The organism is Polyangium mundeleinium, assembly GCF_028369105.1.
Taxonomy (GTDB): domain Bacteria; phylum Myxococcota_A; class Polyangia; order Polyangiales; family Polyangiaceae; genus Polyangium; species Polyangium mundeleinium.
This window is the reverse complement of the sequence record NZ_JAQNDO010000001.1, coordinates 9,286,365-9,401,707: the sequence shown is the minus strand read 5'-3', so window position 1 is coordinate 9,401,707 and position 115,343 is coordinate 9,286,365. Positions and strand designations below refer to the sequence as shown.

The 115,343-nt window shown below is 68.7% G+C and carries 90 protein-coding genes (1 of these 90 only partly in view); 40 read left to right on the top strand and 50 right to left on the bottom strand.

Annotation, left to right across the window (positions count from 1 at the left end):
• The first annotated feature begins 88 nt into the window (after positions 1-88).
• A complete protein-coding gene (locus tag POL67_RS37210) occupies positions 89-1,021 on the top strand; it encodes a DUF4388 domain-containing protein (RefSeq protein WP_271925394.1) in 933 nt (310 codons plus the stop codon).
• On the opposite strand, the gene POL67_RS37205 is transcribed toward POL67_RS37210, so the two are convergent.
• Genes POL67_RS37205 through rplC form a run of 3 tightly spaced genes read right to left on the bottom strand, consistent with a single transcriptional unit; the run spans position 1,003 to position 2,863 of the window.
• Positions 1,003-1,575, bottom strand: coding sequence for a gamma-glutamylcyclotransferase (locus POL67_RS37205; protein ID WP_271925393.1), 573 nt, complete (start codon positions 1,573-1,575; stop codon positions 1,003-1,005). The genes POL67_RS37210 and POL67_RS37205 overlap by 19 nt on opposite strands.
• Positions 1,572-2,183 (bottom strand): SAM-dependent methyltransferase, encoded by a 612-nt coding sequence (locus tag POL67_RS37200; protein WP_271925392.1) that lies wholly within the window; start codon positions 2,181-2,183, stop codon positions 1,572-1,574. Before POL67_RS37200 ends, POL67_RS37205 begins: the two co-directional genes overlap by 4 nt.
• Before the next feature lie 14 nt (positions 2,184-2,197).
• Entirely contained in the window at positions 2,198-2,863 is a 666-nt protein-coding gene (gene rplC, locus POL67_RS37195) for a 50S ribosomal protein L3 (RefSeq protein WP_271925391.1), read from the bottom strand.
• A 192-nt stretch (positions 2,864-3,055) separates the two neighbouring features.
• On the opposite strand from rplC, the gene POL67_RS37190 reads away from it, so the two are divergent.
• The 4 genes from POL67_RS37190 (at position 3,056) to POL67_RS37175 (ending at position 8,496) form a co-directional block, all read left to right on the top strand.
• Complete coding sequence (locus tag POL67_RS37190; RefSeq protein ID WP_276076100.1) at positions 3,056-5,449, top strand: heavy metal translocating P-type ATPase; 2,394 nt, start codon at positions 3,056-3,058, stop codon at positions 5,447-5,449.
• 282 nt (positions 5,450-5,731) lie between these two features.
• A complete protein-coding gene (locus POL67_RS37185) occupies positions 5,732-6,757 on the top strand; it encodes an IMP dehydrogenase (protein ID WP_271925390.1) in 1,026 nt (341 codons plus the stop codon).
• Between the two features lie 131 nt (positions 6,758-6,888).
• Positions 6,889-7,218: an SCP2 sterol-binding domain-containing protein gene (locus POL67_RS37180; protein WP_271925389.1), complete on the top strand. Its 330-nt coding sequence runs from the start codon at positions 6,889-6,891 to the stop codon at positions 7,216-7,218.
• 105 nt (positions 7,219-7,323) lie between these two features.
• Entirely contained in the window at positions 7,324-8,496 is a 1,173-nt protein-coding gene (locus POL67_RS37175; protein ID WP_271925388.1) for a CaiB/BaiF CoA transferase family protein, read from the top strand.
• A 6-nt stretch (positions 8,497-8,502) separates the two neighbouring features.
• Here POL67_RS37175 and POL67_RS37170 read toward each other — a convergent pair whose 3' ends face one another.
• Complete coding sequence (locus tag POL67_RS37170; protein WP_271925387.1) at positions 8,503-9,894, bottom strand: cyclic di-GMP-binding domain-containing protein, MshE-related; 1,392 nt, start codon at positions 9,892-9,894, stop codon at positions 8,503-8,505.
• Between the two features lie 109 nt (positions 9,895-10,003).
• Between POL67_RS37170 and POL67_RS37165 the strand changes: the two genes are divergently transcribed.
• Together POL67_RS37165 and POL67_RS37160 are read left to right on the top strand one after the other, a co-directional pair.
• Entirely contained in the window at positions 10,004-12,721 is a 2,718-nt protein-coding gene (locus tag POL67_RS37165; protein WP_271925386.1) for a protein kinase domain-containing protein, read from the top strand.
• A complete protein-coding gene (locus POL67_RS37160; RefSeq protein WP_271925385.1) occupies positions 12,718-13,791 on the top strand; it encodes a hypothetical protein in 1,074 nt (357 codons plus the stop codon). The genes POL67_RS37165 and POL67_RS37160 overlap by 4 nt, the downstream gene beginning before the upstream one ends.
• A gap of 28 nt (positions 13,792-13,819) precedes the next feature.
• On the opposite strand, the gene POL67_RS37155 is transcribed toward POL67_RS37160, so the two are convergent.
• Positions 13,820-14,632 (bottom strand): uracil phosphoribosyltransferase, encoded by an 813-nt coding sequence (locus tag POL67_RS37155; RefSeq protein ID WP_271925384.1) that lies wholly within the window; start codon positions 14,630-14,632, stop codon positions 13,820-13,822.
• A 151-nt stretch (positions 14,633-14,783) separates the two neighbouring features.
• Between POL67_RS37155 and POL67_RS37150 the strand changes: the two genes are divergently transcribed.
• From POL67_RS37150 to POL67_RS37140, 3 genes are all read left to right on the top strand, one after another.
• On the top strand, positions 14,784-15,371 hold the full coding sequence (locus POL67_RS37150) for an SMI1/KNR4 family protein (RefSeq protein WP_271925383.1): 588 nt from the start codon (positions 14,784-14,786) through the stop codon (positions 15,369-15,371).
• A gap of 181 nt (positions 15,372-15,552) precedes the next feature.
• On the top strand, positions 15,553-16,860 hold the full coding sequence (gene hisD / locus POL67_RS37145) for a histidinol dehydrogenase (protein WP_271925382.1): 1,308 nt from the start codon (positions 15,553-15,555) through the stop codon (positions 16,858-16,860).
• 184 nt (positions 16,861-17,044) lie between these two features.
• A complete protein-coding gene (locus tag POL67_RS37140; RefSeq protein ID WP_271925381.1) occupies positions 17,045-21,874 on the top strand; it encodes a zinc metalloprotease in 4,830 nt (1,609 codons plus the stop codon).
• Positions 21,875-22,024: 150 nt separating this feature from the next.
• Here POL67_RS37140 and POL67_RS37135 read toward each other — a convergent pair whose 3' ends face one another.
• The 3 genes from POL67_RS37135 to POL67_RS37125 all read right to left on the bottom strand — a co-directional run bounded on the left by POL67_RS37135 (position 22,025) and on the right by POL67_RS37125 (position 27,035).
• Positions 22,025-22,936, bottom strand: coding sequence for a DUF4388 domain-containing protein (locus POL67_RS37135; RefSeq protein ID WP_271925380.1), 912 nt, complete (start codon positions 22,934-22,936; stop codon positions 22,025-22,027).
• A 286-nt stretch (positions 22,937-23,222) separates the two neighbouring features.
• Positions 23,223-25,784, bottom strand: coding sequence for an isopeptide-forming domain-containing fimbrial protein (locus tag POL67_RS37130; RefSeq protein WP_271925379.1), 2,562 nt, complete (start codon positions 25,782-25,784; stop codon positions 23,223-23,225).
• A 66-nt stretch (positions 25,785-25,850) separates the two neighbouring features.
• Complete coding sequence (locus POL67_RS37125) at positions 25,851-27,035, bottom strand: acyl-CoA dehydrogenase family protein (protein WP_271925378.1); 1,185 nt, start codon at positions 27,033-27,035, stop codon at positions 25,851-25,853.
• Positions 27,036-27,132: 97 nt separating this feature from the next.
• Here POL67_RS37125 and POL67_RS37120 point away from each other — a divergent pair, with 97 nt between their 5' ends.
• Positions 27,133-27,759, top strand: a complete 627-nt coding sequence (locus POL67_RS37120; protein ID WP_271925377.1) for an alpha/beta hydrolase — start codon at positions 27,133-27,135, stop codon at positions 27,757-27,759.
• Here the strand turns inward: POL67_RS37120 and POL67_RS37115 are convergent.
• Genes POL67_RS37115 through POL67_RS37105 form a run of 3 tightly spaced genes read right to left on the bottom strand, consistent with a single transcriptional unit; the run spans position 27,751 to position 30,649 of the window.
• Positions 27,751-29,406 carry an AMP-binding protein gene (locus tag POL67_RS37115; protein ID WP_271925376.1) on the bottom strand — a complete coding sequence of 552 codons (1,656 nt, stop codon included), beginning with the start codon at positions 29,404-29,406 and terminating at the stop codon, positions 27,751-27,753. The genes POL67_RS37120 and POL67_RS37115 overlap by 9 nt on opposite strands.
• Complete coding sequence (locus POL67_RS37110) at positions 29,403-30,359, bottom strand: SAM-dependent methyltransferase (protein ID WP_271925375.1); 957 nt, start codon at positions 30,357-30,359, stop codon at positions 29,403-29,405. Before POL67_RS37110 ends, POL67_RS37115 begins: the two co-directional genes overlap by 4 nt.
• Positions 30,356-30,649: an acyl carrier protein gene (locus POL67_RS37105; RefSeq protein ID WP_271925374.1), complete on the bottom strand. Its 294-nt coding sequence runs from the start codon at positions 30,647-30,649 to the stop codon at positions 30,356-30,358. The genes POL67_RS37110 and POL67_RS37105 overlap by 4 nt, the downstream gene beginning before the upstream one ends.
• Before the next feature lie 259 nt (positions 30,650-30,908).
• Here POL67_RS37105 and POL67_RS37100 point away from each other — a divergent pair, with 259 nt between their 5' ends.
• The 3 genes from POL67_RS37100 to POL67_RS37090 all read left to right on the top strand — a co-directional run bounded on the left by POL67_RS37100 (position 30,909) and on the right by POL67_RS37090 (position 34,031).
• A complete protein-coding gene (locus POL67_RS37100; protein ID WP_271925373.1) occupies positions 30,909-31,769 on the top strand; it encodes an alpha/beta hydrolase in 861 nt (286 codons plus the stop codon).
• 489 nt (positions 31,770-32,258) lie between these two features.
• The gene (locus POL67_RS37095; protein ID WP_271925372.1) at positions 32,259-32,936 is read left to right on the top strand and encodes a hypothetical protein; all 678 of its coding nucleotides are present in this window, start codon (positions 32,259-32,261) and stop codon (positions 32,934-32,936) included.
• Positions 32,937-33,341: 405 nt separating this feature from the next.
• Positions 33,342-34,031, top strand: coding sequence for a hypothetical protein (locus POL67_RS37090; RefSeq protein WP_271925371.1), 690 nt, complete (start codon positions 33,342-33,344; stop codon positions 34,029-34,031).
• 172 nt (positions 34,032-34,203) lie between these two features.
• On the opposite strand, the gene POL67_RS37085 is transcribed toward POL67_RS37090, so the two are convergent.
• Entirely contained in the window at positions 34,204-35,883 is a 1,680-nt protein-coding gene (locus tag POL67_RS37085; protein WP_271925370.1) for a L,D-transpeptidase, read from the bottom strand.
• 85 nt (positions 35,884-35,968) lie between these two features.
• Between POL67_RS37085 and POL67_RS37080 the strand changes: the two genes are divergently transcribed.
• From POL67_RS37080 to POL67_RS37070, 3 genes are all read left to right on the top strand, one after another.
• The gene (locus POL67_RS37080) at positions 35,969-36,811 is read left to right on the top strand and encodes an expansin EXLX1 family cellulose-binding protein (RefSeq protein WP_271925369.1); all 843 of its coding nucleotides are present in this window, start codon (positions 35,969-35,971) and stop codon (positions 36,809-36,811) included.
• Positions 36,812-36,817: 6 nt separating this feature from the next.
• On the top strand, positions 36,818-38,536 hold the full coding sequence (locus POL67_RS37075) for an alpha-amylase family glycosyl hydrolase (protein WP_271925368.1): 1,719 nt from the start codon (positions 36,818-36,820) through the stop codon (positions 38,534-38,536).
• A 99-nt stretch (positions 38,537-38,635) separates the two neighbouring features.
• Complete coding sequence (locus POL67_RS37070; RefSeq protein WP_271925367.1) at positions 38,636-40,408, top strand: hypothetical protein; 1,773 nt, start codon at positions 38,636-38,638, stop codon at positions 40,406-40,408.
• Positions 40,409-40,442: 34 nt separating this feature from the next.
• Here POL67_RS37070 and POL67_RS37065 read toward each other — a convergent pair whose 3' ends face one another.
• The 7 genes from POL67_RS37065 to POL67_RS37035 form a co-directional block, all read right to left on the bottom strand.
• On the bottom strand, positions 40,443-41,207 hold the full coding sequence (locus tag POL67_RS37065) for a YkgJ family cysteine cluster protein (RefSeq protein ID WP_271925366.1): 765 nt from the start codon (positions 41,205-41,207) through the stop codon (positions 40,443-40,445).
• Positions 41,208-41,298: 91 nt separating this feature from the next.
• Complete coding sequence (locus POL67_RS37060; RefSeq protein ID WP_271925364.1) at positions 41,299-42,870, bottom strand: carboxypeptidase-like regulatory domain-containing protein; 1,572 nt, start codon at positions 42,868-42,870, stop codon at positions 41,299-41,301.
• 140 nt (positions 42,871-43,010) lie between these two features.
• Positions 43,011-43,448 (bottom strand): hypothetical protein, encoded by a 438-nt coding sequence (locus POL67_RS37055; RefSeq protein WP_271925363.1) that lies wholly within the window; start codon positions 43,446-43,448, stop codon positions 43,011-43,013.
• Between the two features lie 588 nt (positions 43,449-44,036).
• Positions 44,037-44,801: a Phenylacetic acid catabolic protein gene (locus tag POL67_RS37050; RefSeq protein WP_271925362.1), complete on the bottom strand. Its 765-nt coding sequence runs from the start codon at positions 44,799-44,801 to the stop codon at positions 44,037-44,039.
• A 17-nt stretch (positions 44,802-44,818) separates the two neighbouring features.
• Positions 44,819-45,610, bottom strand: coding sequence for a creatininase family protein (locus POL67_RS37045; RefSeq protein WP_271925361.1), 792 nt, complete (start codon positions 45,608-45,610; stop codon positions 44,819-44,821).
• 156 nt (positions 45,611-45,766) lie between these two features.
• Entirely contained in the window at positions 45,767-46,759 is a 993-nt protein-coding gene (locus tag POL67_RS37040) for an isopenicillin N synthase family dioxygenase (RefSeq protein WP_271925360.1), read from the bottom strand.
• Positions 46,759-47,802 carry an FHA domain-containing protein gene (locus tag POL67_RS37035; RefSeq protein WP_271925358.1) on the bottom strand — a complete coding sequence of 348 codons (1,044 nt, stop codon included), beginning with the start codon at positions 47,800-47,802 and terminating at the stop codon, positions 46,759-46,761. Before POL67_RS37035 ends, POL67_RS37040 begins: the two co-directional genes overlap by 1 nt.
• 159 nt (positions 47,803-47,961) lie before the next feature.
• On the opposite strand from POL67_RS37035, the gene POL67_RS37030 reads away from it, so the two are divergent.
• Positions 47,962-52,755, top strand: coding sequence for a DUF4215 domain-containing protein (locus POL67_RS37030; RefSeq protein WP_271925357.1), 4,794 nt, complete (start codon positions 47,962-47,964; stop codon positions 52,753-52,755).
• 84 nt (positions 52,756-52,839) lie between these two features.
• Here POL67_RS37030 and POL67_RS37025 read toward each other — a convergent pair whose 3' ends face one another.
• The 3 genes from POL67_RS37025 to POL67_RS37015 form a co-directional block, all read right to left on the bottom strand.
• A complete protein-coding gene (locus tag POL67_RS37025) occupies positions 52,840-55,086 on the bottom strand; it encodes an FG-GAP repeat domain-containing protein (RefSeq protein ID WP_271925355.1) in 2,247 nt (748 codons plus the stop codon).
• 83 nt (positions 55,087-55,169) lie between these two features.
• A complete protein-coding gene (locus POL67_RS37020) occupies positions 55,170-55,535 on the bottom strand; it encodes a hypothetical protein (protein WP_271925354.1) in 366 nt (121 codons plus the stop codon).
• Between the two features lie 269 nt (positions 55,536-55,804).
• Positions 55,805-56,170 carry a M78 family metallopeptidase domain-containing protein gene (locus tag POL67_RS37015; RefSeq protein ID WP_271925353.1) on the bottom strand — a complete coding sequence of 122 codons (366 nt, stop codon included), beginning with the start codon at positions 56,168-56,170 and terminating at the stop codon, positions 55,805-55,807.
• 116 nt (positions 56,171-56,286) lie between these two features.
• Here POL67_RS37015 and POL67_RS53885 point away from each other — a divergent pair, with 116 nt between their 5' ends.
• Positions 56,287-57,834, top strand: coding sequence for a putative metal-binding motif-containing protein (locus POL67_RS53885; protein ID WP_271925352.1), 1,548 nt, complete (start codon positions 56,287-56,289; stop codon positions 57,832-57,834).
• A 285-nt stretch (positions 57,835-58,119) separates the two neighbouring features.
• Entirely contained in the window at positions 58,120-59,955 is a 1,836-nt protein-coding gene (locus POL67_RS37005) for an HTH domain-containing protein (protein WP_271925351.1), read from the top strand.
• A gap of 273 nt (positions 59,956-60,228) precedes the next feature.
• Here POL67_RS37005 and POL67_RS37000 read toward each other — a convergent pair whose 3' ends face one another.
• From POL67_RS37000 to POL67_RS36985, 4 genes are all read right to left on the bottom strand, one after another.
• Positions 60,229-61,692 (bottom strand): di-heme oxidoreductase family protein, encoded by a 1,464-nt coding sequence (locus POL67_RS37000; RefSeq protein WP_271925350.1) that lies wholly within the window; start codon positions 61,690-61,692, stop codon positions 60,229-60,231.
• Positions 61,693-61,727: 35 nt separating this feature from the next.
• Complete coding sequence (locus tag POL67_RS36995; RefSeq protein WP_271925349.1) at positions 61,728-63,197, bottom strand: RCC1 domain-containing protein; 1,470 nt, start codon at positions 63,195-63,197, stop codon at positions 61,728-61,730.
• Positions 63,194-64,885: an RCC1 domain-containing protein gene (locus tag POL67_RS36990; RefSeq protein WP_271925348.1), complete on the bottom strand. Its 1,692-nt coding sequence runs from the start codon at positions 64,883-64,885 to the stop codon at positions 63,194-63,196. The genes POL67_RS36995 and POL67_RS36990 overlap by 4 nt, the downstream gene beginning before the upstream one ends.
• Positions 64,886-65,014: 129 nt before the next feature.
• On the bottom strand, positions 65,015-66,034 hold the full coding sequence (locus tag POL67_RS36985) for a shewanella-like protein phosphatase (protein ID WP_271925347.1): 1,020 nt from the start codon (positions 66,032-66,034) through the stop codon (positions 65,015-65,017).
• A 131-nt stretch (positions 66,035-66,165) separates the two neighbouring features.
• Between POL67_RS36985 and POL67_RS36980 the strand changes: the two genes are divergently transcribed.
• Positions 66,166-67,059 carry a LolA family protein gene (locus POL67_RS36980; protein WP_271925346.1) on the top strand — a complete coding sequence of 298 codons (894 nt, stop codon included), beginning with the start codon at positions 66,166-66,168 and terminating at the stop codon, positions 67,057-67,059.
• 9 nt (positions 67,060-67,068) lie between these two features.
• Here the strand turns inward: POL67_RS36980 and POL67_RS36975 are convergent, their stop codons facing one another.
• Positions 67,069-67,821 (bottom strand): glycerophosphodiester phosphodiesterase, encoded by a 753-nt coding sequence (locus tag POL67_RS36975; protein WP_271925345.1) that lies wholly within the window; start codon positions 67,819-67,821, stop codon positions 67,069-67,071.
• On the bottom strand, positions 67,818-68,795 hold the full coding sequence (locus POL67_RS36970; protein ID WP_271925344.1) for a hypothetical protein: 978 nt from the start codon (positions 68,793-68,795) through the stop codon (positions 67,818-67,820). The genes POL67_RS36975 and POL67_RS36970 overlap by 4 nt, the downstream gene beginning before the upstream one ends.
• A gap of 73 nt (positions 68,796-68,868) precedes the next feature.
• Between POL67_RS36970 and POL67_RS36965 the strand changes: the two genes are divergently transcribed.
• Positions 68,869-70,815, top strand: coding sequence for a serine/threonine-protein kinase (locus tag POL67_RS36965; protein ID WP_271925342.1), 1,947 nt, complete (start codon positions 68,869-68,871; stop codon positions 70,813-70,815).
• Here the strand turns inward: POL67_RS36965 and POL67_RS36960 are convergent, their stop codons facing one another.
• The gene (locus POL67_RS36960; protein WP_271925341.1) at positions 70,816-72,228 is read right to left on the bottom strand and encodes a serine/threonine-protein kinase; all 1,413 of its coding nucleotides are present in this window, start codon (positions 72,226-72,228) and stop codon (positions 70,816-70,818) included. It abuts the gene before it with no gap.
• Between the two features lie 101 nt (positions 72,229-72,329).
• Here POL67_RS36960 and POL67_RS36955 point away from each other — a divergent pair, with 101 nt between their 5' ends.
• Positions 72,330-73,283 carry a hypothetical protein gene (locus POL67_RS36955; protein ID WP_271925340.1) on the top strand — a complete coding sequence of 318 codons (954 nt, stop codon included), beginning with the start codon at positions 72,330-72,332 and terminating at the stop codon, positions 73,281-73,283.
• A 28-nt stretch (positions 73,284-73,311) separates the two neighbouring features.
• Here the strand turns inward: POL67_RS36955 and POL67_RS36950 are convergent, their stop codons facing one another.
• Positions 73,312-73,764: a PaaI family thioesterase gene (locus tag POL67_RS36950; RefSeq protein ID WP_271925339.1), complete on the bottom strand. Its 453-nt coding sequence runs from the start codon at positions 73,762-73,764 to the stop codon at positions 73,312-73,314.
• The gene (locus POL67_RS36945; protein ID WP_271925338.1) at positions 73,761-74,378 is read right to left on the bottom strand and encodes a TetR/AcrR family transcriptional regulator; all 618 of its coding nucleotides are present in this window, start codon (positions 74,376-74,378) and stop codon (positions 73,761-73,763) included. The genes POL67_RS36950 and POL67_RS36945 overlap by 4 nt, the downstream gene beginning before the upstream one ends.
• A 166-nt stretch (positions 74,379-74,544) precedes the next feature.
• On the opposite strand from POL67_RS36945, the gene POL67_RS36940 reads away from it, so the two are divergent.
• Positions 74,545-75,780 carry an acetyl-CoA C-acetyltransferase gene (locus POL67_RS36940; RefSeq protein WP_271925337.1) on the top strand — a complete coding sequence of 412 codons (1,236 nt, stop codon included), beginning with the start codon at positions 74,545-74,547 and terminating at the stop codon, positions 75,778-75,780.
• 9 nt (positions 75,781-75,789) lie between these two features.
• Here the strand turns inward: POL67_RS36940 and POL67_RS36935 are convergent, their stop codons facing one another.
• From POL67_RS36935 to POL67_RS36925, 3 genes are all read right to left on the bottom strand, one after another.
• Positions 75,790-77,142 (bottom strand): DUF2330 domain-containing protein, encoded by a 1,353-nt coding sequence (locus tag POL67_RS36935; protein ID WP_271925336.1) that lies wholly within the window; start codon positions 77,140-77,142, stop codon positions 75,790-75,792.
• 91 nt (positions 77,143-77,233) lie between these two features.
• Positions 77,234-78,052: a homocysteine S-methyltransferase family protein gene (locus tag POL67_RS36930; RefSeq protein WP_271925335.1), complete on the bottom strand. Its 819-nt coding sequence runs from the start codon at positions 78,050-78,052 to the stop codon at positions 77,234-77,236.
• Positions 78,046-78,789, bottom strand: a complete 744-nt coding sequence (locus POL67_RS36925) for a hypothetical protein (protein ID WP_271925334.1) — start codon at positions 78,787-78,789, stop codon at positions 78,046-78,048. The genes POL67_RS36930 and POL67_RS36925 overlap by 7 nt, the downstream gene beginning before the upstream one ends.
• Before the next feature lie 86 nt (positions 78,790-78,875).
• Between POL67_RS36925 and POL67_RS36920 the strand changes: the two genes are divergently transcribed.
• Positions 78,876-80,051 carry a hypothetical protein gene (locus POL67_RS36920; RefSeq protein ID WP_271925333.1) on the top strand — a complete coding sequence of 392 codons (1,176 nt, stop codon included), beginning with the start codon at positions 78,876-78,878 and terminating at the stop codon, positions 80,049-80,051.
• Entirely contained in the window at positions 80,048-81,217 is a 1,170-nt protein-coding gene (locus POL67_RS36915) for an outer membrane beta-barrel protein (protein ID WP_271925332.1), read from the top strand. Before POL67_RS36920 ends, POL67_RS36915 begins: the two co-directional genes overlap by 4 nt.
• Here the strand turns inward: POL67_RS36915 and POL67_RS36910 are convergent, their stop codons facing one another.
• Positions 81,218-82,393: an ABC transporter substrate-binding protein gene (locus POL67_RS36910; protein WP_271925331.1), complete on the bottom strand. Its 1,176-nt coding sequence runs from the start codon at positions 82,391-82,393 to the stop codon at positions 81,218-81,220.
• Between the two features lie 135 nt (positions 82,394-82,528).
• Here POL67_RS36910 and POL67_RS36905 point away from each other — a divergent pair, with 135 nt between their 5' ends.
• Complete coding sequence (locus POL67_RS36905) at positions 82,529-83,029, top strand: acyl-CoA thioesterase (RefSeq protein ID WP_271925330.1); 501 nt, start codon at positions 82,529-82,531, stop codon at positions 83,027-83,029.
• 49 nt (positions 83,030-83,078) lie between these two features.
• Here the strand turns inward: POL67_RS36905 and POL67_RS36900 are convergent, their stop codons facing one another.
• Entirely contained in the window at positions 83,079-84,494 is a 1,416-nt protein-coding gene (locus POL67_RS36900) for a hypothetical protein (protein WP_271925329.1), read from the bottom strand.
• A 48-nt stretch (positions 84,495-84,542) separates the two neighbouring features.
• Here POL67_RS36900 and POL67_RS36895 point away from each other — a divergent pair, with 48 nt between their 5' ends.
• Positions 84,543-86,303 (top strand): hypothetical protein, encoded by a 1,761-nt coding sequence (locus POL67_RS36895; RefSeq protein ID WP_271925328.1) that lies wholly within the window; start codon positions 84,543-84,545, stop codon positions 86,301-86,303.
• On the opposite strand, the gene POL67_RS36890 is transcribed toward POL67_RS36895, so the two are convergent.
• From POL67_RS36890 to POL67_RS36875, 4 genes are all read right to left on the bottom strand, one after another.
• Positions 86,269-86,922, bottom strand: coding sequence for a hypothetical protein (locus POL67_RS36890; protein WP_271925327.1), 654 nt, complete (start codon positions 86,920-86,922; stop codon positions 86,269-86,271). The genes POL67_RS36895 and POL67_RS36890 overlap by 35 nt on opposite strands.
• 628 nt (positions 86,923-87,550) lie before the next feature.
• Entirely contained in the window at positions 87,551-87,949 is a 399-nt protein-coding gene (locus POL67_RS36885) for a hypothetical protein (protein WP_271925326.1), read from the bottom strand.
• Positions 87,946-88,998, bottom strand: coding sequence for a hypothetical protein (locus POL67_RS36880; RefSeq protein WP_271925325.1), 1,053 nt, complete (start codon positions 88,996-88,998; stop codon positions 87,946-87,948). Before POL67_RS36880 ends, POL67_RS36885 begins: the two co-directional genes overlap by 4 nt.
• Positions 88,999-89,089: 91 nt before the next feature.
• Entirely contained in the window at positions 89,090-89,815 is a 726-nt protein-coding gene (locus POL67_RS36875) for a hypothetical protein (protein WP_271925324.1), read from the bottom strand.
• Positions 89,816-90,330: 515 nt separating this feature from the next.
• On the opposite strand from POL67_RS36875, the gene POL67_RS36870 reads away from it, so the two are divergent.
• The 5 genes from POL67_RS36870 to POL67_RS53880 all read left to right on the top strand — a co-directional run bounded on the left by POL67_RS36870 (position 90,331) and on the right by POL67_RS53880 (position 95,814).
• A complete protein-coding gene (locus tag POL67_RS36870) occupies positions 90,331-91,803 on the top strand; it encodes a vWA domain-containing protein (RefSeq protein WP_271925323.1) in 1,473 nt (490 codons plus the stop codon).
• Positions 91,804-91,897: 94 nt separating this feature from the next.
• Positions 91,898-92,995 carry a hypothetical protein gene (locus POL67_RS36865; RefSeq protein WP_271925322.1) on the top strand — a complete coding sequence of 366 codons (1,098 nt, stop codon included), beginning with the start codon at positions 91,898-91,900 and terminating at the stop codon, positions 92,993-92,995.
• Positions 92,996-93,036: 41 nt separating this feature from the next.
• Positions 93,037-93,978 (top strand): hypothetical protein, encoded by a 942-nt coding sequence (locus tag POL67_RS36860; RefSeq protein ID WP_271925321.1) that lies wholly within the window; start codon positions 93,037-93,039, stop codon positions 93,976-93,978.
• Positions 93,966-94,757 (top strand): molybdate ABC transporter substrate-binding protein, encoded by a 792-nt coding sequence (modA, locus tag POL67_RS36855; protein ID WP_271925320.1) that lies wholly within the window; start codon positions 93,966-93,968, stop codon positions 94,755-94,757. Before POL67_RS36860 ends, modA begins: the two co-directional genes overlap by 13 nt.
• A 157-nt stretch (positions 94,758-94,914) precedes the next feature.
• On the top strand, positions 94,915-95,814 hold the full coding sequence (locus POL67_RS53880; protein ID WP_271925319.1) for a type II CAAX endopeptidase family protein: 900 nt from the start codon (positions 94,915-94,917) through the stop codon (positions 95,812-95,814).
• A 7-nt stretch (positions 95,815-95,821) separates the two neighbouring features.
• On the opposite strand, the gene POL67_RS36845 is transcribed toward POL67_RS53880, so the two are convergent.
• Together POL67_RS36845 and POL67_RS36840 are read right to left on the bottom strand one after the other, a co-directional pair.
• Complete coding sequence (locus tag POL67_RS36845) at positions 95,822-96,343, bottom strand: cyclic nucleotide-binding domain-containing protein (protein WP_271925318.1); 522 nt, start codon at positions 96,341-96,343, stop codon at positions 95,822-95,824.
• 13 nt (positions 96,344-96,356) lie between these two features.
• Positions 96,357-97,589 carry a M50 family metallopeptidase gene (locus POL67_RS36840; RefSeq protein ID WP_271925317.1) on the bottom strand — a complete coding sequence of 411 codons (1,233 nt, stop codon included), beginning with the start codon at positions 97,587-97,589 and terminating at the stop codon, positions 96,357-96,359.
• Positions 97,590-97,757: 168 nt separating this feature from the next.
• On the opposite strand from POL67_RS36840, the gene POL67_RS36835 reads away from it, so the two are divergent.
• Complete coding sequence (locus POL67_RS36835) at positions 97,758-97,979, top strand: Franean1_4349 family RiPP (protein ID WP_170229576.1); 222 nt, start codon at positions 97,758-97,760, stop codon at positions 97,977-97,979.
• An 87-nt stretch (positions 97,980-98,066) separates the two neighbouring features.
• A complete protein-coding gene (locus POL67_RS36830; protein ID WP_271925316.1) occupies positions 98,067-99,956 on the top strand; it encodes a hypothetical protein in 1,890 nt (629 codons plus the stop codon).
• Here the strand turns inward: POL67_RS36830 and POL67_RS36825 are convergent.
• Positions 99,916-100,944, bottom strand: a complete 1,029-nt coding sequence (locus POL67_RS36825) for a class 1 isoprenoid biosynthesis enzyme (protein WP_271925315.1) — start codon at positions 100,942-100,944, stop codon at positions 99,916-99,918. The genes POL67_RS36830 and POL67_RS36825 overlap by 41 nt on opposite strands.
• Entirely contained in the window at positions 100,941-102,332 is a 1,392-nt protein-coding gene (locus POL67_RS53875; protein WP_136933276.1) for an adenylate/guanylate cyclase domain-containing protein, read from the bottom strand. The genes POL67_RS36825 and POL67_RS53875 overlap by 4 nt, the downstream gene beginning before the upstream one ends.
• A gap of 448 nt (positions 102,333-102,780) precedes the next feature.
• Between POL67_RS53875 and POL67_RS36815 the strand changes: the two genes are divergently transcribed.
• From POL67_RS36815 to POL67_RS36805, 3 genes are read left to right on the top strand one after another with little or no spacing between them, the layout of a single operon-like run.
• The gene (locus tag POL67_RS36815) at positions 102,781-103,992 is read left to right on the top strand and encodes a GNAT family N-acetyltransferase (protein ID WP_271925314.1); all 1,212 of its coding nucleotides are present in this window, start codon (positions 102,781-102,783) and stop codon (positions 103,990-103,992) included.
• Between the two features lie 19 nt (positions 103,993-104,011).
• Complete coding sequence (locus tag POL67_RS36810) at positions 104,012-105,256, top strand: carboxylate--amine ligase (protein ID WP_271925313.1); 1,245 nt, start codon at positions 104,012-104,014, stop codon at positions 105,254-105,256.
• Positions 105,253-106,035: a metallophosphoesterase family protein gene (locus POL67_RS36805; protein WP_271925312.1), complete on the top strand. Its 783-nt coding sequence runs from the start codon at positions 105,253-105,255 to the stop codon at positions 106,033-106,035. The genes POL67_RS36810 and POL67_RS36805 overlap by 4 nt, the downstream gene beginning before the upstream one ends.
• Here POL67_RS36805 and POL67_RS36800 read toward each other — a convergent pair.
• The 5 genes from POL67_RS36800 to POL67_RS36780 all read right to left on the bottom strand — a co-directional run bounded on the left by POL67_RS36800 (position 105,988) and on the right by POL67_RS36780 (position 111,247).
• Positions 105,988-107,415, bottom strand: coding sequence for a VanW family protein (locus tag POL67_RS36800; protein WP_271925311.1), 1,428 nt, complete (start codon positions 107,413-107,415; stop codon positions 105,988-105,990). The genes POL67_RS36805 and POL67_RS36800 overlap by 48 nt on opposite strands.
• A gap of 69 nt (positions 107,416-107,484) precedes the next feature.
• Positions 107,485-108,393, bottom strand: coding sequence for an SH3 domain-containing protein (locus tag POL67_RS36795; RefSeq protein WP_271925310.1), 909 nt, complete (start codon positions 108,391-108,393; stop codon positions 107,485-107,487).
• 70 nt (positions 108,394-108,463) lie between these two features.
• Positions 108,464-109,192, bottom strand: a complete 729-nt coding sequence (gene phoU / locus POL67_RS36790; protein WP_271925309.1) for a phosphate signaling complex protein PhoU — start codon at positions 109,190-109,192, stop codon at positions 108,464-108,466.
• A gap of 24 nt (positions 109,193-109,216) precedes the next feature.
• Positions 109,217-110,002, bottom strand: coding sequence for a phosphate ABC transporter ATP-binding protein (locus POL67_RS36785; RefSeq protein ID WP_308789568.1), 786 nt, complete (start codon positions 110,000-110,002; stop codon positions 109,217-109,219).
• 27 nt (positions 110,003-110,029) lie between these two features.
• Positions 110,030-111,247, bottom strand: coding sequence for an ABC transporter permease subunit (locus POL67_RS36780; protein WP_271925308.1), 1,218 nt, complete (start codon positions 111,245-111,247; stop codon positions 110,030-110,032).
• Positions 111,248-111,481: 234 nt separating this feature from the next.
• On the opposite strand from POL67_RS36780, the gene POL67_RS36775 reads away from it, so the two are divergent.
• Complete coding sequence (locus POL67_RS36775) at positions 111,482-112,309, top strand: siderophore-interacting protein (protein WP_271925307.1); 828 nt, start codon at positions 111,482-111,484, stop codon at positions 112,307-112,309.
• A 134-nt stretch (positions 112,310-112,443) separates the two neighbouring features.
• Positions 112,444-113,445 carry a DUF6607 family protein gene (locus POL67_RS36770; protein ID WP_271925306.1) on the top strand — a complete coding sequence of 334 codons (1,002 nt, stop codon included), beginning with the start codon at positions 112,444-112,446 and terminating at the stop codon, positions 113,443-113,445.
• A gap of 40 nt (positions 113,446-113,485) precedes the next feature.
• Here POL67_RS36770 and POL67_RS36765 read toward each other — a convergent pair whose 3' ends face one another.
• A protein-coding gene (locus POL67_RS36765) for an alkaline phosphatase D family protein (protein ID WP_271925305.1) crosses the window boundary here: on the bottom strand, positions 113,486-115,343 show its 3' portion. It continues 323 nt past the right edge of the window; only the last 1,858 of its 2,181 coding nucleotides appear in the window; the start codon falls outside the window, past its right edge — the gene reads right to left on this strand; it ends in the stop codon at positions 113,486-113,488.

The following is a 115,343-nucleotide window of genomic DNA, read 5'->3' as shown; positions in this document are numbered from 1 at the left end:
AACGCTTGACCCTCACAGGTCGGAAACCCTAAAGTTTCAAGGACGAAGCGGGCGTATCCTGCGCCCTCCGCGAATCTTTCGGCCGAGCATGGAAAGCCAACTGCCCAAGGTGTCGCCGCCGCGGAGACTCGCGCTGCGCTTCATCTCCGGCAAATACCAGGGCGGAGAGTTCCTCCTGGAGGACAAGAAGGAGATCATCGTCGGGCGCTCGAGCGAGCTCGACATGGTCCTCGTGGAGGACATGGTCTCCCGCAAGCACGCGCGCATCGCGTGCGGCGATCCCATCACGATCGAGGACCTCGGTTCGACGAACGGCACCTTCGTCAACGGCGAGCGCATCAAGCGCGCGACGCTCAAGGAAGGGGATCGTGTCCTCATCGGCACGAACATTCTGAAGGTCGTCGTCGCCGAGGGCTCGTCGCCCGGAATCCGCCTTCCCAAGCGCAGCGAGCAGCCGCCCTCGGGCCGCTCGCCGACGCGCAGCATGTCCGGCGCGATCGACGAGATCCCGCTGCCCGATCTGCTGCAGCTCCTCGGTTCGTCGAAGAAGACCGGGCTGCTCGTGATCCGCACCGACGACGAGGTCGGCAAGATCCACCTGCAGAAGGGCACGATCATCCACGCGTCGCTCGACGACAGCACCGATCTGCCGCCGCTCAAGGCCGCGTACCGCATCCTCGCGTGGGGCAGCGGCACGTTCGATTTCGAGCCGCCCGACGAGGTCCTGCCGAAGGATCCGATCGACGTGTCCGTGCAGGAGATCCTGATGGAGGGGCTCCGTCAGCTCGACGAGCTCAACGCGATCAAGCACAAGCTGCCCGGGAAAAACGCGCAGCTCTCGGTCGCGCTCCCGCTGAAGCCGCTGATCCGCGATCTCTCGCCGATGGAGCTCGATGTGCTGCAGGCCGTGTGGAACCACGCCGAGATGCACGTGGTCATGGACAAGAGCACCACGAGCGACCTCGACACGGGCCGCACGCTCCTCAAGCTGATCTCGTCGGGTTACGTGCGCGTCGAGTGACCGGGGCGGCTCCCGAGCGCGGCGCGCACCGCCTCGGCCAGCGAGGAGACGTGATCGTCCTCGAAGCCGAGCGTCGCGAGCGTCTCCGAAAGGCGCAGCACGTACTCCACGTTCGTCCCGCTCGGCCCGTGCGCTTCGAGCACGTCGGCCACCATCGTCTCGAACGGCGCAGGCCCGAGGTGCCACGGATTTCCGGGGCGCGCGATCCAGGTGATCGCCTCGATCGCCGTTTCACCGTCGTTCGCTGTGGCCTCGCCGTGAAGCTCCGCGTGGACCGTGACGCGGTCGTATCCGCCCTGCTCGCGTTCATCGAGCGCGGTGAGGATCGCGTCCGTCTCCGCGGGCGCGAGCGCGTACACGAGGCCGCCCACGTGCGCGTCGGGCGCGGGGACGAGCGTCGCCACGCGCCCGAGCCTCTCCGGCGTGCCGCGATGATCGGGCGAGCCTTGTTCGAGGCGCCGCGACAAACCCGCGACGCGCGCGGCCTTCGCCTCGACGTAGGGGAAGCCGGGCCGCCAGAGCAGCGAGCCGTAGCCGAAGATCCACACGCTCACAGCGATGGTTTTTTCCGAGCGATCCCGACGAGGAAGACCTCGGAGCTCACGCTGCGCGTGCCTTCGGGCCGGATCACGCGCACCTCGTCGTAGAGCGAGCGCAGCCTCTCGCGTGCCTTCTGGAACTCTTCGCTCATGAACAGCTTGCCGACGAACGCGCTCCCCGGCGCGCCGAGCGCCTCGGCCACGGAGACCGCGCGATCGAAGAGCTCGTAGCTCCGCCACTGATCCGCGGTCTTGCTGCCCGTCGTCGCGGGCGCCATGTCGCTCAGCACCACGTCGTAGGGTGCGAAGAGCGCGAGGGCATCGTTTTCGAGCGAGAGCGCGTCGCCTCGCACGACCGTCACGTTGGGGCCGAAGGCTTGCCGGATCTCCGAGAGATCCACGGCGAGCAGGTGCCCTTTGGATCCGATCTTCTGCGCGGCGTACATGGACCACGACCCGGGAGCGGCGCCCAAATCGAGCACCCGCTGCCCGGGTCGTAGGAGACGTACCCGGCGATCGATCTCCTCGAGCTTGAAGACACTCCGCGCCGGAAACCCTTGCGCCTTCGCCGCTTTGGTGAAGGTGTCGGGCTTCCGGTACGGGTTCTTGCCCTTCGCGCTCACGAGGAGAGAGCCGCTCAGGCCTTCTTGCCGCCGTTCTTCTTCTTCACGGCGCCACGAATGAGGACGATGCCCTCCTTCGAGCCCGGGACCGCGCCCTCGATGAGGACGAGGTCCTCCTCGGGGATGAGCTTCGCGATGCGCAGGTTGAGCGCGCTCACGGTCTCGGCGCCGTAGTGACCGGGCATCTTGAGGCCGGGCAGGGTGCGGCCGGGGGTCATGTTCGTACCGATCGAGCCGCCGTGACGGCGATACTCGTGCGTACCGTGCGTCTGGACGGCGCCGGCGAAGTTCCAGCGGCGAACGACGCCCGTGAAGCCGCGGCCGCGGGACTGGCCCTGCGCGTCGACCTTCTGGCCGACCTCGAACACCTGATCGACGCCGATCTTCTGGCCGACCTCGAACTTCGCCGCGTCCTCGGCCGACACGCGCAGCTCGCGCACGACGCGCTTCGGCGTCTGCTGCGTCTTGCGGTACGAGCCGAGCAAGGGCTTCTTCGTGTGCTTCTCTTTGCGCTCGCCAAGGCCGACGATGAGGGCGCTGTAGCCGTCCTTCTCGATCGTCCGCTTGCCGATCACGATGCCGCCCGCCTGCACCACGGTGCAGCGGAGGACCTCGCCCTTTTCGTCGAAGATCTGGGTCATCCCGACCTTCTTGCCGAGGATGCCAAGGTTCTTGTTCATGTCGTTTGCCTCTGATCGCGCTTCTACTGGGGTTCGTTTGGCTGTGTTCGCGGCTGCCCGCGAGCCCCTCGTCGCATCTTTCGCCTGCTTGGCGAAGGCCGGTTCGAAGCGCAGAAACCGGGGTGAACGAGCACCAGGCGAGTCGGGGGGCGGGGAGTCTACCCAGGAAGGTCCAAAGGGAAAGGTTTTTTGTTGGCAAACCCCGCCGGGGAGAACATGGAGCACCGGGTGAACGAGCAAGCGCCGGCCAAGGTGAAGGATCCGGTGTGCGGGATGATGGTGACGCCCGGGGCGGCCAAGGGCGGCCAGCACGAGCACGCAGGCACGACGTACTGGTTTTGCAACCCGCGGTGCCGCGAGAGGTTCGCGGCGGACCCGGACAAATACCTCGCGCCGAAGGTCGAGGCGAAAGCGCCGCCCGCGCCGAAGGCCGCGGAAACGGCCCCGGCGCCGGTCGCCGTGCCCCCCGTGGACACGATCTACACCTGCCCGATGGATCCCGAGGTCCGGCAGGACAAACCAGGATCCTGCCCGATTTGCGGCATGGCGCTCGAGCCGATGGCGATCCTGACCGCCGAGGAGCCGCCGAACCCCGAGCTCGAGAGCATGACGCGGCGTCTCTGGATCTCGGCCGCGCTCTCGCTGCCGCTGCTCGTGCTCGCGATGGCGCCGATGCTGATGCCGGGGTGGCGGTGGTCCCACGTGCTGCCGCAACAGCGGTGGATCGAGCTCGCGCTCGCGACGCCCGTGGTCCTCTGGGGAGGATGGCCGTTCTTCGAGCGCGGCTTCACCTCGCTCGTGACCCGGCGCTTCAACATGTTCACGCTGATCGCGATCGGCACGGGGACGGCCTACGTCTACAGCGTCGCGGCCACGATCGCGCCTTCGATGTTCCCCGCATCGTTCCGCGTGCACGGCGGCGTGGTGCCTGTCTACTTCGAGGCCGCGGCGGTGATCGTGACGCTCGTCCTCGTCGGTCAGGTGCTCGAGCTACGCGCGCGTAGCCGCACCTCGGGCGCGATCCGCGCGCTGCTCGGACTCGCGCCGAAGAAGGCGCGGCGGCTGCGAGACGGCGTCGAGGAGGACGTGCCGATCGAGAGCGTCGCCGTGGGTGATCGGCTCCGCGTGCGGCCGGGCGAGCGCATTCCCGTCGACGGCGTCGTGCTCGAAGGTCGGAGCTCCGTCGATGAATCGATGGTCACGGGCGAGCCGATTCCGGTGGAGAAAGATGTCGGCGATCGCGTGACGGGCGGGACCGTGAACGGCGCGGGCGGCTTCGTGATGCGCGCCGAGCGCGTGGGGCAGGGGACGCTGCTCGCGCAGATCGTGCGGATGGTCGGCGAGGCGCAACGCACACGCGCGCCGATCCAGCGCCTCGCCGACGTCGTGAGCGCGTGGTTCGTCCCGGCCGTCGTGCTCACGGCCGTGCTCACGTTCGTGGTGTGGGCGCTCCTCGGCCCGGAGCCGCGCCTCGCGTACGCGCTGCTCAACGCGGTCGCGGTGCTCATTATCGCTTGCCCCTGCGCGCTCGGCCTCGCGACGCCGATGTCGATCATGGTAGGCACGGGGCGCGGCGCTTCGGCGGGCGTGCTCGTCAAGAACGCGGAGGCGCTCGAAGCGCTGGAGCGCGTGGACACGCTCGTCGTGGACAAGACGGGCACGCTCACCGAGGGCAAACCCGCCGTGGCCTCGATCGTGCCGCTCGACGGCGCGGACGAAAGGGCCGTGCTCCGCATCGCGGCGAGCCTCGAGCGCGGCAGCGAGCACCCGCTCGCCTCGGCGATCCTCGCGGCCGCGAAGGAACGAGGCATCGACCTCGCTGCCGTCACGAGCTTCCGATCCCTCACGGGCCGCGGCGTGACGGGCGTCGTCGAGGGCGAGCCGGCCGCGCTTGGAAATGCCCGCCTGCTCGAAGAGCTCTCGATCGAGAGCGCCGAGGCCCTCGCGCACGCAGAGGCGCTCCGCGTGCGTGGACAAACCGTGGTGTTCGTCGCGCGCGGCGGGCGTGTCCTCGGCCTCGTGGGCGTGGCTGATCCGATCAAAAGCTCGGCCAAAGAGGCGCTCTCCGCGCTGCGCGAAGAGGGCCTCTCGATCGTCATGCTCACAGGCGACAGCCGCACGACAGCCGAGGCCGTCGCGCGCGAGCTCGGCATCACCGAGATCGAAGCCGAGGTCCTTCCCGATCAAAAGAGCGCCGTTGTCGAGCGCCTCACGAAGAGCGGCAAGGTCGTTGCCATGGCCGGCGACGGCGTCAACGATGCGCCGGCCCTCGCGCGCGCCGCCGTGGGCATCGCGATGGGCACGGGCACCGACGTCGCGATGGAGAGCGCGGGCATCACGCTCGTGCGCGGCGATTTGCGCGGCATCGTGCGGGCACGGCGCCTCTCGCGGGCGACGATGCGGAACATCCGCCAGAACCTCTTCTTCGCCTTCGTCTACAACGGCCTCGGCGTCCCGCTCGCAGCCGGCGTGCTCTATCCGTTCTTTGGGCTCCTCCTGAGCCCCATGATCGCGAGCGCCGCCATGAGCCTGAGCAGCGTCTCGGTCATCACGAACGCGCTCCGTTTGCGCGCCGTGCGACTCTGACGCAAAGCGTCGGTCGCCCGGTTTCCAGGGCGGAAGGCCCGGGGCGGGCCGAGCCGGGAAAGCCTCCTCCGTCCTGGAAAGAGCGCGAGCTTGCATCGCGGGTTGCGCTGCGCGAACCCCCCTCCCGTACTGCGACGAGGGTGCTACGCTCTGCGAGGGGCGACGCGCCTGCCGCCGGGAGGTTCGATGGCAAGCGAGCGCAATCGCAACGGAGCCGCGAGCCCGAGGGATACGACGAGGACGCGCGTGTCTCCGCGGGAGGGTGCGACACGCACGCGCGGCATGCTGGCGGCACACCTCGCGGACGGATGGGCGGGCGGACCTGGAAAAGGCGCGCGTCTGTTCTCGGCGGTCACCCCGGGCGCAGGCGCGACGAAGGCCGCCTCCCGGGACACCGCGTTGCCGCTCGTGCTCGTCGCGCTCGTCGTGCTCGCGGTCGTGCAGAACGCCGTGGTCCGCGTGGCCGTGCCGCTCGTGCTGGTGATGGCGGCGATCGTGCTTTTCGTGCGCGGTTCGCGCAGGCGTTCGAGCGACAAGGCCGCGCCCCGCGGCATCTGCGTCGACGGGCACGGGCTCTTCTTCCAGCCGGAGAGCGGGCCGCCGCAGAACATCGTGCCTCTCGGCGAGCCCTTCGGCATGACGCTCGTGACCAGCGCCAAGCGGGATCGAATGGTCGCCGTGTGGAGCTCGCCGGAAGGCCTTTTTTACGTGGGATCGACGTTCGAAGGCACGGCGCGCCGCGCGCTCGGAGGGCTCTTCGATCGCGCGTTCACCGCAGTCGGCGATGACGCCGCGCTCGAGGCCCTCGGCCCCGACGGCGCGCCGCTCGAGCTACAGCCCTCCGATTTCGCGGCGCTCGTGTTCGCCGTCGAAGAGCTCGATCCCTCGTGCATCGAGCGCCTCGTCCTCTCGGACGCGCGAGGCGCGCCACTCACGCTCGACGGGCGTGAGCTCGTGGTGGGCGAGCGTCGCTTCGACCTCACCGCGCCCCTCGAGTGGCGCCCCTTCGTCTTTCAGGAGGCATTTGGCCAGGCCGTCGCCGTGTACCAGGGCACGTCGATCCGGCAGGGCGGGAGCGAGGCCGTGCTCGTCGCGCTTTTGCCCTCGATCCTGCCTTACGAGTTCGGCGAGGAGAGCGATCTCGATCGCAGCCTCCTCAGGGATCTGCGCTTGATGCAGGCCCCGCCCGAGGAGCCGCCGCCCCGCGACGCGCGTGTCGCGATCGATCGGCTCTTCGTCTTGCCCGTGCGCTCCGCGCTCGACAGGGCGCCGCGCGCTTCGCAGCAGCCGTCTCGGGCGCGCGCGTAGTCGAAGCGCAATTTTGCCGCCGAACCATTGTCCTCGCCGCCGCTTGACGCGGCCCGTCGCTCGCGGCTACACCCGGCCGACGCTAGGAACGCGCCGACGATGACGTCGGCGCATCGCTGCCCGGAGGCACCATGGCCGTCGACATCCAGAAGCTCTTCAACGAAGAAGTCCCCGAGAAGATCGCCAAGAACCCCGCGGGGGCAAAGGCGATCGGCGGCAAGTACCAGTTCGTCATCAGCGGCGACGGCGGCGGCGAGTGGTTCTTCGACCTGACGGCCCCGAAGGCCGAGGCGGGGAACCCCGGCGGCGCCGACGTCACGATCAAGATCGCGGCGGCCGACTTCCCCAAGCTCATGGAGAACCCGCAGGCGAACGGCATGCAGCTCTACTTTGCCGGCAAGCTGAAGTTCGAGGGCAACCAGATGCTCGCGATGAAGCTGAACAAGCTCTTCGAGCTCTGATCGATCCCGATCCCGCAAAGAGGCCGGCGCGTGCTCGGATCCGTCCGAGGGCCGCCGGCCTTCGTTCATCCGCCGTCATTTCTTTTTGAACACAAAGGAAACGAGATGCGCCCCCTCGTCGGCAAACGGATCCTGGACCTCTCGCGGCTCTTGCCCGGCCCCTTCGCGACGCTCGTGCTCGCCGATCTCGGCGCCACCGTCGACAAGATCGAGGACCTCGCCGGCGGCGACTACCTCCGGCACATGCCGCCCGCGGTCGCCGGCGAGTCGGCGGCGTTCCAGCTCTTGAACCGCGGCAAGCGCAGCGCGCTGCTCGACCTCAAGCGGCCCGAGGGACGCGCGGCATTCGAGCGGCTCGTCAGCTCGTACGACGTGCTCTTCGAGCAGTTCCGCCCCGGCGTCCTCGATCGTCTCGGCCTCGGCCACGACGTGCTGCGCGGAAAATTCCCCAAGCTCGTCATCTGCGCGCTCACGGGCTACGGCCAGGAGGGGCCGCTCAAGCACCGCGCGGGGCACGACATCGACTACCTCGCGCGCGGCGGCCTGCTCGGCTCGCAAGGCCCCGAGGACGGCCCTCCGCAGCCGCCTGGCTTTCAGCTCGCCGACGTGAGCGGAGGCATGTGGTCGGTCATCGCGATCCTCGCCGCGCTCGCCGAGCGGGATCGCACGGGTGAGGGGCGCGTGCTCGACATCTCGATGACGGACGGCATCCTCGGCTTCGCCACGGCCACGATCGGCGCCGCGCTCGCGGGCGAGACCCGCCCCCGCGGCGCAGACACGCTCGTCGGCGGGATCGCGCCCTACGGCACGTACCTCTCGAAGGACGGACACGCCTTCGCGCTCGGCGCGCTGGAGCCGAAGTTCTGGATCTCGTTCTGCGCCGCGGCCGGGATCGAGCCGCGCATGGAGGCGCTCCTGCCGGGGCCGCACCAGGCCGAGATCAAGGCGACGGTGCGCGACGCCTTTGCCAAGAAGACGCGCGACGAGTGGATCGCGATCGGGGCGAGCCACGACTGCTGCCTCGAACCCGTGGTGGGTCCGAACGAGCTTCGCGAGGATCCGCTCATGAAGGCGCGCGAGCTCTTCTTCGACATCCCGAGCCCGCGCGGAGACATCCCGCAGGTTCGGCTGCCCGTCACGCCGCGCGACGTCGCCTTCGCCCCGCCCCCACGCTCGGGCGAGCACACGCGCGCGATCTTCCGCGAGGCCGGCTTTTCCGAAGCGGAGATCGACGACCTCGCCCGCGCCGGCGTCATCCGGCAGGGCGAAAGCAGCTAGCTCCGATCAGATCTTCTTGAGCTCGTCGACGAACTCCCAGTCGGCGACGAGCCCCTTGCGCAGGAGCACCGACAGGAGCGCGGCCGCGATGGCCTCCCAGCGCAGGTTCGGTCCCAGGATCTCCTTCGCGTCCGCGCCGTGACAGACCGCGCGCAGCGCCGCCACGAGATCCCGCGCCGTGAGCCCGGCGCGATCGTCCTCGGCCCCCAGCGTCGACGGCGGCAGCTCTTCCTCCGACGGCCCGCCGGTCGGCTGCGCGAGTGTCGGTACGCGTTGCTTCTGCTTGCGCGGCGCGGGCAGCGAGATCGTCGTGCCGTCGAGCAGCGTGAGCGCGATCATGCGCGGCGCGCGGCCCCGCGGCTCCGGGATCGTGTCCACGGGCTGCGAACTCGGGGGCAGGGCGCCCTCGTCCAGCGTCGGCGGCTGCGGATCGTCCGTGATTTCGAGCACCCGGCGCAGCCGCTCCGACGGCGGCGGCAACGGCCGCGCCTCCACGATCGACACACGCGTTTTCGCGGCGACCTCTTCGAGCTGCGGCGACTGCGCGCCCGGATCCGGCAGCGTCGGCGGCGGAGGCATGTCGGGCGCCGAGGGCATCTTGCCCCGTGCCGGCGCGGGCGCGAGCGCCTCGGCGAGCGCGACGGCGTCCTGCGTGGTCGGCGGCGGCGGCGTCTTCGGCGCGCTGCGCGCCGCGCTCGGCTGCGGCTTCGGCGGGGAGTGCTCGGGATCCGAACCTGGGAGCTCCAACGAACTCACCGTGATCTCCGCGACCTCGACCGCCGGCCCTTCCACCGGCGCCACGAACGGCGCGGCGGGCGTCTCCGCGATGGCGAGGCTCACCTCCGGCGCGACCTCGGGCCTCGTCCCGTCGGGCGTCGTGTCACGCTCGGCGAGCGGCGGAGGCTCGTTGGACGGCAGGTGCGCGGGCGGCTGGGCGGACGCGCCGACCTGCACGTCGTAGTACACGCGGATCGCATTCCGGATGTCGCTCGGCGGCGCGATCATCGCCTTCACCGGCAGTCCCGAGTGCTCGCCGCACGCGCGCAGGCCGTCCTCGTTCGAGGGATCGTCCATCGCGACGTAGAGCGTCTGGCCCTGCCCGCGCACGTGGCGGACGTAGATCGGCACCACGCAGAAGCGCTCGGCCACGTGGTGCGGCACGAGGTTCAAAAGCTGCCGCGAGAACTCGATGTGCAAGAGCGAGACCCAGGGAACGCTCAGTTGATGCGAGAGGATCTGTGTGAGCTGGGTCTCGTTGATGTAACCTCGCTCCACCAGCAATGTGCCGAGGCGTCGCCCGTCGGTTTTCTGGAGCGCGAGGACCTCGTCGAGGTCTTGCTGCGAGAGCAGCCCTGCATCGACGAGGAGCTGACCGAGACGGAGGCGCGGCGTTGGCATCGGCCCGCAGGTTATCCTATCGCAGCGCGGACCTACCAGTTGTTGGGGGGCCGCGTTCGCTTGACAGAACCGGCCCAATCTCGGCCCCGACCGTGGTACCTTGCGGCGCGTGTCGGATGTCCTTTGCCCTCAGTGCGCCACCGCGTGCGATCCGGCACACCGCTTTTGTCATGTGTGCGGCTTTCCGATCTCGGAGCTGCAAACCCGCGCCGACGATCCGCTGCTCGGCACGACGCTGCCCGGCGGCTACGTCATCCTCGAGCTCATCGGCGTGGGCGGCATGGGCCGGGTCTATCGCGCCGAGCAGAAGGCGCTCGGCCGCACGGTCGCCGTCAAGATCATCCACCCGCACCTGCTCGGCGACGAGAGCGCGTCCGTCCGTTTCATCACCGAGGCGCGTGCGGCGAGCCGGCTGAACCACCCGAACATCGTCAGCGTCTTCGATTTCGGAAAGAGCGGAAACCAGCTCTACCTCGTGATGGAGTTCCTGCGCGGCCGTGATCTCGCGCGGGTCGACTACGAAGAGGGGCCGCTCCCGTTCCGTCGCATCGTCGACATCATGTGCCAGGTGCTCGCGGGGCTCGCGGAAGCGCACCACCTCGGGATCATCCACCGCGACCTGAAGCCCGAGAACGTGGTGCTCGAGCCGATGCGCACGGGCGGCGATTTCGTGAAGGTCGTCGACTTCGGCCTCGCCAAGATGCGCGAGGTGCCGAGCACGCACATCACGAGCCCCGGCATCGTCTGCGGCACCCCCGACTACATGTCCCCCGAGCAGGGGCGCGGGGATCCGATCGACGGCCGCAGCGACCTCTACACGTGCGGCGTGCTGCTCTTCCAGCTCCTCACGGGCCGCCTGCCGTTCGAGTCCGAGTCGCCGACGCAGGTCGTGCTCATGCACCTCACGGTGCCCCCGCCGAACCCGCTCGACGTCGCGCCGGCGCGCAACATCCCGCTGGCGCTCGTCGACGTGACGCTGCGCGCGATGGAGAAGGAAGTCAGCCGCCGCTACCAGACGGCCGACGAGTTTACGATCGCGCTCCGCTCCGCCGCGGTGATGCTCGATCGCGGAGCGCCGCCGCCCTCGGTCGACGAGCCCGGCGTGGCCTGCGGATCGTGTGGCACGATCGCTCCGCGCAACCAGAAGTTCTGCGGCGAGTGCGGCGCGCGGATCTCGCGGGAGGCGCCCCTGAGCCAGCCCCGGCGCATCGCCCCCGTCTCCGCGGGGCCGCCGCCGCGCGTGCGCCTGTCGAGTTTGCCCGAGCTGCCGCTGCCGTTCGTCGGCCGCGAGCGGGATCTCGAGTGGCTCGACAGCTTCCGCTTCGACGTCGATCGCACGCTCGCGACGGCGCGCATCGTCGGCGAAGGCGGCACGGGCAAGACGCGCCTGCTCCAGGAGTTCATCCACCTCGCCTCCGTGGCCGGCGACTTCGTCGTGCTCACGCGCCCCGATCCGTGGGGCGCCGACGTCGGTTATTACGTGCTGCGCGAGTCGATCGTGGCGCTCGCGTCGCTGCCGCCCGGCGGCGGAGAGCCCCACGAGTGGCGCGGCGCGACCCCCGAGGCGCGCGCCGGCCTCATGGCCATCTTCGGCAAGCAGGATCGCAGCGCGCCGCAGCCGAGCGTGAACATGTGGTCGAAGCCCCCCGCAGGCATCGTGCTGCCGGACGATCGGCGCTTCACCGCAGCCGAGGCCCTCCGCTGGGCCATCATGCGCGCGCACGAGAGCAACGAGGGTCGCCTCGTCCTGCTCGCGATCGACGACCTGCACGCCGTCGACGGCGCCAGCCGCAATGCCTTCGCCGACGTCGTCGTCGAGCCGCCGATTCACCCGCTGCTCGTCGTCTCGACGCACCTGCCTGGCTTCGATCCGGGCTGGGCCGGCGCCACGCGTGTGCTCGAAGGTCTCCCGCTCGATCTCATCTCGCAGATGGTGAGCCAGCCGCTCGCCGCGACCCTCGGCCAGGGCGGCGGGCGATCGATCTCGCCGCTTTACCTCGATCAGGTCCTGCGCTTCTCCTCCGAAGGCGGCACGAACCCACCCGCGCGCCTTGGCGACCTCGTGGCCCAGCGCATCGAGCGCCTCCCGCCCGAGGCGCGCCGCGTCCTCCAGGCTGTCTCCGTCCTCGGCGACGACGCGCAGATGGAGGACATCGAGCGGCTCCTGCCCTCGGATCGCAACACGGGCACGCTGCTCGCCGTCCTCCGCGCTTCGGGCATGATCGAGCAGGAGCTCGGCGGCTTCCGCGCGGCGCACCCGCTCCTCCGCGAGATTGCGCTCGCCACGACGCCCGTCGCTGTCCGCCGTGACCTTCACGTGCGCGCGCTCGAGGGGCGCGATGGCGAGCCGCTCCCGCTCCCGCTCGAGGTCCGCGCGCTCCACGCCTACCACGCGCAGGACACGTTCGAGGCGCTCATGCTCCTCGAGCAAGTCGCTGATCGCGCCGGCGAGCGCGGCGATCGCGCGGGCGCCATCCTCGCGCTCCGCCGCGGCCTCGACCTCGCGCGCCGCGAGCTCTTCCGCGGCGAGCTCGACGAGCCCGAGAAGGCCGTGATCATCTTCAGCCGCAAGCTCGGCGAAGCGCTCGCTCGCGCCTCCGCGCTCACCGACGCCGACGGCGTCCTGCGCGAGGCCCTCGACCTCGCTGCAGGAGGCATCGAGCGCGCGCGCCTGCTCGCGGCGCTCGCCTTCGTCGCGCATGAGCGCGGCCGCGCGAAGGAGGCGCTCACCTTCCAGCACCAGGCGCTCGACCTCGCGCGGTCCTTCGGATCGAGTGATCTCATGGCCTCCCTCGAGCGCATGCGCGCCGACTGGAACGCGGGGTGAACGAGCGACGCGTGGTCCCTGAGGGCCTCGCGCCCGGAAGCTCCGCCCCGCGCGGCGCGTCTCTTCCCTTCGTCGCGCGTTGGGACCTCGACAAGACCTACCTGCGCACCGACTTCGACACGGTGCGCGACCTCGTCCGCACCGCGATCGAGAGGCCTGATCAGAAGCGCACCGTCCCCGGCGCGGCGGCGCTGCTCCGCGAGCTCGGCCGTGCGGGCGTGGAGATCCACATCCTTTCCGGCAGCCCCGAGCAGCTCCGCTCGCGCATCGAGCAGAAGCTCCGCCTCGACGGCGCGCGCTGGGCCTCGCTCACGCTCAAGCCGAACCTGCAAAACATCCTGCGCCTGCGCTTCCGCGCGCTGCGGGGCCAGCTCGGCTACAAGCTGCCCGCGCTTCTTCGTCGTCGTTGCGAGCTCGGCTCCGTGCGCGACGACAACGGCGAGCTCGTGCGCGAGGTTCTGCTCGGCGACGACGCCGAGGCCGACGCCTTCGTCTACTCGCTCTACGCCGACGTGTGCGAAGGCAAGGTCAAGCCCGACGAGCTCGTCGACATCATGCGTGCGGGCGGCGCGTACGAGGACACGATCCTCGACGCGGTCCGCTTCGCCGGGTACGTCGAGAAGGGCCCTGTCGTCGAGCGCATCCTGATCCACCTCGATCGGCAGTCGTCTCCCTCGGACTTCCGCCTCTACGGCGCGCGCGTCGTCCCGTTCTACAACTACTTGCAGGCGGCCTTCGTTCTGCACGAGGACGGCCGCATCCCGGATCGCGCCGTCTTGCGCGTCGCGCAGGACCTCGTCGCGTCCCACAACTTCGACGGCGCTGCGCTCGGCCGGAGCTACCTCGATCTCTCGCGCCGCGGCCACGTCTCGGGGCGCGGCATCCCGGCGATCGCCGAGGTGTACCGCGAGCTCACGCAGGGCCGCGCCGCGTCTGCGAGCGAGCTCGGCGCGATGGTGCAGAGCCTCGAGCACATGCTCCCCGACCTACGCCCGCCCGTCTCGCGCTCGGAGAAGGCGCTCGACTACCGCGCGATGGTCGTCGCGCACAACCCGAGGACGCGACGCTAGATCGCGCCCTCGGTCGCGCGCTCCAGCTTCAAACCCAGGCGTTGTTCAGGATCTCGCCCACGCCGCCTGCGCCGGGGACGATGTACTGCACCTCGTTGAGCCCGCGCTCTTCCTCGTGTGTCCCGGGCTCCGAGCGCAGCACGGCCGCCGGCGACAGCCCTCGATCGAGCCGGTACGCGTACACCACGAGATCTGGATGCGCCGCGTGCACGCGCCGGATGTACTCGGGCGTCACGATCAGGTGCATCGCGATGAGCTTCGCCGGCGTCCCTTCCAGCGAGTTCTTGTAGTACGAGACTGCGCTGACCATCGACGAGCCCGTCGCGCCCATCGGATCGGGGAACAGCACGTACCGCTCGCCCACGTCACGGCCGATTTTCGCGTCGTGCCACGTCGCGCCGATGACCTCGCCCTGGGCGTTCGTCTGCCGGCTCATGAACAGGTGATCTTGCCGTACGAGGTTCGGGTCGAGCACCTCGTTCATCAGGTCGAAGACCACCTGCGAGGGCATCGTTCCGGCCCGCGCGATGCCCACGGTCACGGCCTTGGCGGTCCTGGAGAGCGCGGTGCCTCGGTAGACGGCCTCCGGGTGGGAGACGGCCATGCGGGTGGGGACGTCCACGCGGGCGCGGGGGAACTCCGTGGCCAGCACGATACGGGCGAGCCCTTCGTAGAGCATGCGGACCAGGCGTCCCATGTCCGGCTGGCCTGTGTCCGGCGAGCAAGCGCGGGTCAAAAGGGTCCAGGCGAACGGGTCATCGATCAGATGGATCCCCGGCCCGTAGCGGTGGGGAATCTCGGCGGCCCGGTACCGGCTCTCGGCGTAGGCGGTGTCGACCATTATTTTTCTGTTACACTACCTGGCCCCGTGCGGGGTATTCCTACGCGCGCCGGTGGTCCCGGTGTAAGGGTTCGGCACGGAGGACGTGGCTGGAAGTCTCTTTCCAGGCGTTCGGACGTGTGCGAGACCCGCGAGACGGAGGATAGGTTCGGTGGACAGCGACCTGGCCGAATCGGTTGCGGCGCTCAAAGACATCTTCGCCAAGCGGGGCATCCCGGTGAGCTTCGGCAAGGCGGAGCCGGCGGTGATCGATGAGCTACGCAAGACGTTCCGGATCCCTGCGCGGTATCGCGCCTTCATCACGGCCGCCGATCCGACGGACGTCGAGACCGTGACTCCGGTCGAGCGCGTGCGGCTCTTCGCGTCGTACAAGCTCGCGGATGAGCAGACGCTCGGGGGCAAGCCCGCGGCCGAGATCCCGAACTGGCGCAAGAACTGGGTGATCATCGCGCGCAGCGCGCTCCTCGGGGACCCGTACTTCCTCGACACGAGCAAGCTCGACGCCGAGGGGGACTGCCCCGTCTTCACGTGCATGCTCGGCACCGACACGATCAAACCCGTGCTCTGCGCGTCGAGCTTCCAGCAGTTTCTCCGGATCCTCGCGACGAGCATGGAGGTCGCGACCGGCTTCGGCAACGGCGTGCTCGACGACGAGGACGAGGCGATTTTCCGCGAGGCGCTCGCGCCGAAGATCAAGACGATCGACTCGGCAGCGCTGCGCGCGGGTCACTGGACGTAGAACATCACTCCGGACGATGTCCTGGGTGCCCACGAGGGGTCGTTCTTCCGGGAACGCCCCCTCCGTCCGGTGAAAAACCCGCGGGTGTAGGCCCCGATCGGGCCTATGTGCCGAAAAAGGAACGTGGTACGGCACGAGCTTCCGCTGCGATCCCTCTGATCCGCAGCGCGCCCGCTGCCGCATGATCCCGATTCACATCGACGGAACCGAGACGTTCGTTGCGAGCCTCGGCCGCCTCGTGGCGCGGGGCGCCGACGATCTCGGCGCCGTCGAGCAAGACGTCCGCGCGATCGTGTCGGCTGTCCGCGCCGAGGGAGACGAAGCCGTCTTCCGCTACGTCGAGCGCTTCGAACGTCGCCGCCCCGATCCCCTCGTGATACGCGCGTTCGACGGCGCCGCCGCGCTCGCGCGCCTCGAGCCCGATCTCCGCGCCGCGCTCGAGCTCGCGGCCGATCGGATCCGCCGCTACCACGAGCACCAGCGCGAGACCGGCTTCCGTTACGAGGAGGACGGCGTCGTGCTCGGCATGCGCGTGCGTCCGCTCGCGCGCGTCGGCGTGTATGCGCCCGGCGGCAAGGCTCGGTATCCGTCGAGCGTGCTCATGTCGGCGATCCCCGCGCGTGTGGCTGGCGTGCGTGACATCGTCCTCGCCACGCCCGCGCCCGACGATCGCCTCCTCGCGGCTGCGCATCTCGCAGGCGTCACGAGCATCCTCGACGCGGGCGGCGCGCAGGCCATCGCTGCGCTCGCGTACGGCACGGCGAGCTTGCCGCGCGTCGACAAGATCGTCGGACCTGGAAACATCTACGTCGCTTGCGCGAAGAAGCTCGTCTACGGCGACGTCGACATCGACGGCATCGCGGGGCCGAGCGAGATCGTCGCGCTCGCCGATGACACGGCCGATCCTGCCATCGTCGCCGCGGATCTCCTCTCGCAGGCCGAGCACGACGAGGCTGCGTGGTGTGTCCTCGTCACGACCTCGCGCGCGCTCGCGGAGGCCGTCGTCGACGAGCTCCGACCTCAGCTCGCGGCTCTCTCGCGCGACTCCATCGCGGGTGAAGCGATGCGCACACGTGGCGTCGCGCTCGTCGTCCCGACCCTCGCGCGCCTCGCGGAGATCGCCTCGCTCGTCGCGGGCGAGCACGTCGCGTATCACGTCGCCGATCCCGAGGCGCTCTTCGACGCCGTCGAGGGCGGAGGCGCGGCGCTGCTCGGCGGCATGACGCCCGTCGCGGCGGGCGACTACCTCGCGGGCCCCTCGCACGTCCTTCCGACGGGCGGGGCTGCGCGTTTCGGCTCTCCGCTCGGCGTTTACGACTTCGTCGTGCGGGCGAGCATCATCCAGTACGCGACGCCCGCGCTGCTCCGTCATGGGCCCCACATCGTGAACTTCGCGCGTGCCGAGGGCCTCGACGCGCATGCGCGTGCGGTCGAGTTGCGGATATCGCGTCACACGCGCCTCGGGGGGCGGGGGGAGGGCGAGAGTTAGCGATCGTCGTGTCAGAGCTTTAACGGGGATCCGGGCGGGGCCCCGTGCTTCAACAAGCAAGTGCTTGAAAACGTCCGGAAATTCGTTGTGGCATCAAACGTGCTTTCAGTCCCGCAGACCGGGTACGTACCCGCTCGCGTGGGCTTCTGCGGGCTTCGGATCGGCAGTGCAAGGAGGACCTTCGATGAGATGGATGAGGTTACGGGTCGCCTTCGTGGCCACCCTCGGGCTCCTCGCTGGTGGGGCGCTCGGGTGCGCCGAGGAGCGAGACCCCATCAACCGCGTGCAGGCGAACGCGCTGGCGAAGTCATTCTTCGTCGGTAACGATCTGCACAACGACGCGGACAACCCCGAGTTCTGGAGCCAGGGCACGGTGGTCGACGTCGGGTACGGCGCGGCGCAGGACGGCTTGTTCACGTCCACGTACGCGCAGCCCGTCGCGCGCTTGAAGTGGCAGATCACGGAGGACCTCCTGATCGGGCGCTTGAGCTACGAGCGCATCCAGGATTCCGACGGCAAGAAGGGCGTCGGCCCCTCGACGGATCAGGGCGTGATCGTGGTCGCGTACCCCATCCAGTCGCACTTCGACATCCGTTACGAGTACAACCCGACGACGGGCGAAGAGCTCAACGTCCTCGTCGAGAACGGCTCGGACAGGCCCTGGTACGACCGCGAGTACTTCCGCGTCGACTGGAGCCGGAACCTGAACACCGACTCGTACGACTTCGACACGCTGTCGATGCTCGGCGTCTATGGCGGCGTCGACTACGAGCCGATGGACTACTACGTCAGCGATCCGAACGATCCTGACGCGCCGCACTTCGATCCCGAGACGGGCTACTTCGACGTCACGAACAAGGCGTTCGCGAAGCCCAAGATGATCGACCTCAGCCACCTCGGCTGGGGCATCGACAAGTTCCCGGCCTGCTTCCTCGACAACGACTTCTTCGGCGGTTCGGCGCCCTCCGGCACCTGCAACCCCGTCGAGCTCACGATTCGCCAGTCCTTCCGCCGCGTGGTCGATCGCGACTACGAGCCGGTCAACTGGGACGGCAAGCGCTTCAGCGCGTACGGCGCGTTCACCGTCGATCGTTCGGGCTACGCCCGCAACTACGGCATGAGCGACGACAAGTGGTACCGCTTCGCCGCGCGCTACAACATCTGGGAGCGCAGCCACTACTACGCGGATCCCGAGAAGATGACGGGCGAGGTGAAATGCTTCGTCCCCGAAAAGACGCTCTCGGGCGACGACCCGCACCGCGACGCGGATGCCAACGGCACCGAGGACGAGTGCGAAGAGGTCACGCAGCGGACGGGCGTGGCGGGCTCGCGTTGCGACGAGTTCAAGCAGCGCTGCACCCTGCCGTACCGCCTGCGCAAGGAGGTCCCGCAGCCCTGGTACTACACGAAGGAGTCCGACGCGGATTACTTCGAGCCCACGGACTGGGCGACGCACGAGTGGGACGTCGCGATGCGCGCCGCGGTCATGTCCGCGCGCAACGCCGAGTGCAAGGCGACGGGCGGTGATCCCGGGGCGTGCGACGGCCAGTTCCCGATGTACCGCGGCCAGATGGACGACAACTGGGATCTGATCCAGCTCTCCCACGAGGTCGACGCCTGCCGCGCCGGCAAGACGAACGACGGCCGCAACTGCGAGGCGATCGCGGATCAGCTCGGCAACGAGCGCGGCATCGATCCGGGCGTGATCGCGGTCGCGAAGATGCCGCAGATGATCATGCTCTGCCACAGCCCGGTCCTCGAGACCGACGATCCGGCCTGCGGTCCGGCGGGGCGCACGGTGCGCATGGGCGACCTGCGCTACCACCAGATCAACGTCATCCCGACGCCGCAAACGCCCTCGCCGTGGGGCATCATGGTCGACTCCGACGACCCGCTCACCGGCGAGAAGATCGCGGCGAGCGCGAACGTCTGGTCGCACGTCACGGACCTCTTCAGCCAGGGCCTCGTCGATCAGATGCGGTACCTGAACGGCGAGCTCTCGACCGACCAGGTCACCGAGGGCACGTACGTCAAGGACTGGGCGGTCGCCAGCGAGGCGGCGGGCGGCACGGGCGTGCTCCCGCAGATGACGCAGGCGGACCTCTCGCGTCGCGTGCTCGGCGCGGCGGGCGTCATGCCCGACAAGATGAAGGCCGTCGAGAGCGGCGAGGGCGCGATCGTCACGAAGCCCGAGTTCGCCGAGGCGCTCGAGAACGTCAAGCAGATGGTCCGGGACGTGCGCGCCGACGCGCTCGCGCCCTCGGCCAACCGCCCGGTGTACGAGGCGCGCCGCAGGCGCGCGGCGGGCTCGCCGATGGAGGCGGAGCTCACGACGAAGGCGATGCAGCAGCTCGCCGGCACGGACAAGCTGCCGCTGAACGACGCCGTGATGAACTTCGCCTCGCCTCTGCGCGGCAATCATCCGCAGGTGCAGCGTGACATCGCGCGCATGAAGGAGATCGCCCTCGCCGAGCGCGGCATGTGCATCATGCAGGCGACCTTCCCCTCGCCGGTCGGCCTCACCTCGCTCGACAAGGCGATCCAGGCGAAGTTCAAGGACGCCGTCAATCCCCGCACGGGCGCGCCGTACGGCACGTTCGCGGATCCGATGGCGAACTCGAAGCAGGATCAGCTCGATCGTGCCGAGGCGATCCGCCACTGGATCGCGCAGAAGGCGCACTACTCGGTCATGGCGCACGAGATGGGTCACTCCATCGGCCTCCGCCACAACTTCGTGAGCTCGTCGGACGCCTGGGGCTTCCGCCCGCAGTACTGGCAGCTCCGCACGAAGAACGGCAAGGTCACGGCGGCGTGCAACGACCTCAAGAACGAGGCCGACAGCGAGAACTGCGTCGGAGCGCGTTACTTCGATCAGGTCACGGCGAACGAGCGTGATCAGCTCCTCACCATGTTCATGCACCAGTCGATCATGGAGTACGGCGGTGAGGTCACGCAGGACTTCATCGGCCTCTCCGCGTACGACTTCGCCGCGGCGCGCATGTTCTACGGCCAGACGGTCGCGGTGCATGCCGACACGGACATGAACGCCGACAAACCGCTCGGCCGCGCCACCCTCGACAAGATGGACGGCTTCGGCGGCATCATCGGCTACCAGTACACGTCGAACGGCACCGCGAACATCCACTACTCCCAGCTCCAGCGGACGTGGAAGATGCTCGACGCGGCCAGCTGCACCTCGCTCACCGAGGAGCAGGTTCAGCGCTTGAAGCCGGCCGACTGGGACGAGGCGCGCCTCGGCAAGTGGGACCCGCTGCTCGACGGCCTGATCGTCAAGGTCAACGGCGAGTACTCCAAGTGCAAGACGCGCAAGGTCGACTACATGCCGTGGCAGTCGATGCGCGACAACGGCGTGGACTTCGGCCGTCGCTTCAGCTCCGTCGATCCGGCGAAGCGCACGCGTGTTCCTTACGGCTTCGCCACGGACCGCTGGGCCGACCTCGGCAACGTCGCCGTCTACCGCCACGACAACGGCGCGGACGTCTACGAGCTCTTCAACTTCTTCATCACGCAGCAGGAAGTCGGGCACATCTTCGACAACTACCGCCGCAACCGGCAGAGCTTCAGCGTCCGCGGTGCGGCGAACCGTACGCTCGAGCGGTACAACACGAAGATGCGCGACGCGGCCAAGGGCCTTGGCCTGCTCGTGAACATCTACCGTGACTTCGCGCTCGAGTCCGGCTTCGACTTCAACTCGGAGTGGCCCTCGATCGCGAAGCAGTTCTACCAGGACAACATCCTGGCCTCGGGCCTCGCGTTCGATCACTTCGCGCGCCAGGTCTCTCGCCCGCAGTACGGCAACCACCACAAGGTCGCGAACGACCTCGTCCTCCGCTCGACGGACGACATCTACTCGCAGCCGGGTCCCACGGTCCTCGCCGTGCCGAACGGCGCGACGGGCTATCGCTCGGACAACAGCCCCGCGGGTCCCGCGGCGATCGGCATCGGCGGCAGGCCGCTCGAGAACGCCCTCGCGGACGACAAGGGCAACGACTACGACTCCGAGTACACGCAGAACGCCGGGTCGTATTACGACAAGGCGTACGCCGCGATGCTGATGACCGAGTCGGTCGACAACTTCATCAGCGCCTCGCGCCAGGACTTCCTCGACGCTCGTTACCGCGCGGTCTCGCTCGCGGACGTGTTCCCCGAGGGGTATCGCCGGTGGCTGGGCAACAACCTGACCGGCGATGACATGCTCAAGGGCGCGTGGGTCAAGGCGAACAACAACACGCCCATCACCGACGCGCAGAAGTTCCCGACGACGCCGCTCGGCTGGACGAGCTGGTGGCCGGCGGAGGGCCCGCAGGTCTGCTTCCCCGGCCAGGGGTCGACGGTCTGCTCGGCGGTCGGCTGGGATCCGCAGGTCTTCGAGGGCGAGGCGGTCAACGTCGACACGCTCATGCCCATCGACGGCCAGATCGGCTGGGAGCAGCAGAAGTTCCTGATCGCCTGGACGATGAACTACCTGCCCGAGAATCAGCAGCAGTGGTGGATCAACATGCTCCGCCTGTGGGAGCAGGGCGTGGACGGCGATCCCGAGTTCGGCGCTCGTATCGAGTTCCACGATCCGATGGGCAAGGTGTACGTCGCCAAGACCTTCGGCACCGAGGTCCTCTACGCGGGCACGAAGTACGAGAAGACCGTCCAGAAGGGCATTTCGGCGCGCGTCCTCCAGTACGCGAACGATCTGCTCCAGCAGGGGTACGTCGTTGACGAGGTCGACTCCAACAACGACGGCACGGTCGACTGGTACAAGGCGCGCATCAACAGCGACCCGACGTCGCCGAACTACGGCGCGCCGCTCGTCAAGTTCGACTCGACGATCCAGTCGTCGGCCGACCGTTGCACGTCCAACGACAACACCGGCTGCACCTGCACGGCGAACCGCGCTTGCGTCAAGCTCTCGAAGTACGTCTCGGTGCCGTACTTCATCCGTCAGGCCCTCGCGGCGTACGGCCTCGCGGACCCGACGATGAAGGGCATCTACGACTGAGCCGAGCGACCTCCCCCCACCCCTCTCTCCCCGCGGGAGAGGGGCCGGGGGTGAGGGGGCTCGATCAAAAAAAGGCCACGGGATTCGCTCCCGTGGCCTTTTTCTTTGGTCGCTCGGCAGGTTCGCCCGAGCGCGCGTTTGTCCGGGCGCTCAGCCCTTCCGCAGATACCCGGCGTTGATCAACTTGATGACGGCCTGCGTCGTATCGAGATCCGTCGCCTGGCTCTTGTTCAGCACGAGGGCGAGGTGCCCGTGGTTGTACGCGAGCTGGAAGACCTCGATCTCCGTCGGCGAGAGCTCACGCAGCGCGGGCCCGAGCGGATGCGGCACGAGGAGACGCGTGTCGAGATCCGGCAGCTTGTGCCGGAGCGCGTTGAGCTCGTCGATTTGCCGCAGGCCCTCCATCAGGAGCTCCTGCACGGACAGATTGATCGTCACCGGGAGCGTGCGGTCCTCGGGCGGGTCGAAGTCGAACGTCCCGCGTGTCCACGCGAGGATGCGGATCGCGGACTTCAGCGGCGGCACGTCGTCCTCGTTGATCTCCGCGTACGTGACGATGCCTCGGTGCAGGAAGATCTTTCCGACGTCGTCGTCCGACGTGATCACGAGGACGCCGCTCTTCTTCGAGGTGCCGAGCAGCTGCAGGAGGTCGGGCAGCGGGATCTCCTCGATCGCGCCGGACATCGAGCGTGCGGGGCCGCGGGGCGCCACGGAGGGGCGCGGCGGCTCCATCTTTCGACGCGAGGCGGCGGCGGTCTCGGCCGACACCACCTTGAGGATGCTCGTGCCGATGAGCACGCGGTCGCCTTCCTTGAGCGTGCTCTTCTGGATCTTCTCGCCGTTCACGAACGTACCGTTCGTCGAGCCGAGATCCTCGATCGTGAGATCCGTGTTCGAGAGCAAGAAGCGCGCGTGCCTGCGCGAGACCATCTCCTCGACGAGGACGATGCCCGCGTCGCTCGCGCGTCCAACGACGAGCTCCTGCGCGTCCTGCAGCGGGATCTCGCCACCCTGGTACTTCCCCGAGATGAAGCGCAGAACGAGCCGCGACGGAGACGTCATGTGTGGAGCTTGTTCCATGTGCGTGGAAATCGAGCACGAGCTACTGCCACGCTCGGTCCGACATTGTGCCTCGTGAGACCCTTGGGGTCATCCATCAAAACGACGCGGGCGTAGGGCCCGGGCGCTGCGTTTCCGCTGCGATCGTGACGCCGCGGAAGCTCGCGTGCACGACGCGAAGCCCATTTCACGTCTGGTGGGATCGCCACGATCCGCCGAGACGGGACGTCGTGGAGCTTCCCCCCTCTCCACGGCGTGGCGAGGGAGGGGGGAGGCCGGTTTCAGCAGGTCAGCCGCTCCGACGCCTCCGCAGCGCGAGCGCCGCGCCGGCGAGGCCGAGGGCCCAGGCGAGGGGGTCCGTCGAAGACGGCGCCTTGCTGGTCGAGCACGCGCCGCCGGTGATCACGAAGCCGCTCGGAGGCGCTTCTCCGCCGCTGCCTGCGGCTCCGCCTTGTCCGCCGCTTCCACCTGCGCCCCCGGCGCCCGCGGAGCCCCCTGCGCCGCCCATTCCGCCGGCGCCGCCGGCGCCCCCTGCGCCGCCCATTCCGCCGGAGCCGCCGGCGCCCCCTGCGCCGCCCATGCCGCCGGAGCCCGAGGTGACCGTGTCGTCGCTCGGATCGTTCGGGTCTCCTTCGCCCGGATCCACGGCGCCGTCCTTGTCCTTGTCCTCCTCGCCGTCGGGGATGCCGCCGTTGTCCGTGTCGGGGTCGAGCGGATTCGTCGTCGTCGCGCCCATGTCCGCGTCGGGCACGCAATTGCCGGCGGCGGGGTTCGTCCCGGGACCGCTGCAGTCGTAGCCCATCTCCGTGCCGTCGAAGATCCCGTCGCCATCGCTGTCCGGATCGAGCGCGTTGATGAGCCCGTCGCCGTCGGTGTCGGCGCCTGGTAGCGGCTCTTGCCCGTCGGGCACGCCGTCGTTGTCGGTGTCGGCGTCATTCGGATCCGTGCCGAGGACCACCTCGACGTCGTCGGGCAGCCCGTCACCGTCGGTGTCGTTGCAACCTTCGTCGACGCTCCCGTCGCAGTCGTTGTCCTTCCCGTCGCACGTCTCCATGCCCGAGCTCACGCAGATGCACTGTTTCTGCGTCGTGTCGCAGACGGGTTTGTCGCCGGGGCACTGGCTGTCCTCGATGCAGCCCACGCATGTGTTCGGGTCACTCGTCGTGTCGCAGATCGGCGTCGCGCCGCCGCAATCGGCGTTCGTCGTGCACTCCTCGATCACGACGACCGTGGGCGGGTTGCCCGGCGACACGCCGTTCCCGTCGGTCGGGAAGGACGTGGACGGCGCGCCTTGCTTGCCTTCGCCGCTGATCGTCGCCTGGTTCGAGATGTTCGCGGGCGCGTTCGGCTCGATCTTCACGCGGAAGCGCACGAGCGCCGTCTCGCCGGGGGCCATCTCGCCGCCCGTGATTGCGTTCGCGCCCGTGCCGAGCCGCACCGTGACCGTGCGCGTCGCGGCCGTGTACTCGCCTTGATCGTCACCCGCTTGTTCTGTCTTCGGGCCCGCGTTCGCACCTTGCACGATCTGGAGCGAACCGGGGACGAACGAGACGCCGAGGGGCAACGTGTCGTCGAGGCGCGTGTGGGTCGAGGTGTCGTTGCCGCTGTTCGTGACGGCGATCGAATATTCGAGCTCGTCGCCGACGACGAGCTTGCCGGCGTTCGCGTCCGACGCGGTCTTCGTCGAGGTCGAGAAATCGGGCAGGAGCGTGGTGATCGACGAGACGAACCCGCCGATCCAGAAGATATCGTTTGCGCCCGAAGCATTGCCGACCTGCACGTTCGCGGTCTTCTGGCCGGGCGTGATCTTCGTGGAGATGTCGACCGCGTCGAGATCGATGCCGCTCATGCTGCCGGGGCCGCCCGTCAGCTTCGGCAGATCACCGTCCGTCGAGACGGCCGCGCCGAGCCACGATCGCGAGGCGTTGAAGAAGTTTCCTACGGGATTCTGCGCGTCGATGATGTCGTTCGCGGCGCTGAGCGCGCCCGTGCCGAAGCGCAGGTAGTCGTTCTGACCGGCGGAGCTCGCCACGTCGCCCTCGTAGGCGATGACGGCGAGCTTGCCGTCGATCGCCGCGCCCGGCACGGTGAAGCCCGAGAGCGCGAGCGTCTGCGGCGTGACACCGATCCGATCGAAGCCGTCGTGCAGTGCGAGGTGGCGCGGTTTTTCCGAGGGCAGCTCGTAAAACACGACGAGCCACCATCCGGCGAAGAGCCGGTCTTGCACGAGGTCGACGAAGCTGATCGAGTCGACGCCGGAGAGCCGGTACGCGCCTGCGCCCTGGGCCGCCACGAGCGCGGTCACGTCCACGGTCGACTGGTAGAAATACTCGGTTACGCCGCCCGAGACGTTCGTGCTCACGAGGCTATTGTCCGCGATGAGCGGCTGCGAGAACGCGCCGGGGCGCTCGAGCGTCACGCTCGTGTCGGCCGTGCCATTGTTGTCCCAGCGCGCGCCCCAGTAGAGGCGTGCGTATGTCACGGTCGCGCCGGCCGGCAGGGTGAGCACGGCGGTCGAGCGCTGGTCGGCGACGGCGACGCTCTCGGAGGCGGAGGCCGTGCCGGGGGCGATCGCGTCCGCGCGCCAGTGGATATCGGGAGCGCCGTCGCCGCTTCCGTCGCAGAGCACATCGCCGACGAGGGGCGCGATCCCGACGTTGCCGCACTCGTGCCCGAGCGTATTGCCGATCAGCCGAAAATCGCCGTGGCCGTCGAACTGTTTTCGTAATACGGGGGCGGCGAGGGCCGTCCCGGAGGGGAGGGCGGCGAGGGCCGCGACGCCGAGCAAAGCGGCAAGGCCAGCCCGGCCGACGATGCTACGCCGGGGCGGAAGAAGAGAGTGCGTGGACATGGCAAGGACCTCGCATTCCATCATGCCAGAGGTCGGCTGCCGAGCGCATTCTTTTTGGGCGAGATATCAGAATGCGTTATGGCCGGTCAGCGCGTTGCCCAGGATGAGCGTGTGCACCTCGTCCGTGCCCTCGTAGGTGTAGACGCTCTCCAGGTTCAGCGCGTGCCGAATGACGGGGTAGTCGAGCAGGATGCCGTTGCCGCCGAGCAGGCCGCGCGCCTTGCGGGCGGCGCGCAGCGCGAGGCCCACGTTGTTCTTCTTGCAGAAGGAGACCTGAACGGGCGTGATGCTGCCGGCGTCCTTGAGGCGCCCGAAATGCAGCGCGAGGATCTGGCCTTTCGCGATGTCCATGGCCATCTCCACGATTTGCTCCTGCACGAGCTGCTTCGCCGCGACGGGCTTTCCGAACTGCACGCGCTCGCGCGTGTACGAGACCGCCGCGTCGTAACAAGCGCGCGCGGCGCCGAGCGCGCCCCAGGAGATGCCGAACCGCGCTTGCGTGAGGCAGGAGAGCGGCCCCTTGAGCCCTGCCACGCCGGGCAGCATGTTTTCCTTGGGCACGCGCGCCTCGTTCAGCACGATCTCACCCGTCGGGCTCGCGCGCAGGCTCATCTTTCCGTGGATCGTGGGCGTCTCGAAGCCCTTCGTGCCGCGCTCGACGATGAACCCGCGGATGGACGCGGCGTCGCCGTCGTCGACCTTCGCCCATACCACGGCGAGATCGCAGATCGGCGCGCTCGTGATCCACATCTTCGTCCCCGTGAGCACGTACGAATCGCCGTCGCGCCGCGCGCGCGTCTTCATCGAGCCGGGATCACTGCCGGCATCGGGCTCGGTGAGGCCGAAGCAGCCGATGAGCTCGGCGGCGGCCATTTTCGGCAGATATTTGTTTTTCTGTTCCTCGGAGCCGAAGCGCCAGATCGGGTACATCGCGAGCGAGCCCTGCACGCTGACGAAGCTCCGGAGCCCGCTGTCGCCGTACTCGAGTTCGCCGAGCGCGAGCCCGTAGGAGATGGCATTCATGCCGGCACACCCGTATCCCTTCAGGGAGGCGCCGAGCAGGCCCATCGAGGCGATCTCGGGGATGAGGTCGGTCGCGAACTGCTCCTTCGCGAAGAGCTCGGCGGCGCGCGGCAGATACCGTTCGCGCACGAACCTGCGCACGGTGTCGCGGATCATGCGCTCCTCGTCCGTGAGGAGGCCGTCGATGGCGGTGAGGGCGTCGAGCGAGAGCGGCTCTTGGGCAGTCATGGTCGGAGGCGTGTGTAGCCCGGATGGCGAGCGCGGGGAAGGGGGCGTCGCGGCGCGTGGCTCCCGAGCGCGACAATCCACGTGTTATGGAAACGGCATGCGCCCCCCCGATGGCACCTTTTTCCTTCCCGGCCCGGCCGGCCGCATCGAGGCCGTGCTCCGGCGCCACCCGAGCCCTGCGGCGGCGGCCGTGGTTTGCCATCCTCACCCGCACTCCGGCGGCACCCTCTACAACAAGGTCGTTTCCCGGGCCACGCGCGCCCTCCACGCCGCGGGGGCCACGGTCCTGCGCTTCCATTTTCGCGGCGTCGAGGCGAGCGAGGGCCATTACGACGGCGGCGCGGGCGAGGTGGACGATGCCCGCGCGGCGATCGATTTCCTCGCCCCCGAGCACCCCCACCTCCTCGTCGCCGGCTACTCCTTCGGCGGGTGGGTCGGCCTGCGCGCCGGCGCGGAGGATCCACGCGTGAAGGCCCTGATCGGCATCGGGATTCCCATCAACGTCTACGATTTCTCCTATCTCCGCGAGTCACGAAAGCCGCTGCTCCTGGTCCAGGGCGAACACGACGAATGGGGCGACGTCGACGTGATCCGCGCGTTCGCGCGCGAGCTGCCCGGCCCGGTCACGCTGGAGGTGATCCCCAGGGCAAACCATTCCCTCGCGGAGCACCTGGAAACGATGATGGAGAGGGTTTCCGATTTCGTCGTGCGTCGCTCAGGTTGATTCGAGCGAGCGTCCTTGCGCCAGCGCCTCCGCGACGGCGCGCCTCCGCAGCTTGCCGCTCGTGGTCTTCGGCAAGCTCCCGGGGGCCAGGAACATCACCCGATCGACCCCGATTCCGCGCGCGAGGAGCGCGGCGCGCACCCGTTCGCCGAGCGCGTCGTGGGCGCCTTGATCGAGCTTCGTCTCCGCAATCACGTACACGAGCTCGGTCTCGTCCGCCTCCGCCCGCACGCCGACTGCCACGACGCACCCGCTCCGCACGTCCTCGACCTCGGAAACGATCTCCTCGATCACCGAAGGAAGCAAGTTGTGCCCGCCCTTGATGATGAGGTCCTTTTTCCGCCCCGTGACGAAAAGCTCGCCCGCGTCGAGATACCCGAGGTCCCCGGTGCGCAGATACCTGTCCCGGAAAGCCGCCGCGGTCGCCGTCGGATCGTCGAGATATTCGTGCATCAGGGTCGGCGCGCGGACCTCGATTTCGCCCACCTGCCGCTCGGGCAGGACCTCACCGTCCTTGCCCGTGATGCGCACGTCCGTTTGCGGAATCGATCGTCCCACGCAGGTGAGCTCGAGCGCGTGCGCACCTGGCTCGGTCGGGACGGCGCGCCCCGTCCGCTCCAGCGATTCGCGATCCACCACGGCGAAGCGTGACGGCGCGAGCAGCTTCGGGAAGGTCACGGCGACGGTGGCCTCGGCGAGCCCGTACACCGGGAAAAAGGCCTCGGCGCGGAAGCCCACAGGCCGGAAGGCTTCGGCGAAACGCTGCAAGAGCCCGGGGGAAATGGGCTCCGCGCCGATCATCGCGCATTCCCAGGGCCGAAGGTCGAGCCCCGCCTCCGCCGCGCGCCGCGCGAGCCGCAGGACGAGCGCGTAGGCCGAGGGCGGCGCCGCGCAGATCGTCGCCCGCAGCGAGGACATCGACTCCAGCCAGGCGAGTGGCCGCGCCCGGAAATCCTGCGGCGCCAGCATGTTCGCGACGAACCCATTGTAAAAAGGAAAAAGCAGCCCGCCGATGAGGCCCATGTCGTGATGCAACGGCAGCCACGAGACGGCCACCGATTCCGCGTGGCTCGGCAGCGCCTCGCTCATGCACGCCATGTGCAGCATCAGCCGCTCGTGCCCGAGGACGACGCCGCGCGGGTGCCCCGTGCTCCCGCTCGTGAGCTGGATCAACGCCGGGCCGGGAGCCGCGTCGGGATCGGGTGAGAACCCGTGCGGCGCCATCGAAAGCTCCTCCGCGCAAAGGACCCGGATCGCCCCCGGCGCGCCTGCGAACGTCGAGAGCGCGCGCGAGGTGACGAGCGCCCGCGCGGAGAGTTTTTCCGCCGTTGTGCGGAGCTGCTCCAGAAACCGCTCGATATCGGTCAGCCGGAACGGGAGCCCGATGGGAATGGGCACCGCGCCGAGCGACCAGATGCCGAAGAGCGTCGTGACCGCGGCCTTGACCTCGGGCACGAGCACGAGCACGCGGTCGCCCGGGCGCAGACCGGCTTCCCGGAGCCCGGCTGCGACGCGTACCGCTTCTTCCCAGAATCGGAGCCAGGTCCACGCCTCGAAACCCGCCTCCTCCTTGAATCGAATCGCGACATCTTCGCTCATCGATTCGGCGCGGCGGCGGAGCAGCCCGGCGATCGTCCTCGTGCTCATCGCTCCCCCGTTTCGCGTACGGGCGGGGCGATGGGGAACGACGCGACCTCGACCCGCGGCCGTCCTCGTGTCGCCAGGATCATGTATTCGAGCGCCGTGCGCCGCGCGAACGAGAGCTTGGCGACGGTCATGTATTGCTGCAAGAGCCGCGAAAAACCCGGGGAGATCGCCTCGATGCGGCGGCGGTTCTTGCGGACGTTGTCGATCCAGCGCTCCAGCGTGAGCGCGTAGGAGCTCGTGAGGTCCTCGACGTGAGAGATGTCGAGCCCCGCGCGCTCGATGAAGCCGAGCTCCTCGCTGAGGTGGACGAGGCGGCAATACCCGAGCGCCTCGACGAAGATGTAATCCGTCGCCGTGCTCTCGCGATCGCCGCGGTGCTCGGCCGGATAATAACAATCCGAGATGAGCAGGCGCCCCGAGGGACGGAGGAGCCGCGCCACCGCGTGATGAATCTCCTCGCGGTTGTGCATGTGGACGATGCTGCCGCTGAAGAGCACCACGTCGAACGAGGCGGGCTCGAGGGCGAGATCCTCCACGTGCCGGACGTCGATGTGCACGCGATCCGCGACGCCGGCGAGGCGCGCGCGGCGGAGCGCCTCCTCGCGTTGCCGCTCGCTGAGGGTGATCCCGAAGAACTCTCCTTTCGTATGCTCGGCGAGATACAAGAGATTGCTGCCCCAGCCGCAGCCGACGTCGAGCACACGCTCGCCGGGCTGGATGTCGAGCTTGGCCTGGATGCGAGCGAATTTGCGCGCCTGGGCGGTCTCCAGGTCCTCGTCGGGGCGCACGAAGACGCCCGTCGCATAGGCAAGGCGACTATCGAGGACCATCGAGAAGATCTCGACGTCGTGCTGGTAATGCTCGGCCACGACGCGGCGCTCGTGCTCGCGTTGCTCCGCGGGCGAACGCTCCATGGCCTCGCGCTCGGGGCGCGTGTGCGCGGGGGAGATCATCGTGCACCTCCGTTCGCCTGGGCGGAGACCTTGTCGGCCACGAGCGCGGCCACGTCGCCGACGGAGCGGATGTGCGGCTGCTCGGGCGTGGTGAAATCGGGCAGCGTGATGTCGAAGGCCTCTTCGAGCGCGACATTCAGCTTGATGAGCCCGAGGGAATCGATGCCGAGGCGCGCCTCGTCGAGCCGCGCGTCGAGCGAGACCTGCTCCATGGGCAGACGCAGGGTCTCCGCGATGATCCGGCGGACGTCATTGGCGATGGCTTCAGGAACGGAAAGATGGGTGGCCACGAGAAGCTCCTTGGTGCTGAAAGATACGAGAACGGCGCCCTGGCAAAACGGAGGCCACGCCCGTATCCTTGCAGAGGAGCGCCGGACGAATCGAAGGCCTGTGCAGCCACTGCCCGATTCGCGCCGATCCTGCTCGTGCAGCATGCGCACGGCAATTTGGTGCAGGCGAAACATTTTCGGGATGGCGGACGATGCAGGGAGGCGTCGACCTGGACACGGGCTTTCCGGGTTCGACCGGCGAGGGTATGGTGGGCGCCGCATGCGCCATCTCCTCTCCGCGGTGACCTTCGGCTCCTGCCTGACCCTCTTCGGCTGCGCCGCGCGCGTTCCCGTGCCGAGCCCCGCTGCCGCGCCGCCGGGGGCCATCGTCATTGGCCAATCGTTCGTCATGGACTCGGCGGAGCTCGGCGAGCCGCGTCGAATCACGGTCTATCTGCCGCCGGATTACACGGAGAGCAGCCAGCGATACCCCGTGGTCTATCTGCTCGACGGTGGCGTGGCGGAGGATTTTCATCATATCACCGGCATCGTCCAGGTCTCCGTGGCGAACGAGATCATGGAGCCGGTGATCGTCATCGGAATCGAGAATACCGAGCGCCGGCGCGACCTGACGGGCCCCACGGAGAACGAGAAGGACAAGGCGATCGCGCCGCGCGTCGGCGGTTCGTCCCGGTTCCGCGCCTTCCTGACGAGCGAGCTCGTCCCGCGGATCGAGCGTGACTATCGGACCAGCGGGGAGCGGGGCCTCATGGGCGAATCGCTCGCGGGGCTTTTTGTCCTGGAGACGTTGTTCGAGGATCCGGGCGCGTTCGGAACGTACATCGCGGTGAGCCCGAGCCTGTGGTGGAATGATGGTTTCGTGCTAAGGCAGGCCGAGCCGCGCTTGAAGAGCCTGGCCGTGCTGGGGAAAACGCTGTACCTGACGGTCGGCGGCGTCGAGGACAACACGAAGGAAACCGAGCAGCTCGCCGAAATCCTGCGCCGGCATGCGCCTTCGGGTCTGGCATGGCATTATGCCCCGCTTCCAGCGGAGGCGCACAATACCGTGTACCATATTGGCGCAGTGAATGCATTGCGGCTTCTCTATGCGCGGAAGCGTGAGGCTGGGGGTGGAGGCTAGGCCGAGCCCCCCGTCGCCGTCGCCGTCCGCGCCCTGCCCGCGGTACCAAGAAGCGCCGACCCGGGCCCGAGCCCGCCACTCCTGGAACAGGGAAGCCGCCGCCCTCCGCTCCCGTCCCGGGGCCTGCGTGTCATCGAGATCGCACGCAGGCTCGCGTGGGGTGTCCGCTGCGGCCGTGCGACGGTCCCCTCCGGGCGGCCCCCCATTCCTTATATGCACCTGGCCTCCCCAGCCCCCCTTCCTCGGACGTGTCCACGGCAATGGCGCACTGCATCATGTCGGTTTCCTGCTGCTGACGCACCCGGGTGAGGGGCCGTTTGGACGCGTATCGATTTCCAGATTGCCGCTTGACCTTTCCCTTGACGATGAGGTATACACGAGCCGCCTATCGAGTGCGCATCCCACGATTTGGAAGATGCCCACTCTTCGGTTGTTCATAGTTCCACTGTCATAACGACCAAGCCGGTCGTTTCTTCCTGGAGTGCGCACATGAATAAGCTCGGTCTCTTCGGTGCTGCTGCGGTCGCGACGGCTCTCTGCTTCTCCTCGGACGCGCGGGCCACCGGTGATGGCGATGTTTCGGGCGCGGCGCTGGACCTCGTGGTCGCGGGGACGAACACGGGCAATGGCGGCAGCTTCGTCACCAAGGCGGTCAAGGACGCTCTCGGCTGGTCGAGCAGCCAGTGGCTGTACTACTTCTCCTACTCGACCCTGAGCGCCGCGCGATGGTACGAAGCCATCACCGCGGGCACCAACCTCGTCGAGGTCGACAACATCAACGACGTCGACGCGGGCCAGATCTTCGCGATCAACGCCACCGGGTCGTACACCGGCCATGCCGCCGTGATCATCGGCGAGCCGATCGACATCACGCCGCCGAGCGGCTTCTACACGCCGTACGTCACAGGCACGAAGCAGTGGGCGCTGCCGATTGCCGACTCGACGGGCAGCGAGCACGGCCAGAATGCGTCGTACCCCGACAGCCGTCGCAGCTCCAGCGGCTTCGCGGCGAACGTCCCCGGCACGGCGTACCTGCGGGTTTACTCGGACGCGACGACGGGCGAGATCCTCTCCTACTCGTGGAGCGTGACGTCGACCAACGACGCGAACGTCTTCGATCAGAGCGAGCGGCCGTTCGCCATCGGCGAGCTCACCGTCAGCCCCTGAACCAATCCCATCCACGCGCCAAGTCGCGTGGTTCAACGCTCCCAGGGCGCGCCCCACAGACGCGCCCTCCTGGGAGCGTTTTTCATTTGACCCCATCCAGCCAAGCTCGCCACGAGCCCGCCAAGCGTACCACACGTGCAAGCGGGACGTGAGCCGCACGACGTACGCGAGGGACGCGCGGACGCCGTGCATTGGGGCGAGCGTGTCCGGCAGGTGCTTTCGCTTCGACGGCGAATGAAAATAACGTCCCCCCCCACAACCACTATAGCCTTTGCGTTGACGCAGGTGTATATACACGCTCCGCCTATCGAGTGCGCATATCCCGACTTCCTGATGCCCACTCGCCGGTTGGCCATCGTTCCCTTTCCTGACGACCACCGCGGTCGTTCCTCCTGAGGTGTGAACATGAATAAGCTCGGTCTTTTTGGTGCTGCTGCGGTCGCGACGGCTCTCTGCTTCCCCTCGGACGCGAATGCCGATCCCGTGCTCAACGCTTCCATCGCCACCGCGGCGAATGCCCTCGTGACCTCGGCAACGAACACGGGCAATGGCGGCAGCTTCGTCACCAAGGCGGTCAAGAACGCTCTCGCCTGGACGAACAGCCAGTGGCTGTACTGCTTCGAACTCTCGACCCTGAGCGCCGCGCAGTGGTACGAAGACATCGACGCGGGCCACAACTTCGTCGAGATCACGAACATCGCGGACATCGACGCGGGCCAGATCTTCGCGATCAACGCCACCGGGTCGTACACCGGCCATGCCGCCGTGATCACCGGCGAGCCGATCGACATCACGCCGCCGGCCGGGTACTACACGCCGTACCGCACGGGGCAGAAGCAGTGGGCGCTGCCGATCGCCGACTCGACGGGCAGCGAGCACGGCCAGAATGCGTCGTACCCCGACAGCCGTCGCGTCGGCGGCGTCTTCACGGCGAACATCCCCGGCACGGCCTTCCTGCGAATTTACTCGGACGAGGTGACGGGCGAAATCCTGTCCTACGGCTGGAGCGTGACGTCGACCAACGAAGCGAACGTCTACGATCAGAGCGAGCGGCCGTTCGCCATCGGCGAGCTCGACATCTCCGCCTGCCTCTGATCACGGGCCGCGCGCACTGGCGCGCCGCCTGGATCCCGCCGAACCAGGGCAAGCCCTGGACCTCGAGAACATCGAGCGGTTTGCGAGCCGCTCGATGTTTTCGCTTTTTTGTCCGCGCAGTTCATCGACCCCGCGTATCGGGCAACGTCCCAGCGAGGCCGCTTCGGCGGGCTCACGGATGGGTATAGATGACCGTCCCGCTCCGCAGCGAGAGCCCCGCGTGCCACGCTGCGGGCACCTCAGGGGTTGTCCAGCCGAACAGCCACGCCGCGTCCCTCGGCGCGAGGTTCACGCAGCCGTGGCTCCGGGGCGTCCCGAAATCGTCGTGCCAGTAGGCCGCGTGGAGCGCGTATCCCTCGTTGAAGTACTGCACGAACGGCACGTCGCGCAGGTCGAACTCGTCGCCCACCTCGTCGCCGTCCATCGTGACGCTCACGTGCTTCGTGTGGATGCGGAAGACGCCCTGGATGGTCGAATGCGTCTTTTTCGGGTCGCCGAGTCCGTCCGCGCCCGTGCTCACGAGCGTCACGTAGACCGGCTTCGTCCCCTCGTAGGCCACGAGGCTTTGCTTCAGGATCGACACGTCGATCCATTTCTGCCCCGCGAGCGCCCAGCCCGGCGGCCGCGTCATCGGGTCGATGCGCACCACCTGATCCTCGCGCACCCACGATCCGTCCCGCGCTTCGAGGTATGCAGCGCCGCCGGAACGCATCGATTTCCCCGTGAGCGGCACGGCCTCGCGGTGGCCGAGCTTCGTGGCCCCGCCGAGGCCGCCGTTCGCGGACGTATACCGCATAGCGTGCCGGCTCTTCACGAAGGCCACCGGCAGGGTCGCCTCATCGAGGGGCAAACCCTGGAACGGGGACGTCCGGACGACCCGCGTGCGATCGAGCGGAAGGACGGCGAGCTCCGTCGTCAGGCCATAACGACGCTCCTCGTGATCGAACGTTGACAGCAAGGCAAACCCCGACCGGCCCTTGGCGCGCCCGACGACGAGCGTGTTCGCGCCGCGCGACACGCCGGCGAGCGGCGGCGCCGCGAAGCCGTAGAGCAGGGCGCCTGGCGTGGGATCCGGCGGCGGGAGCGGGACGAACTGCGGATCGAGCGCTGTCTGCGTGACTTTGCGCAGGTGGCTCGCGAGATCCGGCTCCACGACGCGCAGCTCGGCGTCGGTCGGGAGGCGCGCATAGAGGTGCGGCGACGGATTGCGTGACATCACATACGTGTAGGGCAAACCCTCGCGCGAGGGCCGCGTCGCGGCGGCTTCCACCACCGGGTGATGAATGTCGAGCGTCGCGTTCGTCCCGACACACACGTAGCCGCGGGGCTTGATGTGGTACCAGCCGCCTTCACAATTCGCGCGGCTCTTCGGCTTCTCGTCGCGCGTGACAATCGCGCCGGCCCGCAGGTATCCGATGCGGCGGCTCCGCCAGCGGGGTTCGGCGTAGATCCAGGTTTCTTTTGCGACACTCGCGAGCTCGAAGACCTCGGCCTCGGGCTTTTTCGGCGGCTCTTTTGTCGGCTCGACGGGCTCTTCCGGCTCTTCGGGCAGGGCGGGCGCCTCCGGCTCGGTGAGCGCGAGATTCGCGGGCGCGGCCGGATCCGGCGGCAGATCCGGCGTATCCACGGTCGCCTCGGCGGGCGGCGCGGCCGCGGGTGCTGCGGCCGGCAGCGGGGCCGGGGGCGGCGCGGGGGCCGGCACCGGCGTGGCAAGGGCGGGCAGCGGCGCCGTTTTGGGGAGCGTATCCGGCGCGGGGGAGGCCACGTCCTGGCTCATGGTCGGCTCGAGCAACGGACAACCCGTCGCGAGGCTCGTGATGGCCACGGTGGCGAGGAACGATGAGGCCCGCATGAACGGCCCGCTAACAGGCCTCGGACGCGCGGGCCAAGTTCCTGCCGGATGGACAGGCGCTCGGCCAGGGTGGTACCGTCCTGCCATGTCTTATCGAACGATCGGGACGTTGCGCTTTTCCTATGGCGTGTGCCTCGCGGCTGCTCTTGCGCTCCTGGTCGGATGCGGCGGAAGCGGAGGCGGCGGAGACGGCGACGGCGGAAGCGGTGGAAACGGCAACGGCGGCAACGGCAACGGCGGCAGCGGCGCGGGTGCGGGCGGAAGCGGCAACGGCGGCGCGGGCGCGGGCAGCACCGGCTCCGGGTTCGGCGCTTGCGACAATGCGCCGACCTTCGAGGGTGAGGGCACCTATTACGCCGCGACCGGCTCCGGCGCGTGCAGCTTCGATGTCTCCTCGGATTCGCCGCTGCTCGTCGGCGCCATGAACGCCGAGGATTATGCGAATTCGGGGGTCTGCGGCGCTTGCGCGCATCTCACAGGGCCGAACGGCGAGGTCACCGTGCGTATCGTCGATCTCTGCCCCGAGTGCGTGCACGGCGACATCGACCTCTCGCCCGACGCCTTTGCCTTGCTCGCGCCGCTCGAAAAGGGCCGCATCCCGATCTCGTGGCAGTTCGTCCCCTGCGACGGCGCCGGGCCGATCCGTTACCATTTCAAGGAGGGCTCGAACCAGTGGTGGACCGCGGTGCAGATTCGCAACCACCGGAACGCCATCGCCAAATTCGAGTGGAAGAGCGACGACGGCGCCTGGCACGAGGTCCAGAGGCTCGATTACAACTATTTCGTCGAGGACAACGGCATGGGCCCGGGGCCGTACACGATCCGCGTGACCGACGTCTACGGCAGCGTGCTCGAAGACAGCGGGATCCCCTTCCTTGAGGCCGGCGATTCGCCCGGCCAGGGGCAGTTCCCCGCCTGCGGGATGTAAAACGACATGCAAGGGCCCGAGCTTCCGCCCTGGTGGGCACGGACGACCGTCTACCAGATTTACCCCCGCTCCTTTCTCGATACGAACGGCGACGGAATCGGGGATCTGCCGGGGATCGTGCGGAAGCTCGACTGGCTCCGGGATCTCGGCGTCGAGACGCTGTGGATCTGCCCCTTTTACGGCAGCCCCCAGCAGGATCTCGGCTACGACGTCTCCGATTACGACGCTGTCGCGCCCGAGTACGGCACGCGGGACGACGTCCGGCGTCTGCTCGACGAGGCCCACGCGCGTGGAATGCGCGTCCTCGCGGACATGGTCCTGAACCATACCTCGATCGAGCATCCCTGGTTTCGCGCGTCCCGTTCCAGCCGGACGAACCCGAAACGAAATTGGTACCTCTGGCGGCCCGGCAGGAAGCCCGGCGGGAAGGCGCCGCCGAACAACTGGCGCTCGCTCGTCGGGCCGCGCGGCTGGCATTGGGACGAACGCACGCAAGAATGGTACTGGGCGAGCTTCTTGCCGTTCCAGCCCGACCTCGATTATCGCAACCCCGAGGTCCAGGAGGCCATGCTCGGCGTCGTCCGGCGGTGGCTCGCGTTTGGCTTCGACGGCCTCCGGCTCGATATCTTCCACGCGATCTTCAAGGACGAATGGTTCGAGGACAACCCCTTCTCGACCCGCCTTCTCCCGAGCGAGGACGACCCCGACGGGTTCTTGCAATCCTACCGGCGCACGCTCCACCACCCGGAGACCATTGCCTTCGCGCGCACACTCCGGCGCGTCGCCAACGAGTTCCAGGATCCGCCGCGTTTTCTTGTCGGCGAGGTCTTCGGGCAGCCGAGCACGCTGCGCCGGTATTGCGAGGGGGGTGTCGGGGGGGTAGCTCCGCTAGCCGGAGCGGACCCCCCGACCGTCGACAGCGGCGACGGCCTTCATAGCGTCTTTTTGTTCAAGGCCATGCGCGCGCCGTTCACGGCGGCGGGGTTTCGCGAGCTCGTGCTCGAATTCGAGCGCGAGATGCCGGCGCCGCTCGTGCCCACGTGGGTCTTCGGCAACCACGATCGCTCCCGGCGCGGCGAGCGGCTCGGCTACCACCCCGAGCGCGAGAAGCTCAGCGCCGCCGTGCAGCTCACGGCCCGCGGCATTCCGTTCGTCTATTACGGCGAGGAAATTGGCATGCGGGACCTCAATTTACCGCTTGCCACCGCGAAGGACCCGCTCGCGCGGATGTACCGGTTCCTCCCCGATATCGTGGCGCGAAAGCTCCACGCGGCGGGCGTCCTCCTGAACCGCGACGCCTGCCGCACGCCGATGCAATGGTCCGCCGCGCCGAACGCGGGTTTTACGGTCCCCGGCGTCGCGCCCTGGCTGCCGGTGCACCCAGCGTCGGAGACCATCAACGTCGAGGCGGAGGAGCGTGATCCCGCCTCGATCCTGCATTGCTACAAGCGCCTGCTCCGGCTCCGCAAAGAACACCCGGCGCTCCAGGCCGGCTCGCTCGAGCTCTACCCCGAGCACGTGCTCCCGCCCGAGGTCCTCGCTTATCGCCGCACGTTCGGCGACGACGTCGTCGACGTGCTCCTCCATTTCGACGACGCCACGAGGCGCGTGCGGATCCCAGGGGATTGTCACGTCCCGTTGGTTTCCAGCTACCCCGCGCCGCTCCCGATTCGTGAGGGCGAGGCCGTGCTACGTCCTTATGAGGCGCTCATGCTCGGTCGATGAAATCCGCGGTGGGCGGAGCGTCCGATTCATGCCCTGGACGCGAAATTCCTACCGCGTGGTCGTAGGCGTCGCTACCATCCCTGGCTGTAAGGAGCACTTATGCGAACCTACAGCTTATTTTCTATGGGCATCCTCCTGGCCGTGGCGGCGACGGCTGCTTGCGGCAGTGGTGGGGGCGGCGGCGGCAGTGGCGGCAGCGGCGGGAACGGCGGTAGCGGCGCCAGCGGCGGCGATGGCGGAGCCGGTGGCAATGGCGGAAATGGCGGTACCGGCGGCACGACCGACGGTGTGACGGGCACCTCGAAGGACCTCCACCGGCCCACCACCGGGGACGTCACCGTGCGCAGCAAAGCCTGGACGAAGATCGAGGCCCTCGTCGACCAGGGCGGAACCCTGCAATCCTACCCGGGCACGATCGACGCAGACGGGAACATCTCGATCCCCGACGTCCCCATGGGGCCGTATCTCCTCGCCCTCGAGGGCCCGCCGTCTCAGTTCCCGAATGCGCCGCCGGTCAAGACGTTCGTCGCGACCGACGCACGGACGCTCGAGATCGGATATCTTTACAGCAGCCGGCACGATCTTACGCCCATATCGCAGCCGACGTACATCACGTTCGACGCGACGCTCGGCGTGCCCATGCAGGTCGCCACGTACGACGACATGGGCGACATCCTGACGCACGACGACGAGATCCAGGTCTATTCGCAGAACGGCATGGCCCTCTCCTATATCTACCCCTCGTCGAGCCCTCCAGAGGACAACCCCCCCGCCAACGGAGCCACCCAGCTCTCCTCCTGGAAAATCGATGCGCAGGACGCGTTCGTCCAGTTCTTCGGCGACGTGCCGCTCATCGATGCGAGCAAAGGGGACGAGGTCACGGTCGTCCACGGCGTGACGCAGCAGGTCGGCACGAAGACCGACGACGGCAATCCCTGGAACGGCTACACTTACACGGCCACGGCCGAATCCATGCAGGCCATGCCGTTCACCATGACAAACGGGGGCACGAGCGTGGTGAAGGGCACCTTCGCGCCGGCGCCGCAGAAGAGCTTCGACCTCGATTACAAGGGCTCCGCGTTCAACGCCCTCCTTCCGAACACCCCGCTCAGTGTCCATTCCGTCGGCGTCAGCGTCGATCACGAGCCCATCGGGCCTGAGCCTTCGATCGGCTCATTCGTCACGCTGCTCAACCTCAGCACGATCCACGGGACCACGTATTCGAACCCGGATCCCGCCTGCCACGGAACCGGCTGCGATCCGGTTGCGTGCCCGAGCGGCTGCGACGCGGGGACGATGGTGCTCGCCGGCGACTACACGCATACCTATTCCTACGGCGACCCGTTCACGGGCGGACACAAGTTTGCCGCCCTGTTCATCTCGTTCTCGAAGAACGTTCGATCGCTCCTGCCCGAAACGACCTCGGAGTCGCTCCGCGGCAACCTCACCTTGTCCGCGCCCGTGGAGGAGCTCACGGGCAAGCCGCTCGCGCCGACCCTCGGCCTCCCGCAAAACATCAAGGTCGCCGGTAAGGACACGCCGTACGATCAGGTGACGACGGGCGTCGGGACGACGCCGGAAATCACGTGGACCGCGCCGGCCCTTGGCAGCCCCACACGGTATCGCGTGAGCGTCGTCGATACGACCGACCTCACGGACGCGAACGGTACGCTCTCCACGCGCCGTACCATCGCGAACGTGTACGTCAAGAGCCCGAACGTGACCCTCCCGGAGGGGATCCTGCAGCCCGGGAAATTCTATTTCATCCAGATCTCGGCCACCGTGCGTGACAACGACGATTTCGCGGCCCCGTTCAAGAACGCGCCACGAAGCACGAACGCCACCATGTTCACGGGCCTCGTGACGCCCTGATCCCACCCCGCCCCGGCCCGCGGACGAACCCCGATCAGGACGGTTTGTCCGCGGGGTTTCCCCCGGAAAGCTCCTCCAGCAGCATGTTCACCAGCATGAAGCCGTCGAATCGGCGCTGGCCCTCCTCCTCGTGCGCCTCGGCCCAGCCGATGGCCAGCGTGAGCGGGAAGATCGTGGGCTCGCCGCCGAGCAGGCGGGCAGCCACGCGCGAGAGCGCGAGCGACATGCGAATCGAGACCGGCATCCGCCGGACCACGGCCTCACCGAGCTTCGTGCAGTTCTCCGCCGGCGACGTAACGAGATACTCGCGGCAGCCCGAGGGGCGCGAGGTGTACGCCGTGCACGCGCCGTTTTCGAGGAACGGACACGCGACGCTCTGGTGATGCCACTCGATGAGCAACTTCCGCAGCGCGTCGTCGTTTGCCATCCCCGAGAACGAGGCCTCGTCGAGCCCGAACGATTCGAGCGCTGCCTCGGCGTCGACGACCCGCGTGAGCACCTCCTCCTGCCGCGCCTCGGGCATCGCCGCCACGAGATCGTGGATCATGAACGCCTCGGGCGGCGAGATGGGCACGAGCTGGTAACAGCAGGAATCGCAGCCCTTCTTGCACGAGATCGCCCCGAGGGTCGGCAGGTGTCTCTTGACGCCGAGCGCGACGATCTGGTCGTCGAGCGGCATCACCAGCCGCGAGAGATCCGCGAGCCGCATCGGCTCGGCCGGGATGGCGAGGTTCGCGCGCAGCGTGCCCTCGGGCGTGCCGAGCTCGAAGGTAAACCTGTTTTTCAAGGGTTCCGGCATGGCGAGGCCCCGAGCCTATCACGGACCGGCGCGGCCGCACACGCGGCCTCGCGAGGGCGGCGCCCGGCCACCCCCGCCCGATCCGCGCCGTTCATTCCGCTTCGGCGCGCGCGCCCGTCTTGGGCGGCTCGGCGATATCGAGGTCCAGAACGGCGACCTGGCCCTCCTCGACCTGGACACCCTCGGTCTTCGCGGACGTGACCACGTTTACGGCATAATGGCCCCCCGGGAGCCCGGCGAGCTTGTAGACGCCGTCCTTGTCCGTCACGGGAAACCGGACATCGAGCCCCTGCTCGCGGCCGCGGTTCGTCGCGACGAGGACCTGGACGCCTGCGAGCGGCGCGCCGCCCGCCGTGATGCGGCCACGAATCTCGCCCTGGCCCGTCGGGTGAACCGTGATGTCGCGCTCCGTGACGGCCCCTTCCTCCACGCGCACCGCGGCCGACGTGCGCTGATTGCCATACACGAGCTCGAGGCGCGTGTTGCCCGGCGGAATCGAATCGAATCGGAATTGCCCCTCCTCGTCGGCGATCACGTTGACGAACCCGACCGCGCGCTGCATGAGCGTGAGCCGCGCGCCGGGGAGCGGGCTGCCGTCGCTCTTGCGCGCCACGCCGCTGATGCTGCCGCCGTCCGACATGACGAGGTCGAGGGACTTCGACGGCTTGCAATCCGCTGCCACCTCGACGACGACCGTGCTCGGCGCGTGCTCGCTGTCGTAGCCGCGAAGGACGACCTTGCCCGAGGGGGCATGCTCGAGGCGGAAGCGGCCCTCCCCGTCGCTCTCGGTGCGGCTCGCGGCCTCCATCGAGACCTCGCTCACGCCGCCGGGGAAGCGCGCCTCGGCGTCCACGAAGACGTCCGCGAGCGGGCGCCCGGAGCCGTCTTTCACCGTCCCTTCGAGGACGCAGCCGTCGCCGAGGAGGAGCTCGACCTCGCGCGTGTCGCCCGGTTTTTCGAGGTGGATGGCATTCGAAAACGCCGGGGCGTGGTCCACCGCGGTCGCGCGAATGACGACGGGCCAGGCCGGGAACTCGGAAACCTCGAACGTGCCGTCGGTCCCCTCGAATCGCTTGGAAAAGAGCGGCATGGGCGCGGCGAAGCTATCGGGCGCGGCGGTGAGCACGTCGATCACGAAGCGCTGCATCGGCGCGCGATCGGCGTCGAGCACGCGGCCCCGGACGGTGCCGCTTTTCGTCAACACCAGGCTGACGCTCTCGCCGGTCTGCGCGGGCACGAACGAGGGCCCGTATCCGCTCTTGTTCGCGACGAGCTGATAGGTGCCGTCGGCGAGGCGCATCTCGAAGCGGCCGTCGGCGTCGGTCTCGAGCGACGCGACCGTGGTCGGGAGGTTGCCCGCAATGGCGAAGCTCGTGGCCGAGACCTGCACGCCTGCGAGGGGCTGTCCGTCGATCGAATAAACTTTTCCGGTGATCGTCCTTGCCTGCTCGTCGCCCGGCTCGTCGGAGGGGAAGAGGCCGCGATTGACGTATTTGGCGCGGGCGTCAGGTACCGAGGCGTCTTGCGCGTCGGCGGCGTGGCTCGGCGAGGCGGAAGGCCAGAGAAAGAATGCGCCGAGGGCGAGGACCGGCACGGTCCCGAGCGTGGCCCATCCGGCAGGGGAGCGAAAGAAAGGCTTTTTCTGGTTCGTGGGCAGGTGCATCGTGAACCTCGACATCGCCTGTCGGGCAAAAGGATGATTTCAGGGTGACGACCGGAGAGAAACGGGCGCCGCCGTGGTGAGCGGCGGCGCCCGTCGTTCGCCGTCTCAGGCCGGCGTGCCGGCCCTATCGTGGCACGATATCAGTACGTCCACGCCTCGATCGTGTTGACGTACGGGTAACCCGCGTACTTCACGACGCCGGCGAACCCGTCGTAGTGCTCGCCGACGTGCATGTACTCGACCTGGAGCGAGAGGCCCCAGTCATTGAAGCCGCGGCAATACACGTCGCTTGCGATGGTGGTCGGGAAGTTGATGTAGCTGTTGCCGAGGCAGCTCAGGTAGCCCTTCGTCTTGCGCTCGAGCAGGTCGCACTCCTCGCTGATGAGGTAGCCCTGGTTGTACCACTCGGACACGTAGAGGCACGCCTTGCCAGCGTCCTTGTAAAGGTAGGGAATCATCGTCCCGGCGTCGTCATCATTGACGTAGACCGCGAGCGCACGCCCCTCCTCGATGGCCATGGCGGCGCTGGAGGGCACGATCATCGCGGCGACGAACGCAAACGAAAGCAGCTTCTTCATGGTGTGTTTCTTTCCCCCGTATCGAAGCAGGTGTGTCGTTAGCTATTGCTACTTGGCTCGCCTTCGTGGAGCTGCGTGATGCATCTCCACGGGGCGCTCCGATCCGAAGCGAATTGCGTCATCGAGGAGCGCCTCATCGTCAGCAGCTCCTATGAATGAAATATTACCAAGCGACCTCGGACAAGCAAGCCGCGCTGGAGATATTTGTTACCACCTCTCCATTCGACGAGGCATTCAGAGCCACGCACGTGGACGTACCCGCGAATGCGACGCCGCGCGACGCCGGACGGCCGTCGATCGTGTTCGCCGCCAACGCGGAGCCTGTCACGAGCGACAAGAGGAAGGGTCCGAGCACGCAAAGGATGATGCGGTGGAGGCGCCCCACGTTGCGCGGGAACCTCGCCCTTCCGCGCGTGCCCGAACGTCGCGCATTTCTTTGTTTTGCCCGGCCGAACGCCGTCCTCGGTGGAGGCTTTCGCATGCCGCGGGCGAATGGTATTGGGTATTTCGGCGCGCGCGGAATCGCGCAGGCAGGGGATGGGACGAGCGTCCTCCCCGCGGGGAGAGGAAATGGGGGAGGGAATCGCTCTACGCCGCGGACTGGCCCGCGCTGCGCTCGGTGTGCGGCAGCGCGCTCTCGGGCCCCGGCGCCGCGGGCGCCTTTTCGGGCCCCTCGATCCCGAGCGCGGCGAGCGACGGAAACACGAGGCCGCACAGGCGCATGGCCGAGGTGATGTCGTCGAGGAAGTCTTGCATCACGGCCGCCGGATCACGCTTTTTGAGCCCAATCGCGACCGCGTATCGCGCCCCGTCGCTGCCCGGCCGGCCAAACGAGAGCAGCCCCTGCCGGAGCCATCGCTCGAAGAGCCGCTGTTTGTCCGCGTCGTATCGCCCCGTGAGCGACAGCTCCACGACGAGCCGCTCGCCGAGCGCCTGGTGTCCACGCTCTTCCTCGACGATCTTGCGGACCACCTTGCGGTACGGCTCGAAGCTGCATTCCTCGTACTCGCGGAGCTGCCAGAAGCCGCCGCGGTCATAAAGGAACTGCGCCATCGCGAGCTCGTAAAAGCTCGCGGCGAGGGGCACGGGGCGCGCGGCGAGGCGCTCATTCACGACGGGCTCGATGCTCTCGCCCGTGAAATCATGGTACATGCGCGCCACGGCCTCGTAGTGCTCGAGCTCCTCGCGGATGTGCCAGGTGAAGAGCTTGAGCCAGCGCATCTCCGGGACGAATTGGAGGCCGTGGCCGAAGAGGTGCACCGCTGCGAGCTCGCGGTAGGCCTGCCCCTGCATCATCTGGACGAGCGTCCGCTGCCAGCGGTCGTCGCCGCCGGTCTCCTGTGCTTTCGTCATTTCCCCCCCTTGTTATTTCATGCACCCCGCGAAGCTTCACCCCGGAGGGCCTTCGCGGCGAGACCGTCTTCCACTTCGCCCACGACCATCGTCGCGAGGCGCTCGATCGAATCGCGCCCCTCCTCGGCCGTGGCCTCGGCAGGCGCGCCCGTATAGGCGTCCGTGATTCCCATGGCGAGAAAGCTCGTTTTGCCCTGACGGATGCCGTCCGAGAGGCTGATGGTGAGCGCCGGGAGCGACGCCATGCGGGCTTCGTCGACGGTGTCCGGGGCAGCCGCGAGGAGGATGGACGTCTCGTACCGTCCCGCATGGCACGCGCCGCTCTTGAACTCCGCGGAGAGCGTGCGCGCCCAGCGGCGCGAGAGCGGCGAGGCGACGGAGGCGCTCCCCAGGGGCAGGCCCTCGAGGGAGGCCCTCACCGCGGCGTCGTGCGCTGGCTCGAGGTGATTCGAAACCAGGCAAACATGGGAAAACCCCGCATGCAAGTATCCCTCGATCACGGCGCGCAGGAACGCAATGAGCGCGGCCTCCGTGACCGTGACGGCGCCGGCGAACCCCTCGGCGAAACGCGTGATTCCATAAGGCACGCTCGGGCCGACCAGCGCGACCGTTCCCTTCGCTTCGAGGAGCAGGGCCGCGCGCTCTGCCACGGCGTCGCCGATGATCGTGTCCGTCCCGAGAGGCAGGTGCGGCCCGTGCGGCTCGACGGAGCCGACCGGGACGAGCACGACGGGCGGCGTGGGACCCGTGAGCAGGGATTGCAGCGTCTGGGTCGTGAGATCCGCGATGTAAGGGCGTCGGGCGCGCATGCGGTCGTGGTTCTCGATGGCTCTACCGGATAGCACGAACGCCGGGACGTCGCGAGAGGACGAGACATTTTATGGTCCTGGCCTCCTGCTTGCATTCTGCGTTCGTCGCGGCGGGGGGCAGGAAGCTCTGGAAATCGGGGGTGGGCGCGGAGAAATTCACGTCACGCCAGCCGTTCGCCCGAGCTCCGGGAAGACCTTCGCGATTTTTCCGAGCAGCCATTGCCCGTAGGTCCCTCGAAATTCGTGCACGTCTTGGTGATCCCACCGCTCGTCCGCTTGGCCGTCCGCACGGCTCATGTCAATCGCCTGGATCTTCGCGTCCCAGCCTGGATCGAAGAAAAACGGCAAGCTGAGCCGGCTCCTCCCCGAGCGATTGCGGACGCGGTGCGGCGTGGATCGATACTGGCCGCCCGTCATTCGATCGAGCATGTCGCCGATGTTGCAGACGAACGATCCCGGGACGGGCGGCGCCTCGATCCAGCGACCGCCCGATTTCACCTGCAATCCTCCGGCGTCGTCCTGCCGGAGGATCGTGAGCAAACCATAATCGGTGTGCTCTCCGACGCCCCAGCCCTCGGACGCGTCGTGCGGAGGCGGGTAATGGAAGGCCCGGAAGAGGATCGTGGGATCCGCGGTGTAACGTTCGGCGAAATAGGACGCGGGGAGGCCGAGGCCGAGGGCCATTCCTTCGAGGATCACGTGCCCGAGGCGGGTCATTTCGGCCATCCACGCGAGCACGGCCTCGCGGAAGCCCGGAAGGTCCGGGAAGAGGTTGTTCCCGTGCAGGGGGAGCTCGGCCCGGACACGCGGGTGGTCGTCTCCGTGCTCGGCGCCGAAATAAATGCCCTCTTTGAGGTCGGGTTTGCCGGAGGTGAGCTCCCCGCCGACAGGGAAATACCCCCGCCACGCGCGGCCCGCCCTTTCCATGCGAATCTCCCTCTTTTGATCGAGATCCTGCGCGAAGAACGTCCGGCAGAGCGCGTCGAGGTGCGCGGCGAGGGCCTCGTCGACGCCGTGGCCCACCACGTAAAAGAACCCCGAGCCGCGGCAAGCCTGGTCGATCGCCCGCGCCGCGGAGTGTTTGTCCGGGCCGCCGCGCACGAGCGGGGCGAGGTCCACGATCGGGACGGCGGAGAGGTCGGGGGGCATCAGGCCTCGGGGTGTTCGAGCCGGTGCCAGTCGAGGATCATCCGCGAGCCGAACTCGAGGCGATCCACGTCCGCCAAGACCTCGGCCTCGATCGAACGGCCGTTCCGGCGCACGCCGTTCGTGCTGCCCGTGTCGATGGCCCAGACGTCCGCGCCGATGCGGACGAGGAGGAAATGCACGCGGGAGACGTTTCTGTCGATCTCGCCGATGGAGAGGCCACATCGCTCGTAGCGGCCGATGAGCAGGCCTTGTTCGAGGCGCTCCGCCGAGACGCGCCGCTTCGCCTTCGCCATGCCGGCCTGCAGGCGGATCGTGCCCCAGGCGATCTCGGGCTCTTCGTCGTCGCCGAGCAGGAGCGGCGAGGCTTGCGTGGTGACACGCGAGGGCTCTTCGAGGCCGCGATACGGGCCGCCGCGCAGGCGCGGCGGGGGCAATGCGTCGACGCCGGCGCGTTTGTCGGCCGCGGCCGGGGCGCGGCGATCGACGAACGTGCGCGGCGGCATCGAGGTCCACGCATCCCCCGCGCGCTCGGGCCACGCGACGGCCGGGGAGCACGGCAAGAACCAGAGCGCGTACGCGCCGATCGAGAGGTATGTGGGGCCGTCGGATGCGAGCGCGCCGCTCTCCTGCCCATCTTCGGCGCGGAAAGGTAGCTTCGTGTTGAGGTCCCAGACCTTGAGCTTCGGCGCGCCGCCCTCGGCGAGGACGAGGGCAGCCATGTGGCGGAGCGAGATCGCGGACGAAGGCACTTGCAAGCGGCACTTCGTGTGCCGGCCGATCGTGAGCGGCGATCCTGCCTCGCAGAGGACGGCGCCGGCGAGGCGCGCGCGCGCGTCGATGACCGCGACGGCGAAACCGGGCTTTCGCGCGGCGGCGGCGAGCTCGGCGAGCCGGTCGTAGGCGACGAGGAACGCGGCGCGGGGCGGGGGTGCGGGGAGGTTTTCGTTGGTCGTGGCGAGGGCGGCGATCGTGCCGCGGTTGTCGAAAAGGGGACCAAACGTGCCGGTCTCTTCCCCGGACTCCTCGTCGTCGTTTGCGCGCATCGCTGGACGATCATTGGGGCATGGAAGCGGCGCGGAGGCAAGCTGGGGATCGAGTGGACGTTGAGTCGGAGAACTGCTTGCGGTAGCGTCGCGTCACCGTCGGGCCGGAGGGGAAAAGATGCCCCGTGCCCGCGTGAACGTCTCTGCGAGGAGCTAGACATGAAGCGCCCGATAGCGCTCGTATTTCCGTTGATCGCCCTTTTATGGGCCGTCGTTCTGCTCGCGTGTCCACGCGCCGCCCAGGCCGCGACGACGATCCCGGGCGGCAACATCAACAACCAGACCTGGACCCCGGCCGGCAGCCCCTACATCGTGCAAGGGGACATCATCGTCCCCTCGGGCTCGAAGCTCACGATCCAGGCCGGCGTCGAGGTGCAGTTCGCCACGACGGACGGCATGATGACGGGCCAGGACACCGGCGAGGTTGAGATGACGATCCGCGGCACGCTGGAGGTGCAGGGGACCGCAGCGAGCCCGGTGAACTTCCGCTCCACGTCGTCGGGCGCGGGTCAGTGGTACGGCGTCGTCGTCGACGCGGCGACGGCCGTTCTCACGACGACGGAGCTCGTCGTGCAGCACGCGCAATACGGGTTTCGCGTGCTCGACGGCGCCCCGGCGCTCTCTGGGTTCACGGCGCACACGAACTCGTACGGCGTGTACTACTCCGGGCAGGGCGGCGGGTCGATCTCGAACGCGGTGATCCGGAACAACTCGAGCTACGGCGTGTACATATCGTCGTCAGGCGCGTCGAGCGTGTCGGTTTCGATCACGAATGCGACGCTCAACCAGAATGGCGGCTATGGCGTGTACGCATACACGTCCTCGCCGTCGCTCACGGTGAACATCACGGATTCGATCGTGACGAACCACACGTACGGAGTCTACCGGGACACGTTCGGCGGGACGACGAACGTGTCGGTGGCGTACTCGAACGTGTGGGGCAATACGACAAACTACTCAGGGGCGAGCGCGGGCACGGGGAGCTTTTCGGCGAATCCGCTGTACGTGTCGACGTCGAACCTGCGGTTGACGTCGAACTCGCCGGCACGCTTCGCGAGCGCAGCGAGCACCGATATCGGGGCGCTGCCGTACACGAGTGATGCGACGAACGGTCTGCTCGGCACGTTGTGGACGAACACGACGCTGAACCTGGCGGGCTCGCCGTACACGTCGACGGGTGATTTGACGGTGGCGCCGGGCGTGACGCTGACGCTCGACCCCGGTGTGACGGTGCGTTTCGCGACGACCGACACGATGGGCTCGGGGATGGACACCGGGGAGACGGAGCTCATCGTGCGCGGCACGCTGAACTCGAAGGGGACGGCGGCGCAGCCCGTGACGCTCGCGGGGTCGACGTCGGGCGCGGGGCAATGGTACGGCGTGGTCTTCCGGCAAACGGCGACGAACCCGGTGCTCACGGGCGTGGCGATCACGGATGCGCAATATGGGATTCGCGTGGTCGAGGGCGCCCCGGCGCTCTCCGGGTTCACGGCGTACACGAACTCGTACGGCGTGTATTACTCCGGGCTCGGCGGCGGGTCGATCTCGAATGCAGTGATCCGGAACAACTCGAGCTATGGCGTGTACATATCGTCGTCGGGCGCGTCGAGCGTGTCGGTTTCGATCACGAATGCGACGCTCAACCAGAATGGCGGCTATGGCGTGTACGCATACACGTCCTCGCCGTCGCTCACGGTGAACATCACGGATTCGATCGTGACGAACCACACGTACGGAGTCTACCGGGACACGTTCGGCGGGACGACGAACGTGTCGGTGGCGTACTCGAACGTGTGGGGTAATACGACAAACTACTCAGGGGCGAGCGCGGGCACGGGGAGCTTTTCGGCGAATCCGCTGTACGTGTCGACGTCGAACCTGCGGTTGACGTCGAATTCGCCGGCACGCTTCGCGAGCGCGACGAGCACCGATATCGGGGCGCTGCCGTACACGGGCGATGCGACGAACGGCCTGCTCGGCACGTTGTGGACGAACACGACGCTGAACCTGGCGGGCTCGCCGTACACGTCGACGGGTGATTTGACGGTGGCGCCGGGTGTGACGCTGACGCTCGATCCCGGTGTGACGGTGCGTTTCGCGACGACCGACGCGATGGGCTCGGGGATGGACACCGGGGAGACGGAGCTCATCGTGCACGGCACGCTGAACTCGAAGGGAACGGCGGCGCAGCCCGTGACGCTCGCGGGGTCGACGTCGGGCGCGGGGCAATGGTACGGCGTGGTCTTCCGGCAAACGGCGACGAACCCCGTGCTCACGGGCATGACGATCAGGGATGCGCAATACGGGGTTCGCGTGGTCGAGGGCGCCCCGGATCTCGCCGGGGTCACGGCGCATACGAATTCGTACGGCGTGTACTACTCCGGGCTCGGCGGCGGTTCGATCACGAACGCCGTGATCCGGAACAATTCGAGCTACGGCGTGTACATGTCGTCGTCGGGCGCGGGGAGCGTGTCGGTTTCGATCACGAACGCGACGCTCAACCAGAATGGCGGCTACGGCGTGTACGCGTACACGTCCTCGCCGTCGCTCGCGGTGACGGTTAAAAATTCGATCGTGACGAACCACACGTACGGAATCTACAGGGACACGTTCGGTGGTTCGACGACGGTGACGGTGACGTACTCGGACGTGTGGGGCAACACGACAAACTATTCGGGGGCGAGCGGGGGCGTGGGCACGACCTCGACGAACCCGCTTTATGTCTCTGCGCCGACGAACCTCAAGCTCCAGGCGACGAGCTTCTGCATCGACGTGGGCACGGCGACGGGCGCGCCGAACAAGGACATCGAGGGTACGACGCGGCCGCTCGACGGGGATGGGCTCAATGGCCCGGCGTTCGACATGGGCGCCTACGAATACGCGCCGGTGTCGGTCTGCGGCGACGGGACGCTCGGCGCGGGCGAGGCGTGCGACGACGGGTTGGCGAACGGGCAATACGGCAAGTGCAAGGCCGACTGCTCGGGCCCCGGGCCCTATTGCGGCGACGGCATGGCGAACGGGCCGGAGCAATGCGACGACGGAAACGCGTCGAACAATGACGGCTGCCTCGCGACGTGCATGGCGGCGGCCTGCGGCGACGGGTTCGTCCGGACGGGCGTCGAGCAATGCGATGACGGGAACACGTCGAACACGGACGGCTGCGTCATGGGTTGCAAGACCGCGGCCTGCGGCGACGGGTACGTGCAGTCCGGCGTCGAGCAATGCGACGACGGGAACATGGTGAACACCGACGTGTGCACGAACGCCTGCAAGCCCGCTGCCTGCGGCGACGGCTACGTGCAGGCCGGCGAGCAATGCGATGATGGGAACACGTCGAACAACGACACCTGCCTGAACGCCTGCGTGAACCCGAGCTGCGGTGACGGGTACGTGCAGACCGGCGTCGAGCAGTGCGACGACGGCAACATGGTGAACACCGACGCCTGCGTCATGGGCTGCAAGAACGCCGGTTGCGGCGACGGGTACGTGCAGGCCGGCGTCGAGGTGTGCGACGACGGCAACCAGAACGACAATGACACATGCCTGAGCACGTGCCAGGCCCCGAAGTGCGGCGACGGCGTCGTGCAAATGGGCGTCGAGCAGTGCGACGACGGCAACATGAACAACGAGGACGGCTGCCTGAACTCGTGCATGACCGCGAAATGCGGCGACGGGGTCGTGCAGGCCGGCGTCGAGCAGTGCGACGACGGCAACATGGTGAACACGGATGCCTGTCTGAACTCCTGCGCGCAGGCCAAGTGCGGCGACGGCGTGCTCCGCGCGGGCTTCGAGCAGTGCGACGACGGCAACCAGAGCAACAATGACGCGTGCTTGAACACGTGCGTCAACGCGAAATGCGGCGACGGTCAAGTCCAGACCGGCATCGAGCAATGCGACGACGGGAATGTGTCGAACACGGACGCGTGCCTGAACACCTGCGTGCAGGCGAGCTGCGGCGATGGCTTCATGCAGGCCGGCGTCGAGGCCTGCGACGACGGCAACGCGAGCAACACGGACGCGTGCCTCAATCAATGCGTGCAGGCGAGCTGCGGCGACGGGTTCGTCCAGGCGGGCGTCGAGCCTTGCGACGACGGAAACGGCAACAACACGGACGCGTGCCTCGTCGGCTGCAAGGCGGCGAGCTGCGGCGATGGGGTCGTGCAGTCGGGCGTCGAGGCCTGCGACGATGGCAACACGGTCGATGACGACGGCTGCCGGAACAACTGCTCGCTGCCGGGCTGCGGCGACGGCGTCGTCGGGGCGGGCGAGGCCTGCGACGACGGGAACATGTCGAACACGGACGCGTGCCTCGGCACGTGCCTCGCGGCGAGCTGCGGGGACGGGTTCGTGCAATCGGGCGTCGAGGAATGCGACGACGGAAACACGAACGACACGGACAACTGCGTCTCGGGTTGCATGAAAGCAATTTGCGGCGACGGATTCGTCGAAGACGGCGTCGAGGCCTGCGACGACGGCAATGACGACGACACGGACGGCTGCAAGAGCGACTGCTCGCTGGCGACATGCGGCGACGGCGTGGTGCAGGCGGACGAGGCGTGCGACGACGGCAATGACGACGACACGGACGCGTGCCTCTCGACGTGCGAGAATGCGAGCTGCGGCGATGGGTTCGTGCAATCGGGCGTCGAGGAATGCGATGACGGCAATCTGGCGGACGGCGACGGCTGCAGCGCATCGTGCGCGGAGGAGGGCCAAGGCGGCGCCGGCGGCGGCGGTGGTGCCGGCGGCGCGGGTGGCGACGGTGGTGCGGGTGGCGCTGGCGGCGCTGGCGGCGCTGGCGGCGCGGGTGGCGCGGGTGGCCGCGACCTGCCCGACGACGGCGGCTGCGGCTGCCGGACGGCGCCCGGCGCGGACGAGGGGCACGCGGGCTCGCTGCTCGTGGTGCTCGGCGCGCTCGGCCTCGTGATCGGGCGGCGGCGCAAGGCCGCGTGAGACGCCGCGGGCCCGCCGTGGGCCCGCGCGGATAAGGAAAAGGGCGGGCCCACGCGGGTCCGCCCTTTTTTCATGCAGGGAGGTTCAGTTCAGGTCGCCGCACTCGACGCCGCCGAGCGTGGTGCCGTTGTTGTCTTCGAGGCATTCGTTCAGGCCGCTCTCTCCGGCCTCGTCCTTGTCGACCTCGACGTAGAACGACATGACGACGTCACTCGCCAGCGTCTTGTATTGCAAGACGACGAGCTCGTACTGGCCGGGCAGGAGCGCCTTCGTGGTGGTCGCTTCGCCGATGAACGTGCCGTCCGGGCCATTGCCCCGGTAAAACCTCACCTTCACGCCGGGCGGGACGCCGTTCGTGCCCTTGTTTTGCACGAACGCCCGAAGATCCACGCCGCCCGGGCAGGGGGCGAGCGACGCTTCGAGGCTGACCTGGAGGTCGGGGGCATTAAAGACGCCGGCGCCCTGGTTCGACTGGCGGTAGTTGTTGAGGCCGAAGGGGCTGATCCAGCTCGCGGACTCGGGCGATGGGACGGTGCCGTTCGCGTTCACGTTCGTGAGGTGGTAGGCGTGCTGGTTCCAGATCTTGCGCGTCCGCACCCAGTTGTCGTCCGCGTCGCCGTACACGTAAATGCCGTGCCGCAGGCCATTGGTGCCGTAGGGGCAGCCGTTCTGTCCATTCAGGTGGAAGAGGTCGTTCGCGGCGAGCACGACCTCCGTGTTGTTGTCGCCGTCGACGTCGGCGACGACCGGGTACTCGTGGATCGTCGCCGACGGGTTCTTCTCCTCGTAGAGCGTGTCCCCGGTGGCGCCGTCATAGACGCGGAAATAGCACTCGTCGTTGTAGACGACCTCGGCCGCGCCGTCGCCCTGGAAATCGAAGACGCTCGAGCCGGTGCGGTTCGACGAGCCGTCCTGCGTCGTCTTTTGCCATTTCACGCTGAGCGTGGCGGTCTCGCCGGCCTCGAACTCGAAGACGGAGTACGCCGTGCCGTTCGCCGCAGCGATCTCGGGCAAGCCGTCGGCGTCGAAATCAGCGATGGTCGGGGGGCCGCCGAGGCCATTGCCGGGCATCGCGACGCTGGCGATGACCGCGCCGGTCGTCGGGCTCTGGACACGCACGGTGTCGTTCGAGACCACGACGAGCTCGGGCTTGCCATCGAGGTCGAGATCCGCGATGGCGGGATAGCCGTCGCTGAGCGCGGCTTGCTCCCAATACGTGGTGCCGTCGGCCCGGAGCGCTTTTTTGCCGCTCACGATCTCCTGCGGCATCACGCCGTCGAGGTCGGCGATGATGCTGACGGCGCCGTAGGTGCCCGTGTTTGCCCCGAAGAACGCGCCGCCGTTGAACCGGAGGACTCCATTCGCATCGAAGACGGCGCCGCCGACGACGATCTCGGGCTTGCCGTCGCCCTCGAGGTCCGCGATCGCCACCGTGGCCGAGTCGAGCGCCACGGTCCAGGCCGTGGTGCCGTCCGCTTGCTTGGACGTCCATTTGACCTTGCCGTCGTGCTCGAACGCGATGAGCCCGCCGCCCGCCTTGCCGGTCACGATCTCGACGAGTCCGTCGCCGTCGATGTCGGCCGCCGCCGGCGTCACGCGCGGCTGCACGCGGTTCGCATCGGCGTACACGTCCACGGCCGCGTCCCATTTCTCGATGCCGTCCTTGCCATTCAAGGCGCGCAGGTAGGCCGTCTGGTTCGCGTTGAAGTTGTTCGACGTCACGATCACCACGTCCGGGGTGCCGTCGTTTTCCAGATCGACGACCACGGGCATGTTGATGACCTGGTGGAACGCCGGGAAAATGGTGCTCTCCGTCCAGGACCATTCCAGCACCGGCTTGAGGGGGCCGGGGGGCGGCTTGTATTCGCAAGTCGCGGCGCCCGGGGGCGGCTGCGGCAAGCAGACGCCGAGCGTCGATTCGCAGAACTCGCCCTCGGCGCAATCGGCCCAGTCGAGGCAATTGCCGCCGGGCTTGGCGCATTGGTCCGCCACGCAGACCTCGCCGGCCCCGCAGCACACCGAAAGATCGGCGCCGCATCGGACGCTCGTGGCGCAGGCCGGCAAGCACGCGTCGATCACGCACTCGGAGCCCTGCGCGCAACAATCGCCCGTGCCGCAGACGATGCCAGACGGGCATCCCGGGACGAACACGCCGCCCGAGCCGCCGTCCCCGCCCATTCCACCGCCGGCCGTCCCCCCCATCCCCCCCGCGCCGGCCATTCCCCCCGCGCCCGCGGTGCCCGCGGTGCCGCCGGCCCCGGTCCCATCGCCGCCGCTGCAAGCGGCCACGCCTCCGAGGGCCAGGATCAACATCCCACCAAGCGCTTTCATCGTTCTCCGCATCTTCCAACCTCCAAGAAGCGGAAGGAGAACGGGGACGGAAGTGCGCGTCAAGTCGTGGGCATGCCCGTTCCCTACGTTCGTTCGCGGTCCGGCGGAGCGCCGGGCGGCGCGGGTGTCGCGCCTGTGTGCGTGCTCGTACGGGCGCGAGGTCGGATCGCGGCGAGCCGGGCGGCCGCGCCTTCGAGGGTGGTGGCGGCGTCGTGGAGCGCGGCGGCGGCGCCCGAGAGCGCGGCGGCGGCGTCGGAGAGGCCGGGCGCGGGAGGCGGCGGCACGCTCGGCGAGGAGCGCTTCGAGCGCAGAGGTTCAGCGCTCGGCGGCACGCTCGGCGAACGGCGGTTCGATCCGGGCGTGGGGCCCTGTGTGGAATCAGGTCGATGGGATTTCCCGGGGGCCTGCGCGGCCCGCGGAGGCGTGACCCTTGGCGGGGATTGCGTCATGGGAAGAAAGCGCGAAGTGCGTCATGGGGCCCGAAAAAGGGTACGGAAGGAGGTGGGCCCTGCGCTCCCTCGACGCGCCCGAAGGCGCGCGCGATTACAGAGCAACGCGTGTGCCATTCTGGAAACGATCCTTTTTCGCGCAATCGTGGCGAGCCGGCGGCGCGGGTGTAGGCGACGCGGCGGTCCAGAGCGTGATCGGGCCGTCCTGCACGCGTCGGCGATAGAGGTGGTTTTGCCTCCGCGCGCGCGGACGAAAACCAAAGCGGGGTTCAGCGTTCGTCGTCGTCGGTGCGGCGGAGCCGCGCGCGCACGGGGGGGAGGGGGACGGTCGCGTTCGGGACGGGCCGCTCGGGGGCCTCGCGCTGGTAGGCGCCGATCGTCGCGCGGACGATGGGGGGGAGGAACACGTGTTCGAGGTCAACGCTGGCGAGCGAGGCGGCGATGGTGGCGATGCGGTCGACGAGCGGTGCGCGTTCGTCCACGAGGATGACGCGTTTGCCGCGGATGACACAGAACCCCCCGCGCCACTTCTTGCCGCCGTCGGAGAGCGAGGGGTCGAAGGACTCGGAGCGTACGGTGATGCCCGCTTTGCGCGCGGCCTGGATGAGCTCCTGGAGGAGCCGCCCGAGCTCCATCCCCCGAGCGTACTCCCGTTCGAGGCGGACCGCGTACGTTTCCTGCGTTTCCTGATATTCTCCGGGAGGGCGACGGCGCGGGCCGTCGTCGGGGGTGTCTTCGGGAGGCTTACGTCGTGCGCTTTTCGTTTCGCTGGGGGCTCGTTCTTGTTGCGCTCGCCACGCCGGCCGTCTGGCTCGGACCGGGCTGCGGCGCGCGCACCGACATCGAGGACGACGACCTCCTCGACGAGGACGAGGACGACGCCGGCCCTGACGCGCCCGGCGACGACGCGCAGCCCGACGTGTCGCCGGACGTCTCGCCCGACGTGTCGCCGGACATCGTCGTCTTCGACGTGGTGGAGGAGATCGTCGAGGACGCGCCGCTCGACGTGGTCGAGGATGTCCCGATCGATGTGATCGAGGACGTGCCGGTGGATGTCCCGCTCGACGTGCCGCTCGACGTGCCCGAGGATGTTCCTGTCGACGTGCCGCTCGACGTGCCGCTCGACGTGCCCGAAGACGTCCCAGAAGACGTGCCGGTGGATGTCCCGGTCGACGTTCCGCAAGACGTTCCGCAAGACGTCCCGCAAGACGTCCCGCAAGACGTGATCCCGGACGGTCCCTGCCCGGATGCCGACGGGGATGGCTACTCGGTTTGCGACGGGGACTGCAACGACGCCGATCCGCTGGTGAACCCGGGCGCGTTCGATTTCCCGAACGGGAAGGACGACGACTGCAACGGCGGGATCGACAACCCGAACACCGCGTGTAGCGCGGGCCTGCAGTACACCTCGCAGGATCCGCTCGACTACGCGAAGTCGATCGAGCTTTGCCAGACGACGACGCTGAATGCGACCGGCGCGAACAAGCGCTGGGGCGTGATCACGGCGGAGCTGCGGCTCGCGGACGGCACGGGCACGCCGTTCCCGCAGTCGCACGCGATCATCACGTCGATGGGCAACGTGCTCGGCCCGCGGGCGAACCAGAACTTCGTCTTCCTCTCGACCGGGCTCGCGGCCACGCCGAGCCAGCCGTACTTCCAGTTCGGCACGCCGCAGGGCGGCACGGACACCGGCACGCAGTCGGCCACGCCCCCCGGCTTCCCGACCAACAAATCAGGATGCCCGGTCCCCTTCGCGTCCACCGCGTTCAACCCGGTCAATCTCAAGATTCAGGTGCGTACGCCCACAAATGCGAACAGTTTTGCGTTTGATCATGCGTACTGGTCGTCGGAGTACCCGGAGTATGCTTGCTCGCCGTTCAACGACTTGTGGGTGGTGCTTTTGAAGACGAACGCGCCGGGAATCGCGAACAACCGCAACGTGGTGTTCGACGGCCAGGGGACGCCCGGCTCCGTGAACCTGAATTTCTTCGATCGTTGCGTGGCGGGTCCTACGGGGTGCTTCGGGACGCCGGGGTTCAATTTCTGCTCGGGGGGCAAATCCGAGCTCGCGGGCACGGGCTACGACGACTTCGACTCGCCCTGCAACAACACACCGAGCTCGATCGGCGGCAGCACGGGATGGCTGACCACGGAGGCGCCGATCGTGCCCGGTGAGATCGCCACGGTGGAGTTCATCGTGTGGGACTCGTCCGACGGGATCTTCGATTCGTCCACGATCCTCGACTTTTTCCGCTGGTTGCCGAGCAAGCTCGCGAACCCGAAGACGTACCGGCCCTAGCGGGCAGGCGACGCGGGTTCGTTGGGATGAAGTCCGTCCAGGACGAACAGTAGCGTCGTGTTTGTGCGAAGGGGGGCGGTTGGTCGGGCTGCCGTGGTTGACTCGTGGATCGTCCCGTGTTATGCGGCTGTTCAGTAGCGTGTCCGGCCGAGTGGGAGCGAATGTGCGCTTCCCGGTCGTGGCGGGCAGAGGCCCAGCGCGTGGCGTCGGAACAAGGGCGGCACGTGCGACGCGCACCAAGAGGAGCGCCCAAGTGATGGGAGCGCCCGAAGGGCTGGACAAAAGATGACGTTTACCGATGCAGCGGCCGAGGTGCTTCGCCTCGTCGGCAGGCCGCTCCACTACAAAGAGATCACCGATATCGCGATAGAGAAGAACTTGCTCAGCCACGTCGGGAAGAGCCCCGAGGTCACGATGGGCGCCCGGCTCGCCGCGATGCTCAAGAAGGACTCGTCCGACACGCCGCTCATCCGGGTGAAGCCCGGCGTGTTTGCGCTGCGGGAGTGGGACGAGAAGACGCTTCGCGCGGGTCTCGATGGCAAGAAGGGCAAGCGCGGCGGCAAGCAAGAGCCTGCCAAGGCCGCCCGGCACGAGGTCGAGGAAGAGGTCAGCGCCCCGGAGGCTGCTGAAGAAGAGGCAGAAGGCGAGACCGAGGCCGCGGAGGCCGAGACGGACGAGGCGCCCGAGGAGATCGTGGCCGCCCCCGCCGCTCCCGCAGAGGTCGCGGCCGTCGAGGAAGAAGCCGACGAGGACGACGAGACGCTCGTGTCCCCGGCTCCCGCGGCCAAACTCGCTCCGCCCATGCCTCGCCCGTCGGCGCCGTCGTTCACGCGCTCCGTCGAGGCGGAAGATATCGACGCCGGCCCCGCCGGCCCCGACGACGTGATGCGCGCGGAAGCGGCTGCTGGCGCCGCCGAGATGTTCGACGAGGAAGAGGACGACGATCAGCCGATCCTCGGTGGTGGGGACGACCGCGCCGGTGGGGGCGCTGGTGATGCTGGAGGGGAAGGCCGTCGGCGTCGTCGCCGCCGTCGCCGCGGTCGCAGCACGAACGGCGAGGCGCAGGCCCTGCCGACGAGCGGAGGCGGGCTGCCTTCGTACACGGCAACGCCCGCGTTCGAGGTTCGTCGCGACGGACGCGATCGCGACGTGGGCCGCGACCGCGACGTGGGCCGCGAGCGCGAGCGCGACGTGGGCCGTGACCGTGACCGCGACGTGGGCCGCGAGCGTGACCGCGAGATCGTGCGCGATGTGGCGCCGACCGAGGCTGTTTACCGGGGCCCGCAGGTCATCGAGTTGACCCCCGGGGAAGGTCATCCGGCGCTCGATGATCTCGCGGGTCGTGAGCTTGCCGATGCGGTGGCCGCGATCCTGTCGACGTTCGATCGCAACGCGGGCGCTGTGTCTTTGCGGCAGATCGCCGAGACGGCGCAGCGACGTGGCCGCCTCTCGGGGGATGCGCAGCTCGTGCAGTCGCAGGTGGCTGCTGCGGTGCGCGCCGACAATGCCCGGCGGATTGCCGCGGGGCAGCGGCCGCGCTTCCGCTTCGCGGGTGGCCGCGTGGCCCTGACGGACTGGCTGCTCGGCGGCGATCTTGCGCGCCTGGAGCAGGAGGCCCTTGCTGCGGTGGAGCGCTATCGCGATGGGGCTCGTCGCGCGTTCGCTCGGAAGCTCGGCGAGCTGCCCGGGCATGCGTTCATCGAGGTTTGTGTCCTCGCGCTCGAGCGCATGGGCGTTGGGCAGCTTCGCGCGGTGCGCCGCGCGGGTGCGCCTGGCGGCGAGTCGCATTTCTCGGGCGTCTTGCGCATGGGCAACGACGAGATCCGGGTGGCGATCGTGATTCGTCGCGACGGCCGTGAGGTGGGTCGCGAGCGGGTGACGGAGCTGCGTGGCTCGCTCCACCACTACGGGCCGGCCACGGTTGGATGGATCTTCACGGCGGGACAAACCTTGTCCGGCGCGCGGGAAGAGGCGTCTGTGCCGGGGACGGCGCCGATCGCGCTGTATGACGGCCTCGCCGTGGCGCGGATGTGCGAGGACAACGACGTGGCGGTCATCCGGGCGCGGCTTCCGATCGCGATTCCGGACGTCGACCTGCTCGACGCGCTCCGCGCCTCCTGACCCTGGGTGGGGGGTGCTGCCCCCCACGCCTTCTCCCGCCGTGCCGCCGCTATTCGTTTGAACCCAAACGAATAGCGGTGCGCCCATCTCCACCTCATCTGACCTCAAACGATCGCGCTGCTGCCTCAGCGGCTACGTGAAACCATGCCCCCTTTGCATCGACCGCATCGCGGTCGATGCACCTGAGGTCCAGGGCTGCCCTGGTCCAGGTCCAGGGGCGGACAGCCCCTGGTCGGGTCCGGGGTGAAACCCCGGCGCGGCGCACCCTGCTGCTCAGAGCGAGCTGACGAACCACAGAAGCGCTGCCCTCTCCACACCAGAAAGCGCACGAAACGACGCGCGCGCGGCTTCGGCTTCGCCGCCGTGCCAGAGGATGGCTTCCTCGATGTTTCGGGCGCGTCCGTCGTGCAGGAGCCGCGTGTGACCGGAGACGAGGCTCGTCATGCCAATGCCCCAGAGTGGCGCGGTCCGGAAGTCGCGCCCTCCGGCTTCGTGGTCGGGGCGTTCGTCGGCGAGGCCTGCGCCCATGTCGTGGAGCAGGAGGTCGGTGTACGGGTAGATGTGTTGCCCTTCGACCTCGGGGAAACCTGCGAGTGGGCCGGTGACGAAGGACGGGACGTGGCACGCGCTGCAGCCGGCTTGCGAGAAGAGCGCCTTGCCTAGCAGCACGTCGGGCTCGGCGGCGTCGGGTCGGTGGGGCACGGCGACGAGGTGCGAGAGCACGACGATCGCGTCGAAGCGAGCTGCGTCGATGTCCAGCGTCGTGCCTGCGGCTGCGGCGCAGGCCGCCTGGATGGGCGGGCAGTTGTCGGTCGGGTGCAGTGGGGAGGTGATTCCGATGTCCCCGAGGAAGGCCCCCGCGGTTTGTCGCGCGAGATCCACCTCGTTTGCTTTCCAGCCGAACCGCCCGGGTGAGAGCTTTCCCTCGACGGAGACGTGGTTTCTGCGGCCGCGGATTCCGTCTCCGTTTTTGTCGTCGGGATCGGCGAGCGCCTCGATGTCTTCGTCGCGGATGGCGGCGAGCAGGCCGAGCCCGATCATCGGCTGCGCCACGCGCGGCGAGAACCGCGTGCCCTCGGCGAGCGGGCCGAATGCGAGATCGTGGGCCGTGTAGGTCGGCTCCAGCAGCTCGTACGAGGTGCCGTCGGCGTATGCGCCGGCTTTGGCTGCGTAGTCGACGGAGAACCAGCCTTCCGGCGGGACCCCGGGGATGGCCTTGTTCTGGATTTGATCGCCGTAGCGAGGGTCGGGGACGAATGCGGCGCCGTCCGCGGAGGGTACCGACAGCCGCACGAGCATCGACGTCATTGGCTGGCCGGGGGGCGGCGGCGCGCCTCGGCCGCCTCGGAAATGGCAGCTCCGGCAGGAGGTGCCGACGTACGTTGGACCCAGGCCGTCGCGGTCGACTTCGCCTCCGACCGTCCAGGCGACGTCGAAGAGCGCGAGCCCGGCCTCGAAGGTCCCGAGGCGCTCCAGGGAGAGGTTGGCCGCGGGCCGCAGGAAGCTTTTTTCGTCGCGCTTATCCATCGTCGTGTCGCCGCCGGGGCGTTCTTCCCCCGGCTCGAAGGTGGCCGGCATGGCGCCGCCTGCACCCGCGCCGCCGCCGAGTCCGCCGCCGCCAGGTCCGCCGCCTGACGCGCCCGCACCGCCGGTGCCCGAAGCCGCGCCACCGGTACCGCCCGCACCGCCGGGGCCCGCGGGGGCTTCGTCGGAGCACGCCACCCCAAGGGGGAGCACGGCGAGGAGTGCGATCCGTCGCGCCGCGCGGAGGCTCACGGCCACGGCACCACGACAGGCACGCTCGATCGTTCCGGGCCTTCGGGCGGCAGCGGGAGGCCGAGCTGCCCGCTCGTGTTCGATCCCCACGCCTGGAGGCCGCCGCTGGCGTCCACGACCACGCCGCCGGTGAGGCCTGCGGAGATCGCGCGCACGTGGCCGACCAGGCTGGGCGTCGGCTTGGTCCGCATGTTCGTGTCGCCCACGCCGAGTTGCGCGAGGCTGTTTTGCCCCCAGACGAGGTGCTCGCCGCTCGCCAGCACGACATGGCTCGTGTTTCCCCGGGCGCCGAGCGCGACCGCGGGGCCGGGGAGCACGAGGGGAACGGGCTGCGGCTTCGAGGCCAGGATGCCGGCCGACCCGTCGCCGAGCTGGCCGCTCGATCCGAGCCCCCAGGCATACAGCCCGCCGGCCGCGGTCAAGGCGAGGACATGGTCCCGCCCGGCGGCCACGTCCACGATGTCCACGAGGTTCGGGATGATGAGCGGATCGGGGTGGGGCGAGATGTCCTCGTCGCCGAGGCCGAGCTGCCCCTCGTCGTTCGAGCCCCACGCGTGCACGAGGCCACTCGTGTCGACCGCGAATGACGCGTCGTCGGAGGCGGCGATCGCGACGATCCCGTCGAGCGAGAGGACCTCGACGACGCCCGGGTGGCTCTCCGTGTCGCCCGCGCCGAGCTGGCCTCGGCTGTTGAGCCCGGCGGCGAAGACCCGACCGTCCGCGCGCAGGAACAAGGCATGGCCTCCGCCGGGCGCGATTGCCGCGATGTCCTCGAGCCCAGGCACGGGCTCGAAGGCGGGCTGTCCCGCGGGCGCCTTGAACACGTGCCCTTCGGCGTCGAGCGCGAAAAGCGTATCTCCGTTTTCGGCGACGGATACGAGCGCGGTGGGCGCGTCCTTTTTGGCGGGCGTCGGATCGCCGCCGCCCCATTGCACGAGGGTCCCGTCCCGGAGGGCGAACATCGTGTCGATGGAGGCGGTCACGAGGCGCCCGCCGTGGAGATTTCCCTCCACGGTCGCCGTTTTTCCCGACGCTGTGGCGATCGTCACGACAAACGGGTTCGCGCCGCGCGCACGTGGCAGCCGGAGCCGCGCCGTTCCTGTGGTCACCGTGGCGTCGATCGATTGCTCGTCGGTGATCGCCTCGCCGAGCGTGAGCCGGAGTGTCGCGCCTCCTTTCGGCACGGAGAACGCGACGTCCACGTCCACATGGCGTCGCTCGAACGCCATTGCGGGCAGGGGGCTCACGAGCGTGAGAACGACCTCCTCGTCCGGAATCGAGCCTCCGCCTTCCCCGGTCGAGCTCCCGCCGCTCCCGCCAGCCCCGCCGGTGCCCGCGGCCGTGCCCCCTGCGCCCGCTGCGCCGGTCGAACCCGCGGCGGTCGTCGTGTCTGCCGGCGGATCGCTGGAGCACGCGACCGCCAGGCACCCGGCGAGCGTGCACAGGGCGAGCGCGCGGAGCTTCATGGCTGCGTCACGAGCCCCGGCGTCGGATAGGCCCAGTTGTTGAGCAGGTTCGGCCGCCCGAGGCTGCCGTTCGTGCTCCATCCCCACGTGTAGACCGCACCGTCCGGCGTCAGCCCGATCGCGTGGGTCGCACCGGGGTCGATGTCGAGCGTCGCGGGCAGCGCGAGCGGCGCGTCCGGCGCGCTCCGATCGACGGTATCGTCCCCGCCGATGCCGAGCTGCCCATTGAAGTTTTGCCCCCAGCCGACCGCGCTCGCGTTCGTCCGGGCCGCGAAGCTGTAGTTTCCATCGGCGAATACCGCCGAAGCATCCTGCAATCCCACGACGGCTGTCGGCGAAAGCACGTCCGCGTCTGCGCCGCTCATGCCATTGCCGACCTGGCCGCTCTGGTTGAGCCCCCAGGCGGCGACCGTCCCGTCGGCGCGCAACGCGAGCACGTGATCCCGCCCTGAAGCGAGGTGCACGACGTCGGTCAATCCCGGCACCTGGGCCGGCGTCGGGTGCGGATCGGTGTCGGCGGTCCCCTGGCCGAGGTTGCCGTATTGGTTCCTCCCCCAGGCCCATACCGTTCCGTCGCGCCGCAGCGCCAGCGAGTGCTTCGACCCGCCAACGATCTGAATGACATCGTCGAGCCCCGTGACCACCACGGGGTAATGGCGGTCCTCGGTCGTGCCGTCGCCGAGCTGCCCGGAGCTATTGTCGCCGAACGCGCGCACCGTCCCGTCGTCGAGCAAGACGAGCGTGTGATCGTAGCCGAACGTCGCCGCGAGGACGCCGGTCAGGTTCGGGTTTTGCGTGGCGACCTCGCGTTTGTCGACGTCGGGCATGCCCGGGGCGCCGAGGCCGAGCCGGCCGTCGGTGTTGGTTCCCCAGACGAACAGGACGCCGTCTTTGCGGAGCGCCAGCGATTGGTTCTGGCGGAGATCGAGCGCGGTGATCTCCTCGAGGCCGGGCACGAGCACGGGCTCGAAGCGCGACGTGACGTCCCCGACGCCGAGGCCGAGCTGGCCGAGGTTGTTGCGGCCCCACACGGCGACTTTCCCCGCCGTGATCGCGCCGGTGTGGGATCCGCCGGCGCCGAGCCTTCGCTCGAACGTCACTTCGAGCGGCACCTCCGTCCGGTTGCCCGCCAGATCCTCGGCGGCCACGAGGAGCGTGTTTTTTCCGCGTGTCGGCCGCTCGTCCACGGCGCCGTCGAACACCGGCACGCCGCTGCTCATGTCGAGCGTCACGGCGGGGGCGCCGTTCCACGTGAATTCGACCTTGGCCAGGCTGCCTGAATCCTCGGCGTACACGGAAACGTGGAGGCGCGCCGTGCGGAGGAGGGCGCCGCTGCTGGGGCCTCCGAGCGTCACGACGGGTGGGGTCGTGTCGGGGAGAGCTCCGCCCCCTTCGCCGCCGCTGCCGCCGACGCCGCCCGCGCCGCCGCTGCCGCCCGCGCCACCGCTGCCGCCAACGCTGCCACCTGCGCCGCCAACGCTGCCACCTGCGCCGCCAACGCTGCCACCTGCGCCGCCAACGCCGCCGCTGCCGCCAACGCCGCCGCTACCGCCGATGCCGCCGCTACCTGCGGGCGCCGATCCACCTGTGCCGCCCTGGCCAGAGCCCGTCTCTTCGTCGCTGCAACCAGCGCCTGCGCAAAGCACCAGCGCCGACGCCAGCGCCCATGCAAGGAAGCCTGTTCTCATCCCGTACCTACCTGGGCTGCCGAGGGTAGTTCGCTGCATCGAAGATGTAAATGAATATCATTTTCAACGCATGAAAAGGGGAATCCCGGCGCGCTCGCGAGGGCCCGCACTGGAGCTCGACGCTGGAGGTTAGGGCTCCGCGCGGAGCGGCCGTACCTCCGCGCCCTTGATCTCCAGCACTTCGGGCTTGCCGCCGTAGTGCTTCGACATCCCCACGTCGATGCGCCACACCTGCTCTCCGCACGCCGACGTGATGCCGCCGCGCTGCGGCGTGTGACCCACGACCATGCGCTTCGCGGAGAGCATCGTCAGCGTCTCCGCGAGCACCCGGCAATCGTCCGGGCCAGGCGCCGCCGAGTAGCGCCGCAGCCAGACCGGGCCGTCCTCCGCGGTGATGAGCCCGGGCAGATCCCGCGCGGAGCCGTCCATCCACGCGCTCACCTCGCGGTTCATCCGGTCGAGGCCGTACCGCACATGCTTGGGCGAGACGCCTCCATGGACGAACACCGTGTCGCCGACGAGGGCCACGATGCCCCGCTTGGCGAGCTTTTTCGCGTACGGACCCCCCGGCAGGAACGCCGCGGCGCGCGCCTTTTCGTTCTCCGGGACGCGCGCGAGGCGCGGATCCGTGGTCGTGACGCCGGGGACGCCCTCGAAATCCTTGAAGGAGCCCTCGGTCACGTAGCGGAGATCGAGCTGGACGTTCATCACCTCGTGGTTGCCGTTCAGCGCGATCACGGCGCCGCCCGCGGCCTTGGCCTCGTCGGCGAGGCGCTCGAAGAGGTCCACGATCTCGCGATCCGCGTCGCCGCGATCGATCTCGTCCCCGGTCTGCACGACCACGAGATCCTTGCCGGCCCAGCGGTCCTTCTCGTCGATCGCGCCCGCGATCCGCAGCGCCGTGCGTGTCGCCGCGAGGTCGCCGTGGACATCCCCGATCGCGACGATCCGGGCCGGGGCCGGGAGGCGCGGCGGCAACTCGAACGCCGCCTGCGCGCTCGCGCTCGGCGCTGCTGCGGAGCCGGGCGTTGCTTGCGGCCCCGCGGCGGCGGGGGGCTTCGCCGGGGACGACTCCGGAATGCGCTTGTCGCAGGCGGCGAGGGCGAGGGCGAAGACGGCCATGGCGAGCGAGGGGATCCGCGCATGCATCGTCCGGGTCTACGCCACCGGCGGGGCGCTCGCAAAGAGCGTTGCGGCCAGAAATGCGCCTCCCCGCCCGACCCCCTCCAGACTCTCGCCTCGTTGACGGGCTCGGACTTTCCTGCAACGGTCGAGCCCGCATGCGCGCCCACGTCGCACGGTGTTCCCTCGTTTCGGCCCTCTTCCTCGCCACGGCGTGCGGCGGCACGCGTCCGCCCCCGTCGGTCTTCCCCACGGGAGACGACGCGCTCGGCCGGATGAAGGCCACGTACGCGTGCGTCAACGGCGTGCAAGGCCAGGCCAAGATCGACCGCTTCGCGCCCGAGGGCCGCGTGCGCGGCGAGGTGCACCTCTTCGCCGTGAACCCGGACCGCGTCCGCTTCGACGTGGTCAGCCCCTTCGGGGCCATGCTCTACACCCTCACGGCCGACGGCGAGCGCTTCCAGATGCTCGACGTGAAAGAGAAACAATTCCTCTTCGGCCCGGCGAGCCCCTGCAACCTCGCGCGCATGACCCGCGTCCCCATCCCCGGGCACGCGCTCGTCTCGCTCCTCCGCGGCGAGGCGCCCGTCCTGCTCCACCAGCCCGGCGCCCCCACCATCAACTGGGACACCGACAAGGGGTTTTACCGCGTCCTCGTGCCGAGCACGCGCGACGCCCAGCAGGAGATCCACCTCGGCATCCGGCCCGAGGACTGGGACAAACCCTGGTCCCAGCAGCGCGTGCGTGTCCTCTCCGTGCTCGTCTCGCAGCGCGGCGCCGACCTTTACCAGGCCGAGCTCTCGAACCACGAGGCCGCCCGCACCGCGCCCCCGCGGGTCGATCCCGACGGCATCGAGGACCCGATCCAGCCCATCGGCGGCGCCTGCGACGCGGAACTGCCGCGCTCGATCCGCATGCGCGTGCCGCACACCGAGGAAGACGTGATCTTCCAGTACAAAGAAGCCCAGTGGAACCCGCCCCTCGTGCCCGGCGCCTTCCAGCAGACCGAGCCCGGCGGCGTCCGCAAGCTCTACGTCACCTGCGAGAAGTAGAGCGCGCCGCTACCCGAGCGCCGCGCGGACGAGCCCCGGCACGTCCGTGATGATGCCGTCGACGCCGAGGGCCGCGAGATCCAGCGCCTCGCGCGTGTCGTTCACCGTCCACACGTTCACCACGAGCCCGCTCGCCGCGAGCCGCCGCACCGTGCTGCCCTGTGTGAGGATCCGATCGACGTGCACTGCCTGCCCGAGGCCCCGCGCGAGCTCGAGCGCGGCCCACGACCAGCGCGTGCGATGCACCAAAAGTGCCCGCGGAATCCGCGGCGCGAGCGCGCCGAACGCCGCGACCATGCGCGGATCGAACGACGACACGATCACCGGCACGCGTGGATCGAAGGCCCCGAGCTTCCGCGCCGTCGCGCGCACCACGGCCGCTCGATCCGGCACGTCGTGTTTCATCTCCACGTTGACGGCGAGCCCGCGCGCCTGCACGAGCGCGAGCACCTCCGTGAGCCGCGGCGCGTGCTCCCCGCTCCCCACGTCGACCCGCCGGATCTCCTCGTACGGCAGATCCGACGCGGCCCGCGTGTCCGCGCCGCCCGTCACGCGCTCGAACGTCGGATCGTGCAGCACGACGAGCTCGCCGTCCCGATCGACGCGCACGTCGAGCTCGACGCCGTCCGCGCCTTCCGCGGCCGCGAGCTCGAACGCTGCGAGCGTGTTCTCCGGCCGCGCTCCGCGCACGCCGCGGTGCCCGTACACGAGCGGCGGCCGCCCTTTTGCGCGCCGGAAGGCCGCTGCGCCGCGCCACCTCACGTGTCGAGCTCCCGCGCGATCGAGAGCGCCACGGCGCGCGCCCGCGTGATCTCCGAGAGCGGGAACGACGCCGCTCCCACGACCGGATGCCCGCCGCCGTCGTAACGCCGGCAGATCGCGGCGATGTCGTGCCGCCGCTCCTTGCCGCACCAGGGGTTGTACCCGACCGACACCTTGCAGTGCTGTTTCTGGCGGGTGAGCGTCACGGAGTACATGGCATCCGGGAAAAGGGCGTACGTGACGAACTTCGCCGCCGCGTCGAGCGGCGCGTCGCTGAGGTCCACGAGCACCACGCGGCCCATCTTCGTCCCGACCTGCTTCACGCGGCGGATGAACGTCTCGCGTGCGGCTCCGAGCGGCCGGAAGAGCTCGGCGATGTCTGCCCCGCGCGCCACCTCGTCGAGCGGCCGTTCGAGCAGCCGCGGCACCATGTCCTTCAGGAAGGGCCCGTCGCCGTGGTGCTCCACGACCGACGCCAGCTTGAGCACGGGCTCCTCGCGATCGACCGCGGCCTCGGCCGAGGGAAAGCGGGCCGCGTCGATCACGTCGGCCCAGGCGACGAGCGGCGCGAGCGCCTCGCTCTGGACGCCGAACTGCGCGCTCGCCACGTCCGCGATGAGCTTGGTGCACGAGCCGTAGGTGGGCTCGTAAAACACGTGGTGCGTCGCGTCCCCCGAGGCGAGCGCCGCGCGTTGCTCCTCGGCCGAGCCGAACGCGGTGATGTGGTGGTCGAAGTACCAGGACAGACGCTGGCTCTTCGTGTAACGAAAATCCAGGATCGCGTTCTCGTCGCCGTCGAGCCACCCTTCCGGGATCGTCGCCATGCCCGGTCCGTAGCCGCACGAGCGGTACCGGAACGAGAGCGCCTGTTCGGGGGAAAGCGAGCGCACGAGGTGCGTGAACACGACGGCGCTCGCCATCCCGTCGAAGCAGTGGCCATGCGTGGCGACGACGATCTCGCGGGGCTTCCTCACGCGGGACAGCGGTAGCACGACCCCCACGACCGAGCACCGCGCGCCCGGGACGTTTTTTACGTAGCATCGGGGCATGGCGCCTTCGGGACGGGGAACGACGGAGGGAGCGCTCGTCGAGGCGATGGAGCACCCGCCGGGGACAGACGCCCCGCCCGCCTCATCGGCCGAAGATCCCGTCGCGTTCGGACCGAAGCTGCTCGACCACACGAGCCTCACGAGCGAGGACCCGACGCTGATCGAGACGCCCTCCATGGCGGGCGTACGCCGCACGACGCCGCCGCCGTCGCGCGTCTCCTTGCCGCCGTCGTCGCGCATCTCCTTGCCGCCGGTCTCCGTGCGAACCGGGCGTATCTCCGCCCCGGGGCGCATCTCCGCGTCGCCCTCGATCCTGCGCCCGACCACGGCTGGCTACACGATGGCCGAGGCGCTGCACACGGAGGAGGCGGCGCGGGCGAGCGCGTTTGGCCGCGTCATCGTGATCCTGTGCGCCTTTGGCGTCGTGTCGTTGCCGCTCGCGCCCGACACCATCATCCGCTTGCCGTTCAGCGTCGCGCTCGTGGCGATGGGGAGCGTCGGCGCCTGGGTGTGGTGGCGCGGCAAGGACGAGGCCCGCTACACGCACCGCGTCCTTCGGATCTTCGTGGGCGCGTGCCTGCTCATGATGCCCATGACCATCTACTACCTGGGCGTCTTCTCGCCGGCGCCGCTGCTCGTCACGCTGGCCTTCAGCGTCTTCGGGATGAGCGACGATCGGCGTTTCATGTACGGCGCGGCGGGGGTGGCCATCTCGCTCTACTTCGTGCTCGCGATCCTCGTGGGGACCGGCCTCTTGCCCGATGTGGGGCTCTTCCGGGCGACCGACGCGGCGCCGAACGCGCGGCTGTTCATGACGCTCTACGTGCCGAGCGTCCTTGCGATCGCGGCGTGGCAAACGCGCACGAGCCGCGTCGCGGCGATCGAGGCGATGAAGCGCTCGGTCGAGGCGAGCCGGCTCGCGGCCCAGCGCGAGGCGCAGCTCGACGAAGCGCACCTCATCCTCGAACGTGCGTTGCGTGCCGGCGCGGGCCTCGACGGTCGCCACACGGGCGCGATCGCGGGCGGGTATTGCCTCGCCGAGCTGATCGGCCGCGGCGCGATGGGCGAGGTCTACGCGGCGGCGCATGTCGACACGGGCGAGCGCGCCGCCGTGAAGCTGCTCTCGGCGGCGGGGCTCGAAAATCCGGCGCTCGTCGAGCGCTTCCTGCGCGAGGGTGAGATCTCGCAGCGGCTCGCATCGCCTCACGTGGTCAGCGTCTTCGCGGTCGGCGCGACGAACGACGGCGCGCCGTTCATCGCGATGGAGCTGCTCGAAGGCAAGGACCTCGCGCACCACCTGCGCCAGGAAAAACAGCTCGACCTCGCCCGCGTCACGGAGCTCCTCGAACAGGTCGCCCGTGGCCTCTCGGCGGCGCACGCCGCGTCGATCGTGCACCGCGACCTGAAGCCGCAGAACCTTTTCCTGTCGCAGGCGGATGGGGGCGCGTCGACCTGGAAAATCCTCGATTTCGGCGTCTCGAAGCTCCAGGGCTCGAAGGGGACGCTCACGCAGGCCGCGGTCGTCGGCACCCCGGGGTACATGTCGCCCGAGCAGGCGCAGGGCATCGAAGCGGACGTGCGCAGCGATCTGTTTTCCCTCGGCGCCGTCGCGTACCGCGCGCTCACCGGCAGGCCGCCGTTTTCGGGCACGGACACGCCGCAGATCCTGTTCGAGATCGTCTACAAGACGCCGGCGCGCGCCTCGGACATCGTCCCGAACCTCCCGCGCGACGTGGACCTCGTCCTGGCCCTCGCGCTCGCGAAAAAGCCCGCCGATCGGTTCTCGAGCGCCGAGGCGTTTGCCTCGGCGTTCACGCTGGCGAGCCGGGGAAAACTCCCGAGCGCGCTCCGGGAGAAGGGGCGCGCGCTCGTGGCGAAGTATCCCTGGGGAAAGGCGATCACGGAGCGGGAGAGCCGGGACACGCGGACAAGCCGCGCCCCCTGATCACGCCGTCCCACGCCCCTCGGGCGTCATCACCCAGAGCACCGCACCCGGCCGGATCCCTGCGGCTTCCAGGGACAAACGCGCTCCGCCTTCGCAGACGTCGTCCTCGACGAACCGCTTCGTCCGCGGCTCGAACAGGATCCACTCTTTTCCGTACGTCATCGGGGGCACCTTCACGCCGGCGCGACGCATGGCTTTCCAGATTCGCGCGATCAAGCTCGAAAGATTGGGGTGGACGTCGAGGGAGAGCGTCCAGAGCTCGCTCTGCTCCCCCAAGAATCGACGCGGATCCACCGTCACGTGCCGGCTCCCCACGCGCGTCGGCAGCTTTGGCACCGCCGACCGCGCGGCCGACCGCGGGCCCTCCGAGGGCACCAGATCCGCGACGGATCCCGCGAATTCCGTCGGCTCGTCGCCACGAAGGGGCCGCTCCGAGGGGGGCGGCACGACAAACCGCGGCGTCGACATCGATGAAGGCGTGCTCGGCGGCGTGCTCGAAGCGGCCCCCCCGCGCCTCTCGCCGGTCGCAAGCAGATCCTCCCGGAGCGTCTCGTCGGGCGAAACGAATCGCGCGAGCTCCGAGAGCATCGCCTCGGCACTTTGCGGCCGTGATTCCGCGGGAATGGCGAGCGCGCGCGCGACGAGCTCGGCCACATCGGCGGGCACCCACGGCGCGACCTCCACGAGCGGCCTCGCGGGCGTCACGCAAATGGCCACGAGGAGCTGCCCGATCGACGAAAGGTGTTGATGGGGCGCCCGCCCGGCGAGCGCCGCGTAAAGCACGCACCCGAGCGACCACAGATCCGTCCGATGATCGACGTCGCGGCTGTTTTGCACCTGCTCCGGCGACATGTAGAGCGGCGAGCCGAGCAGATTCCCGGTGGCCGTCAGGTCCGTCGTCTGCCCGAGGCCGAGGGGCTCGGCACGGACCTTTGCAATGCCGAAATCGAGGATTTTTACCGTCAGCGTGCCATTGGGCCCGCGGGCCAGGAACAGGTTTGCCGGCTTGATATCGCGGTGCACGACACGCGCCGCGTGGGCGGCGGCGAGCCCGCGGAGGATCTGGCTCGTGATTCCGAGAGCGCCGCGCAGCGAAAGCGTGCCGATCCGGTCGATGAGCCGCTGCAGGTCCTCGCCTTCGAGCAGCTCCGTTACGAGATAGAGCGTTCCACTCGGCTCGTCCGTCCCGGTATCCAGGATGCGGACGATGTGCGGGCTCTGCATCCGCGAAACCGCCTGCGCCTCCCGACGAAAGCGCCGCAGCCCTTCGCCCTCGGCGAGGTGGTGATGGAGCACCTTCACGGCGACCCGCGCGCCCGTCTCGGTGTGCGCGGCCTCGTAAACGGCGCCCATTCCCCCGCGCCCGAGCAGGGACATGAGCTTGTACTTCTGGCCCAGGGTCTCGCCGATCAAGCGGGGCCACGGTAGACGACGGTCCGACCGTTGGCAATGAGCAAATGTTCAGTACGTCCGGCGGCCTCGCTTGCTCGGGGAAACCCTGGTAGGCAGCCCTGATGAACCTACGAACGATGCTTCCTCACGTGTTTCTCTCCCTCATCCTCGCCATCCCCCTGATTGCCTGCGACGAGGGAGAAGGCGGATCCGGCGCGGCGGGTGGTGGTCAGGGCGGGAACGGCGGCCAGGCCGGCGGCGGAGGGCAGGGCGGCGAGGGGGGGATGTCCACGTCGAGTTCGAGCTCCGCGAGCGGCGGAACGGGCGGCGTCGGCGGAATGGGCGGCGCGGGCGGCGCGGGGGGCAGCGCGTTCAATTGCACGGGTTTGCCCCTTTGTGACGATTTCGAGGCCGCGACGGCCGGCCAAGCGCCGGATCCCGCGCGCTGGGCGGTCGTCAGCCCGAACTGCATGGGCGCGGGCACGATCGCCGTCGACACGACGCACGCGCACAGCGGCAAGAACTCGGTGCTCGTGACGGGCAAGGGCACCTATTGCGACCACGTCTTCATTTCTCACACGGCGGCGTTCGCGGAGCTCGGCGACGTCTTCTATGGCCGCTTCTACATGCGCATGTCGGCTGCGCAGGGCGACGGCCACACGACGTTTATGACCATGCGGGACACGAACGACAACAACAAGGATCTCCGCATGGGCGGCCAGAGCAAGATCCTCATGTGGAACCGCGAATCCGACGACGCGACCTTGCCCTCGCTCAGCCCCACCGGCATCGGGATGAGCGTCCCGCTCACGGCGGATCAATGGCGCTGCGTCGAGTTCCAGGTCGACGGCGCCGCGGGCGCGATCCGGACCTGGGTCGACGGGATCGACGTCGCGGGCCTCGTCATCGACGGCACCCCGACGCCCGACGTCGATCAGCAATGGCTCACGCAGAAGCCGGGCTGGAAGCCGAAGCTCACGGACCTGAAGCTCGGGTGGGAGAGTTATGCCGGGCAGGAAATGAACCTGTGGTTCGACGACGTGGCCCTCGCCAAGACCCGCATCGGATGCGAATGACGTAGGCGCGTGGCGCGGCGGAATCCGGTCAGCGACCGGTCGCCGCTTCGCCGCGCAGCACCATGCACGTGCTGGCCAGCCGGCACACCAGCGCTTTCTCCTCGTCCACGATATCGCACTCGATATACCCGAGCGATCGCGACCGCTTCACCATCCGCGCCTCCGCGCGCAGGCGGGCCGTCCATACGGGTTTGAAATAATTTGCTTTGAGCTCCACCGTCGTAAAGCTCTCGCCCTCGCCGAGCGTGCTCGCCATGGCAAAGCCCATCGCGGCGTCGCCGAGATCGACCAGCACGCCGCCGTGCATCGTGCCCATCGGATTCGCGTGCCGGCTCGGATCACCGACCAGCGTAAAGATTGCCGAGCCTGGGCCGACGTCGACGAGCTCGAAGCCGATCAGCTTGGCGATCGGCGGCGGCTCGGCGCCTTTCAGGATCGCGCGCATCTTCTTCAACCAGGGAGTCTCTTCGGTCGTCGTCATGGTTCGTCCTTCTCCGAGGCCTTTTGCTCGGCGCGATCGAGGGCGGCGTAGGCGAGCGCGCGGCTCGCTGCGAGAATGGAGTCCGAGAGCGGCGTCCCCTCCGTGGCGCGGGCCAGGCTCAGGCCGCCGACCATCAAGGCGAAGAGCCCGAGCACGAGCTGCTTGCCGCCGATCGGCCCGGCGATCTCGCCGAGCTCCGCGGCGAGGTGCTCGACCTCCTCGGCGAACGCCTTCTGGTACGGCGCGCCGAGCACGGAGATGTCGCTGAGCGAGGAAGGCAGCGGGCAGCCGGCTTCAGGGTTGTCGCGATGCGAGCGGGAGAGGTAGCGGCGCAGGATCCACGTGAGCCGCTCCTTCGCCGTCTCCCCGCGCGATTGCTGCACGAGTTCGGACCAGTTGCTCCGCAGCGCGTCACGCAGGGCCTCTTCGAAGAGCGCCTCCTTGCTCTCCCAGTGCCCGTAAAAGCCGCCGACCGTCAGCTTCGCGCCCTTCATGACGTCGGCCACCGACGGCAGCCGGAGGCCTCGCGTGCGCAAGAGGCGCGCGGCCGTGAGCCGCAGCGTTTCGTGCGTGCGCTCCCAGCGCTCGGCCTTGGAGAGGGGCTCCTTCTTCATGCATGATGGATGTCATATGACATCCATCATGTCAACTCGATGGGCAGGAAACGAGCGACCGGCCGTCAGCGAGGACGGCGGCGACCATGGATCTCCCCAGGGCCCCGCTTGACAGGTCGCATGACGATAATCATATGATGAACGTCATACGAAAGGAACGATCATCATGGGCACGAGCTACATCATCGACGCCGCACGGACGCCGCGAGGTCGGGGCAAGCTGGGGAAGGGGGCGCTGACGAGCGTCCACCCGCAGGAGCTCTTCGCGCAGGTGCTCCGGGCGCTCCCGCAGCGCGCGGGCTTCGATCCGCGCGAGGTGGAGGACGTGATGGCGGGCATCGTTTCGCAGGTCGGCGAGCAAGGCGCGAACCTCGCCCGCAACGCCGTGCTCGCGGCAGGGTGGCCTGACGAGATCCCAGGCGTCTCGCTCAACCGCTTCTGCGCCTCGGGTCTCCAGGCGGTCAACTTCGGCGCCATGGCGGTCGGCTCGGGCGCGATGGACCTCGTGGTCGCCGGCGGCGTGGAGAGCATGTCGCGTGTCCCCATGGGCTCCGACGGCGGCGGGCAGGACGGCGGCAACACGCAGCTCCGCAAGCGCGTGTTCCAGGTCCCGCAAGGCATCAGCGCCGACCTGATCGCCACGCTGGAAGGTTTTACGCGCGAGGAGATCGACGGCGTGGCGCTGCGCTCGCAAAAGAACGCGGCGCGCGCCATCGAGGAGAAGCGCTTCGCACGCTCGTTGATCCCGGTGACGGATCCCGAGACGGGCGCGGCGCTGCTCGCGAAGGACGAGTTCCCGCGGCCGAACACCACGGCCGAGGGGCTCGCCGCGCTCGAGCCCGCGTTCGTCGCGCTCGGGAACGCGCCGGCCGGTCCGAACGGTGAGACGCTCGATCAGATCGCGCTCGCGGCGTACCCGCACGCGAAGGAGATCCGGCACGTCCACACGGCCGGCAATTCGAGCGGCATCGTCGACGGCGCGGCCGCGGTGGTGCTCGCGTCGGAGCGGTACGTGAAGGCGAAAGGCGTGAAGCCGCGCGCCCGGATCCTCGCGATGGCGAGCGTCGGCACCGAGCCCTTGCTCATGCTCACGGGGCCGGCGCCCGCGAGCCTGAAGGCACTGCGCGCCGCGGGGATGGACGCGCGGGACATCGACCTGTGGGAGATCAACGAGGCCTTCGCGGGCGTCGTCCTGCAAACGACGCGCGCGCTCGGGATCGACCCGGATCGCGTGAACGTCAACGGCGGCTCGATCGCGCTCGGCCACCCGCTCGGCGCGACGGGCGCGATGCTCCTCGGCACGGCGCTCGACGAGCTCGAACGCCGCAACGAGCAGACCGCGCTCGTCACCTTGTGCATCGGCGGCGGTCAGGGCATCGCCACGATCCTCGAACGGGTTTGACGGCGTCTCTCAGCGACGACGGCGCCGACGCGCGGCGACCACGAGCGCGGCGCCGCCGACGAGCGCGAGCGCTCCGGGCAAGCTCGATTCCCCGCCGACGGCGCATCCTCCGCCGCTGTCCGTGTTGCCGGCGCCTCCGGAGCCATTCGCGCCTCCGGAGGCTCCCGAGCCCCCGGATCCGCCTTCGCACCACGGCGGCGGAGGCGGGCAAGCCGGGGGCGTGCCCGTCGTCTTCGTGGCCTCGAACGAACGCGTGACGCTCTGCTGCTGGGCCGCCGCGCCCACGACGAGATCGGTCGCGAGCGCCGTGCGCGCAAGCTCGGCGTACATACGCGTCACCCAGACCGACTCGATGGAGCCGTACAGTTTGTCGAGGTCGGCGAGGCACTCCTCCTTCGCGGTCGGCCCCGCGGGATCCCCGCCATACCCGCTGTTCGACGGGTCGAACTCGGCCGTGGAAAGCAGAGGCTCCTCGATGTTGAATCGCGAGAGGGGCTCGGCCGCCTCGATCAGCCAGACCTTGCCGCCGGACGTGTCGAAGGCGTCTTGCCGGATCTGCTTGTAGTTGCTCGCCTGCGTGTCCCAGTTCCACACGAGATCCGAGGTCTTGATCTCGAAGCGCGGAAAGTTCTTCGGCTCGTACCGGCCTTCCCCGAGGACCCACAAGGTGATCGGGGTCGTGGCGCCCGTCCCTGCCGCGACCATGCGCAGCGGCAGCGAGAGCGACGCGCCGGGCACGGTGACGCGCACGGGGCGCATCGCGTTGACGCCCTGGCCGGGCACGAGCTTGAGCGCGAGGAAATCGAACCCCTCTTGCACGTACGTGTTGATGACCGGCGCGATGTCGGGCGGGATGTTGTACCCGTTCATCGTGAGCCAATCCGTCAGCGCGTTCGGGTCCGACGACTTGAGCTGTACGGTCGCGTAAGGACCCACGACCTCCTCGGCGATAACCTCGACGCCGCCGCCCGCGCCGGCTTGGCCGCCCGCGCCGCCCGCGCCGCCCTGGCCGCCCGAGCCGCCGCCGCAGTCCGGCGGCAGGCAGTTGATCGTGGGCGAGAAAATCTGCACCTGCGTGGTCTGATCCAGCGCCCCGAACAACGCGTCCGACGAGAGCCCGACTTCGACCTGTCCTTTGATGGGGAGCACCCACGCGAACGACGAGGGAGCGCCGGCGTAGGTGATTTGATCCCATAACGTCGTGCGATCCTGGGAGATCGAAAGGATCATCCGGTGGCTCGAGACCTGCGTGGATTCAGACTGCGCGATCAGGCAGCCGCCACACGCCTGCGTATCCCCCGCGTGCAGGACGGGCGCGGCGAGGAAGGGGAGGGACAAGACGAGAGCACGAAGGAATTTCATAGCGATATCTCCAAGGCAAGAGGATCCACGTCGGCGCGCCTCCGATGGGAGCGCGCCTGCGCGATGGTACGACCACCAAGGATTCGTCACATCAACGAATCATGCGCGCCCGCTCGACGATCGCCCGCACGTGGAGCGGGCTCGTCCCGCAGCATCCGCCGACGATCGTCGCACCTGCCTGGATCCACGCCTCCGCCAGATCCGCATAAAGCTCCGCCCCGCGCGTGGTCACTCCCCAGCCCATGCCCTCCTCCACGGCGCCCGCATTGGCATAGACACCAAATGGAATTCCCACCTGCGCAAGTTTGTCCACGAATGTCCGCGTCCGCGTCGCCTTCGTGCAATTGATCAACACGGCGCTCGCGCCCCGCGCCGCAGCTTCCCGCGCGCCCGCGAGGACCTCCGCCGGCGTCAGCAGATCCGCGTCCGGGCCCGCGGTGAACGCCGCCCACACGGGCAAACCCGTCCGCGCGGCCTCCTCCACCGCCACGAGCGCCTCGCCCACGTGCGGGAACGTCTCGCAAAGGATCAGATCCACCCCCGCGTCCGCGAGCACCTCGCAAAGCTCGCGGTGCTCCGGCCGGGGGTTCGTCGGGGCGAGATCCGGTCGATAACAATCTTCGAGCGGCGCCACGCTCCCCGCGATCCGATGCCCCGCCGGCACAGCCTCGCGCGCGAGCGCGACCGCCCTCCGCGCGAGCACCTCCCAGCGCGCGCCCGCGCTCCTCCGCTTGGTTCGGAACGTGTTCGCCGTGTGCACGGTCGCGCCCGCCGCCGCGTAGTCGTGGTGGATTGCCGACACGACCTCCGGCGCTCGATCGAGCGCGAGCGCGCTCCAGAGCGGCGGCGGCGTGGGGACGCCGCGCGCGGCGAGCTCCGTTCCCATCGGTCCGTCGAGGATCGTCAACATCGCAGGGCCCATCTCGGCTTAGGATGGGGCCGAAGGCGCGCCGCGGGGAGGGCCGCGAAACGCCGACCGCCACGATGAGCGCACCTGCCCCGAAAAACCTGCCCCGTCACGCGACACATCGCTACCACACGACGCTCGTCGTCATGGGCGGGCTCCTCCTGCTCCTGGGCGTCTTCAGCCTCGGCCTGTTTGTCCTGTTCGGGACGACGAGCGGAGGGATCATGATCCTCGGCCCGCTCTGCGCCGTGTTCGGCGGGCTGTTCGCCGTCCTCGGCCTCATGGGGCGGCGGATCGGCGCGGGCGTGCAGATCCTCAACACCTCGTTTGATCTCATCAACCGCGGCCGCTTCGCCGAGGCCGAGGCGCACCTCGATCACGCCGAGCAGGGCCGCCCGCATCCGCTCATGGCCTGCGTCGCCGCCGTGCAGCGTGGCCTCATCGGCATGCGCAGGGGCGACATTCCGGCGGCGATCGCGCACCTCGATCGAAGCATCACGTCCCCGCACGGCGTCCTCTACCGCGCGCAGACCCGGATGCAGATCGCGAACGCGCGCGGCATGCGCGCCTTTTTGCGTGCGGCGAGCGGGGATCGCGCGGGCGCGCGCGAGGACATCGAGGCCGTGCGCGAGAGCCCGGACGCCTTGCCGCAAGGCCTCGGCCGCGTCGCCCTCGCCGAGGCGATCCTGCTCGAACGCGCGGGCGATCGCGAGGCCTTGCGCGAGCACCTCGTCACGCACCACGAATTGCTCTTCGACGCCACGGATCGCCGCGAGCGCACGATCGTGCGCGCCTTCCTGCGCTGCTGGAGACGACCGCGACGAGCGTGTATCGCAAGGGCGCCAAGCGTGACGCCGACAGCGAGGAGCCGCCGCTCGCCGACTGGATCGCGCAGGTCGTGCCCGAGGCCGCGCCGTTCGTCGAGGTCTCCGGCGCGCGGCCCGACAAGACCGGCGAGCTGCCCGCGGCCGAGGCCACCGAGGCCGCGAAGGTGGCCGTCGCGGAGGCGCGCAAGGCGGCCGCGAAGAACGCCGCGCCCGCGAGGAACCGGCAAAAGGCCGGCCGGCTCATCGCGTTATGGGCTGTGCTCGTGGCCCTCTTCGTCGCTGTCTACCAGGTGCTTTCGCCCTCGGGCGCGGAGAGCGGGAGCGGCAACGAAGAATTTTACGCAGAGCCGATGGATCCGACGCTTCCGCTCGGCCTGCTCGTCTTCGCGATCTTCGTCGTGCTGATCGGCGTCCGTGTCTACTGGTTCTTCGTGGCGCGCAAGCAGTCGAAGGATCTGTTCGCCGCGCTGAACCTCGTCGCGAAGGGGGATTTCGCCGCGGGCGGCGCGGCGCTCGAGCGCCTTTCGTCGAGCCGCCTCCCGATCCTCGCCGCGCAGGCCGATCTCGCGCTCGCGCTCGTCGCCGAGAAAAGGAGCGATCTTCGGGGCGCCCTCGACCTCTGCGATCGGGGCCTCGCGCGGCTCACGCAGTACACCATCCGCATCTCGGCCTCCGACATCCTCATGCCTGATCTGATCAGCGAGCGCGCCTTCCTCCTCGCGGCCATGGATCGACACGCCGAGGCCGAAGCCGAGCTCGCCTCGTTGCCCTCGGCGTACCCGTTCAAGAGCCGCGCCCTCTTCCGCGTGCGCCTGCTCTCGCGCGTCCGGCAGGGGAATCTGAAGGGCGCCGCGGAGCTCGCCACGCGGGCCGGGCACGATCTGCCGCTCTCCGCGCGCGACGAGCTGCTCGTGGACGCCGTGCGCGCCGCGACGACCCCGGAGACGGCCGGCGCCGGCGAGGTCCCGCGGATCAAGCGCGAGCTCCGCACGTACGCGCCGATGCGACGCTGGATGGAGACCGTCGCGCCGGAAGCGCTCGCCGCCCTCGAACGGACGGCCGAGGACACGCCCCTCGAAGCCACGAACGATCGTGACGCGCGCGCCGAAGAGGAGGCCCTTGCCGAGGCCGAGGCGGCGCGCGCGGCCACGCGTGAGCTCGTGGTGGCGCGGTGAACCTGCGCGGCCTCGGCGCCCTCGCCGTGGTCGCCCTCGCCGCGTCCGATGCAGCTGCTGAGCCCGCTCGCTCGGGTCTCGACCTTGGCCACTTCACCCCCACGGGGTACGTCGAGGGGTTTTTCCAATACAACCTCGGCGAGCCGTCGAACGGCATCACGCATCACCGCGGCTTCGACAACCGGCACGCCTCCTTCACGCTCGCGAACGTCGCGCTCGGCGGCGATTGGGAGCGCGGCGCGGCGAGCGCGCGGATCCTCTTGCAGATCGGGCACACGCCGAACACGTATTACCTCGCCGAGCCCTCGCTCCCCGGCGCGCCGGGCACGTCCGGGAGCAATGCCGACACGACCTGGAAATACCTCCAGGAGGCGCACGTCGGATATCGCATCCCGATCGGCCGTGGCCTCACCGTGAAAGCCGGCCTCTTCCTTTCGCCCATTGGCATCGAGGGCATGGCCGTCAAGGACAACGGCCATTTCTCGCGCTCGAATCTCTTTTTTGGCCTGCCGTTTTACCACACCGGCGTCCGCGCCTCGTACCCGCTCTCCCCGCGCTTCAAGCTCACGCTCGCGGCCTACAATGGCTGGAACAGCGTCGTCGACAACAACACGGACAAATCCGTCTCCGCGCAGCTCTCGTACGAGGCCGACGGTTTGTCCGGGGCCCTCCTTTATTTCGGCGGCGTCGAGCGCGGCGAGGGCGCGCCCGAGGGACGGCCGTTTCGCCACCTCGTCGACGCCTGGGCCCGCGCCACGCTCTTCGAGCGCTTCACGCTCGCGCTGCACGGCGACGTCGGCTTCGAGGTGAACGCATTCGGCCGGAGCGGCTGGGCCGCGACCGCGCTTTCGGCTCGTTTGCGCGCCGTGGAGCCCGTCTACCTCGCGGCGCGCGGGGACGTCTTTCGCGAATGGCGCGCGAAGAGCGCGCGCGGCGAGGCCTCCGCGATCTTCTGGCCCGTCCCGTGGATGGCCTCCGCCACCTTCACGGTCGACGTCCGCCCGCGCGACGACCTCGCCGTCATGCTGGAGCTTCGCCACGACGCGGCCGCGGGCGACGTGTTTTTCCGCGGCGCCGTGCGGGGCGCGGGCACCTCGGACGATCCCTTCGTCCCGAATGCCCGCGCCCAGACCACCGTCACGCTCGGCGCGACGGCCTGGTTTTGATCACTTCGCCGTCACCGTGTCGAAGTACGTGAACTTCTTGCCCTTGATCTGCACGATCACGATGGGCTTCTCGGCGTTGCGCTCGGCGTCGATGGTGATCGCGCCCGTCGCGCCCTGAAAGCTCTTCGTCTCGGCGATCGCGTCGCGGATCGCCTCGGGCGTGTCGCCCTTCGCGCGGCCCATCGCGTCGAAGAGCAGCATCGCGGAGTCGTAGCCTTGCGCCGCGAGCGCGCTCGGCTCGCGCTTGTACTTCTCCACGTACCTCTTCACGAACGCCTGCGAGTTCGGCGAGGGCATGTCCGGGGAGAAGTGGTTCGTGAAGTACGCGCCCTCCATCTCCTCGCCCGCGTCGTTCACGAGCGAGTCCGAGTGCCAGCCGTCGCCGCCGACGAACATGTTCCCCGGGATCCCCGCGGCCTTCGCCTGCCGCGCGATCGGAACCATCGCGTTGTAGTAGACCGGCGCGTAGATCGCCTCGGGCTCGGCGCTCTTGATCTCGTTCAGGTACGTCGTGAAGTTCGTCTCGCTCTTGAGGAAGCTCTTCTCGGCCACGATGGTCATGCCGAGCTTCTTCGCCTCGTTCTTGAACTCGTTCGCGAGCCCCGAGGAGTAGAGGTCGTCCGAGGCATAGAGCACCGCGACCTTGCTCTTGTTCAGCTTGTTCTTGACGAACCGCGCGCCCATCTGGCCCTGCACGTCGTCCGTGAAGCAGACGCGGAAGACGAACGGACCGACCTTCGTCACGTCCGGGTTCGTCGACGAGGGCGAGATCATCGGGATCTTGTTCTTGTTCGCCACGATGCCGCCGGCCTTCGAGCGCGACGAAGCGACCTCGCCGAGCAGCGCGACGACCTTGTCCCGGTTGATGAGCTGAAGGACCTTGTTCGAGGCCTCCTGCGGGTTCGACTTGTCGTCCTCGAAGAGCACGCGGACCTTCTTGCCCTTCACGCCGCCCTTCGCGTTGATCTCCTCGACCGCGAGCTCGGTGCCTTCCTGCGTGTCCTTGCCGAACTGCGTCTCGGCGCCGGAGAGGCTGAGGTAGGCGCCCACCTTCCACTCGTTCGAAGCAGGCTCCGGGCCCGCGCCTCCGCCGTCCTTCTTCCCGCAGCCCACCCCGAGCGCCGACAGCAAACAAAGGCCGGCCACAGTCCCGATCCAGCGACGTCGTCCGAGCATTGGTCCTCGCTCTCCCTGCGGCGGAGCATGCCACAGGCTTGACGCCGCGGAAACTACACAGCCACCCTCCCTTGTGGGCGCACGTTCCACCTTCGCGGGGACGGGCGAACGCGGCGTCAGATCCACGAGGTTGCCTTGTCTTCCGATCGCTTCGACAAGCCCACCGGGCGCAGCTCCACCACGTTCGCGCCTCCCGCGCCTCCTCTGGCCACGCGTTTCTCCGTTTGCCAGGAGATCGCGGTGCTTTGGGGCGACATCGACGCGCTCGGGCACGTCAACAACACGCGGTACTTCGGCTGGCTCGAGGAGACGCGGCTCGTCTACCTGCGCATGATCGGCGTCGACCTCTCGACCGGCGCGTCGCAGACGCCCGTGCTCGCCTCGACCTCCGTCGACTTCCTCCGCCCGGTCTTCTGGCCCGACACCGTGCGCGTCGAAGGCAAGACGACCCGCCTCGGCCGCACGAGCCTGACCATGGACTACCGCGTGACCTCGGTGGGCCAGCAGGCCGTTGTCGCCACCGGCAGCGCCGTCGTCGTGCTGCTCGCCCCGAGCACGAGCCGACCGGCCCCCATCCCTGACATCATCCGCGACGCGATCCGCAGGCTCGATCCAGACGCGCGCGACACGCTCTGAATCGTTGGGGGTCGGAACGTTGGAAGCGCGCGGCGTGTCGCCGCGACGATCAAAGGCACTTCCGGAACGGCATCCCCTCCACGTTCGGCGCAGCGCCTCCGGCGGCCGTGCACGTCGTTCCCTTCGGACAGACTCCATCGGCCGTGCAATCGCGGCTGCATTTGCCGTTATTGCAATACCCGAACACGCATTGCGTGTCGTTCGCGCAGGCCGCGCCCACCTCGCCCGCGCCCGTGGGCAGGCAGAGGCCGATGCGCCCGCCCTGGATGTTGCCGACGGCAGTACAGGAAAAACCAAAGGCGCAGGCGCCCTGGTACCGGCACGAATCCACGCACGCGTCCCCGGCCTGGCCCTGGAACGTGACGGACGAGGCGCAGTTCACCGCTGGCGGCGGCGGGATCGTGAACTGCTGGAAGTTCATGTGCTGGGCGTCGTTGCAGAGGTTCACGGTGTTCCCGAACGGATCACAATGCCATTCGGTGGGCGCGCTGCCGCCGGGCATCGGGCCGAACACGTCCGGCGGCCGCGCGCAGAGGCCGCCTGTGCAGGTCCAGGGCGCGAGGAGCGAGGCCCGCTGCGGGCAATCGGCGTTCGTCGTGCAGGCGAGCGTGCAGGCCCCGACGAGCAGCGAGTTCGTGTCGCACGCAGCAGGCACGATACAGGCGGATGTGTTTCCGGACTCGCAATAGGCCTCGGCCTTCACGCAGACCTTCGTGGGCGGGCTGCCGACGGGCATGCACCCGTAGCCGTTCGGGCATTCCGAGCCCGTGGCGCAGGCCACCGTGCAATACCCTGGACCTTCGAGGCAGCCGAAATTGCAGGCCGAGGCATTCGCGCATGTCTTTCCGACGTCGCTCGTCGTGCAGTATTTCTCGGCGCCCACCGCGCTGCAGCGCATCCCGCTCGGGCAGCCGCCGTCCGCGATGCAGGCGCGCGTGCATCGCTTCGGCCCGTTTTTCCACATCGGCTCGCACGTGAGCCCCCCCTCGCATTCTCCGTCGGCCGCGCAGAGATCGAGCTCGCCCATCGTCCCGCCGCCGCCCCCGCCCCCGGAGCCGCTCGACGCGCTGCTCGACGAAGCACTGCTGCTCGACGAAGCGCTGCTGCTCGACGAAGCGCTGCTGCTCGACGACGCGCTCGAGCTCGTCGCGCCGCCCATTCCCCCGAGGCCGCCCATGCCGCCCGCGCCGCCCATGCCGCCGGAGCCGGGCCCCGCGCCGCCCTGGCCCTCGTCGGGCAAACACTGGCCGGCATAACAACGGAATCCAGCCTTGCAGTCGCGCTCGGAGTCGGCGCACTCGCGCTTGCACTCGCCGTCGACGCACGCGCCCTCGATGCAGTCGCTGTTGATCTCGCACGGCGTCGCGCTGGCGCACCCGGCCTCCGTGGTCGCGACCCCGGCGATCGATGCGGCGAGCGTGAAGATGGACAACAAGACATACGAGGTGGAGCGGGGGCGAGGCATGATGGCAGCCGACGTTATCACAAGCCGCACCCGTGCTACAAAGCGGGCATGCCGGACCTTCGAGGGCTCGCCCGTGTCGCGTTTGCCGCCCTCACGCCCCTCGTGCTCCCCGCCTCCGCGTCCGCCGGCTTCGAGGACCTCGCGGGCACGAAGCCCGGAGAGCTCGGCCAGGGCAGCCAGTTCGAAGGGGCCGACGGCTGCGCGTTATGCCACGGCGGCGGCCACGACGGCGACCGCACGTACCTGCCGCACGACGGGTGGGCCGGCACGATGATGGGCAATGCTGCGCGGGATCCCGTCTTTCGCGCGGCGCTCTCGATCGCGAACCAGGACGAACCCGGCGTGGGCACGTTTTGCTTGCGTTGCCATTCCCCGATCGCGTTCGTCCGCGGACACGCGACCCCGCCCGACGGGAGCGCGTTCGACGCCGTCGACATGCAAGGCGTCGGCTGCGACACCTGCCACCGCGCCGTGACCTCGGGCCCGCCCGAGGCGCCGTATCATCGCGGGGACGCGCAGATCGTCTACGACGATTCCCTCGACAAACGCGGCCCTCATGCCGACAGCGTGGCGCAGGTCCACGGGACGGCCGAGGCCCCTGCGCTTTCGAGCTCGGCGTTTTGCGGCCAATGCCACCAGGTGACGAACCCCGGGCGGCGGCTGCGCGACGCGGACGGCGTCGAGACGGCGCTCGCATTCCCGCTCGACACCACGTACGAAGAATGGGCGCAGAGCGCGTATGCCCTGCCAGGCGGGCAAAGCTGCGTCGATTGCCATACCCGCCGGAAGACGGGCGAATTCCCCGTCGCGACCGTGCCCGTCGCGCCGCTCCGCAACGATCCGCGGGATCACGTGTTCGCCGGCGGAAACCTCTTCGGCATTCGCGCCGTCATGGCGAAGGACCCCGCGCGCGCCGCGGCGTTCCCGGACGCCTTCGCGCTGGCCCTCGCGCGCACGGAGGAGACGCTCTCCATGGCGGCGAAGATCGAAATCACGAGCGCGCCTGCTTCGGCCGCGCCCGGCGAGCCTTTCTCCGTCACGGTGCGCGTGGAGAACCTGACCGGCCACAAGTTCCCGACGGGGTATGTCGAAGGCCGCCGCGCGTGGATTGCGCTTTCGCTCGTCGACGCGACGGGCGAGGAGACGTCCCTCTTGGGCGGGTACGACGCGACGAAAGGCGAGATCGAGGCGTCTCCGCCGACGCACGTGTACCGCGCGCAGCATGGCCGCTGGAATGGAACCGCGGCCGAGCCGGGGGAGGATCTCGCGCGGCACGACATGATCCTCTCGGATACACGGATTCCGCCGAAGGGATTCGTGCCGACGACCACGACGAGGCCGACGGGGGAGATCGATTATGGGGACGGCGCGGGAGGCGTGCGCTCGTGGGACGAGGCGACGTTCACGGTGGCGGCGCCGGCGGGGATGACGGGAGAAATGACCCTGTTCGCGCGTGTTCTTTATCAGCCGATCACACGGAAATACGTCGAGCACCTCGCCGAGGCGAACGTCACGGATTCGAGCGGGCAGGAGCTGCTCGCGATTTATGAATCGGAGGGCGCGTCGCCGCCGTTCGTCGTCTCGAAGGCGGAGGTCGTGATCGATTTCGGAGGCGGGAGCGGAAGCGGCGGCGGAGGCGGAAGCGGAGGCGGAAGCGGCGGCGGACGTGATCCCGGGGCAGGGGAGGGATGCTCGTGCGGCCTCGGCGGACAGGACGAATCCCCGGGGCTCCCGGCGGCCTTCGGGCTCGTCGCGCTCGCGCTCCTCGGCCGTTTCATGCGCTCGCGGGGGTCGACGCCGGGGGCGTGAACGCGGGGAGCGATTCCGCGGTCGGGCTCGGCCGTCCCGAGGCCGCCCCGGAGCCCGGCGCGTCGCTCTCCGCTGCCGCGCGCCTCCCCGATCCGGGAGCAAATGGGATCACGTTCACCAAAAGGTCCTCTTCGGTCATCGTCTCCTCGGCGTGGCGGATTTGCCGCATGAGAGCCGCATTGCAATAGCTTTGAACCGTCATGAGAGCGCCGAGCGTCCCGCCGAGCCCGCGCTCGGGGTGGTTGGGCAGGTCCGGGAACCGGGAGAGGATGCTCTCTGCGCCCGCTGCGGCATAACGTTCGAGCTCGCTCTCCTGGTGCTCGACGGCCGAGGCGATCCGCGTGAGCGCGTCCGCGATGCGACGATGCCGGTGATCGAGCTCTGCGAGGAGCTGCGCCCGGTCTTCCTCGTTTGCGGCGAGCTGCGCGCGCGCCGCTGCATGCGCCTTTTGTTCGGCCAGGAAGCGAGAGGCGAGCTCGCGTTCCCGGTCGAGGATGCGGGAGCGGTCGTCCGAGAGCGCGCGGATTTGGGCGTCCGCGCGTCGCTGCAAAAAGATCGGCACGACGAGGGCCAAGCTCGCCATCATGAGTGCGAAGATCCACGTGAGAGTTGATTCCATAAATCCCCTCCGAGAACAGCGATACATGCCAAATGAAGGGCGACGAGCCCGCGGAGCACCCACAGGAGGTACCCCGCCCGGGCCTCGTCGGAAGCGAAGAACGGAATCGCAGGAAAAGCGCACATCGGGATCGCGACGATCGCGATCGAATGCCATGGACGCGGCGGCTCACGAAGGCGAGCCCACGATGCGAAAGCGGTTATCTCACCGGCGAGCGCGGCGAGGTGGATGGCTCCGGCGTACGGAAACCATGCGCGACCTTTGAGCGCCGGGTGAACGACGATGGGGAGGACCGATGCTGCAAACCACGCGAGCACGATCGGCCAGGGATTGCTACGTCGGAACGTCCATCGGACCCACGCGAGGATCCCAGCGGGCCACGCGAGATAGACCGCCCGTTCGAGGTGCAAGAGTACGCGCAGAGGGACGCCCCTGCGTGTCTCGGACTTGAGCGGGGCGAGAGCCGCAACGAGCTCGTGATGGACCAGATCGATGGCGAGCCAGCCGCACCAGACGAGCGCGAGGACGTATGCCACTTGCCGGTCTGTCGAGCGACGCCGGGTGTACGCATAGACCAGACACACGAGGCACGCCGCGGCGTGCAGGATCCGCTCTGCGTTGCTCAGGCTCAACTTGTCGAGCCCTTCGGAGCATGGCGTGCGTCGTCGTCAATCGGGGGGTTCGGCGGGTCCGAGATATTCAAGCTCGCACGCCCGCCGTGGGGCGGCGTCCGCATATCCGCGGACAACCCCTCCCGAGCACGAATCGCGTCGAGGTCGACGTCATGTGGTGTCGGGAGCCCGGCGAAGCGCGCCGCGACGACGTGGAGGAGATCGAGCCCGGAGATCGGGCTCAGGCCCGCGCGCTCCCGCGCCTCGTTCTCGTGTTCCGCGAGGCGGTCATAACGTGCGAGCAGCTCGGTCGGGAGTTGGACGGTTTTTCCAGGGATCATGGGGCGACCGTACGACAAACCGTCGCGCGACGTCAAGCTCACGGGCGCCGTCGTCCACGCGCGGCGCGTGCTCACGGGCCCTTGCGTTGTGCTTCGAGCTTGTCCCGGAGTTCGCCCAGGGAATTGATCCAATCTCGGTAGAAGCTCGGGGACGGCGCATCGCCCGGGGGTTCGAGCTTCGCGCGGGCTTCGCTCCGTCGCGCGATCTCCGCTTCGAGCCCTCGCTCGAACTCCGCGAGCAGAGGTTCCAGTACGGCGAGCCCCTCCTCGGGCTTCTGGTTGAACCCGCAGGACTCCGCGTAGAATTTCGTCATCCAGCATCGTTGTCCGATGCTGGAGAAGCCCAGGCGCACCACCTCGTTCCAGCGGTCGCGGCAGACCTCGAAGGGCTGTTTGAGCCAACAGGCTGCCCGGAGAATATCTTCGGCGACTTCTTGCTTCACTTCGTGAACGAAGGCCTGGAAGGCTTCGCCTTCGCCCGCGCGTGCCACGATGTCCGCCTCGATCCGTTCGTAGTCGGCGGCGGCCTCGGCAAAGCTACGCTCGGGCGAATTTGCATAAACTTTGAAGGCGGCGCCGCACGCTTTCCTGCACTCGCCGTAGAGCGCGTCGATTTTCTCTTCTTCCGGGGTCGGCTGGTACGCCTCGTCCATACGCCGCGTGATTCGCCCCGGGCTGAGCTGGCCCCTTTGCTGGGCCAGGAGCTCGTCCCGGAGGTCCCCCAGGTACTCGATGTAGTGATCTTGAAAATCCGTCGATTGCTGCGCCGCCATGCGCTCTTCGCGCCGTCGCTCGAGCTCGGCGAGGAGGGGCTCGAGCACGGCGAGCCCCTCCTCGGGCTTCTCGTCGTACGCGCAGCAATCTGCATAAATCCGAGCCTCCAAATATTCCATGAACTTCTCCGTGAAGCCCAAGCGAACGAGATCGTTCCAGGCCTCGCGGCAGACCTCGAAGGGGGCGTGATAGGATTGTGCTGCGCTCAGGATATGTTCAGCGATCCGTCGCCTCGCTTCGAGCACATCGAATTCGTTCTCGGCCACCCGAGCGACGAACTCCGCCTCGATCCGCCGGAAGTCGACAACGTCCTCGGCAAAGGTCCGCGCCAGATCCAGCGATCTCGACAAGATGGCGTTACTCGCCTTTGTGAATTCGGAGAAGACTCGTTCGATTCTCTCTTCTTCTGCGTTCATCTCGCTTTACCAATTGTTGGTTAGACTAATAGGCGCATGTTTCGAACTTGTCATCGTGTACGGGGACTTTTTGGGGCCAGCCCTTTTCGTTGCATTTCTCTCGGCACCAGTTGCATCTCTTCGAATTGTAGGTGGATCCCCATCGGCTCTGTAATGGTGAATTCAGGCACTCCTTCAGTTCTTCATTGCATTGCTCCACCCACCTCGGCTTCTTTTGTATCGCTTCCGCAATATCCTTGCTGATCTCCACCGAAGCGGCCATCACGACGATGACAGGGCCCACTTCGATGACGAGGTCGGCGAGGGCGATCGCCACCGCCACGAGCACCCCGGGGTTGCCGACGAGCCCCCGCTCGGCCGCCGTCTGCCCATTCGCAGGCGCGGGCGATGCGGACAGGCGCAGCTTGCGCAGCCCGAGCAGCTCCTCCGGGACGGTCATGCCGCGCAGCGCCATCCGCATGCATACCGCGAGCTCCGCATGGGGCACGCCCTTCGACGCCACATCCACGACGTGGCCGTCTTCGTCGACCTTCACCGTGACGTCGAACGTGTAGGAGCCTGCCCTGAGCTCGCCGCCGAGCTCGTCGACGCACGCGCGTAGACGCTCCGCGGTGGCGTCGGGGACGCGCGGGCGGTCGTCCTGCGTTGCGGGGTGGACGATCTTGGCCCCGCAACCGAGCGGCACGAGCGCCAACATCGCGCAACCGAGGAGCCCCAAGGAGAGCAGGGTTCGTACGCGCGGGTACGTCATTGCCGGATGCGACCAGCTCCCCCGAACGCTGTCAACGCACCGGGCCTTCGACCCCCTCCGAAGGCCTCCGCGCCGTTTCTCGCTCCCTCCCTGCACACGCCCCGACCCGTCACCCCCCGCCTCCCCGCCTCCCTGACCCCCCTGCAACGCCCCGTCTGCCGTCTCTCCTCTGCCTTGACCCCCTCTTTCCGCTTTCGTTCGTGTCCTTCCCGCTTCCCTGTTCGTTCTTCAACCTTCCCGGAGCCTCCTCCCCATGCGCCTGCCCAACGAGACAGCTTCCTCCTGGCTTCTCCTCACGTTTGCATCCTTCGCGTGCTCTTCCCTCAGCGCCTGGGCGGAGTTTCCGGACCTCGAGCCGACCGAGCGGGCCGAGATCGAAATGCTCGCTCGTCTTGCGCGAGCGCAGAATCGACGAGGCGCTCAAGATCGTTCGCCCCGCTCGTCCGTAAGAGGTCGGGCCGCCGCGCCCGAGGAGCTGGCCACTCCCGCGAGGCGCGCCCAACGAGGAGCCGACGATGCTACCGAAGGTGATTGCTTTGTTCACGGCCACCCTGCTCGCCGGGTGCGCCGCCGCCGCCCCGCAAGCCCCCGCCGTGAGCCCCACGCACGATAACGATGCCGCGGTCGCGCCGAAGACGTCGGCGCCCGCGACCCTCGTCGTGGCCTCCGCCGAGCCCGGCCCCGCGAGCGACGCGCCCCGCGAAAATGCCTCGTGGATCGGCGCCGCCCCCGCGAGTGATTTCATCCTCCGCAACCAGCGCGAGACCCTGCTCGGCGTGTGGGTCGACGTGCCCACGGGCGCCAAGATCGCCCGCGCGAAGAGCGCCCTCGCGCTCGTCATCGATACGTCCGGCTCCATGTCCGGCGCGAAGATCGAGCACGCGCGCGCCGCCGCCCATCGCATGGTCGACAGCCTGCCCGACGGCGACATCGTCTCCATCCAGGCGTTCTCGGACGCCGCCGAAGACCGCATCGCGCCCTTTCCGCTCGACCCCAGCACGCGCCGGACCATGCACGCCGTGATCGATCACCTCAGCGCGGCGGGCGGGACAAACCTTTTTGAGGGCCTGCGCCTCGCCGAGCTGCGCGTCGCCTCCGCGCCCGCCTCGCATCCCGTTCGCCGCGTCGTCGTCGTGTCCGACGGCGTCGCCACCGTCGGCCCCACCTCGCCCGAATTGCTCGGCGCGATCGCCGAGACCGGCGCCGAGCGCGGCATCCAGGTCACGGCCCTCGGCGTCGGCCTCGACTACGACGAGGGCACCTTGAACACCCTCGCCGTTCGATCGAGCGGCCGCATGCACCACCTCGCCTCGCCCGAGGACATGACGAACGTCCTCGCCGAGGAGACGCGCCTCTTCGCCGCCACGCGCGCCACCGACGCCGTCGTCGAGATTGTCCCCGCGCCCGGCGTGACGATCCTGTCCGTCGCCGGTGCCCGCTCCACACCCGTCGCGGGCGGCGGGATGCGCGTGCCCCTCGGCTCGATGTTCGGCGGCCAGCACCGCGAAATGGCCGTCCGCGTGCGCATCGATGATGCGAGCGCGACGGGCTCCCGCCCCCTCGCGAGCGTGCGCCTGCACTTTCGCGACCCCGCGGATCAGGGTTTGCCGCGGGTGCAAGAGGTCGTGGCCCGGTTCGATGTGACCGACGATCCCACCGTCGTCGCGCGAACGGAACATGCGCGCGCCCGGACGATCGCCGCCGTGCACGAGGCGTCGGAAATCTCGATCGCCGCCGCGCAGGACGTGAACGCAGGCCGTTACGAGGATGCCTCGAAGGCCCTCGCCCAGGCGGAACAGCGGCTCCACGCGGTCGCCGCGACCGTCCGCGACGAGAAAGAAAAACAACGTGTCCTCGCCGCCGCGCGCAACGTGAGCGCCGCCCGCAAGAGCTCCGATTCCGCCGCCGCCGCGCCCCCCGCGCCTGCCGCCCGCCGCGCCCGCGCCCTCGAGATCAACGCGGCCGCCATGCACGACGCCGGGTACTGACCGACGCACGCCCTCGTTTCCGTCATTCCGACGAACGTTCCGTTCTTGCAGAAAGAGTGGATCGATTGCGGGCGCCGCGGGATCATGGGCGACCATGGCTACCCGAATCCTTGCTCCCCTCGTCCTCCTCGCCGCGCTCTCGTCCGCATGTGGAGGAGAGCGCGTGCTCCTCTGTGACGGCGGCGAGGTCCTGTTCCGCGGCGCGTGTGTCGATCCCGTGCGTCGTTACGAGCCGGCCGCGCAGCTCGATCCGGACAACGTCGTCGCGTACGGCGAGCCGCTCCAGGATCTCGTGCTCCCGCCCCCGCCGAAGAGCGGCTTTCGGATCGTCGCCCCGCCGCGCACGCTCGCGCCCGGCGAGGAGGTCTCGTTTTGCCTCTCGTGGCCCATCCCCGAGATCACGCACGACATCGTGCACGGCGGTCGCCTCTACACGACGCCGGGCCTGCACCACTCCAACATGGTCGCCAAGCCCATCGAGGTCGCTCTCGGCCCGAACCCTTATCCGGGCTGCCACCCCGGCGCGGGGGATCCCTTCTCGAACGTGGGCGCCGGCATCCCCGACGTGCTCTTCGCGAACTCGACGCAGGTCGTCGGCGAGGAGACCATCCAGTTTCCCGAGGGAATGGGCTACGTGCTCGACACCACGCGCGAGATCTCGACGAGCATCCATTTCCTGAACACGAAAACCGAGCCGCAGCGCATCGAGCTCGCCTATGATTTCTTCACGATGCCCGCGGGCGAGCTCACGCAGGAGGTCGCGCCGTTCGTCGTGCAGATCGTGGACTTCTCGATCCCGCCGCACACGACCGAGAACGTCGGCACCACGTGCACCGTGTTCGGCGGCCATGTCGTCTCGCTCATGCCCCACACGCACGACCTCGCCCAGGGTTTCACGGTGGATTTCATGTCGGCGGACGGCGCCGCGCGCCGCGTCTACGAGGACGGCGTCTACGATCTCGCGAGCGACATCCGGAACTACGATCCGCCGCTCGATCTCGAGGGCGTCACGGCGATCCGCCACGCATGCCTGTTCAACAACACGCGCGACATCGAGGTCCACTACGGCCTCGGGCTCAACGAAATGTGCATCCTGTTCGGGTACATTTATCCGCCCGTGAAGCAGTTCGCCGGCTTCGTCGCGGAGGACGGCAAGCCCTGCTCGTCCTTGCAGCTCGGCCTCTTTCGTTGACCCCCGCGCGGGGATCGGGCCATGATCCCGGCGGGAGCGACATGAAACGAGCGACCGCGGGGTTCGTCCTCGCCTTGATCCTGGCGTATGGCTGCGTGGAGCCGCCTTCGGGCACCCTCGTGCCCACGCCCTCCGGCAATGGCGGTACGGGTGGCACGGGCGGGCCGCCGGACGATTATTTCACGGCGAAGGAGCTCTTCGACCTGAACGTCTACCCCATCTTCGCCAGCAAATGCACGCCCTGCCACACGCAAGGCGCGAACAGCGCGCCCATCTGGCTCGGCGCCGAGGAGAGCTCGTCGTACGCGAAGATCGAGGGGTACCCGAAGCCGCTCATCGCCCACCCCGACAACAGCCTGCTCCGCCTGAAAGGCGAGCATACCGGTCCGCCCCTCGCGATCGAGGACGATACCCTCGTCACGGAATGGCTGATGAAAGAGGTCGACGAGCGCGGGCTCTTCGGGGATCCCACGTTCGAGCCAGATCCGGGCGTCGGCGGGGCGGGCGGCGAAGCCGGGGCGGGAGGCGCGGGCGGAGGCGGGGGCGCGGGCGGCGGGCCCGGGAGCGACACGACGCTGCTCGAAGCGCTCGAAGCGTTCGGCGCGTGCATGCAGTGGAAGGACTGGGAGTCCACCGGAATGGTGAACCTGCCCGATCAGCCGACGGCGTCCGGCGCCTGCAAAGCGTGCCATTTCGCGGGGATGGGCGGCAATTGGCTCTCGGGCGACGCCGCCGCCACGTTCGAGAAAAACCGGCTCTTTCCGTACATTCTAAAAATCGCCGTCGGCACGGTGGACGCGACCGGTGCGTTCAAGGATCTCGTGCCGGCGCGGCGCCACATCGACAAAGGCAAGGAGAGCCAGATGTGCGACCAGGAGCCGTGCCATCCGCCGTTTTTGCTGTCGCCGGAGATGGAGACGGCGGTGGAAAACTTCTTTTTGCTGTCCTACGCGCGATGGAAGCAGGGGCTTTGCGAGCCCTAGGCCGGAGGACGTTCGTCCTCGCGTTCGCCTTCGCCACGTTCGTCGCTGCGGGCTGCAAGCGGGAGCCCGCCGGGGGAGGCGGGGAGGTCACGGTCGCCGCGGCGACGAGCCTGCGGAAGGTGTTTCCCAAGCTGAGCGAAGGTTTTGGCGCGACGCATCCTGGCGTCCTCGTGAGCGCGACCTACGGGGCTTCGGGGGAGCTCGCGCGGCAGATCGAGGGCGGAGCCGGGGTCGATCTGGTGATCGTCGCGGCCAGGGATCCGATCGACAGGCTCGCGGCCGGTGGACACGTGGACGCCAAACGCGCGCGTGTCGTCGCGACGAACGAGCTGGTGCTCGTCGGGCCGAAGGGGGGGCCGAAGCTCACGTTCCAGACGCTCGCGACGGCCTTGCCGCCCGGCGAGAAGATCGCGATCGGCGAGCCGGGCGCGGTGCCGGCCGGGCGTTACGCGCGCGAGGCGCTGGAGAAGCTCGGGGCCTGGAAGACGCTCGAAGGGCGCGTGGTGCTCGGCGGGAACGTCGCGGCCGTGCTCGCCTACGTCGAGCGGGGCGAGGTCGCGGCGGGGATCGTTTATCGTACCGAGATCCCCGGCACGTCGGGGATCGAGGTGCTCGATGGCGGAAAGGCAGAATGGGCGCCGAGGCCCGAAGTTTGGGCTGCCGTCACCACGAAGGCTCGCGCGCGGGCACGGGCAGACGCCGAGGCGCTGCTCGATTTCATCACGGGCCCCGAGGGTCAGCGGATCCTCGCCTCGTACGGGTTTGGCCCGATTCCCTAGGTCCACGGTTCCCCGGCCCGACGGTCCGGATGCGCCGGACAAACACACGATACCCCACCGGTGTCGGGACGCCGACGCCCCGGCCCGCGAGGGAACACCGCGTGGGCCCCGCCTTGTCCCTACCCGCGCGGCTCGACCCCGTATAAGCTCGCCGTTGGTGCAGGAGGCGACGGACAAGGTACGGCGCGCGCGGAGAGGGCTCGCGATCTTCTTCGGGGTCCTCCTTCTCGTGAGCGCACCGTTCCACGTGCAGATCGTGCTGCACGGCCTCCATCCGAACTACTTCCTCCCATTGGTATGGGTGCCCTGCTTCGCGTCGGTCGTGGCGCGGTTTCTCCTGCGCGAGGGGTTTGGCGACGTATCGTTCCGGTTCGATCGCCGCGCCGCGTGGGCCATGCTGGTCGGCGTGATCTATCCGGTGGCCGTGGGCGTGCCGGCCTACGGCATCGCCTGGACGACGGGCATGGCGCACTTCGAGCCCGCGGCGATGCACCCGCTCGGATTCGCGATCCCGGGAAGCACGCCGGGCGAGCGGCTGCTCGCAGGCAGCATCATCGCGCTCACGTTGGGCCCGCTGGCCATGGCGGTGCTCGCGCTCGGGGAGGAGGTCGGCTGGCGCGGGTACATGCTGACACGCCTCATCGACGCGCGCGTGCCGCAGCCGGTGCTCGTGAGTGGTGTCATATGGGCGCTCTGGCACGCGCCGCTCATCGTGGCGGGCGAGTACAACGCGAGCCCCGTGCCCATGCTTTCGCTTCTGCTCTACATCGTGACGAGCGTCGGGGCGGGGACCCTGCTTGCGACCCTGCGTCTCGAGACGGGCAGCGTCTGGCCGGCCGTGACGATGCACGCGGCCTGGAACGCGATCGTCGTCGCGTTTTTCGGAGCTTCGACGAACGGCGAGGACGCCGCGTTGTGGACGGGCGAGGGCGGCGTGCTCGTGGCGATCTCCACGACGGCGATCACGTTTGTCCTGCTGCGCTGGCGGCGCGGGCCGGGCGATCGCGCGCGGGGTGACGGGCCCGGGACCTCCGAGCTCGGCGCCGTGCGCCTGTGATGCGCGGCTAGCCCGGATCCAGCGACGTCGCGTCGATGCCCCAGAGGATCGCGTCGATGAGGCGCTGGTTCGTCGTGCGCAGCCGCTTCGCGACCTCCTTGAGCAGCGCGAGCAAGAACTTCGAGTAAAGCCGCGGGTTCGACTCGAGCTCGCGGTAGAGGGTGTGGCGGTCGATCGTGTAGAAGAGGCAACTCGTCTCGGTCTGCACGTTCGCCGAGGCGGATTGATCGTCGATGACGTCGAGCTCGCCGAAGAAGTCACCGGCGTGGAGGCGGCAGATCACGGTCTCGACGTCGCCCTTGAGGCGGCGCGACACGACGACGTTGCCCTCGGCGATGATGTAGAGGACGTCCCCTGCGTCTCCCTCCCAGAGCACGACCTCCTGCGGGGGGCAGGGCGCGATCTGGACGTGCGTCGCGAACTCTTCGACCTCGTCGAACTTCCAGGCGGCGAAGAGGCTGACCCGCTGAAGGGCGCGCGCGCACTGCTTGATCTGGTCCTTGTGAAGCGGCCTCGGGGAGAGTGTCATCGGGGTCCTTCGATTAGCGCAGCAGAGGGCGGGCAAGGAGCGTGACGAGCGTGACGAAGGCCGCCGAGAGGCTCGCGATCGAGGCGCATCCGTACACGAGGAACGTTCGCTCGTCGTTCGTCATGGGCCTCTGCTTCCGTCCACGCACGAGATTTCGCACGCGATCCTGCAAGAACCTGCGGCTGTGCTCGCGCAGCGCCGGCATGCGCAGCCAATCGCTCAGGATGTGGTAGCCGTCGGACTCGATGAACAGGCACGGATAGAGGCTGCCGATCGCGAGCGCGAGCATCGAGACCGCGTAGAGCCAGAGGAACGACGACGTGACGCCCGCGGGAACGAACCACGCCACGATCGCGCTCATCGAGCCGAGGAGCAGGCCCGACAAGGGCCCGGCAAAGCTCACGGCCATGCGCGCCTTGCGGGTGGACATCCACATGTCCGTGACGTCGGCGTAGACCGAGGGCACGACGCGGTTCACGAAGGTGAAACCGAAGGCCTTCACCTCGCGGCCGAAGTGCTTGCAAGCGAGCGCGTGGGCGACCTCGTGCACGACGATCGCGGAGGCGTGCATGAGCAGGAACACGGGCAGGAGGAGCGCATGATGGCCGCGGAGCACCTCGCTCCCGAGCCCGCGCCCGGCTTGCTTCGCGATCGTGATCAGGCCGAGGACGAGCATCACGGCATACGCGACGAGCGCGGGGCGGGTGAAGAGGATGCGGACCTTCTCGTGGAGCGCGGCGATGCGCTGATCGACGTTCGACAGGCGCAGATCGATGCTGCGGATCCGCGTGAGGAGACGCGATCGGCCCGAGGTCTGCTCGTCGGAGAGCGTGCGGCGCACGAGATCGGTATGGGGGATGATGATGAGCTTGTGCTCCCGCGCGCGCGACAAAAAGCGCTGGATCACCCGGAAATCGAAGGATCCGAACTTGAAGAAGTACGCCGTCGCGACGTCGCGCAGCGTGTGCAGCCCATCCATCTTTTGCCAGAGGAAGTACTCCTCTTCGTTGAGGAAGAGGTAGCGGTCGGCCTCGAGCTGTCGGATCACGTAAAAGAGCTTGCGATCCTTCCTCGATTGGGCCTGCACCTCGTACGCGTCCTCGGGAATGCGCCGCGGCTTCACGGTCAGGGCGACCTGGTCGGCGACGTAGGACTTGGTGACGAAGCTGCTGCTCCGCGATCCGCCGAGACCCGGGGTCCGCTGGCGAATCAGGAGCTCGAGTTGGGGCTTCTCCTTCTCGCTCATCGGATCTCGGCTGAAATAAGCCCGTCGAGGACACTAACACACCGGCAAAGCCGGGCAAAGATCGGACGCCGGTGCACCGCGGCGATCCTTGACCGTGACAGGTCCTTTGGTGTAGTTCATAAAGGTCCACGTACATTTTTTCCGAGCACGACTTCGAGGAGCAGCAGCATGGGAGCCAAGAAGAACATCGACGAGCTGATCGGCCGGACCCTCATGGACAAGGACTTCCGGGCCCGGCTTTTCGCCAATCCCGATGCGACGCTGGCAGCCGAGGGGTACGAAGCCACGCCCGAGCTGCTCAACGCCATCAAGTCGGCGAACCCCGACGAGGTCCAGGCCGTCGCGAAGGGCATGGAAGAGCAGCTCGCCAATCGCAAAGCGGCGTTCTGAGATGCCGCGGGAGCGACGCGCGGACCCGGCTTCCCGCCCGGTCCCGCGCCGCTTCTCACTGAAGTCACCCCGACAGGCCTTTCGATCGTGATCCACCCCGGAGCGCCGTGGTCGAAGGGGCTCCCGCGGCTCATCGCCCCGCGCGCGGAGGCCGCGCTCGTCGCGCTGGGAGGACCGGACGATCCTGCCCGCGCGACAGCAACCACCCTCGAGACGTTGTATGCCGCGCAGGGAGCCGCCGTGGAGGCGGGGTCGACCGCGTGCGCCGTCCTCCTGCTCTTCGCAGCGGTGCACGCCGCATGTCGCCTCCCTCCCCCGGCCTACGCGCTCCCCGAGGACCAACCCGAGCCCTCGCTCTCACCGATCGAATGGCTCCTCCTCGCGGCCCGCGAGCGGGATCGCGGAGGCGGTCCGGCCGGGCTCCGAACGGCCCTCGATCGGACGATCGAGGCGCTCGGGGATGCCGTGCAGGGCGGCGGGGCGAGCACCCTTCCGGCAGCGTCGCCGCTCCTGGATTTCGGGCTCTCGGCGATCATGCCCGCAGCGCTGGGAGCCTCGGGCGAAGGGGATGAGGCGCTCGCATCGGCGGGGCGGGCGCTCGGGCAGCTCGCGCGGCTCGCCTGCGAGGTGCGCGCGCTCCTCGATCCGAACACGCGCGCACCTCTGCCGCAGATACTCGCCGCGATCGCAGCCGAGGCGGGCGTGACCGGGATCGGCGCCGCCCTCGCGCGGTGGGTTTGCCCGTCGCCCGATCGGCTCCCCTGGCTCCGGATCGTGGGTTCCGCCGAGGTCGTCACGCGTGTCGTGTCCGAGGCAGATCGGCTCGCGGAGGACGCCACACGCGCCCTCGAAGGCGAGGCGAAGCGCGTGGTGGATGAGCTCGTGGCCTCCCTCGCGCGCGTGGTTCGTCGGGTGAACGGGGCGAGGTTTTTCGCGTTCGTGCCCAAGAGCGAGCTCGAGGTGGACGAGCTCGAGCGGACGGCGCGGCTCGCGTGCCGGACCCTCGCCGCGGATCCGGAGCTACGCGAATCATGGGATTTGCAGCGGTGGGGAGGGTTCGCCGACGTGCCGCGCGTGGGGCGGCTGTTCCCTGTCGGGCTTTGCTTGCTCGCGCTCCACGAGGCCGGCGAGGACGTGACGGCGCGGGCGCGGGCGCTCCTCGAGGTCCGCCGCGTCGACGGATTTCGTTATTTCGACGATTACACCGGCATTCCGCCGGACAGCGACGACCTCGGCCTCGCATTGCAGCTCGTCGCTCGTTTGCCCGAGCGAACCACGCTCGCGGCGGAGCTCGCGCCGGCCCTCGGCCTCCTTTGCGCGCACCAGGCCGAGGACGGGATGCTGCCAGTTTGGCTGGACAAGGGGTTGCTCGAACCGGTACCCGAGGGCGCGCCGGCATGGCTCGGGCCGCGCTGCGTGGCCGTGACGCTGAACGCGCTCCTTGGCCTCGCGGAGGCGGGGATCGGGCTCCCCGAGGGCGTGTTCGACCGCGCGCTCGCGTGGTGCTTGCGCACCTGGTCGGCCGAGAAAGAGGCGAGCCTCGCTTATTATGGCGCGCCGTATACGTGGTTGATGTTTGCCCGCCTCGCGTGTGTCGTGGAAAAGGCGGGCGCGGCGCCGGACCTCGTGGCCACGCTGTTCGAGCTCGTCGACGCGCAGGAGCGCGTTCTCCCCACGCTGCAAGCCGCGGATGGGGGATTCGGGAGCGTCGTATCGACCGCGTGTCATCTGGAGTTTCTGGCGCGCGGGCGAGGACGAACCTTCGATCCCTGGCCCATGGTCCATTACCTCGCCGCGCGGCAGGAGCCGGACGGGTTATGGCCGCGCGAGCCGCTGTATCGTTGTCCCGGCAAGGACGGCGTGCCCGCGGCGCATGGAGCGCGGACGGTCTCGGCGGCGTTTTGCCTGCGCGCGCTCGCCGTGACCCGCGCGCGGCTCATGGGGCTCGACCCTTCGCGAGCGCGCGCTGGAGCGTGATTGCGGCGAGGCGGGAATCGAGGGATTCGAGCCAGGCGATTCGCTCGTCGGTGAAGGCGTCGAAGCCGGGTACATCGAGGGTCCGGGCTATCTCCCGCGCCTCGTGGTGCACCTTCCCGGCGCGTTCGAGCGAGCCGCGCAGGAGGCCTCCCTCGTAGAGACGCTCGCGAAGGCGCGTCGCGAGCTCTTCCCGGGCCGCATCACGCTCGGCAGGGGCTTGCACGCGAGCGACACGCGCGAGGTCGTCCTGGGAGAGGCCCGCGCGGGCGAGCAGGTACGTGCGGTGCCCGGCGCGGAGATCTCGAGGCCAGCCGAGGACATCGTTGACGATCCCGTACGCCACGCCGAGCCGCGCGACCAATGCCTCGAGGGCCGGCGCGAGATCCATTCGCCCTGCGAGCGCGGCGACGGCGAGCACGGGAATGCGGGCGAAGGCGACCTTGCCGGCGTGCTCCTCGAAGAGCGCGTCGGTGTAGGGCGCATCCGAGCGGACGGCGTATCGCTCCGCCAGGGTGAGCCGGGACATGTCGAGGAAAGCGCGATCGAAAGCTTTCCAGAATGCTTCGTGGAGGCCGAGCGTGGCGCGGCAGGCCTCGGCGAGGGCGACGAAACAGGTATTGCCGAGGAGCTGGAGCGCGGGATCTCCGCGCTCGGGTTCGTCGAGGAGGTCGTCCTGGAAACGAATGTGGAAGTAGCCGAGCATTGCGCCTGCGAGCAGCGGCGCGAGGGGGATCGTGGCGAGATCGGGGCGCGCGCCCAAAAGCCCGTCACGCAGCCAAAGCGGCAGATAGAGCAGCGGCGGCGCGAGGGGGTTCGAGAAGTAGGCGCGGTGATGGCCCTGGTCGTCCGAGACGCTTTGCAAAAAGCGGTCGGCGAGGGCGCCCAAGGGCTCGGGCAGGGCGGAAAGGTGCCGCTCGCAGAGATCCCACGCGTGATTGATTTCGATTTGTTTCGCGAGATAACAGGCGAACGGCGCGTCGGGCTTCACGGATAGCTGGTGGACGGCGGGAGGAGGGAGATGCGGGTCGGCTCGGGCACGACGTCGGAGGGCAGAACGGCGAAGACCTCGATGGGCTCGGGTTTGCCGCGGATACGCAGCGGGCCGAGGGTGCGCGTGCGGAAGGCGCCCTGGATCGCCTGGTGGACGGGCGCGGAGACGAGGATCTGGGTGCGCGTCTCCTTGTTCAGGGCTTCGAGCCGGGCGGCGAGGTTCACGGTATCGCCGATGACCGTGTATTCGTGGCGCTGGGACGAACCGATGTTGCCTGCGACGACGGCGCCGCAGTTGATGCCCACGCCAATGTCGAGCCGGAGCATGCCCTTGGCTTCGAGCTCGCGGTTCATCGTCTGCAGCGCGTCGAGCATCTCCAGCGAGGTGCGAACGGCGCGCTCCTCCGGTCGATCGAGGGGGTAGGGGACGCCGAAAAGGGCCATGAGGCCGTCGCCGAGGAACTTGTCGAGCGTGCCGCCGTTTTTGAAGACGATCTCGACCATGATCGAGAAGTAGCGATTCAGCAGATCGACCACTTCCTCCGGCTGCATCATGGTCGAGAGCTGCGTGAAGTTGCGAATGTCCGCGAAGAGCACGGTGGCGTGCATTCGCTGCCCGCCGAGGCCGATGCTTTCGGGGTTGTTGAGGACGAGGTCGACGACGTCCTTCGAGAAGTACTTGGCGAGGCGATCCCGGTCCTGTTCGAGGCGGTCTCTCGCGAGCGACTCGGTCGCGGCCTGGAGGATGAGCTTGCGGGAGTTCCAGGCGGTGACGGCCGAGAAGACGCCGGTGAGGGCGGTAAAGAGCACGATGCTCGCGCACTCCTCGAAGTTCAGCCCTTCCCCGACGTACACGGCGCTCTCGACCCAGGGCACGGGCATCGTGGCGTTCACGTACGTGAGGAACGCCGCGCCACACGCGCCGACGAGCCCGGCCGAGTACAGACCGGCGAGCACGCTATACCGCAGGCCCGCCATGATGTTGAAGGCCGCGAGGATGACCCAGGCCATGGGGCCCCGGTAGACCTCGTACACACCGGAATGGTTGTACAGGCTGCCGACCATGGCGAGGTACAGGAACGAAATGTCGACGGTGATCGATAGGTACTTGAGCCAGCCGTAGTGGCGAGGGCGGAGGCGGAGGAGAAGCCAGACGACCGCGGAATACGCGAGCCAGGCGTACAACATCGAGCGGAAGACCAGGTTTGCCGCCGGCGCTTCCTTTGCCGAACCAAGCAGGCTCGCGCTGAGCGAGAAGAGCGCGAAGCCGCTTCGCACGTAGTTCACGAGCCGCTCGCCCGCCATCTCCTGGTTCTGCAGGATGGCGCGGATCTCCTCCGGGAGCTGCGCCGGCGGGGAAAATCGAGGGTTTTTGGTCTCGAGCACGGCTCTCTCTCGTCGCGCGGGGCGCTGGGGGATACGGGATGGGACAAGAAGGTGCTGCCCGCGTCAAGGGGCGAGTGCACGCGTCGCCGCTCTTCGGGACAACCTGGTAGCTCGCCGAGAGGCCTCTTGTGCGCGCCGATGTGCTCGCGCCGCACGGCACCGTGCAGTTTGTCGGGCCCTCGTCGCCGCGGACGTACACGCGCTTCGGGCGATCGCCGCGGCGGATTTTCCGCGCGCTTGGGAGGGCGGACGGAGGCGAGCGTCCCGTAGGTACGTGGGGCCGTCCCGGGTCGAGCGCGCGGAGGGCCGAGCGAGCAGGCGGCATCGGTGGGGGCGGAACGCAGGGAGGGGCGCAGTCCGTGCCTACATCGGGGCTCGCGCGGCGCGCGTGGGGCGCGCGCGAGATCTCCATACGGCGAAGGTCGCGGTTTTTCGAGGGATGCTCGAAATGGCCGCGTCGCCTGGGGGGGCTGCCATGGAACTCTGCTGCACCGTCGTCTCCGATATCGCCGAGCTCGAGGCAATGCAGGGGGATTGGGAGGCGCTGCTCGATCGCAGCGATTGCAACGAGCCCACGCTTTCCCCTTTGTGGATCCTCGCCTGGTGGCGCGTGTTCGGCGGGACGGACGGGCGATGCCTCCGTGCGCTACGGATCACCCGCGAGGGGCGGCTCGTGGGCCTCTTGCCGCTCGTGGCGAGGCGCGTGTGGCATCGGGGCGTCCCGTTCCGTCGGCTCGAAGCGCTCCCGTCGGGGGAGGACGAGGAGGACGAAATCGTCTCGGAATACATCGGGATCGTGACCGAGCGTGGCGAGGAGGACGCGGTCGCGGAGGCGACGGCGCGGGCGCTCGCGGGGGGCCTGCTCGGGGCCTGGGACGAGGTCGTGCTGCCGGCAATGGATGGCAGCAAGCGCGCGCCGTTCGCGCTCGCAGACGCGCTCGGGCGCAGGGATCTGCGGGTGACCCTGACGGAGCGCGGCCGCAGTCCGTACGTGGCGCTGCCGCCTTCGTTCGAGGCATACCTCGCGGCGTTGCCTTCGTCGCGGCGGTACCTCGTGCGGCGATCGATGCGGGATCTGGAGAGCTTCGGGCACGGCGAGCTCGTGCTCTCGGTCGCGCGCACGCCGGACGAGCTCGTCTCGGCGCGCGCAACGCTCATTTCGCTCCATTCGGCGCGCTGGCAGAGAGACGACCGGAGCGGGGTGTTCTCGTCGCAGAAATTTACGGCCTTTCACGACGCCGTGATGCCCGCGCTGCTCGAACGGGGCGCGCTGGAGCTCTCGGTGCTCCGGGCCGGTGGCGAGCCGGTGGCGGCGCTCTACAACCTGGTTTGGAACGACAAGGTGTATTTTTATCAGAGCGGCCGGCGCGCCGATTTGCCGCCGAAGCTCCGGCCGGGGATCGCCGCGCACGCGCTGGCCATTCGAATGGCGATCGCGTCGGGGCGGCGCGAATACGATTTCCTCGGCGGGGACGTGCGGTACAAGCTCGACATGGCGCTCGCTTCGCGGCCGATCGTGGAGATCCGGGCGGCGCGGCGGACGCTGCGGGAGGCCTTGCGCGACCACGCCGAGCGCGCCGCCCGCGAATGGGCGCGGCTGCGCGGCCGCCCGTGCACGAAACAGCGTCCGGTGGAAGCATTCGCCGAGGAAGAACCTTGATGCGAAGGGGGAGGGAACGATGCCCGAGCAATCGCTTGTCCCGGCCGTGCTTTGCGGGGATCTCAACATGGTCCGGTGTTTCTCCGGGGACGCGCCGGCCGATGCGGGCCTGCCCGTCGCGCGCATTCCGTTCGTCGTGGCCTCCACGCGCGCCGGGGATCCGACGTTCGGATCCCGGCACGTGGCGCAAACGGCCGTGCTCTCGGATCCCGTGACGAACCCGGATCAGACGGCCGAGGACCTCCGGATCGTGGCGGAGCGGACGGGCGGGCGGCCCGTGCTGTTTTACGGGACGGACGCCATGTTGCTCTGCGTTTCGCGGCACCGGGAGATGCTCGCGCGGCATTACCGATTTCTCCTGCCGCCGGCCGAGCGCGTGGAGGAGCTCGTCGACAAGGCGCGTTTCGCCAAGCTCGCGCGGCACCTCGGTTTGCCCGTGCCCGCGACGGTGACGTCCGTGGAGGCGACGACACGGGCGGAGGTGATGGCGCGCGTGCCCCTGCCTTGCGCGGTGAAACCCGTGAACCACACGTCGTTCCGCACCTCCGCGGCCGTGCGCGAGGAGGGAGGTTTGCCCTGGAAGGCGTTTTTCGCGTGGACGCCGGAGGAGCTCGACAAACGGCTCGAACAGATGCGGCGGTCGGGCACGGCGTTCGTCGTGCAGCGGTACGTGCGCGGCGGCGACGATCACATCACGAGCTTTCACGCGTGGATGAACGCGCGCGGCGAGCCCGTCGCCCATCACGTGGGCAAGAAGATCCGGACGTACCCGTCGGGCTCGGGCGAGAGTACGTTCATCGAAATCGTGGAGGATCCCGAGGTGACGCGGATCGGGCTCGAGGTCGTGCGGGCGCTCGGGCTCGTGGGCGTGGTGAAGCTCGATTTCAAGCGGGACGCAGAGACGGGTGAGCTCTTCTTGCTGGAGGCGAACCCGCGCTTCAACCTGTGGAACCGGCTCGGCGCGGCGTCGGGCGTGAATCTGCCGCTCGTCGCGTACGCCGAGCTCGCGGGGCTGCCTTTGCCGCACACGGGGCCGGTTCGTCCGGGCTTGCGCTGGGCCTCGGTCGAGGGGGACGTGCGGGCGTTTCTCCTCGATTACGGGCCCTCCGGGGTGGTGTCGCTCCGCGATTTCGTGGCCTCGTACCGCGGGCCCAAGGTCTTCGACGTGTTCGCCTGGGACGACCCCTGGCCGCTCGTGCTCACGCTGGCGAAACGCGTGGGGCAGCGGGCCCGGCGCGCGGGCGGAAAGGCGGGGCGGCCGTGAAGTACGCTGTCGTGTCGGACGTGCATGCGAATCTCGAAGCTCTCTCCGCGGTGATCGCGGCGATCGACGTGGAGCGGGTCGACGCGATTCTGTGCCTCGGCGATATCGTGGGATATGGGGCGAACCCGAACGAATGCGCGCGGATGCTCGCTTCGGCCGGGGCGAAGTGCGTCGTCGGCAACCACGATCGCGCCGCGCTCGGGCTGCGGGACACGGCGCATTTCGGTCTGCAGGCGCAGCAGGCGATGCGATGGACGAAGCGGCTGCTCGGCGGGACGGCGCACGATTGGCTCGCTTCGTTGCCGCTCGTCCGGAAGGCGTCCTCCGAGCTCTTGCTCTTCCACGCGGCGCTGCACCCGATGCCAAACGACGAGCTTCACCTGTCGAGTTTGTCGCGGCTGGAGAAGAGCTTGCAGGCATTGCGCGAGGGCGGGTACGGCGCGCGGATCGGGCTCTTCGGGCACACGCACCACGCGGGGGCCTGGCGCGCGCGGGGCGGCGCGTTCGGGCCTGCGCCGGGCGACGTGGTGAAGCTCGACGACGGGGCGCATTACCTGATCAACCCCGGGAGCGTGGGGCAATCGCGGGACGGCGATCCACGCGCGGCGTTTGCGATCCTCGACATGGACCAGGGGGCCGTGTGGTTTCGGCGCGTCGCGTACGATACGACGCTGGCAATGGCGAAGGTGGCGGCGCTCTCGGCGGCGCAGCGGGGCGGGATCGCGGCGTGGTTAGCCGCTCGATTGCCGCTCGGCCGCTTCGCCGGGCAGAGGCGGTAACGTCGCGGGATCAAGGCCGGGCGGGACGATCAGGATCTCGAAGGTCGGCGGATACACGTCGGTCTTCTCCTCGACGCGCGCCCGGCCCTCCGATTTCACGACGCGGGTCTTCTTGATCTGATACCCGCGAATGCCCTTTTGCTTCAGGACGACGCGCCCCTCGCTCAAACCCGGGCTCTCCTCGATCTTGCGTTTGTAGGGGGATACGCCGATCGTCGCGCTCGACCATTCGACCTCGGCGGGATTCCCGCTTCCGCGGATCTCGACCGTGAGCGTGCCTTTGTCCACGACGGCGTGCACGACGACGGGGAACGGATAGGGGTTCTTGAGCTTGAGGTCGACGTGCGGATACACGACCGTGGCGTCGAGGCCCATCGGGATGTAGCCGCTCGGCCGGGAATGGTTGATGCGCTCGGCGATCTCGAAGCCGCCGAGGTAGGCCGCCGCGTGCAGCGTGCTCGCGACCTGGCAGGTGCCGCCGCCGATGCCTTCCCGCATCTCGCCCTTGAAGATCTCGGGCGCCGTGGTGAAGCCATTGTCCTTCGTGCGGGCGCCGACCTCGGCATTGAAGCTCTTGATCTCGCCCGGGAGGAGCACGACGCCGTCGATGCCGGCGGCAGCCCGCGCGACGTTCTGCGCGCGGTTCGCCTGTCCGCCGACGTACCCGAAGCGGGTCTCGTATTTCGTGACAACCCGGGAGACGTCGATCGACGCGACGACCTCGCTCGACGCGTCGGGCAGGAGCGCGAAGCTCGGGACGGGCACGCGCGTCTCGCCGTTCTCGGCGGCCCGCTCGATGGCCGAGGCGGCTGCATACAGATCGAGGTATTGGCCGGCGACGTGCGAGGTGGGTTTTCCGGTGGCGAAATCGAGGCGCGCGCCGCGGGGCGGGGTGTCGGTCTCGTCCTTGCGCCGTTCCAGCGCGGCGGCGAGCGGCTCGATCGGGAGCGTGACGAAGACGGGGACCGAGACGCCGCCGTGCCGCGCGGAGAGCGCGTCCGCGAGGCGCGTGAAGAGGTCTCCCTCGCGGCCCACGGAGGCGAGCCGCGCGGCGAGCCGCTCCTCGTCGACGGTCGCGCCGAGCTCGGCGAGCGACGTTTCGAGGACGACGTCTTCACCAAGGACGAGCGTGACGCGCCGATCGAGCAGCACGCGCGCTTGCCTTTCGGCGACCTCGCGGGGCGACCCGGGGCCGGCCTCGGCGCCGCCGATACGGACGCCCTTGGCGACGGCGTTTTCGGCGGGCAGGAGGTGTTTACACGCGGCGGAGGCCGACAGCGCGGCGGCAGAGACGACGAGCGATGCGAAAACGCCGCGAACGAGAAAATTTCGGCGGGGTCGTCGCGTGGTGGACGAGGGGTGCGCGCTTGCGTGTGACATCGGCCCGAGAACGCCTCGGGGCCGAGCTTATCGTTCCAAGCGGCTCGATTTCCAGATCCGCGTGGAAATTCAGAGTCCGATCGCGCCGCGGTAGATCCAGCCGGTCTTGCCGCCCGTCTCGACCTTGAACCAATCGTTCCGGCGGCCGACGAGCTTGATCTTCGTCCCGCGTACGAGCCGCGCCACGACCTCGCCGTCCTTGGGATCCTTGCGCACGAGGGCCGTATCCCAACTCACGACGCCGGTGCCATTGGCCTCGGCCTCGCTCGTGGTGCTGCCGGCGGCGGCTTCACCCTCGCCGGCCGGGGCCTCGGCCTCCTCGGGCGCCTTGCCGGGCGGGTAGAACGTGAGGCCGTATTGCACCGTGTAATTGCGGTACTTGTTCGGGACGTCCTCGAGCGGGAGGTTCGCGAAGGCGCGCGAGGCGCACTGCACGATGCCGGTGACGGTCGAGGCCGGGATCGTCGTCTTGTCCTTCTTGTTCTTGACGACGTGGACTTCTTTTTTCTCGAAATCGATCTCCAGGCCGAGCGTGAGCTTGCCGGAGAGGCCGACCGCGGAGGGGCACTCGGCGAGGCCCTGGAGCTTGGGGACCGCGACGGGGTCGAGCTGGAGGGCCCCGCAATCGGTGACCTTCTTGTTCTTCTTGTCCCAGCAACGGCTGATCTTGCCGGGCCCGACGGCGACGGTCTGCTTGTTCGACGGCGCGGCGGCAGGCTCGGCCGTCGGGGCGCCCGTGGGCGCGGGCGCAGCGGCAGGCGGCGCGGCCTGGGCGGAGGCCGTCGGCGGGGCCGTGACCTCGGCCTGGGCCTTGAGGTCGCCCGGCACGTTGGGGCCGACCTTCACGCCCGCGAGCTTGGGCCAGGCGACGCCCAGCACGAAGCCCACCGCGGCGACGATTCCGACCCGGGACCATGCGGGCCTTTCGTCGGCCGGCGAGGGCCTCTCGATCGTGACGGGGCGCGTGGACTTCGCCATGGGCCGTGCCGTAGCACAAGTTCCCGGGCTCTCAGCAAGTTTTGCGCGAGGCACGGGGCGCGAAACGCCTTCAGCCGGGCTTGCCTTCCGCGCCTTCGTTCGCAGGCGGAGCGCCGGTCTCGTAGCGCCGATTGTGGTGCCGGATGTCCTTGCCGGTGACCAGGAAAACCACGGTTTCGGCGATGTTCATCGCATGATCGCCGATACGTTCGAGGTACTTCGCGATCGATTGGATCCGCGTGGCCCGATAGATCGTGGTCGGGTCCGAGGTCATGAGCTCGAGCAGGCGCTTCCAGATTTCGCTGTAGTGCTCGTCGATCGCCTCGTCCCGCGTGAGAAGCTCCGTCGCGCGGTCGACGTCGCGCTCGACCAGCGCGTCGAGCGCCTCGTGCACCACGAGCGTCGCCTCGTCCGCGAGGGCCACGAGGTCGAACGTGGCGCCGAGCGGCGGCTCCTCGTTCAGCTCGGCCACGCGGTCGCAGATGTTCACGCCGAGGTCGCCGATCCGCTCGAGGTCCGTGACGATCTTCAGCGCCTTCGTGACGAAGCGCAGATCCGAGGCGACGGGCTGGCGCATGGCGAGGATGCGCATGCAGAGGTCGTCGATCTCGCACTCCAGCCGGTTGATGCGCCGGTCCATCTTCATGGTCGAGCGCGCGAGGGTCGTGTCCCGCGTGGCGAGGGCCTGCATCGCCTTGCCGATCATCTCCTCGACGAGGCTGCCCATGAGCAGCAAGCGATCGCGCAGCGTGCGCAGCTCGTTCTCGTAGACGCGGCTCGTGTGCTGACCCTGGGGCATCGACCTTCGCGTGATCCTTTCAGCTCAACCGAACTTCCCTGTCACGTAATCCTCGGTTCGTCGCTCCCTCGGGTTCGTGAAGATCCGATCCGTTCGATCGAACTCTACCAGATCTCCCTCGTGGATGAACGCCGTGTAGTCGCTGACCCGCGCGGCCTGCTGCATGTTGTGCGTGACGATGACCACGGCCACGTGCTCGCGCAATTCGTGGAGCAGATCCTCGATGCGGCTCGTCGCCACCGGGTCGAGCGTGCTCGTTGGCTCGTCCATGAGCAGGACCTCGGGGCCGAGCGCGAGCGCGCGCGCGATGCAGAGGCGCTGCTGCTGGCCCCGCGAGAGGCTCGTCCCAGGGCGGGCGAGGTCGTCCGCGACCTCGTCCCAGAGGGCGGCCTTTTGCAAGGAGCGCTCGACGAGCTCGTCGGGGCGCTCGACGGGAAGGCCGTTCAGGCGGAGGCCGGCGAGGATGTTGTCTCGCACGGACATGTGTGGGAACGGGTTCGGCTTCTTGAAGACCATGCCGACGCGGCGGCGGACCTCGGCGGGGTTCGTGCCGGGGGCGTAGATGTCGGCGCCGTCGAGGAGCACGCGCCCTTCGACGCGGCTCCCCGGCGTCATCTCGTGCATGCGGTTCAAGCACCTGAGCAGCGGGGACTTGCCGCAGCCGGAGGGGCCCATCAGCGCCGTGACGCGCTTGTCCGCGATGCGCAGGGTGATCCCGCGGATGAGCTCCTCGCGGTCCGTCCACGCGCGGAGATCCTCGGCTTTCATCTTCACCGGGGGCTCGCTGTCGTGCGGGTGGTCGGAGGTCATACGGGGATCCGGGGTTTTTCGCGGGCGCTAGGCCGCGACGAAGAGCTTCCAGGGTAGCGCCGAGAGCGAAAGCGCGCCGATCCACGCGAGCGGCGCGGTCTCGACGGCCGCGCGGGCGAGCGAGCGGAGGGCGCCGCGCCAGATGCCGGGCATCGCCGCCGGCAGCACGACCTCGCGCAGCGTGCGCAGTCGATCGGCGCCGAGCGCGAGGCAGGCTTCCCGCAGCGATCCGGGCACCGCGCGGAGCGCCTCGCGGAAGGCCGTGGTCATCCGCGGCAGGAGGAGGAGCGCGAGCATCGCAGCGCCCGCGAGCGTGCTCTCGCCGGAGCCGAGTACACGCACGAAGATCGCGAGCCCGAGCAGGCCGTAGACGATCGGCGGGGCCGCGGCGAGCGTTCGGGCGAGCTGCTCGACGCGCGCCATGCGTTTGCCGCGAGGCGCGTACTCTTCGAGCCACGACGCGGCGCCGATCGAGGCGGGCACGGCCATCGCGAGGGCCAGGGCGACGAGCACCAAAGCGCCCTCGATCGTTACGGAGAGCGAGGCGCGCGCGAGGTGGCTCGACGCTTCGAGGACCCACACGTCCCACCCGCCCTGCGGCGTGTGGCCCGTGATGATCACCAGGATCATCACCTCGCCGAGCGCCCGCGCGACGGCGAAGAGCAACGCCGCGCCGATCCCGCCGCGTGCAGACTTGAGGACGATGGAGTTCACCGTCGCGAGCTTGCTTGCGCCGAGCGCGTACGCGCCCTCGCTCAGGTTTTGCGGGACCGCGGAGATCACGTGCTCGCACTGCGCCGCGAAGGACGGCAGGATCATCCCGCCGAGGGCGACGCCCGAGAGGAGCACGGGGTGCGCGGCGAGCGCCGGCGTGAGCAGGGCGATCGCGAGGTAGCCGAGGACGACCGTGGGCAGGCTCGCGAGCACGTCGAGCGTCGGCGCGAGGACACGGCGCGCGCGGGGTCCGGCGAACTCGCTCAGGTAAATCGCGGCGACGAGGCCGAGCGGGAGCGCGACGAGGACGGCGACGAGCGTGGCGAGGACGGTGCCTGCGAGGAGTGACGCGAGGCCGCTCGGCGCGTTCGCCATGAGCCCCGATGCACCGAGCGTCCGGAGAAACCCGAGTGCCTCTGCGGCGAGCAGGCCTGCGATCACGAGCGTGGCGAGGACGCTGCAGAGCGCGCAGAGGAACAGGAGCTTCGGGACGACGACGTCCGCGAGCGAACGCGTGACGCGGGTGCCCACAGGGTCGTCGTACCCGTGCTGTGTGACAGGACCGTGACAGAGGGGTGGAGCGGCGAAAAAAATGCGGAGACGGAAGCGGAAGCGAGTGGAGGCGAGCGGGAGTTTGACGCGCCGCGATGGTCGGTCTCGTCGGGCTGGGCCGCCTCGGCAGCCTCGATGCAGAGCGCGACGTGCAGCATCTCGCTTGCCCGCTCGACGCCGTCCGCCCATCTCTGTGTCCGCAGGAGTGCCTCCATGAACCGTGAAGACTCGCCCTTCGAGCTCGTTCGTCATCCGCTGAAGGTTCGCCGTTTGGTCGTCGCCCGCGTCCGCGATCTCTCGCCACGGATGCGTCGCATCACGCTCGGTGGCCCCGAGCTCGAAGGCTTCGTCTCCCTGGCCCCCGAGGATCACGTAAAACTCTTGTTCCCCGCCGAGGGACAATCCGAGCCTGCGCTGCCCATCGTCAACGAGCGCGGTGAAATGCAGCCGCCGCCGGGCGCACGTCCGATCGCGCGCGACTACACCATCAGGGCGCGGCACGCGGACACCGTCGACATCGACTTCTTGTTGCACGGGCATGGCGTCGCCTCCTCCTGGGCGGGGCGCGCGACGCCGGGCGACGTGCTGGGCCTCGCCGGGCCGCGCGGCTCGCGCCTGCTCCGGCTGCAACCGGCGTGGCAGCTCTTCGTCGGCGACGAGACGGCGCTGCCGGAGATGACACGTCGTCTGGAGGAGACGCCGGCGACCGCGCGCAACTTCGTGGTGGCGTTGGTGGAGGACACGAGCGACCAGGTCGCGTGGCCCGAGCTTGCCCGGCCAGGCGTGGAGACCCGCTGGGTGCACCGTGCGGACGTGGGCGGAGCGGGGGACGTGGCAAAGCGGCTCGTGGACATCGTGCGCGCGACCGAGCTTCCCGATGCGGGCGATGGCTTCGCCTGGCTCGCCGGGGAGGCCTCCGAGACCTCTGCAGTGATGCGCCTGCTCGTGCGCGAGCGAGGCTGGGAGCGCGCACGCGTGCACGCCTCGGGGCACTGGAAGCGCGGCGTGGTCGCGCACGATCACCACGAGCCGCTGGGCTGACGTCCGTCGGTGTCGGTCTTGGACGGACGCGGGCGGCGGGGGTGACCAGGATCAGGAAGGCAGCGCGCGTTTGTTTCGTGTGCGCCCTGGTTCGATATTGACTTTCATTCTCAACTTCATCTACGAGGCTCCACATGCGCATTGTGGCTCTGGCTCTGGCGACGACGATCCTCGTGGGATGTGGACATGCAGGGGGCGCGCGAAGCGAGCGGCTCGCCCAGGGAGTCCCCCGCTCCGAGGCCTGGTGCGGCCCGGGCGCTGCCGCCTTCGACTGCGACCGCCGCGCGATTCTCGCGATGGCCGGCAGCTACCGCGTGTCGTTCCACTTCGACGAGACGACGGTCCTCGAGCCGGGCTACCTCCCGCGCCCCGCGAAGGACGTGACCGGCACGGAGGCCGTGGTGGTGGTGAGCGACGAGCCGCGGCGCATCGAGCTCCAGCACCTGCTGGTGCTTCCCGCGGGCATGGTGGTGAAGCACTGGCGCCAGGTGTGGGTCTACGAGGCGCCTGACCACTTCCGGTTCCTCGGCGCACAACAGTTCGACCGGCGCACGCGCAGCGAGCAGGAACGCACGGGCACGTGGACCCAGCTCGTCTACGAGGTCAGCGACGCGCCGCGCTACGCCGGCAGCGGCACCTGGGTGCATCAGAAGAGCTCGTCGACCTGGACCTCGGAGTCGACGCTGCGCCCGCTCCCGCGCCGCGAGTATTCCTCGCGCAAAGACTACGATCTCCTCATCGCCGAGAACCGGCACACCATCACGCCGCTGGGCTGGACCCACGAGCAGGACAACACCAAGGTCATCCGCCGCGACGGCGTCGAGCGCCCGCTGGTGCGGGAATTCGGTTTCAACGAGTACACCCGCATCGCCGATCCGCTGAGCGCTGCGCAGCGCTACTGGAAGGAGACCGCCCCGTTCTGGGCCGTGGTGCGCGCCCGCTGGGACAAGCAGCTCGCGGACGGAGCGTTGTCTTTGGCCTACCCCGTCAACGAGGAGACGCTGCTCATCGACGTGCTCAAGCGCGCCGAGGCGTTCCGCAGCAAGCCTGATCTGGCAGAGGCCGAGCGCTGGCTCGACACGCACTTCGGGAAAATGGTGCGCGCCGAGCCCGCCGCGGTCAGCGACGCTCGTTAGTGTCCTGGGACGGACGTCCGCTGCAAAACGACGCGCCTCATCAGGCCCACATCAGCGTTTCCGCATCCCACCGCTTCCACGCGCCGTCGATCTCCTTGAAAAGGTCGCTCCCTCCAGCGACCGTCTTGAACCGCACCTTTTTCATCTTGGCTGCGAAATCGGCCGTCTTTCCGGCGTAATTCGTCGTGACCTCCTTCCCGGCGACCGAGTGCAGGGTCACGACGATCTCCGCGGCGCTCACCTCGGCAATGGCATAGCCGTGCGTGTTGCTCTCGGCGTGGGCGAGGTGGGGGTTCACCTTCGTTTCCGTGTCGAGCACGAGGTCGTCGATCTGGAACGCGAGCAGCGGGGCCGCGGGGATCTGGCTCAGGACGGGGTCGCCCTTCACCTGCGAGCTGAGCTCGTCGCGAAACGGGGTCGAGGAGACGGCGCCGGTCATGAATTCGACGATCTTTTTCGTGGGATCCTGCTCGGACCATGGCGTGCCGACCATGAACGTGTGCAGGTCGCCGGTCAACGCGACCACATTGCCGAGCGCGCCGATCTTCCCGAGCAGCTCGTTCCGTTTGTCGCGGAACCCGTCCCAGCCCTCGACGCCCATGTAGAAGCGGCGCTGCACGCTCGCCGGGATGCCCGCGATCTGGCGCAGGTCGACCTGGACGGGGACGATGTTGAACTCGTTCGCCCATACCTTCCACGTCGTCGTGGCGTTCGTGAGCGTCTCCAAGAACCAGGCCTCCTGCGCCTCGCCCATGACGTCCTGGGTCTTGGGATCGGCGGCGTAGCGGAGCGTGCTGAAGACGTCGAACGCGTCCTTGTGCACGAAATACCGCGTGCCGATCTGCGCATAGAAGCCGACCTTGTTGAGGTCGAAATACGAGAGGCCCCGCGGCTGGCCCGCGGGATCGATGGTCGGGATCGGCGGATCGGGCGGGGTTGCGCCGCCGTTGATCTGGGCGACGACCGCGTTGATGTAATCGACGCTCACGTTGCCCGTGACCTTCGCGACCTCATACCCCGCGGCCATCGCGACCTGTGAAAGGACACCCTTGTAAAGGCCGCCTGCGTACGTCTCGATGTCGACGTAGGGCGTGGCGACCGTGGGACCGGGCAGGCCCCCGGGCGAGGCCGTGAGCGTGGCCTCGTCGAAGATGACCGCGCCGGGGAAGGCATCCTCGGGGATCAGGTGATCGGGCCGGTAGCTGCGGAGGTCGGTCACGACCAGGTGGATGTGTTTGCCGAACGTGAAATCGCGATAGATGCGGATATCGTTCGGAACCTCGGCGGCGGGATCGTACGTGAATGCGGGATCGTCGGCATAGTCGACGGGCTGGTACTCGAACCATGCCTGGTTTGCCGCCTTCCGGCGCGCCACGTCGAGCTCGCTCGCCCGGCCGCTCAGGTACGTGGCGTTCGCGCCCCAGCAGTCGTTCGAGAATTCGTGATCGTCCCAGGTCGGGATCATCGGGAATTTTTCGTGCATGGCCTGGAGCGCGAGGTCGGAGCGATAGGTGCGGTAGAGATCGCGGTAGTTGTCGAGGGATTTCGCCGCGTAGAACTTCACATCGCCGCTCGCCCCGAGCTCGATCGCGGAGGCCGGGTCGCGGAAAACGACCTTGCGTGCATCGTCCGGCGTCTGGAACGAGGGGTCGCCGGTCGTCTCGTAAATGTAATCGCCGAGGTGCACCACGAAATCGAGGTCCTCGTTCCCCAGCGCGAGGAGCGTGTTGTAATACCGACCCACGAAATCCTGGCAGGAGACGAAGGCGAAGCGCACCGGCACGTCCGCGTCCTCCTCGGGCGCCGTCTTCGTGCGGCCGACGCGGGACACGTAATGGATGCCGCCGCGCTCGTAGACGAATCGGTAATAATAGGTCTTGCCGGGTTCGCCGACGATC

What these genes read in the sequence shown, in the direction of transcription:
- POL67_RS37135 (WP_271925380.1), bottom strand. Translation starts at nt 22,936, where the DNA reads ATGACGTCTCCGTCGCGGCTCGTTCTGCGCTTCATCTCGGGGAAGTAC.
- POL67_RS37030 (WP_271925357.1), top strand. Translation starts at nt 47,962, where the DNA reads ATGAAGCGCCCGATAGCGCTCGTATTTCCGTTGATCGCCCTTTTATGG.
- POL67_RS37085 (WP_271925370.1), bottom strand. Translation starts at nt 35,883, where the DNA reads ATGCGGGCCTCATCGTTCCTCGCCACCGTGGCCATCACGAGCCTCGCG.
- POL67_RS37130 (WP_271925379.1), bottom strand. Translation starts at nt 25,784, where the DNA reads ATGTCCACGCACTCTCTTCTTCCGCCCCGGCGTAGCATCGTCGGCCGG.
- POL67_RS37020 (WP_271925354.1), bottom strand. Translation starts at nt 55,535, where the DNA reads ATGACGCAATCCCCGCCAAGGGTCACGCCTCCGCGGGCCGCGCAGGCC.
- POL67_RS36860 (WP_271925321.1), top strand. Translation starts at nt 93,037, where the DNA reads ATGAAACGAGCGACCGCGGGGTTCGTCCTCGCCTTGATCCTGGCGTAT.
- POL67_RS37100 (WP_271925373.1), top strand. Translation starts at nt 30,909, where the DNA reads ATGCGCCATCTCCTCTCCGCGGTGACCTTCGGCTCCTGCCTGACCCTC.
- rplC (WP_271925391.1), bottom strand. Translation starts at nt 2,863, where the DNA reads ATGAACAAGAACCTTGGCATCCTCGGCAAGAAGGTCGGGATGACCCAG.
- POL67_RS36910 (WP_271925331.1), bottom strand. Translation starts at nt 82,393, where the DNA reads ATGCTCGGACGACGTCGCTGGATCGGGACTGTGGCCGGCCTTTGTTTG.
- POL67_RS37035 (WP_271925358.1), bottom strand. Translation starts at nt 47,802, where the DNA reads ATGCGCGCAAACGACGACGAGGAGTCCGGGGAAGAGACCGGCACGTTT.
- POL67_RS37040 (WP_271925360.1), bottom strand. Translation starts at nt 46,759, where the DNA reads ATGCCCCCCGACCTCTCCGCCGTCCCGATCGTGGACCTCGCCCCGCTC.
- POL67_RS37060 (WP_271925364.1), bottom strand. Translation starts at nt 42,870, where the DNA reads ATGCACCTGCCCACGAACCAGAAAAAGCCTTTCTTTCGCTCCCCTGCC.
- POL67_RS37180 (WP_271925389.1), top strand. Translation starts at nt 6,889, where the DNA reads ATGGCCGTCGACATCCAGAAGCTCTTCAACGAAGAAGTCCCCGAGAAG.
- phoU (WP_271925309.1), bottom strand. Translation starts at nt 109,192, where the DNA reads ATGCCCCAGGGTCAGCACACGAGCCGCGTCTACGAGAACGAGCTGCGC.
- POL67_RS36890 (WP_271925327.1), bottom strand. Translation starts at nt 86,922, where the DNA reads ATGGAATCAACTCTCACGTGGATCTTCGCACTCATGATGGCGAGCTTG.
- POL67_RS36965 (WP_271925342.1), top strand. Translation starts at nt 68,869, where the DNA reads ATGGCGCCTTCGGGACGGGGAACGACGGAGGGAGCGCTCGTCGAGGCG.
- POL67_RS37210 (WP_271925394.1), top strand. Translation starts at nt 89, where the DNA reads ATGGAAAGCCAACTGCCCAAGGTGTCGCCGCCGCGGAGACTCGCGCTG.
- POL67_RS36895 (WP_271925328.1), top strand. Translation starts at nt 84,543, where the DNA reads ATGCCGGACCTTCGAGGGCTCGCCCGTGTCGCGTTTGCCGCCCTCACG.
- POL67_RS37125 (WP_271925378.1), bottom strand. Translation starts at nt 27,035, where the DNA reads ATGACTGCCCAAGAGCCGCTCTCGCTCGACGCCCTCACCGCCATCGAC.
- POL67_RS37015 (WP_271925353.1), bottom strand. Translation starts at nt 56,170, where the DNA reads ATGGAGCTCGGGCGGCTCCTCCAGGAGCTCATCCAGGCCGCGCGCAAA.
- POL67_RS36945 (WP_271925338.1), bottom strand. Translation starts at nt 74,378, where the DNA reads ATGAAGAAGGAGCCCCTCTCCAAGGCCGAGCGCTGGGAGCGCACGCAC.
- POL67_RS36940 (WP_271925337.1), top strand. Translation starts at nt 74,545, where the DNA reads ATGGGCACGAGCTACATCATCGACGCCGCACGGACGCCGCGAGGTCGG.
- POL67_RS37095 (WP_271925372.1), top strand. Translation starts at nt 32,259, where the DNA reads ATGAATAAGCTCGGTCTCTTCGGTGCTGCTGCGGTCGCGACGGCTCTC.
- POL67_RS36840 (WP_271925317.1), bottom strand. Translation starts at nt 97,589, where the DNA reads ATGAGCGAGAAGGAGAAGCCCCAACTCGAGCTCCTGATTCGCCAGCGG.
- POL67_RS37070 (WP_271925367.1), top strand. Translation starts at nt 38,636, where the DNA reads ATGCGAACCTACAGCTTATTTTCTATGGGCATCCTCCTGGCCGTGGCG.
- POL67_RS36815 (WP_271925314.1), top strand. Translation starts at nt 102,781, where the DNA reads ATGGCCGCGTCGCCTGGGGGGGCTGCCATGGAACTCTGCTGCACCGTC.
- POL67_RS37050 (WP_271925362.1), bottom strand. Translation starts at nt 44,801, where the DNA reads ATGACGAAAGCACAGGAGACCGGCGGCGACGACCGCTGGCAGCGGACG.
- POL67_RS37075 (WP_271925368.1), top strand. Translation starts at nt 36,818, where the DNA reads ATGCAAGGGCCCGAGCTTCCGCCCTGGTGGGCACGGACGACCGTCTAC.
- POL67_RS37110 (WP_271925375.1), bottom strand. Translation starts at nt 30,359, where the DNA reads ATGATCTCCCCCGCGCACACGCGCCCCGAGCGCGAGGCCATGGAGCGT.
- POL67_RS36875 (WP_271925324.1), bottom strand. Translation starts at nt 89,815, where the DNA reads ATGACGTACCCGCGCGTACGAACCCTGCTCTCCTTGGGGCTCCTCGGT.
- POL67_RS36810 (WP_271925313.1), top strand. Translation starts at nt 104,012, where the DNA reads ATGCCCGAGCAATCGCTTGTCCCGGCCGTGCTTTGCGGGGATCTCAAC.
- POL67_RS36900 (WP_271925329.1), bottom strand. Translation starts at nt 84,494, where the DNA reads ATGCCTCGCCCCCGCTCCACCTCGTATGTCTTGTTGTCCATCTTCACG.
- POL67_RS36800 (WP_271925311.1), bottom strand. Translation starts at nt 107,415, where the DNA reads ATGTCACACGCAAGCGCGCACCCCTCGTCCACCACGCGACGACCCCGC.
- POL67_RS36980 (WP_271925346.1), top strand. Translation starts at nt 66,166, where the DNA reads ATGCGCGCCCACGTCGCACGGTGTTCCCTCGTTTCGGCCCTCTTCCTC.
- POL67_RS36985 (WP_271925347.1), bottom strand. Translation starts at nt 66,034, where the DNA reads ATGCATGCGCGGATCCCCTCGCTCGCCATGGCCGTCTTCGCCCTCGCC.
- POL67_RS37175 (WP_271925388.1), top strand. Translation starts at nt 7,324, where the DNA reads ATGCGCCCCCTCGTCGGCAAACGGATCCTGGACCTCTCGCGGCTCTTG.
- POL67_RS37055 (WP_271925363.1), bottom strand. Translation starts at nt 43,448, where the DNA reads ATGAAGAAGCTGCTTTCGTTTGCGTTCGTCGCCGCGATGATCGTGCCC.
- POL67_RS36950 (WP_271925339.1), bottom strand. Translation starts at nt 73,764, where the DNA reads ATGACGACGACCGAAGAGACTCCCTGGTTGAAGAAGATGCGCGCGATC.
- hisD (WP_271925382.1), top strand. Translation starts at nt 15,553, where the DNA reads ATGATCCCGATTCACATCGACGGAACCGAGACGTTCGTTGCGAGCCTC.
- POL67_RS37155 (WP_271925384.1), bottom strand. Translation starts at nt 14,632, where the DNA reads ATGGTCGACACCGCCTACGCCGAGAGCCGGTACCGGGCCGCCGAGATT.
- POL67_RS37065 (WP_271925366.1), bottom strand. Translation starts at nt 41,207, where the DNA reads ATGCCGGAACCCTTGAAAAACAGGTTTACCTTCGAGCTCGGCACGCCC.
- POL67_RS37005 (WP_271925351.1), top strand. Translation starts at nt 58,120, where the DNA reads ATGACGTTTACCGATGCAGCGGCCGAGGTGCTTCGCCTCGTCGGCAGG.
- POL67_RS37045 (WP_271925361.1), bottom strand. Translation starts at nt 45,610, where the DNA reads ATGCGCGCCCGACGCCCTTACATCGCGGATCTCACGACCCAGACGCTG.
- POL67_RS37115 (WP_271925376.1), bottom strand. Translation starts at nt 29,406, where the DNA reads ATGAGCACGAGGACGATCGCCGGGCTGCTCCGCCGCCGCGCCGAATCG.
- POL67_RS36955 (WP_271925340.1), top strand. Translation starts at nt 72,330, where the DNA reads ATGAACCTACGAACGATGCTTCCTCACGTGTTTCTCTCCCTCATCCTC.
- POL67_RS37170 (WP_271925387.1), bottom strand. Translation starts at nt 9,894, where the DNA reads ATGCCAACGCCGCGCCTCCGTCTCGGTCAGCTCCTCGTCGATGCAGGG.
- POL67_RS37185 (WP_271925390.1), top strand. Translation starts at nt 5,732, where the DNA reads ATGCTGGCGGCACACCTCGCGGACGGATGGGCGGGCGGACCTGGAAAA.
- POL67_RS36865 (WP_271925322.1), top strand. Translation starts at nt 91,898, where the DNA reads ATGGCTACCCGAATCCTTGCTCCCCTCGTCCTCCTCGCCGCGCTCTCG.
- POL67_RS36930 (WP_271925335.1), bottom strand. Translation starts at nt 78,052, where the DNA reads ATGTTGACGATCCTCGACGGACCGATGGGAACGGAGCTCGCCGCGCGC.
- POL67_RS37120 (WP_271925377.1), top strand. Translation starts at nt 27,133, where the DNA reads ATGCGCCCCCCCGATGGCACCTTTTTCCTTCCCGGCCCGGCCGGCCGC.
- POL67_RS37090 (WP_271925371.1), top strand. Translation starts at nt 33,342, where the DNA reads ATGAATAAGCTCGGTCTTTTTGGTGCTGCTGCGGTCGCGACGGCTCTC.
- POL67_RS36935 (WP_271925336.1), bottom strand. Translation starts at nt 77,142, where the DNA reads ATGAAATTCCTTCGTGCTCTCGTCTTGTCCCTCCCCTTCCTCGCCGCG.
- POL67_RS36995 (WP_271925349.1), bottom strand. Translation starts at nt 63,197, where the DNA reads ATGAAGCTCCGCGCGCTCGCCCTGTGCACGCTCGCCGGGTGCCTGGCG.
- POL67_RS36835 (WP_170229576.1), top strand. Translation starts at nt 97,758, where the DNA reads ATGGGAGCCAAGAAGAACATCGACGAGCTGATCGGCCGGACCCTCATG.
- POL67_RS36845 (WP_271925318.1), bottom strand. Translation starts at nt 96,343, where the DNA reads ATGACACTCTCCCCGAGGCCGCTTCACAAGGACCAGATCAAGCAGTGC.
- POL67_RS36795 (WP_271925310.1), bottom strand. Translation starts at nt 108,393, where the DNA reads ATGGCGAAGTCCACGCGCCCCGTCACGATCGAGAGGCCCTCGCCGGCC.
- POL67_RS36785 (WP_308789568.1), bottom strand. Translation starts at nt 110,002, where the DNA reads ATGACCTCCGACCACCCGCACGACAGCGAGCCCCCGGTGAAGATGAAA.
- POL67_RS36775 (WP_271925307.1), top strand. Translation starts at nt 111,482, where the DNA reads ATGAACCGTGAAGACTCGCCCTTCGAGCTCGTTCGTCATCCGCTGAAG.
- POL67_RS36770 (WP_271925306.1), top strand. Translation starts at nt 112,444, where the DNA reads ATGCGCATTGTGGCTCTGGCTCTGGCGACGACGATCCTCGTGGGATGT.
- POL67_RS37025 (WP_271925355.1), bottom strand. Translation starts at nt 55,086, where the DNA reads ATGAAAGCGCTTGGTGGGATGTTGATCCTGGCCCTCGGAGGCGTGGCC.
- POL67_RS36990 (WP_271925348.1), bottom strand. Translation starts at nt 64,885, where the DNA reads ATGAGAACAGGCTTCCTTGCATGGGCGCTGGCGTCGGCGCTGGTGCTT.
- POL67_RS37140 (WP_271925381.1), top strand. Translation starts at nt 17,045, where the DNA reads ATGAGATGGATGAGGTTACGGGTCGCCTTCGTGGCCACCCTCGGGCTC.
- POL67_RS36870 (WP_271925323.1), top strand. Translation starts at nt 90,331, where the DNA reads ATGCTACCGAAGGTGATTGCTTTGTTCACGGCCACCCTGCTCGCCGGG.
- POL67_RS37080 (WP_271925369.1), top strand. Translation starts at nt 35,969, where the DNA reads ATGTCTTATCGAACGATCGGGACGTTGCGCTTTTCCTATGGCGTGTGC.